Genomic DNA, 115,343 nt, shown 5'->3' with positions numbered 1-115,343 from the left:
TGACCGGAAGTGACGATGGGAAAGGCCGTGGCGACAATGCTTTTTCGATAAGGCGCCCGGCAATAGTCGCTTTCCGTCAGGATGGCTAAGATCTGTACATGATAAACATCGCCTTCCCGCCACTCGTCTACCACCTTGGTATTACTGAGTAAATTGTTAGTCGTGTTTTGCTTACCGGCTTGAGCCGCGACACGAGTGATAGCGGATTGTATCGCTTGTCGGCGCGCCCGCAATATCGCGCCATCAATGATAGCCGCCTGACCTTCGGCATTGAACACTTTTGCGTTCGCTCGAATTTCCGCCGCGCTTGAATTTAAAGCCTCGGGTGTCGAGGCGCAAGCCTGTAGCAATAAACAAACTACAAATAAAAAGCGGAAAGACAATTTCATTAACTGGCTCGGTTATAATTCGGGGATGTTATTAAGAAGGATAAAATTGACCAATAACCGCCCCGCCGAATTGACCATCCATTCGCCGTCATACAAACCGGCATTCAGTAAAGTACGATCGAAGGCGTTCTTACCATTGGAAAAACCTTGGACAGAGAGCATACCCTTGCAATCGGCAGTACCGCACGCCAAATTCACGGTCTTTACTTCAGCACTGTTATAGCCCAACCGGGTAAAAGGCATTTTATTATCCTCAAGCAAACATAGCCGAACCACCTCCTCGGGCCCGGACATACAGCGGTAAAAGCGGTCCGTTAACGCCAATGACAAAACGGTATGCAACTGGTTGCCGAAGTCTCGCATGAAATCGACCTTGGCTTCGCGCAGAAAGGTATCGACATAAACGCGATGGCTTTCGTTGCTGATCACTCGTCCGCCGACAGTCATCCCTCCCGACAATTGTTCTTGGTAAAGCAAGGAGGCCAGCGAGCGGTATGCATTCATTTTGGCTGCTTGTTTCGCGGCAAGCCGCCGTTGCGCCTTGGTTAACGAAGCATCTACCGGAATGACGGCCTTTCCGGAAGCTCTCAGATTTTTGGGCGTGAAAGTGACCTCCTGCGCGGTGCGCTTTTCGCCCGTCGAAGCACAGGCGAACATAAACATCGCCAGTACAAAAATGACCGATCTGGATAAAGCCGCTTTCATCGAGATACTCCTGTTTGATCTGTATTAATCAATGAATCGGCTTGCGACTCATTTTCTTGAGCCCATGCCTGCCATCAATGAACGGCTTCCTCCGCCCTGTCTATCGACCATAGTTTTTCCAACTGATAAAACTCCCTGGCCTGTGCCGTCATCACGTGCAAAATGACATCGCCGAGGTCCAGCAGTATCCATTCAGAACCTTCCTGGCCTTCAAACCCCGGATGTTCGACACCAAGTTCCTTGACCTTTTCGGCTACATATTCGCAAAGCGACCTGGCGTGGCGTTCGGACGTGCCGGTCACCAACACCATATAATCGGTGATCGTGGTCTTGCCGCGCACGTCGAGAATAGTGATATTCTGACCTTTGCGTTCATCCACGACTTTTTCGATGGCTTTGAGTAATTCTTCTGCTTGCATTCAATTTCCTGTTGTTAACTACGATAGAGATTATGTCGCCTGATATAACCGATTACGGCATCCGGCAACAAAAAGCGAGGATCCATTTCGTTGGCGATCAACTCCCTGATGGCGGTGGCCGAAATCTCGAGGCGGGTGACGTTTTGAAAATATAGACAACCGCAACTGTTACGACGCAGATCTTCCGGCTGTTCGGTCAGGCGTCGATTTAAAAAGTCGCTCAATTCTCCGCCGCGATGACCGGAGCGAGTCATCACCACCACGTGAGCGTAATCGAACAAATGGCGCCACTTATGCCATTTTTCCAGTCCGGCGAAGGCGTCGGCGCCGACGAATAACAGTATCGGCTGCGCCGATAACTCGCGACGCAACGATGCCAAGGTATCGACCATATAAGACGGGCCGTCCCGATCCAGCTCCCTTCGGTCCACGCGCATGCCCGGAACTTCGGCGACAGCCATTTGTAGCATCTGCAGCCGCATCTCGGCCGGCACCTCCGGATGCTCACGATGCGGCGGCATTCGGCAAGGAACCAGTCTGATTTCATCCAGCGCCAAAATTTGCTTGACTTCCAACGCCGTCCGCAAATGGCCGTAATGAACCGGGTTGAATGTGCCGCCGTAAATACCGATCATTATTCCCGAGTCTGACCGTCGCCCAGGACGATGTATTTTAACGTCGTCAGGCCGTTCAATCCGACCGGTCCACGAGCATGCAATTTGTCGGTACTGATGCCGATTTCCGCGCCGAGTCCATATTCGAAGCCGTCGGCAAAGCGGGTCGAGGCATTGACCATGACCGAACTGGAATCGACTTCGCGCAAGAAACGGCGAGCCAGTGTGTAATCCTCGGTGACGATCGACTCGGTATGGCCGGAACTGTAGTGATTGATATGTTCTATCGCCTCATCGATTCCCTCGACGATTTTGATCGATAGAATTGGCGCAAGGTATTCGGTATGCCAGTCTTGTTCCGTCGCGCGCGAACATTGCGGTATCAAGGAGCAGGTTTTCAAACAGCCGCGCAATTCGACGCCTTTAGCCAGATAGTGTTCAGCCAAATCCGGCAGCACCTGGGCGGCAATCGATTCTGCGACCAACAATGTTTCCATCGCATTGCATACGCCATATCGATGGGTCTTGGCATTCACGGCGATGTTGACCGCCTTTTGCCTGTCGGCCTTGCCATCGATATATACATGGCAAATGCCGTCCAAGTGCTTGATCACGGCGATCGTGGACTCCCGGCTGATGCGTTCGATCAAGCTCCTACCGCCGCGCGGCACGATGACATCGACATACCGGTCCATCGTAATCAACTCGCCCACGGCAGCCCGGTCGGTGGTCTCGACCACTTGCACCGCCTCGGCCGGCAAACCAGCGGCGTCCAACCCTTCAGCTATGCAGGCAGCGATAGCCTGATTGGAATGAATGGCTTCGGAACCGCCGCGCAAAATACAGGCATTACCCGATTTCAAACACAAGGCGGCCGCATCGACAGTCACATTGGGTCGCGACTCGTAAATAATACCGATGACGCCCAAAGGCACGCGCATCTGCCCCACCTGGATGCCTGATGGCCGATAGTTCAGGTCGGAAATACTACCGACCGGGTCGGCCAAAGCCGCGACTTGTTTCAAGCCTTCGATCATCGAATCGATCGTGCCCGGTTTCAATTCCAATCTGTCCAACAATGCGGCTTCCAAGCCATTTTCCCGACCCGCCGCCAAATCCTTCTGGTTTTCCCGTGCCAACTGTTCTCTGTTTCCCTCGATCGCTTCGGCGATTTTGATCAGTGCCAGATTCTTGCGGCCGGTGTCGGCCCGCCCCAATTCTCTACTGGCGTTTCTAGCCTTTTCGCCCAGCTGGCTCATGTATGCTTTGATGTCCATTTTAGCCGTCACTTCGATTTATAAAATTTTCTATTATAACGGTACAATAGTGACTTTGATAGCCGCAACATTGGGCAACCCTATATGTCATTATCATTGCTGTTTGTCGCTGCGAATCATGCCTTCAAACTTTAAACTTACCCAGTAATTCTTCCAGATTCTCGGCCAGTTGCGCCAATGATTGGCTGGATGAGGCGATTGCTTCCGCGGCTTCGACCGCATGGCGCGAGGCATCGTTGATGCGCACTTCATTTTGGTTGATGTTTTCCGCCACGGAGGTCTGTTCTTCGGCTGCGGAAGCAATATGCGCATTCATGTCGCTGATAGTCGCGATAGAGGCGGTTATCGAATCCAACGCCAATCCAGCTTGTTCGGCCTCCTGGACACTGATCTTCACCTGGTCCTGACTTTGCTTCATGGCTTGCACCGAGCTTTGCGCGCCCGCTTGCAAGGCCTCGATCATTTCATGAATTTGCTGAGTCGCAGCCTGGGTACGTCCGGCCAATGTACGAATTTCATCGGCAACCACGGCAAAACCTCGGCCCTGTTCACCGGCCCTAGCCGCCTCGATAGCCGCATTTAATGCCAATAAATTTGTTTGTTCGGCGATATTGCGGATCACGTCCAAAATACCGCCGATCTGATTGCTTTGTACTTCCAAGCCATGGATGGTTTTTGAAGAGCGTTCGACCTCTCGGGCCAATTCGTTGATGGCTTGGATCGATTGTTGGACCACTTGGTTGCCGTTATGAGCCTGGTCGTTGGCCTCCCTGGCCGCTATGGCGGCTTGCCCGGCACTTTTAGCGACTTCCTGGAAGGAGGCGGTCATTTCCGTCAATGCGGCCGCAACCTGTTCCGTTTCAAAGGATTGGTTGGCCGCGCCCGAGCGGGTATCAGCACTGGTCGCCGCTAACGCTTCCGCCATCTGCGTCAATTTAACGATGGAGTCCTGAACATTAGCAATGGTATGCTGAATTTTGACCACAAATTGGTTGAAGGCATCACTCAAATTAGCCAACTCATTTTTCCCTTCTACCGGCAAACGCACCCTAAGATCGCCTTCACCTTGGGCGATTTCTATTAAGGAACGCGCCGTCTGATCTATTGGCCCGACGATTGATCGGGTAATCAGACTGGAGACGACGACTCCCAGCAATAATATCCCGACCGCAACCAGCAATGCCGTATGTCGTGCCGATGCGATCATGTCGACATATTTGCTCTCATTAAAAATAATGCCAACGACCCCGATAGGATTACCGGAAAAATCGTCAACTTGCTTAGCCATGATCACGACATTTTTATCCTGCAGTTTACGATGAACTTTGACCGTTTTCCCTTTGAGCGCATAGAGTAGTTGTTCATTCGACAACAAGGATTGCTGCAGTGTATCGGCAAATATTTTAAACCGGCCATCTTGAAAAAGATGCATTTCGATATCCACACCGTGTTTTTTCTTGAAGCGGTCGAAAAAGGATTGACCAAAACTGAGGCCGAACTCCAGCGTTCCGACGTGCCGCCCCTGATATTGCACCGGTACAATGCCTCGCATGCCCAGACCCGCAACCCCTACCTCCAACCCCCTTACGGGTTGTTTTGTGCTATTGGCCTTTAGCACCGTCTTGCGGAATCCGGAAAGATCATCACCAAATTTTTCCAGTTTGTGAACTCGAAGAAAAGACATGGCCGGCGGGGTATGGAACTGGAACTGGCGTGCGCCATATTCGGCCTTTAAATGTTCAAACGGCTTTGTTAACAAATCGGCAAGCGTTTTCCTATCGCCTTCGGCAAATGCTTTTTGTACGGCCGGAATGTTAGCAACCAGCGCACTCAGCATTTCAGCCTGACGGGCCTGCTCGTTTAATTGGACCTGGATATTATTGAACAATTCCGAGAGCTGGATCTCCGAGGCTTCATTGATCGCGTAACCGACCTTTTCCAGCATGATCGGTGTGATCGACACAACCGAAATGAGCAAGACCAAAGCAAACCCTAAAATCAAGCGCATCTTGATGGTCAGCAAGTTAAACATTTACCAATCTCCATATATTAAAACCTAGACTCATTTGCTTGAAGCCTAGACTAGTTTTGTCATTTAAGGGAGGAATTCATTGTTTACTCGAACGGCCAACTTCGCAAATAAAGCTAAGACATTAATTATCCATCATAAGGTTTAAACCACCGGCTTTAGCCGGTCAGCTTTAGCTGCGATAATTTGCCCAAGGAGGTGGCGATGGACTATAGATACGGCAGCCATACGGTTTACCAAATTGAGTATCATTTTGTTTGGGTTACGAAGTATCGTTATAAAGTGCTGAAGGATGAAATAGCCGAACGAGTGAGAGACTTGGTGCGGCAGACATGCGAAGCCTTTGAGATACGGATTATCAAAGGTGTCGTGAGCAAAGATCATGTGCACATTTTGGTGAGTGCGCCGCCGACTATGGCCCCAAGCGAAATCATGAGGCGAATCAAGGGACGAACTTCGAGCTATCTGTTCGAAGAGTTCCCGCACTTGAAAAAGCGATATTGGGGTCGACATTTTTGAGCCCGCGGTTATTTTTGCGCCACAGTGGGGCAAATGACTGATGAGATGATAAAGCAATATTTGGAGCATCACTTTGAACCTAATCCAAACGATAATTTCAAGATGGAGCCCGACTAAGACGCGTCGTTTAGTCGACGCGTATCCGGACTTTCAGTCCGTTATTGGAACCCACCCGCTTGAGCGGGTGGTTGTTTAGTTTGTGCAGTTATTTATGACAAGAGAATGAGCATGCGTCAGTCGGAATGGCAAAATCGGTTGCAAGACAATTGTGGCGCAGGGCAGCGCGAAGAGCACTCTGGTACAGTGCTAAGTAATACGCTTACTGGTTATGGTTTGGAGCTATTGTTTTGTTATTTTCGTTCTGTCAGTGCAATCGTTGTAAATCGGTAAGCGTATTGATATTGACAAAGGCTTCCGGCTCTTGGCTAAAGTCGACCCGTACTATGTTGTGTTGGCGGAGCCAGCGCTCGACTTTACGTTCTCCTGCCGTCAAATATTGCTGGAGACTGCCTTTTAACTTGATTTTAAGCGCCAAGAAGACCGGATGCAGTCTTTCGCCATCGAATGCGACGGCCGCATCGGCACCGCTTTCATTTAAACTATCGAGCAATTTGCGCAAATGCCTTGCTTGAATGAATGGGGAATCACATGGCAATACTAATAATGTATTCCCCGTAGAGACCGTCATCGCCGCCAGTATTCCGGCCAAAGGACCTTGGAAGCGATCGTTGAGATCGGTGATCACCGGATAACCGAATGCCTGGTAACGCTCGATATTGCGATTGGCGTTGATCAACACTTCGTCCGCCACCTCGACCAAGGCTTGCAAGGCATAGACGACCAACGGTTGGTGCCTGTAAAGCTCCAAGCCTTTGTCCGCTCGTTGCATACGGCGCGCCAATCCACCCGCCAACACCACACCGGTAACTTTGTTTTGCTTCTCCATAGTGATAAGCTTTGCTTATGCTAAAAATAATGTTTATTGTCACGTGGCTGCTGGTTTTTGCAAGTTGTTCGATGCAACAATCCCCGAACAGTCAGTTTATACATTATTATCAGGCGGAAACGCTTAAGCCCTATGACGATGTGCTGGCCGAGCTGGAAGTCGCCATTGCGGAGCATAATTTCCGTATAACGGGCCATAGCCGTGTCGGGAAAGTCATCAGGGAACGAGGTGCAGAAAATTTTCCGGAATTCGATACGATTCAGTTTTGTAATTTGACCCATGCCAGGACTTTGCTCGAAATTTCACCCCACCTAGTCAGTTACATGCCTTGCAATGTCGTCACTTACCAATTTCAAGGAAAAACGGTCATCAAGACACACTTATTGCCGGAAGATAGCGACAATCAATCTTTAAACGCGTTTGCTGCTAAAATGAACAAAAAATTGAAACAAATCGTCGATTTTGCGGCCGAAGAATAACATAATGGTGTTTTGGCGTAAAAAACGGAACCGAACAACTACACGTTTCAACCGCTCCTTTTCTGGAGCATTCTCTTTCACTTTCCGAACTTTGGGAATTACAACAGCTATGAAGCAAAAAACGATTGTCGGTGCAGCTTTGTTAAGTCTTTTAACAGCATGCAGCACGACTCAGGAAAAAGTCGAACAGGAAGTTAGTTATATCAATGAATACCCCACTCGTGACCGAGTCGATTATGTCTTGCAATGCATCGCCAAACACGGCGGCCTGACTTATATCAATCAATATGCTTGCGGTTGCAAAATAGATAAAATTGCCGAAAAAATGTCTTTCGCTGATTACGAAGCGGCCATGACCTTTGGTTATATGCGCAAAACAGCCGGCGAGAGTGGCTCCGCCTTTCGCGATCCTAAAGAATCTAAGCGATTGAAGAAGCTGATGCAGGAAGCCGAAGAGTATGCGGAAAAAATGTGTTTCGTGAAGTAAACTTTTGATCCGTGTTCTCATTGCAAACGATGAGAACACGATTAATGGAACCTTTTTGACGGTGCCATTAGGGCAAAAATCTGAGAATATTCATTGGCTGCCAGGTTGGCGACCGCAATCACCTGCTCTCTTGTCAACCGGATCATGGCTAAACCGGCCTCGGGCAGATTCTCGACAATTTCATCAAAACCCTTACCGCGCTCCGCCGCGTTTGCTAATTTAACGGCAATAGACAATAAATATGCATCCAGCTTATAAACCTGGGCCAATTGCGGTGTCGGGTAACAGGCTATTGCTTCATAGAGTGATTCGGGCATGTCCCAGCGTTTGATCAACTCGCTGCCTACATCAGCATGATTGAAACCGATGATTTCCTGTTCCATCGCGGCGATTTTATGTCTGTCGTTGTCGACAGCCAACAACACTTTTTGCGACTCCCGAGGCATCTTGCAATAGAGGACCAAAGATCCGATATTATGCAATAAACCGGTCAGGAACAAACGTTCGCAATGCAGCACCAAACTTGCCTTGGCCAATAATTTGCACATAACGCCGCAATGAATACTATGCATCCAGAAGTCGGTCATATCCACCAAATCGGAAGGGATATCGGTAAAATTATCGACTACCGAAGTGGCCAAGATCAGGTTTTTTAGATCCTCGATACCGACAACGACTATCGCCCTGGAAATAGTATCTATCTTTGCTTGAAAACCGTAGAACGAACTGTTAACGATTTTTAACAGCCGGGCACTTAAGGCGACATCCTTGCTAATGACTTGGCCGATATCTTCCAAGGTAAACCTTGGATCATTGATCATTTCAGAGACCTGATAATAGATATCGGGAAGGGAAAACAGCTCGATGCTATCGGCAACCAAAGCGTGAGCTGTCAATTGGTTCATTTACCGTCACTTACGATATAAAGCCAATACCTGCTTCACGTAATTCTGTGTCTCAGGATAAGGAGGAATGGAATTATTGTACTTTTTCACCGCGCCTTCCCCGGCATTATAGCTGGCGACGGCCAATTTAAGATTGGAATTGAACATGTTCAACAGATCCTTCAAATAGCGGGTGCCGCCGTCGATATTCTGTTCCGCGTTTTTACGATCGGTGACGCCATAACGCTTCGCCGTTTCAGGCATCAACTGCATTAAGCCGACCGCGCCGGCCGATGATACCGCATTCGGATCGTAGGCCGATTCGGTCTGGATAACGGCGTGCAACAATTTTTCGTCGATTTTGTATTTGGACGCGGCTTTCGCAATCAGCGGACTGTATTTACGCTTGTTTTTCTGCAAAAACTTGACCGTTTTAGCATAATTGCGTGGCTTGCTGCGAATGATCAGTTTGTACTTGAGCCCTTTTTTCGGCTCGTCGGTGTAATAAACACTGCCATCCGGCGCCGTATACTTATAGACATCGGCCGTCACCGGAACCGCAGCAAGCATTATTAACGAACAAATGATCAATCGATCCATTATTACCCCGTATTTGATTCGACTTTCACACGAATTGATTCAGCGGCTTTGGTTGCCTTTTGCCTGGCAAGCTGAATATCCTCGGCAGACGCTAATGCCACCCCCATGCGCCGTTTGACGAAGACTTCGGGTTTGGCGAACAACCTGATTTCGGTATCGGGATCCGCCAACGCTTGCTCCAAGCCTTCATAAACCGCCGACTTGGCGTCGATGCCCCCCAAAATCACGGCACTGGCTCCCGGATTACTCAGCCGGGTCGAAACCGGCAACCCTAGAATGGCCCTGGCATGCAAATCGAATTCGCTTTGCCGCTGGGTAATCATTGTAACCATACCTGTATCGTGAGGTCTGGGACTTACTTCACTAAACCAAACTTGATCGCCCTTGATAAATAGCTCTACTCCGAAAATTCCCAAACCGCCGATTTCATCGGTGACTTTCTTGGCAATATCTTTTGCGCTGCGAATGGCCTTGTCGCTCATTGGTTGCGGTTGCCAACTTTCTCGGTAATCCCCGCCCTCTTGTCTATGGCCGATCGGTTCGCAAAAATACGTCTGCACGGTACCGTTACTGTCTTTAGTGCGAACCGTTAACAAGGTAATTTCATAATCGAAATCGATCTTGCCTTCGACGATCACTTTACCGGTATCGGTCCTGCCGGCTTTTTTCGCATATTCCCAGGCTTGCTGCAATTGTTCGGCGTTTTCGACCATGGATTGGCCCTTGCCAGAAGACGACATGGTCGGCTTGACAAAGCAAGGGTAACCAATTTTGTTTTCGACCACGGCTTGCAATTCCGCAAACGATTCGGCAAAAGCATAACTGGAAGTGGGCACGCCAACCTGTTCCGCGGCTAATGTGCGTATGCCTTCTCGGTTCATGGTCAATTGCACGGCCCTGGCATTCGGCACTATGGTCGCCAGTCCTTGCTGTTCGATTTCCTGTAACGCGCTGGTGGATAACGCTTCGATCTCGGGAATTATGTAATCCGGTTGTTCATGGTCAATCAACTTTTTCACTGCTTCGGCATCGGTCATGTCGATGACATAACTCCGATGGGCGATATGATGAGCCGGTGCGTTCTGATAGCGATCGACGGCGATCACCTCGACACCGAAACGTTGCAAGGAAATGGCGACTTCCTTGCCCAATTCTCCACTACCGAGTAATAATGCTTTTGTCGCGCTTTCGGTTAAGGCGGTACCTAATTTCATTTTGACCCTGCCAAATATTTGTCGATGTCTTCTTTGGAAAATCCGATCTTGCGGGCAACCCTGTCGGCATGGCTGACGCGGGAAATACCCTCGATCAGCTTATAAGTCGGCTCTTCGTTGGCAAACTCGACTTGTTTCGCCACGCCGATGCCTTTGTTCATAAATACATCCACCAGTTGGTGATTATGCGTGATCAAGATCGTGTTATTGCCCTTACGGAAAAAACCGTCCAAGACATTGGTGGACGACTCCATTTTTTCCTCAAACGTCGTGCCTTCAGACATTTCATCGAGGACCACCAAGCTTTTGGCCGTGGTATTGATAAAAATGTCTTTCGTTCTTTTCAGTTCAGTACCGTAGCGGCCTTCCCCATCGTCCAGATGGCTGATTTCCGGGGCCTGATAAAATATACGATCGGCCACGGCCAGTGTGGCCTTTTCCGCAGGCACGAAACAGCCGATTTGCGCCAACAGTTGTATTTGCGTGACGGTTTTGCAAAATGCCGTTTTACCGCCGCTGTTTGGCCCGGTGATAAAAATCAGGTTTTCATCGGCAAGATCGAAATCGTTGGCGACATAGGGGGGATTGTCAAAACCCAGTACCGGGTTCTTCGCCGCGGTCAAATGTATCGCATGTTTATCGGGCTCCGCCATGTCCGGCAATATCGTTGTGCTGCCATATTTTTCCGCGTATTTGATAAAGGACAGTAGCTCATCGAGTTGCCCCAGGGCATCGAGCGCATCGCCCAATTCATCCGATTGCTTGAATTCATCGCGCAACGGAATGATGCAATTGTCCCGGTCGTAGGAGCCGACAACAGGGAAATACACCAATAACATAGGGATAAAAAAGATTGAGGCGACCGGGATGGCATCCTTGCTGAAACTGAACATGTCGGTCGGAAAAACGCTGATGATGCCCCATAGCACCGCAAAAATAGCGGCGATCAACATCGGCTTAAATATATTCGGTCTAAAAATGGTTGCCGGGGTGAAAGAGCCTTTGCGCTCTTCCTTGCTCTGAAATCCTTTTTCGGTGTTATAGACCGGACCAAACATCAGCGAATAAGTCCGGCTTTCTCCGAACTTCAGAATCTTGTCGAATATCGACTGCAGATAAGCGCTGCTGGGTGAATCGGAGGCATGGATATGACCGACCAGATCGAGAACAAACCGAATGCCTCGGCGATATTGTTTATAGCCGTAGCCCTCGATTTGATTGTCTTCCCGGGCAGTACCGAACGAGCCGAGAAACTCTCCATAGAGCAACACATAAAGATTTTTTTCCTGAGACGCGCAGTTTTGTACGATGCGTTCGATATTTTCCCTAATGCCGGGATTATTGCGAATTTCCCTGACGGCTTCTTGCTTGGCGCTGATGCTCTCTCGACTATCCAAGGGTTGTGTCAAGGAACGATACAACACCGACTGACCGACTAGGGTCTCGGCATGATTAACCGTGTCGAAAAGCTCATCGACCTCGATGGTATTGAAAGCCGCCTGATCGACAACCCCTTCGCCAAGAGGTAAAGGCTTGCTGGAGCGAACGACCGGCCATTGGCCTTTCCAACTTTTCAATATAGTCTGTTTCATGTCATTTCTTCTTTTTTTTATCGAGCAACCCAAAGACGATAATAGCCGCCACAACAATGCCGGACAACAGAATGTTTTGCTGCGAAGCGCCCACTAAGTAGGCGACGCCGCAGCCCAAGGCCATACCCACACCGGTAAACGCAAGACTGCGCATAAAACGGCATACCGGGCAATTTCTATCGTAATCCCTCATGGCACATAACGAGTCAATAATTCTTTTAGCACGTCGACATGTTCGTCACTATCATTCAAGGCCGGAATGTAGCGATATGACTTCCCACCCGCCGCTAAAAACTCTTCTTTATTAGCCAATGCGATTTCCTCTAACGTCTCCAAACAATCGACGGCAAAACCCGGGCAAACGACATCCACTTCCTTACATCCCGATTTCGGCAAGTCTCGCAACACTTCAATGCAATAGGGTTTCAACCATTCCGCTTTGCCGAAGCGGGATTGAAATACCAGTTTCCATTGATTGTCATGCAAGGCCAGACGTTCCGCGATCAATGCCGCCGAGCGCTGGCATTGATGGTAATAAGGGTCTCCCCACTCCGTCAGTTTAGCAGGCAGCCCGTGAAACGACATCAACAGCAGGTCGTTGCGGCCATGTTTCTGCCAATAATTTCTGATCGATTCGGCAACAGCCGAAATATAGGCTTCATTAGCATGATAATCGCCGATGAAATGCAGGGAGGGAATATGACGCCAATTGCGTATCTCGTCATCCATGGCATCGTAAACGGATGCCGTCGTGGTCGAGGAATATTGCGGATAAAGCGGTAAAATGACGATCTCGTCAATCAATTGGGCCTTGAATGCCTTCAATTTGTCCGCCAAAACGGGTTTACCGTAACGCATCGCGAAATCGACCCGAACCTCATCGGAACCTATCGCCTCGGCCAACTTATCGCTTAGCTGGCGGGTATAGAACGTCAATGGCGAGCCTTTGTCGGTCCAGATTTGCCGATAGGCATGAGCCGATTTGCGCGGCCGAAACGGCAAAACGAAAAAATTGAGTATCACCCACCACAAGGAACGCGGCAGATTGACCACGCGCGGATCGCCCAGAAACTCACGCAGAAAGCGCCTGACCCGGGAAGTGGTCGGCGCATCCGGCGAACCCAAGTTGACCAGTAAAACACCGATTTTTTTTCCCGGAGTTCGTGACATCGCTAGGACCTATTGATGAGGTTTAAGAATTCCGAACGCGTACTGATTTCCTTTCGGAAAATCCCTGTCATGACTGAAGTCGTCATCACCGAATTCTGTTTTTCTACGCCGCGCATCATCATGCACAAATGCTTGGCTTCGATCACCACGGCGACCCCCTTGGCATGGATGGCGGTTTCCACTGCGTCGGCAATCTGTTTGGTCAGCTTTTCCTGAATCTGGAGGCGTCTGCCATACATATCGACAATTCGGGCCAACTTGGATAAACCCAACACTTTACCCTGGGGAATGTAGCCGATATGACATTTTCCAATAAAAGGCAACAAATGGTGTTCGCACAACGAATACAACTCGATATCCTTAACGATCACCATATCCTCGGTATCGGCCTCGAAAATCGCGTCATTCAACACGTCTTCCAATTTCTTTTCGTAACCGTTGTTCAGGAATTGAAAGGCCTTAGCCGCCCGCGCCGGCGTATCGACCAGACCTTCGCGGGTCACATCCTCGCCAATTGCCTCGATTATCTTGGAAAAATACTCTTCCATCTTGTTAACTCTATAGAATAAAAGGCAATACAGTATATCTTATCAACCGGTAAAACTTAACGCTTGCAGAATGACATTTTCATCGGCCCCGGGCTTGTGCGCATGTTCGCTGATATAGCGCCGCCAAGCCCTGGCGCCGGCAACGCCATGAAATAATCCCAGGATGTGCCGGGAAATGTTGTTGAGCCTCTCTCCTTGCTTCAATTGTCGTTGAATATAGGGGATCAACGCCATCGCGACATCGTGGCGCGAAACCGGCCATTGCTGCACGCCGAACAATCGCTGGTCAACCTCAGCCAGGATATAGGGATTGTGGTAAACCTCGCGCCCCAGCATCACCCCATCCATTCGACGTAAATAATCTCTCGCTTGATCGAGAGTGGTGATGCCGCCATTCAGGACAATTTCCAGTTGCGGAAAATCCTGCTTTAATTGCATCACGACATCGTAGCGTAACGGAGGAATTTCCCGGTTTTCCTTGGGTGACAACCCTTGCAACCACGCCTTGCGGGCATGAACGATAAATGTTCGGCATCCGCTATCGGCGACGATCCCGATAAATCGAATCAATTCTTCGTAGGAATCCTGTTCGTCGATACCGATACGCGATTTCACCGTCACCGGAACGTTAACAGTCCGTTGCATGGCAGCGACACATTCACCGACCAACTCAGGCCGCGCCATCAAACAGGCGCCAAATCGTCCATTCTGTACGCGGTCGCTGGGGCAGCCGACATTCAGATTTATTTCGTCGTAACCGTATTGCTCGACTATTTTGGCGCATTCAGCCAATTCCGTGGGATTACTGCCGCCCAACTGAAAGGCGACCGGATGCTCCTCCTGATTAAACTGCAGCATGCGCTCCCTATTGCCATGCAAAATAGCGCCGGTCGTGACCATCTCGGTATAAAGCAAGGCGTGCTGAGTAATCAAGCGATAGAAGTACCGACAGTGCCTATCGGTCCAATCGAGCATGGGCGCCACGCAGAAGGAATGATCTATCGGCTGTTGATCCGTCATGGAATAATAGGTATTTGGTTGTAATATTTTTTTAAATTATCCTGCGGTTAGGTGTGACACCGACCAAGCCAAGTATTTGAGAAAATTCGGCATTCTTCCTTGCGAATAAAAAACGAGCGCTATCATACCGAATTTGTAGGAATAATACGATTAGCTCAACAGCGATAATTCGTAGCCTGGATGCAGCGTAGCGGAATCCGGGAATGGCGTGGTTACGAAGTCTCACATCACGCAAGGCTTCATGTGGACTACGAGGCTATTTTGTTTCGAAAGTATGCAAGAGGTAGCTTAATTCTCTGTGTCAATTTGCGAAGAATTGGATGAGCTTTGGGTACGGTAAACGAATGAAAAGCCTAGCCCTCGGCTAGGCTTTTCCATGTGCTTATAAAATTAGACGCGCTCAGGCAATAAATGCGAGTAAAGTTTATCGACCACGCCTTTGAACCAGTTGGGGCGAAAGAGCAGTATGTAAATCAATATCGTGTCGGTAACGGGGATAGGCAAAATTTCGAGACAGCCTATGGTTACCAAAAGTAAAAGCCATTTTGCTCGCCATAGAACAGGCGGGTTTCTGCGTTTAAATATTTTCCTCACCATCTGACCACCCATCAAATAGATTTTATTATTTTTTTTTACGCAACATGCTTAACAAGGAAAACCTATCTACTAAGCTTTTCTGAATTGCATGGATCTACCCATCAAGCTCAATCGCTGAACCTGATTAACAAAGCTTTGATATTACATTTTCCATGATCGGTCAAGAAAAATCCTGGATCGATTCTCGGCGCTTCCTAAATACCAACGGACACAAAAAAGGGCTTACCCTTGCGGGATAAGCCCTTGTGAATTCTGGTAGCGGGGGCTGGATTTGAACCAACGACCTTCGGGTTATGAGCCCGACGAGCTACCAAGCTGCTCCACCCCGCGATTGATCTGTACTATTATACAGACAAAATTTAATAAGGCAAGTACATTATTAAAATAATCAGGATTAACCCTGCGAACAGGCCTGCCAGCACGTCGTCCAGCATAATCCCCAGCCCGCCGCCGACCTTTCGGTCAATCCATTTTATCGGCCACGGCTTTATGATATCAAAAATACGAAACAGAACAAACCCGCCGATCAGCGCATGCCAGGAAAAAGGCACGAACCAAAACGTGATCAACAACCCCACTACTTCGTCCCAGACGATGCCGCCGAAGTCATGAACGTCCAGCTTTTCGGCCGCATAACGGCAAATTCCGATACCGCCAAACACAGCGGCAACAGTCAAAATACTGTATAACCAGATATTGATCTGAGTCATTAACAGATACAACGGAATAGCCGCCAGGGTTCCCATCGTTCCGGGCATGTATTTGGATAGGCCGGAACCGAAGCCGAAGGCCAAAAACAGCTTCCAATCCGTCATGATCTGCTTAGCCGTCATTCGGCTGTTACCGTAATACTGTTTAAGAAAAATGCTCATAACCTTTTTTCGTCAAGGGGCTGATTCGCCCTTCCCGCTCGATCCTCATGCCGCGCTCGTCTTCTATCACGCCGATGCAGGCCGCTGGTATTTTAATCTTGGCACGGTTTTCCGGCGCCACAGTAAAACACAGTTCGTAATCATCACCGGCCAACAAAGGCATCGTCCAGTCCCCGGTTTCTTCGATATAGCGTTTCACCGAGGCGGCCAACGGAATCTTGTCCCACCACAATCGAGCGCCTGCGCCGCTCTTCTTGAGAATATGACCCAAATCGGACGCCAAACCATCCGATAAATCGATACAGGCATGGGCGATGCCCCGGATCGCTCGTCCTTCCTTTACCCTGGGTTCGGGCGAGTCGAATCGGCATAGCGCCTGCCCTGGATCGGAACAGTCGTAGCCCTGTCTGATTTTCAGGCCCAACCCGGCATCGCCGAGATGGCCGGTCATAAAGATCAAATCGCCAACCTTCGCGCCCGATCGGCGCATCGCACCGTTTTGCGGCACGACGCCCAGCGCTTGCACCGTCAGCGTCAACGGCCCGGACGTGGTATCGCCACCGATCAAGTCGACCGAATAGCGCCCGGCCAACTGCAGAAAGCCATCGGCGAAGCGCTGCAACCATTCCTCGTCCACCTTCGGCAAAGTCAGTGCCAAGGTAACGGCGACGGGCTCGGCGCCCATGCTGGCGAGATCGCTGAGATTAACCGCCAGCAGTTTGTGGCCCAGCAAATAAGGGTCGCATCCGGCAAAAAAATGGACCCCTTCGACCATGGTGTCGGCGGTTACGGCCAACTGCTGGCCTTCGGGAACTTGCAACAAAGCGCAGTCGTCGCCGATGCCTAGTTTGTTGATGGGGTTGATTAATTCGCGGCCGGCGAAATAACGCTCGATGATTCCGAATTCAGACAGCGGCACTACTATTTATCCGCGGACTTCTTGGCATTGATTTCTACGGCGCGCTTTTTCTGGCTGACTTTGTCCAAGATACCGTTGATGTATTTATGGCTGCCTTCGGCGCCATAACATTTCGCCAGATTGACGCCTTCGTTGATAATCACGCGGTAGGGAATTTCCAGCCGGTTGATCAATTCGTAGACGCCGATCCGCAAAATGGCCCGTTCCACCGGATCGACCTTATCGATGGGTCTATCGATAAATTCGGCCAAGATCGCGTCGATGACATCGAGTTGTTGGGGAACGCCGTGAAAAATGTCATAAAAATAACTTTTCTGCGCGCCCTTCAACAATTGATCCTCGAGAATATAGGTTTCGATACGGCTCAAGCTCTCGCCGGTCATCTGCCACTGATACAGCGCCTGGACCGCGCATTTTCTGGCGTTCGTCTTTGCCTGGCTCATTCAGCGCCCATCGCGTTAAACAGGCTGACCATCTCCACTGCGGACAATGCGGCCTCGGCGCCTTTATTACCGGCCTTGGTTCCGGCTCTCTCGATCGCCTGTTCGATGGTATCGACCGTCAGCACACCGAAGCTGACCGGCACATCATATTTCAAGGAAACGGAAGCGAGGCCCTTAACGCATTCGCCGGCTACGTATTCAAAATGCGGCGTGCCGCCACGGATAACCGCCCCCAGGGCGATGACCGCATCGTATTTTTTGCTCGCGGCGATGCGTTGAACCACCATCGGCAGTTCGAACGCGCCCGGCGCCTTGACCAGATCGATGTTCGCTCTTTCCGCTCCATGCCTGACCAACGCATCGATCGCTCCGCCTTCCAGTTGCTCAACGATGAAACTGTTGAAGCGGGAAGCCACGATACAAAATTTCCCGCCTTGCGCGGACAAATTGCCTTCAATTAATTTTACAGTCGACATTACTTTCTCTGTAGGTTTAAAAATTCGTTATACATCAAGATTCGGTGTGTTCGACCACTTCCAGGTCGAACCCTGACAGGCCGATGTACTTCTTTTGCACGCCCATCACTTTCAAACGGCGCACGCCCAAATCGGCCAATATCCGCGAACCGGTACCGGTGGTACGCCAATCGGTCTCAAAGGCGGCATCAGTATTGCTGTTGACGCCATGATCCTCCATTTGATACTTATGGATCAACTCGACCAGCGCCTTGTTGTTTTCGTTTTGGCGGATAACGACCAATACGCCGCGGCCTGCCTCGGCGATGCGTTTCATGGCCTCTCGCACCGGCATGCCGCAATCGGTCCGTTTGGAAAAGAACGCGTCATCCATCAGGTTGCGAGCATGCACCCTGACCAATACCGGTTCTTCACCGGCGATATCACCCATTACCAGAGCCAAATGAACGTTGTTGTCGTTTCTGTCTTGATAAGCATACAAACGGAAATCGCCGAATTCGGTCGGATAGCGGCATTGACTGATCCGCTCCAGGGTATTTTCATGTTGGATGCGATAATGAATCAAATCGGAGATCGTGCCGATCTTGAGATTGTGCTGCTTGGCGAAGATCTCCAGGTCGGGACGACGAGCCATGCTGCCGTCTTCGTTGAGAATTTCGACGATTACCGCCGCCGGCTCGACCCCCGCCAGGCGCGCAAGATCGCAGCCGGCTTCGGTATGCCCGGCCCGATTCAAGACGCCGCCCGGTTGCGCCATCAGCGGGAATATATGACCCGGCTGCACCAGATCTTCCGGTTGCGCGTTTTCCGCCACCGCCGCTTGTATCGTCAAGGCGCGGTCGGCCGCGGAAATGCCGGTGGTAACGCCGTGGGCCGCCTCGATCGAAACGGTGAAATTGGTCGAATGCACTGTTTTATTGTCGTTGACCATGAGCGGCAGGCGCAGCTGCTGGCAGCGTTCCCGGGTCAAGGTCAAACAAATCAAGCCGCGGCCATAGCGGGCCATGAAATTGATGTCTTCCGGCCGCGTGAAGGAGGCGGCCATCAGCAAATCGCCTTCGTTTTCCCGGTCTTCATCGTCCATGATGATGACCATTTTACCTTGGCGTAGATCCTCGATGATCTCTTCGATACTGTTCATTTCGTCAAAAAACCGCTGTTCTGCAATAATTCTTCACTGACGCCGCCTTGGCAACGGGCCGCCGCTTCGCCTTTCATCAATCGTTCCATATAGCGCGCCAGCAAATCCACTTCCAAGTTGACTTCGTCGCCGATTTCGGTCGTCCCCAACGTCGTTTCCTGCAAGGTATGCGGCACGATATTAACGCTGAACAAGGCGCCGTCGACCTCATTGACGGTCAGGCTAATGCCGTTGATACAGATAGAGCCTTTTTCGGCAATGTATTTGGCCAAACTGTCCGGCGCCTGGAAACGAAAGCGAATCGAGCGGCCGTCATTTTGCTTGGCGATGACCCTGCCGAAGCCGTCGACATGGCCGCTGACGATATGCCCGCCCAAGCGCGTCGTCGGCGTCAGTGCCAGTTCCAGGTTGACGGAAGTGCCGGTCGTCGCCGAACGCAACGTCGTGCGAGACAATGTTTCGTTGGAAACGTCGGCGCAAAAATAATGCTCGCCCAGTTCGACCGCCGTCAGACAAACGCCATTGACGGCAATGCTATCGCCCAGCGCGGCATCCTCAATCGGCAACTTGCCGGTGTCGATTTTCAAGCGGCAATCGCCGCCGCGCGGCTGTATCGCCGAGATTTTCCCGATTGCTAAAATGATACCCGTAAACATGTTCACCCTATCGCTTAACTGTGAAGGCCAAGCGCAAATCGGGCCCGACCTGCCTGACCGAAGTCATTTGTATATCTTTTCTATCCGCCATCTTTTGCAAACCCGGCAGGTGCAGCAAAGGGCGCGCCCGGTCGCCCAAGATACAGGGCGCCATATAAACCAACCATTCATCGACCAAGTCGGTATTCATCAAGGCGCCGTTCAAAGTCGCCCCGGCTTCGACCCAGACCGTATTGATTTGTTGCTCGGCCAACAAGGCGAACGCCTGTTTTAAATTGACTCGTCCATGCTCCTCGTCGACTCGAAAAACCTTGACGCCGGTCCCTTGCAAGCGTTTGATTTTGTCTTGCTCTCGGCTGCAGGTGACGATCCAAACCGTATCTGGATCGGCCAGCATCTTAGCCGACAAGGGCATCTGCAATGTCGAATCGAGCACCACCCGAACCGGCTGCTTCACCTCTTGCTCCATTCTGACATTTAACTGCGGATCGTCGGCCAACACCGTTTGAATGCCGGTGACGATCGCGCTGCTTTCCGCGCGATGGCGCTGCACATCCTGCCGGGCTTGGGTTGACGTGATCCATTTGCTTTCCCCGGAAGCCATCGCGGTGCGGCCATCCAGACTCATGGCCAGCTTGCTGCAGACGAACGGATAACCGGCGGTCATGCGCTTGATAAAGCCGCGATTCAGCTGTTCGGCATCGGCTTGCAGGATGCCGCAGTCCACTTCGATACCTGCTTCGCGCAGTTTGCGGATGCCGTTGCCGCTGACCAGTGGATTGGGGTCCTGCATCGCGATCACAACGCGCGCCACCCCGGCCTCGATCAACGCATCGCTGCACGGACCGGTGCGGCCGTGATGACTGCAAGGCTCCAGCGTCACATAGGCGGTCGCCCCGGCCGCGTCGTCGGTCTTAGCCAAAGCCTCGACTTCGGCGTGTCCGCAGCCGGCGCGTCGGTGCCAGCCCTCGGCGATCACCCGCGCATGCTTGACCAAAACGCAACCTACCCGGGGGTTCGGATCGGTGGTGTATCGCCCTTTTTTCGCCAGTTCAATCGCCCTGGCCATGTAAACCGAATCTTGAGCCGGCGTCATTTGTTTTTCAGCTTTTCGATCATGTCGGTGAATTCGCTGACATCCTCGAAACTGCGATACACGGAGGCGAAACGGATGAAGGCGACATGATCGAGCGCGCTCAATTCCTTCATGACCAATTCACCGAGCTCCTGCGCCTTGAATTCTCTTTCGCCGCTAGCCGTCATCGCTTTTTTGATGCGGTTGATGGCGGCTTCTATTTCATCGCTGTCTACCGGACGCTTTTCCAGCGCCCGCTGCATGCCCGCCCTCAGTTTTCTTTCGTCGAATGTTTCCCTGACACCATTACGCTTAATAATGCGCGGCAAAGACAACTCCGCCACCTCATAGGTGGTAAACCTTTCCTTGCAGGCTGTGCATTCACGCCGACGCCTGACCTGGTCGCCTTCACTGGCCAAACGGGAGTCGATCACCCGTGTATCCTGCGCCCCGCAAAATGGACATCGCATTTCTTATATATCTCGCCAGAAAAGAATAAAATAAAAAAATCAACAAAATTTAATTATTTTATTATATATTATTGTCAATTTAAACGGCTCTTCCTTCTTAAAGCTGCGTCAGCACTAAAAATCTCGAGAAAGCGGCCGCAATTCAATTTTATTCACGTTTCATTCAGAAAATTGTTGATATAGTGTAATCACGTTTGCATCTAGGTGAGAAAAATGAAGAAAAAAGACAACCTGATTGATTTACAGCAATGGAAAAGCGCCAACCGTCAGAACGGCATAGACCAACCAACAAAAAATCCCCCTATATACGGGCCGACCTTGTTTTTTCTGGAAAAGGAAGAAGACAACAGAGATTACGAGCTCCCAGAAGAACATCTTTATGGCATGCTGATTTGGTAAACAGCCGCTACTTATACCACAACTTCCGCCTGCAACAGCTTTATCTGATCCCTTATCTTGGCAGCCTCCTCAAATTCAAGATTCTTAGCATGCTGATACATCTTGTCTTCTAATTGCTTCAGTTTTCTGGCCGCCTGCTTCGGCGTCAAAGACTGATACTCGGCGGCTGATTCCGCGACCTTGGTCTTGACGTGGGCCAGTGCGCCACCGGCGCCGGGAATCGCCAACTCCAAAATATCCGTCACCGACTTATACACGGTTTGCGGTTGGATATTATGCTTGCGATTAAAGGCCTCCTGCTTCTCCCGGCGCCGCTGAGTTTCGTCGATAGCCTGTTGCATGGACCGGGTGACTTTATCGCCGTACAAAATAGCCGTTCCATTGGCATTTCGCGCGGCCCGTCCAATCGTCTGGACCAAGGAAACCAAGGAACGCAGGAAACCTTCCTTGTCGGCATCAAGGATGGCCACCAGGGACACCTCCGGAATATCCAGACCCTCTCTGAGCAGATTGATGCCCACGAGCACATCGAACTGCCCTAAGCGCAAGTCGCGGATGATCTCCACCCGTTCGACCGTATCGATATCGGAATGCAGATAGCGTACCCTGACATCGTGTTCCATTAAATAATCGGTCAGATCTTCTGCCATACGCTTGGTCAGAGTCGTGACCAATACGCGTTCGTTTTTCGCCACGCGCTTAGTGATTTCCGACAATAAATCATCGACCTGGGTGCTCGCTGGCCGCACCTCGACAATAGGGTCCAATAATCCGGTAGGCCTGACGACTTGTTCGACAAAGACACCGGAATGTTCTTTTTCGTAAGGACCCGGGGTGGCGGAGACATAGATACGCTGTCCCGCCAAGCGTTCGAACTCTTCGAATCTGAGGGGCCGGTTATCCAATGCCGACGGCAATCTGAAACCATATTCCACCAGTGTTTCCTTGCGCGACCGGTCGCCTTTATACATCGCCCCGATTTGCGGGACGGTGACATGACTTTCGTCGATTATGACCAGGGCATCGGGCGGCAAATAATCGAACATGGTCGGCGGCGGCTCCCCTTCCGGCCTGCCCGACAGATAACGCGAGTAATTTTCGATACCGGAACAATAACCGACCTCCATGATCATTTCGAGATCGAACAAAGTGCGCTGTTCCAAGCGCTGAGCCTCGACCATTTTGTTCAGCGATCTCAAATTACCCAATCTATCGGCCAGCTCGACCTTTATGGTTTCGACGGCATTGAGCAATTGTTCCCTGGGCGTCACATAATGGTTTTTCGGATAAATGGTAAATCTGGCGACACGCTGTAGAATTTCACCCGTCAGCGGATCGAACATCGACAGCCTTTCGACTTCGTCATCGAACAATTCGATGCGCAACGCCTGTTCCTCCGACTCGGCCGGAAACACGTCGATGACGTCGCCTCTGACCCGGTAGGTGGCCCGGCGCAATTCCGTCTCGTTACGCGTGTACTGCATTTCCGCCAGCCGGCGCACAATATCGCGCTGGGAAACCATATCTCCGCGCACCAGATGCAATACCATCTTGAAATAAGACTCGGGCTCTCCCAAACCATAGATGGCCGACACCGTCGCGACCACGACGGTATCACGGCGCTCGATCAATGCCTTGGTCGCCGACAAACGCATCTGTTCGATATGCTCGTTTAACGAAGCATCCTTGTCGATAAAGGTATCCGAAGCTGGCACATAGGCTTCCGGTTGATAATAATCATAATAAGAAACGAAGTACTCCACGCTGTTGTCGGGAAAAAACTCCTTCATTTCGCCGTACAACTGGGCGGCCAGCGTCTTGTTCGGCGCCAAAATCATCGTCGGACGCTGAGTCTCCTTGATGACATTGGCCATGGTAAAGGTCTTGCCGGAACCGGTGACGCCTAACAAGGTCTGATGCACTTCGCCATCGTTGACCCCCTCGACCAAACGTTTGATCGCTTCAGGCTGATCGCCGGCAGGCTGGTAACGACTCTGAATTCTAAATGCTTTTTTCACGAAAATATCTGTTTCTGGCGCTGTAAATCTAGATGAATATTATACATGGAGTATAATAATGGGTTATTTTGATATCGACCGAGGAATTATGAGCATTCAACTTTCAGACAGAGTTAAAGCCGTCAAACCTTCCCCGACCCTGGCGATAACTGCGAGAGCCGCGGAAATGCGCGCAGCCGGAAAGGATATTATTGGCTTGGGAGCCGGTGAACCGGATTTCGACACCCCGGAACACATCAAGGCTGCCGCGGTCAAAGCACTGGATCGAGGGTTTACCAAATACACCGCGGTCGATGGTATTCCCAGTCTGAAACAAGCCATCATCGAAAAGTTCAACAAGGACAACGGATTCGACTATCAATTGAATCAGATCCTGGTGTCCTGCGGCGGCAAACAAAGTTTCTATAACTTGGCGCAAGCCCTGTTGAACCCCGGTGACGAAGTCATCATTCCGGCCCCCTATTGGGTGTCCTATCCCGACATGGTCTTGCTGGCCGACGGCGTCCCCGTAATCGTCGAAACCACGCAGGCGCAAAATTTTAAAATGCCCGCTCAACAATTGCGCGCCGCGATCACCGACAAGACCCGCTTATTGGTCATCAACAGCCCATCAAACCCGACCGGTGTCGCCTATACCTTGGCTGAACTGAAAGCATTGGGCGAGGTATTGCTCGATTATCCCGATATCGTCATCGCCACCGACGACATGTATGAACATATTCTGTGGCAAAAAGGCAGTTTCGTGAATATCCTTAACGCCACACCGGAGCTGTACGGCCGGACGATGGTATTGAACGGCGTCTCCAAAGCTTATTCCATGACAGGCTGGCGCATCGGTTATGCGGCAGGGCCGGCCGAAGTCATCGGCGCGATGCGCAAGATTCAGTCGCAAAGCACATCCAATCCGACCTCGATCTCGCAGGTCGCGGCGGAAGAAGCATTGCGCGGCGATCAAAGCTGTATCGACACGATGATGGTGGAATTCAAGAAACGCCATGATTTTGTTGTCGATGAACTCAACAGCATGGATGGCATCGATTGTTTGAAAACCGACGGCACGTTTTATGTGTTTCCGAACGTGGAAGGCGTGATCGAGCGCCTGGACGGCATAAGCAACGATCTTGATTTTGCCGAATATTTGATCGAAAAGGCCGGCGTCGCGCTAGTACCGGGCTCGGCATTCGGTTGTCCCGGCCATATCCGCATTTCCATTGCCACCAGCATGGAAAATCTGGCCAACGCCTTGGCCAGAATCAAACAAGCCATTTAATCCCCCCGGGCGAACTTCCGGTTACGCTGGAGGTTCGCTCTAAGTTCGTCAACATCAACGTCGGATCTTGCGGACCGATATTTTCATCAATTCCGCATAGTCTTCCGGCGCCAGAATCTCCCGTAAGTCGATGAAACTGCCGCTGGGATACTCCTTTAATGCTGGCAGGACCGACAAAATCTGTTCGGCAGCTTGTCTCGGAGAAAGCATTTTTTCGGTTCCCCGAGCCTGTTGAATACGTCGCAGAGCCGGAAATCTTTTGCTGTCGGCGTCATTGCACAGAGACTCCATCATTTCGGTTTCGATCAGGCCGGGAGCGATGGACATAATGTGGCTACGAGGGAATTCGTGGGCGTAAAGCTTGCCAAGCATGTTAAGGGTCGCTTTGGACAAGGCATAGCCGCCCCATCCCTTATTGCCTAAAACGGCGGCCCCCGATGAAATCAGCAGAATTTGCTCGATGCGGATATTCGAGTGTAACAGCCAATCGAAAATGATCTTGTTCGACCAGACATTGATATCCATGATCCGCTTCAACTCATCGAGCGAAGTCTCGCCGATGTCTTGTAACCGTCCCAATATGCCGGCGTTCAGCACCACCAGATCCAGCGATTGCACATCCGCCAACAATGTATTCAGCGCGGGAGCTATGCCGGCGAAATCGGACAGGTCACAGCGAATGTCCCCGATAACGCCCTGCAAATCGCAACCGCGCCGGCTGCAACCGTACACCTGATATCCTTGCTCCAGCAGAACCTCGGTCAACCCTTTGCCAAGGCCGCAACTGTTACCGGTAAGAAATGCGTTAGTTGTCATGTTATGCTTAAACTGGAGCGAGTCAAAGATGCCACCGCTTGTTACGGCTTATTTTCTCTGATCGCTTATTAAACGATAGAGTCTCTCCAATTCCTGTTCTTCCGTGTTCGCCGGCATCGCTTCACGGGCCCGATTGTACCAATATCGCGCGTTGCCGAGGTCCCCTTCCACGCGATGCAAATAGGCATGAATCAAGCAAGCCAATTTGTCGGAATGAGCTTGCACCATTTCATGCGCATCATCCCACCTTCCGGCGCCGGCCAAATCCAACGCTTGTTTATTATCTAAAGCCATCGCTTCTCTCTTGCTAAATCACCTTGGAAAACTGTTGCTGTTTCCGCGCCAGATATTTGTCGAACACCATGCAAATATTGCGGATCAACAAACGCCCCGGGGCCAGTACTTGAATACGGTCGGCGCCGATTGTGAGCAGGCCGTCCGCTTCCATGCCTTTGAGGCCGTTTAGTTCGCCGGCAAAATAGTGTTTGAAATCAATAGGGAATTGTCGTTCGATCGTTACGAAGGACAATTCGAAATGACATATCAGTTGGGTAATCACCGCGCGGCGCAGCTTATCGTCGTCGTCGAGCTCCACGCCTTTGAATACAGGCAGGCGGCCTTGGTCGATCAGTGCACCGTATCGCTCTAGGTCTTTGACGTTCTGGATATAGGCGTCGCCGACACGGCCTATCGAGGTGATGCCCAGTCCCACCAAGTCGCAATCGGAATGGGTCGAATACCCCTGGAAATTGCGATACAGCTTGCCTTCGCGCTGGGCCACCGCCAGCTCGTCGTCGGGACGGGCAAAATGATCCATGCCAATGTAGACATAGCCGGCTTCGGTCAACTTCTGTCCGACCATCTGCAGGATGTCCAGCTTGGTTTGCGGGCTGGGCAATTCTGCCTCGTTGATTTGCCGTTGCGTCTTGAAGCGGCTGGGCAAATGCGCGTAATTGAAGACCGAAAAGCGTTCCGGCAATTGCTCCAACACTTGATCCAAGGTATTGGCAAAGCTGTCCACCGTTTGCAAAGGCAAACCGTAGATCAAATCGATGTTGGTGGAACGAAAACCTTCCTTGCGCGCCGCTTCCAATACCGCGAAGGTTTGTTTCTTGCTCTGCAGACGATTGACCGCTTTCTGCACGGCCGGCTCGAAGTCCTGCACCCCGAGGCTGATGCGATTGAAGCCCAATTGACGCAATTCGGCGATGGTTCTGTCATCGGTTTCGCGCGGGTCGACTTCGATCGAATACTCGCCCTGATCGTCGTCGCGCAGGTTGAAATGCTGGCGCGTGGTTCGCATTAAACGCCGCATCTGCTCCGCACTCAAAAAGGTCGGCGTGCCGCCGCCCCAATGCAATTGATTGACGATGCGCCTACGATCGAACAGCTCGCCCTGCATGGTGATTTCCCGGCATAAATTGTCCAGATAGGGCTCGGCGTGCTTGCGGTTTTTCGTGATGATCTTGTTGCAGGCGCAGTAATAGCACACCGTATCGCAAAACGGAATATGAAAATACAGCGATAGCGGCCCGCCCGCGGCATTCGACTGAGTGATATGCTTGCGGTAGTCGCTATCGTCGAAACCTTCGTGCAACTCCAGCGCAGTGGGGTATGAGGTATAGCGCGGACCGGATGTGTTGTAACGGTTGATCAGGTCCAGGTCGAATACGATGGATTGATCCATTATTTCACTTGCTGGTTGATGGTGATGACTACGGCACGATCTTGTCCCGGTTCGGCCGTATCGACATAGCCGATCAAATCGCCGGGCTGCGGCATGGCATTGCCGCTCTTGGAGATTCGAGCGATCACTTTAACGTTATCGAAGGCCGATAATTTCATTGCCGGCGTCATCGCCAGCGCATCGTTCAATTCCACCGACAACGGCAAATCGGCGACCCGCTTGCGCACGATCGCCAGCGGCATCTTGGGGCCGTTCAGTGCCTGCGCGTAGATAAACACGGTGTCGCCAGCTTGAACCTTGTCATACAAGGAATCGTCCAGTTTGACCTCGACTTCGATCCCGGTCTGCCCTGACGCTGTCTCAAGGCCGCCCGTTTCGGCAATGCGCTCCTTCAACGCGGCGATCAGGCCTTGCACCTCCCTGAGTGATTCGGGATTGCCTGCCAACTTCGGCTCCAATTTCTGCCAATAGCGCAAGGCCTGTTGATATTCGCCCATTTCGGCCTTGGCCATGCCGCCTAGCCATAAGCCGGTGGCATCATCGGGCGCTAAGGACAAGGCCTTGAAAATCAATTCGGCCGGTTTCCCGCTCAATTTGCCGCCTTGCGCCATCGCCAGGGCGTCGGCATATTGCAACATCACGCTCGGCTCCTCGCCCAACAAGCGATATGCTTGAGCGAAGGCTTGCGCGGCTTTGTCATATTGCCGCATATATTTTAAGGAACGCCCCAACATCAGCCAGCCTTCGCTATCGTTCGGCTGTTGCTGCAGCCTTTCGGCCAAACCGTTGACCATCTTGAAGATCGTCTGCTGCGCTTCCTGCTGTTTTTGCAACGCCAGCTGTTGTTGCTCAACCTTGACCATGGCTTGTGTGTCGCCCAACGTAAAATACAGCGACAGGCTGACCAGCGGCACAAACAAGAGGATGGCGACGATCATCCATTTACCCTGCCCCGCTTTCCTGCTCTGAGCGAGAATGCTGTCCAGGTCATCGCTCAGGGAAAGTTCCAACTCCTGATATTGCTCGTCGAATTGCTGTTGGCTCAACGCGCCGTCCCGCAATTGCTGTTTCAATTCCTGTAATCTTTCCCGGGCGATCTTGATATTGCGTTGTTCGACATCGCTTTCGGCCAAATCGCTCCGGCGCCAAAGCGGAACGACGATGATCATTAACGCCGTGGCGATCAGTAACGCAACGGCCAACCAAAATACACTATTCAAGACTCGTCACCCTCTTCCAATAAGGCATGGATTTTGGCCTTTTTTTCCGGCGGTAAAGCGGCGGCCGCGGCCCTGCGCCTTCGACTGACTACGACCAGCGCCACCAGACCGATTAAAACAAACAACAACGGCCCAAGCCACAACAACATCGTTTTTGTCTTGAAGGGTGGCCGATACATGACAAAATCGCCATATCGCTGGGTCATAAATTCGACAATCTCCTGTCGACTCTTGCCTTGTCGCAGCATCTCATAGACCTGACGGCGTAAATCCTTGGCCAAATCGGCATTGGAATCGGCGATGGTCTGATTTTGACACACCAGACACCGCAGTTCAGAAATCAAGCCTTGGTAGGTCTCCTCCTGGTCGGCATTGTCGAATTCGCGATATTCGACACCGGCCTGGCTGTGTGCCAGAAACAATGCCAGCACAAAAAAATAAAGCCACCTCATCAGCTTTCCGCCTTTAATTGGTTGATCATTGGCAAAAACACTCGCTCGACATCCTCGGCCGTGACCGGGCCGGTATGCTTGTATCGAATGACGCCGTGTTTGTCGATGACGAAGGTTTCCGGAACACCATAGACGCCGTAATCGATGCCGGTGCGGCCCTCGATATCCATGATGCTGACTCGATAGGGATTGCCCAATCGCGCCAGCCATTGCTCGGCGGCCTCCGGCTCGTCCTTGTAATTCAGGCCGACGATAGGGGCCGCATTCAATTTCGCCATTTCATTCAATACCGGATGCTCGGAACGGCAGGAAACGCACCAGGAAGCCCAAACATTGAGCAGCCAGACTTGGCCTTTGAAATCTTGTTCGGTCAGCTGCCGCTCGGGGGTCGACAACACCGGCAAGGAAAACGCCGGTGCCGGTTTGCCGATCAGCGGCGAGGGAATATCGCGCGGATTCAATTTCAGTCCCAACGCCAAAAATACCGCCAGGACGACAAATAGCAATAAGGGAATGACGTATCTAAGCATGGGCCACTATCTTTTTTTTATGACTGATGCGGTAACGTCTGTCACCGATTGCCAGCAAACCGCCTCCGGCCATGAATAACGCGCCCAGCCAGATCCAGCGGATGAAGGCTTTGTAATAAACCCTGAGGCTCCAGGCGCCCTGGTCGCCTAAGGGTTCGCCGATAGCGACGAACAAATCGCGGAACAAACCGGCGTCGATCGCCGCTTCGGTCATCGGCATTTTCTGTACGCGGTAAACCCGTTTCTGCGGTTCCAGCCTGGCCACTTCTTTGCCGTCATAAGTGACGGTCAAAAAACCCTGTTCGGCCAAGTAATTGGGGCCTTCGGTTTGCTTGACGCCGTGAAATTCGAAAATGTAACCGGACATGTCCAACTTGTCACCAGGGGCCATTCTGACATCCCGCTCGACACTGTAGATCGAGGTAAAGGTAATGCCGATGACGAACACGGCAATACCGAAGTGCGCCAGCGTCATGCCGTAGAAACCGGCAGGAATCTGGGTCAGGCGTTGCCAGCTAAAACCTTGCTGTCCCAAACGGTCCTTGAAAGCCAGACCGGAAACGGCCACGGTCCATAAGGCCAAGGTCACGCCGAGCGCGGCGCCCCAGGAATAAAACGGCATCGCCAGCGGAACCAACAAACCGCCGCCGACGCAAAAAGCTATCAGCCAGCCCAGTCTTATCATTAAGGTTCCGAGTTGGTCGCGTTTCCAACGCAACATGACGCCCAACCCAACCGCGACCGCCAAGGGCGCCATCAACGGAATAAACACGGCATTGAAATACGGCGGCCCGACCGAGATTTTGCCCAAGCCCAGAGCGTCGACAAACAGCGGATAGAGGGTACCGAGCAAAATACTGGCGGCGGTGACGACTAAAAGCACATTGTTGATCAACAACACCGACTCGCGCGACACCAGTTCGAAACTGGCACTGCTCTTCACATACGGCGCCCTTATCGCATACAACAGCAACGAACCGCCGACGACGACGGCCAGGAAAATCAGGATGAACAACCCCCGCGCCGGATCGCTGGCGAAAGCATGCACCGAGGTCAACACGCCGGAGCGCACCAGAAAAGTACCGAGCAGGCTCAACGAAAAAGCGAAAATCGCCAGCAGCACGGTCCAGGTCTTGAACACGCCGCGTTTCTCACTGGCCGCTAATGAATGAATCAAGGCGGTACCGACCAGCCACGGCATAAACGAGGCGTTTTCGACCGGGTCCCAAAACCACCAGCCGCCCCAGCCCAGTTCGTAATAGGCCCACCAGCTGCCCAGCGTAATACCCAGCGTCAGGAACATCCAAGCGACATTGGTCCAGGGCCGCGACCAGCGCGCCCATGCGGCATCCAGCCGCCCTTCCAACAACGCGGCGATGGAAAAGGCGAAAGCGACCGAAAAACCCACATAGCCCATATAAAGCATCGGCGGATGGATAGCCAGACCGGGGTCCTGCAACAAAGGATTCAAATCGCGCCCTTCCGGCGGCGACGGAAACAAGCGAGCGAACGGATTGGAAGTCAACAATAAAAACAGGATGAAACCGATGCTGACCAGCCCCATTACCCCCAACACCCTGGCCCGGGTAACATCGGGAATATTGTTGCTGAACATCGCGACCAAGCCGGTCCAGATAGACAGGGTCAAGGCCCACAGCAACAACGACCCTTCATGCGCGCCCCAGACGCCGGAAATCAAATACAACGTCGGCAAGGCCGTGTTGGAATTTTGCGCGACATAGGCGACGGAAAAGTCATGGGTCAGAAAGGCCTGGGTCAAGCAGGCATATGAGATCGCCATGAACAACAGCTGCCCGTAGGCGGCAGGTCTGGCAACATGCACCCACCCGGGTATCACACGCGCCGCGCCGATGATCGGCAAAAAACCTTGGATAACGGCCATACACAAGGCCAGGATCAGCGAGAAATGTCCTATTTCCGGGATCATGGTTACTACTCCGCCGCGGTTGGTTGCGGTTTTTTCAGGCTGTCGGCGACTTCCGGCGGCATATAATTTTCATCGTGCTTGGCCAGCACCTCCTCGGCGACGAACACCATTTGTGGGTTCAAGCGGCCCTTGGCGACGATACCCTGTCCTTCCCTGAACAAGTCCGGCAGGATACCGGTATATTCGACCGTCACCTGTTGTTCGAAATCGGTCAACTTGAAACGCACCATCAAACCGTCGCCGGGACGCTCGACACTGCCGTCAACCACCATGCCACCCAGGCGAAACAGCGTATTCTTCGGCGCCTTGCCGGCCACGACATCGCTGGTGGAAAAAAAGTACATCAAATTTTCATTGAATGCCTGCAGCGCAAAAGCGACGGCCGCGCCGATACCGGCCAGCATCAGTAAGATCAGGATCAGGCGTTGTTTTCTGACGGGCTTCATGATTGCGACCGTTTTTGTTTCAGGGCCAATTGGCGTAACAGTTGTTTACGTTGCCAAAGCGGCACGACAAGATTGGCCAGCAACACGACCAAACAAATTCCATAAGAAGTCCATACGTAAAAGGCATAACCGCCCATGGCAAAAAATTCCTGCCAATTCATCATTAATTCTCCAACATTTTCTTGACCCATTGGGTGTTTTGCTCGCGTTTCAGCAGTTCCACCTTGGCCGCTTGCAACATGGCAATGGCATAGTAGACCTTAAACGCAATCGCCATCAGCAGCAATGGAATCAGCATACTGACATGAATGGAAGGTTTGTTCATTTTACTGACGGTCGCGCCCTGATGCAGCGTGTTCCACCATTCCACCGAATAATGGATGATCGGAATATTGACGACGCCGACCAACGCTAAAATCGAAACGGCACGAGATGCGGTGCGGCGATCCTCGATCGCGCCATAAAGGCTGATCACGCCCAGATATAAAAACAACAGGATCAACTCCGAAGTCAAACGCGCATCCCAAACCCACCAGGTGCCCCACATCGGCTTGCCCCATAAAGATCCAGTCACCAAGGCGATGAACGTGAAACTGGCGCCGATCGGCGCGCTGCTGATCAACACCACTTCCGCCAATTTAATGCGCCAAATCAAGGCAATGCCGCCCGCCACCGCCATGATCACGTAGATAAACAACGACATCCAGGCCGACGGCACATGGATATAAATGATCCGGTAGCTTTCGCCCTGCTGGTAATCCGGCGGAGCCAAAAACAGTCCGCCGTACAAACCGCTACCCGCCAGCAAAATAAAAATCACGACCAGCCAAGGCATCAATTTATCGACGAAGCTGTAAAAATGCGGCGGTGACGCCATGCGGTGAAAAAAACGACTAATTGGAGCGGGAATAAACGACATGCTTAATATAACTTACTACTAATATTCTAAATGGTAATTGATTTGCGGGACAGAAGAAAGAACATACTTAATCCAAGCTCATCCTCAAACCGACGCCTTGCAGTAAAACGGAATCCAACTGCGTTCGATTAGATGATCCGGCAATCCGTTGAAATCAAACGCCAAACCGTCCTCAATCATCTGCTTCACATCAAACAATTCCGCCACTTCCGGAATATCGTTGAAGAACATCGTATAAAACGGTTTAACCAGCGCCTTCGATATCTTCATACCTAAGGGGCCGATAAAATTCCGTCGCTGACCGACATGGGCGACCTCGTCGATAGTGATTTCATCCAAAATTTCCTTCAAACGGTCGTGAACTTCCGGTTCATCAACCAAAACCTCGTCGAAAACATCGTATAGATGAGAGTAAAAAGTAACCCCCATCAATTCGGTGACAAAGGCCGGCGTATCCATCAGGAAACCAGGTAATTTAGGGAATTGTTGATAAATTTTTTCCTTAATCGGCCCTAACGGCACCCATTCGACCCGATCCAGCCCGCATGTCCTCAACATCTCATCGAACAAGCGCACATGGCAAAATTCCTCGGCCAAATGTACCCGGCTGATTTTGTCCTCCAGCGAATAAGAATGCGCCATATCGGGAACCGCATCCCAGGCGCTCTTGATACCGACCCATTCATGACGGGCAAACTTATAGATGCAGGTCAGCATCAGCGTCTTACGGTCCAAAGACTTAGGGTCATCGCGCATGGCAACATAATTGCGATAGAACGCATCCGGGTCGGCCAATGGTTGACGCAGCGTCACCGAATTATCCTGAAAATATTTCAATCGTCCGCGTTTTTTAGCAAGATCCCGATCGTCTTCGAAAAGTTCCCCCCCATGTTGCTGAGTAAATTCCCAGTAATCTTCGAAACTAGCCTTGCGTTGCTCGGCAGTGGCCGGCGAAAAAACCGATAGATACTTACCCGTTCCCATATGAAGGGACTCCTATGAAAATTTAAGTGTGCTTATTATAAAGGGTTTTTGCTGCACAACGGCGATAAGAATAGCTCTAGCCTACCATCTATGCTTCGCACAGCCGCCGAATCAGAACCGACCTTACTCATAATCGTCAGTTAATACTCATTTTCAAAGCCGATGCCGCCGGCAGCGGCGCCAATACCAGGGCCATGAACAAAATAGCCGTCAGAATATTCAGCTGGGGCGAAACCGGCAAACCCATGCTCGCCATATCGACCGCGTTACTGGCAAAGATCAAGACCGGAATATACAGCGGCAAAACCAATAGCGACAAAATCATGCCGCCCCGTCTCAGACCGACGGTCAAGGCGACACCAATCGCGCCGATCAAACTCAACACCGGCGTGCCCAGAATCAACGTCACCAGTAACGTGCCCAACGCTCGTTCCGGCAGCCCCAGAAACAGGGCCAATAGCGGGGCAACCAAGAGTAACGGCAGACCGGTCACCAGCCAGTGCGCCAGAATTTTCCCCAATACCAGCACCGATACGGGATGCGAACTCAATAACATTTGTTCCAAAGAACCGTCATCGAAATCGGAGCGGAACAAGCTATCCAGCGACAACATCGCCGCCAGTAAGGCGGATACCCAAATGATGCCCGGCGCCATTGCCTGCAATAATTTAGGCTGCGCGCCCACCCCCAACGGGAACAGGGTTACAACCAAAACGAAAAAAAACAATGGGTTGGCGATTTCCGCGCGACGGCGAAAGGCCAAAATCAAGTCACGCCGGATAACGGCGATAAAAGCAGCGGTTAATGACATTGAGATAAATTGATTCGTTGCACGTCGGCACCATGTAACGCCATATCATGGTGGGAAGTCAGGATAATCATGCCGCCGTCATCGACATGCTCCATCATCAGCGACTCGATCAATTTGATACCTTGCTTGTCAAGCGAGGTAAACGGCTCGTCCAATATCCACAAAATATTGTGCGTAACCAGTAGCCTGGCCAGCGATAAGCGGCGTTTCTGGCCGGCCGACAGTGCTTGCACTGGCGTATCGTCATAGCCGGCCAGATGCACTTTGTCCAGCGCCTGCTCGATGGTAAATCTTCCGGGACGACTAAGCGCCAATGCCATTTTCAAATTTTCCAGCACCGACAGTTCCTTCTTGATGCCATCGAGATGTCCGACATAGGCCATGTCGGCATGAAAACGGCTGTCGCTGATCGGCATGCCGCACCAGTCTATCGTTCCTTCGTCGGCTTCCCTGAATCCACATAAAATCCGCAACAACGATGTTTTGCCGCTACCGTTCTTGCCCTCCAACAATAAAACCTGCCGAGACGCAACGATGAAACTCAGTCCTGAAAACAAAACCCTGTCGTCACGGATACAAGACAGATTGTTCGCCCGTAATGACGCTTGTCGATTGTCCATGTAGTGGTAATAGCCGCCGGATAAAAAGCGCCTATATTATCAATATCCGTCAGTTTTGCCCAATTGCGTTTTGCGGCAAATCAACGCCAATCGCCCCGATACCCCGGGTCCGGAACCACGATATAACCGCGCGGATGATGGCGTCGGTAGAACGTGTTTCCGGCACGAAAATATTCGATCCCATTAAAATGAAAACTAAAATGCAATCTCGGCAAGGACAGGACGATCGCGCCTATCGGCGCGTCGACGACAAAATAGCCGTCGGAAAAAGGCCGGTAAAAAAAGCCGTCGAAAAAGAAATAATCCAGCCCGCCAAAATGCAAACTCAAAGAGCCGTGCGGTAAATAACGCAGTTTGTAACCAGGCCGGTAATAGTCATGCCACCGTTGCTGAGGATGGGCATGCGCGGGCGGAACCGGTCTGCTTGGCTGGAACGCCGGATGCGGTTGGCGCGCGGGCCTGGGCGCGGCCGGCTGCGATCTAAAACGTTGCAACGGTTGCGACCTTGGGCTTGGTTGCGACCTTGGGCTTGGTTGCGACCTTGGGCTTAGTTGTGGCCTATGCGCCGGTTGTTGAGGCCCCGACCGATGTAAGTTACGCGGAGCCGATTGTTTCGGGGGATTGAATCTTCTGCCGTCACGCCTGTCATCGGCGTATAATGCGGGCTGGATTAACAACAATCCAACCAGGCAAAGCAGGGTTTTATGATCAATTTGCATCATGGCTCTCTCCAAAAAAGTCGGCAACCGCCGTTTGAATTTATGACCCCATCTACCACTAGCGGTTCATTCGATCAAAAGCGTTTAAGAATCCCGCCTGGAAGCTAGCCGCAGAGCGTTAACTCCGCCTCGGGTCACGTAAAACTTAGCATGCTCCGACTTAATATTGCATGAACAATTCTATTCGACTTGTGAACACAACGGGCAAAAAAAGTCGACTGAACATAGACGCCTTGTGCCTGCGAAGCTATAGTTCCCCTAACCAAGCCAATACCATCCGCCTTAAGAAAAAGGCTGAATATTACCAAGTTTAAGCAACTAAACAACCACCCGCTCAAGCGGGTGGGTTCCAATAACGGACTGAAAGTCCGGATACGCGTCGACTAAACGACGCGTCTTAGTCGGGCTCCATCTTGAAATTATCGTTTGGATTAGGTTCAAAGTGATGCTCCAAATATTGCTTTATCATCTCATCAGTCATTTGCCCCACTGTGGCGCAAAAATAACCGCGGGCCCAAAAATGTCGACCCCAATATCGCTTTTTCAAGTGCGGGAACTCTTCGAACAGATAGCTCGAAGTTCGTCCCTTGATTCGCCTCATGATTTCGCTTGGGGCCATAGTCGGCGGCGCACTCACCAAAATGTGCACATGATCTTTGCTCACGACACCTTTGATAATCCGTATCTCAAAGGCTTCGCATGTCTGCCGCACCAAGTCTCTCACTCGTTCGGCTATTTCATCCTTCAGCACTTTATAACGATACTTCGTAACCCAAACAAAATGATACTCAATTTGGTAAACCGTATGGCTGCCGTATCTATAGTCCATCGCCACCTCCTTGGGCAAATTATCGCAGCTAAAGCTGACCGGCTAAAGCCGGTGGTTTAAACCTTATGATGGATAATTAATGGCCAAACGCCCGCATTATGTACTATGGACGACCGCATATGAGCGAACAAATTGCAGTATCTCAGAAACAGTCCGCATCTTTCGGACACATCAAGCTACGTAGCCCGGATTCCGTCCACTATGAATTGGAAATTGCCGGCATAGGCGCCCGGTCGCACGCCTTTGTCATCGACTGGCATATACGCTTACTGTTGGCTGTGGCCTGGCTGATCGCCCTTGGATATATTTTGTCCCTGTGGCAAAACCTGACTTTGAGCAATTGGAAAAACTTAGCCACGTTATCGTTAATGCTCTGGTGGGCGCCCGCCGCCATCATTTTTTTCTTCTATCATCCGATTCTAGAAATCGTCATGTCCGGGCGCACGCCGGGCAAGCGTATGGCCGGGGTTCGCCTGGTCACGCTGAACGGACAAACGCCCGGTGCTGGCGCGATTCTATTGCGGAACGTTTTTCGCCTACTGGACAGCCTACCCGGATTCTACGGCATTGGCCTCGCCTGCGTCGCGCTGACCCGAAACCAGGTTCGGATCGGCGACCTGGCCGCAGGCCTGGTATTGGTGTATGACGACGTTGTCAGCGCCAAGACGATGCGCAAGGCAACCAACCTGGCACTGCACTCGACGTTAAAACCGGACGAGCAAACCTTATTAATCGATTTGCTGGAACGTTGGCCGCAATTGAACATCGGCGTGCGTATCCGCTTGGGGACACAGTTTCTCGAACGCATCGGACAAGCCGTGCCGGAAAAAGCTGGCGGCCGATCGGCCTATAGCAAGGAAATTCTGCGCCTGCTCGAACTCATGACCGAAGAAAAAACATGAAAAGCGATCACTCACAACAGGCCTTGGTGCATTGGCTGGATTCACGTCGCGCGCAGTGGCAAGAGCTGGAAGCGAAACTGAATACGGCGATCCCCGGCAACGAAGTCGAGGACGCGCGCAAGGTCATTAACGGTTTTCGTTCGCTGATCGCCGACTTGGCGATGGCTAGGCAACAGCTTCCCCACAGCCCGATCACTCGCTATCTGGAATCGTTGTTCATCCGTTCGCACGAAGCGATCCATCGTCCTCCACGCCGATTCCTTGCTCACTTGACGGATTTATATTGCCGCCAGATTCCCCGGTTAATGAGGTCGATGGCTCCCGCGCTATTATTTACACTGTTGCTATTCATGCTGTCGGTCATAGCCGGTTGGTTGCTGGTCCGCCAGCAGCCGGAACTGGCCACCCTGTTCGCTTCGACCGAGATGATCAACCATGTCGAGGCGGGCAAGTTATGGACCGACGATTTGCTTAACATCATGCCGTCCTCGGTTCTATCTATCAGCATCATTTCCAACAATATCACGGTCAGCCTGTTCGCCTTCGCCCTGGGCGCGCTATACGGTCTGGGCACGCTCTATGTCATCCTGCTGAACGGCTTGATGTTGGGCGGTATTTTTGCGTTCACGGCCCGCCATCAAATGGACCGGGCCTTGCTCGAATTCATTATCGCCCATAGCGTAGTCGAATTGAGTGTCATCATTATCTCTGCGGCCATGGGACTTCGCTTGGGAGAAGCCTTGCTTCGACCCGGCAATCGCAATCGCACCGAGGCCTTTCACGCCGTCACGATAACGGCCGGCAGGGTCATGTTGGCCGCGGTTCCTTTCTTGATCCTCGCCGGGTTGATTGAAGGCTTCATTTCCCCCGACCCGCGCTTCGATCTCGGCGAACGCCTTTGGGTCGGCGGTCTCAGCGGTACGCTGTTTTGGTCAATCATGTTATTCGGTTTTCCGAGTAAACCCCGCCGCGACAAAATCGCGCTCGAGAACGGCATTCAAACCGCCGAGCGTTCGCGCAATTGGCGATAAAGCTGCAAGACTTCATGATCGACTGCGCGGGCCGAAGCCGTAACCACCGACACCCCCGAACGCAGCAATTTAGCGCGAGTCAACTCGCGGCCCCGCAAGTATTCCAGCGCCGCCAAATTGCGATAGGGACCCATCCAATGTTCGGCCGGTTGCTTGACGATGCTTCCGACGTCATCATCCTCGATGGAAGCGACCAAGACATGATGCTTGCCAGCGAGCAACTGGACCGCTTGCAGCAACTGACCCGACGCATTCGCATGTTCCATTTCGGTCAAAAAGACGACCAGACTACGATGGCGTAATTGACGCGCCAAGGCCAGCGCCATGGCCAACGGATTGGACTCCTGATCCAGCGGCGATAGCCCTGCCAACAACTTACGGATGCGCTGCAATGCCGCCGTACCGCCGGCCATCGCCGTCCTGTCGACGATGTTCGCGGCATAGGCGACGGCTGCCACCTGATCGCCATTGGCGACGGCATAATCGCTTAACCGGGCGGCGACATTTACGTAATGATGCAACCGATCCAATAACTGATAGTGAATGTCGCCGCCACGGCCGCAATCGACCAGAATCGCCGTTTCCAGACGCTGTTCCTGGTTGAAAACACGCACCATCGGCTGTCGGCGCCGGGCGGTCGCCTTCCAATCCACTCCATGCAAGGAATCGCCATGGCGATAATCGCGTAGCGTCAACAGTTCATAGCCTGTACCGGGCTTGTCGAGTGACTTGCGCTTACCGCCGCCCCCTAGGCCTCGCAGCAATGCGGAACGGTCCAAATAATCGGGCTCGACGACGACTTCAAGCCGGTCGTCGATACGGCGACTCCACCAGATCAGGCCATAACGACCAAGCACCCTGATATAAAACGGCCCCAATCGCGTAGTTCCCAGCTTCACCGGGGTCAATGAAATTTCGTTGTCGAGTGTTTCGGCGGAAGCTACACGGAAACGGCGCAGCGACGAGTCGCCGACCAAGGCTGCCGGGTAATCCGGCTGATAATCCAACAGCACGCGCCGGCGACCGTTGTTGACGACGATGAGGCGGTAACCGGCCGGCCGCCCTAAGGCGAGGCTGGGAGCGATAGCCCTATCAATTCGGAAATCACGCGGCAACCGGTAGCGTTCCCAAACCATCGTCAACAGCAATAGCGCGGCCGGCCAACGCCAGGCCCCGGCCAACGGCTCGCCGCTCCAAATGCCGGCGATCGCCACCAGGATGACCGCTCCTACCAGCAACAATGTCCGTTGCGAAAAAGACATCTCAAGCAAACGCCGCTTCTCTCGGCACCGGCACCTCATTGGTTATTTCGTGAAAAATATTCATTACGTCGATGCCCTCCAACACGGCTTCCGATGTCGGCAACAACCGATGTCCGATCACCCACGCAGCAATCGTTTTGATGTCGTCGGGTATCACATAGGCCCGATCCTGAATCGCCGCCTCGGCTCTGGCACAGCGCATCAATGCCAAGGCGCCGCGGGGCGACAAACCCAATGACAAGTGCGGATGATTGCGACTGTGCGCCGCGATTTCCGCGACATAACGATATAAAGAATCGGCGACATGGACCTCGGCGGCTTCGCTTCTAGCTTGCTCCAGCAAACCTTCGGGCAAGTTTTCGAGCGACACCGGCAACTCCGCATGACCGCCACCGGGCCGGTCATAACGGCGCAAGATCGCGATTTCGGTTTCCTGGTCGGGATAGTTGATTTCCAAACGCAACAAGAAACGGTCGAGTTGGGATTCCGGTAGCGGAAATACGCCTTCGAAATACAGGGGATTCTGCGAGGCGATGACGAAATAATCATCCGGCAACGGATAACTTTTACGATCGAGGGAAATCATGCTTTCCTCCATCGCTTGCAGTAAGGCGGACTGGGTTTTCGGACCGGTGCGATTGATTTCATCCACTAATACGACCTTGTTAAATAGCGGACCCGGCAGGAAATCGAAACAGTTTTCCCGGTCATTGAACACATGGATGCCGGTCATATCCGACGGCATCAGATCCGCGGTACATTGAATGCGGCCAAATTCGCCACCCAAAATTTGTGCCAGGGACTTTGCCAACAGCGTCTTACCCAGCCCCGGAGCACCTTCCAATAGCGTATGGCCGCGTCCAATCAATGCGATTGCAAGCCCGTGCAAAGTGTCGTCGAGACCGCATATGACCTGGTTTAATTCTTTTGTTAACGTGGAATGAAAGTGTGCCGCTGCATTCATGATAAAATCTTAGTTCTGATATTACTTAAGGTATCGGTTAGCAAATTCAACCGGGAACAACGCTGCTGCGCCGCTTCTCTCATCAAGTCGATCTGGTTATCCAGTATTTGTGGATGCCGCTCCAGCCATCGCCAGACGGCCTCCTCGTCGCGCAAGTGCCGTTTTAGACGGATATCTTGCAGCAAATGCCGTGTCAGCTCCCGCGCCACCATTTTTTTATCGAGCCGGCCGGCAAAAAAACCCGCCATCGCCTCGACCGAATCGAGCACGGACACCTTAGCCTTTTTTGCCCTTACCGGCGCGAGACGATTGCTATAGCCGAGGACATATATAAACCAAAACACTATGACGAGCCCGATGGTGCGATGCAAGCGGGAATCCCTGAAGAATTGTTCGGGGTCGTACAAATCCGACAAGCCGAAATGATAATCGTCGAAGATGACGCGTCCGTCGCGAGCGAGCGTCAGTGATAACAGATTCTTAAACAAACGGGCGTTACCGGCCCGATTAAGCATCTCGTTGGAAAAAATATCGCCGGCCAACGACAGGAATATCCGCCCCTCACCCGCTTCGATCTGCCAGACGACCGTTCTATCGAGGCCCGTGGTGAACGCCCGCAAGGCCAGTTGGTCGCTGGCGGTGGACAAATGCCATGTTTCGTCCAGCAAAGCAGGCATCATCCGACTCTCTAGCCGTTCGACCTCTTTCGTCAGTGAAATCGCCGTTAATGGAAAAATTTCGGTTACCACCGGTTTCACCCCCTGCAACCCGGACTGTAAACTTTCGATACGTTGCTGGATGCCACCGCGGTCATTTTCACCTTTCGCTCGCTCCGGCATTAACTTGGTCAATTTCCACTCCAGATCCTTGAGCAAACGGACGGCATCACATAGACAATCGTCGGTGCCCGACCATGGTTGCCGGTTATAAGCATGCCCCAGAATCAGCAAACTATTGCCTCTCCCGATCCAGCGTATTAACGCTTGCCATTCGGAACGCAATGCCTCGCGGGAGAACGGCAGACTGACAATCAATAGATTTCCACTCTCGGCGAGCGCGGCCGAATTTGCCAATTCAGGATAACGTTTCCTGAGGCTAAGCAGCGGAATCCCCCCTTGTTCCAACCAGGTTTTCAGAGCTTTCAAACCTTCAACACCGGCATCCTCGGTTGTCGGCAGCGATAACTCCTTATGACCGTCATCGTGCGGCGGTTTCAGAAAGATGAAAGCCACTAATAGGGCTGCGACCGCGGCCGCGAAGGTCAGCAGGCGGTCTCTCATGGTTCAAGAATTTGTTGGGACTGCTGCCGGCACATGTTTAGAACATCGGCCGATGGCGGCTTCCCTCCATACAATACGGGCTCCGCCAACTCCGTCAATAATGCAAAAGCGGCGGCCGAGCCGGTCTGCCTTTGTTGCAAGCACCGCCTTAGCTCATGGTTGGTCAAAGCGGGATTTAACGGCATCTCTCCCCGCGCCACCAACACGTCGATACATCGTTTAAGCAGCAGCGCCACTTGCTTGCTGGCGGGCAGGAATTCGGGATCGGCCAACGTCACATCGGTGTTGATTTTTTCGCTTAAGTCCTTTTTGACCGTTTCTTTTCGCCGGAATCGGCTTCCCATACGAGCCAACCAGCCACTGAGGTAAAGCTCATGCAAGACCAGGGCGACAGCCGCCAGGATCGTTGCGGCAAAAACCAGGTAAAGCATTATTCGCGCGCTTTGCGCCGACGGGGTGATCGCCTTGAAAAAAACCAGCAGCCAATCTAAATCGCCTTCCTCCTGTTCGTCAGCGAAACTATTAAGCCAACTCAGCAGGGATTCCCACCATTGCTCGAATACCGAATCCTTGCGCGGTTCGATGATCTCCGCCAAAAGCGCATCCAATTGGGATTCATCCAATGCCGCTATAACTCCAGAATCGAACGGCTGTTGCGTCGAATTCAAGAACAGCAATTGTCTTGCAGTAAGCTTTTCCGGCAAATCGTTTCCTTGCTTTGTCACCCAATACTGGCGATTGAGCGGAACCGAAATTGCATTCGGCCCGCCGACTCGAGACTCGAAAACCTTAGCGCCAGGCGTAAGTCCATTCGGTGCAGCCAACGCCGCGCCGACTTCGATCATCAAGAACAACGATGCCGCATAGGCCAATCGTTTAAAACTCATGCCGGGTTAAATCGCGTCGTTTATTGAACGGCCAATCTCGCTTCCAGGTCACCGCCATAGGCACGCAGTTTGAGATCGCGATATTGTACATAGCCCAAACAGTAGAAATAGGGCAAATAGATGGCCACAAACAGGTTGCTGACCGCATCGAACCAATTGAATCCTTGCGGAACCAGGCTTCCCGTAACGCCGGCAATGATTCCCAGCATGAAGAACACGATCATAATGATGATGCCCGGTACCATGAAAACGGTCATTGTGCGCCACCAATTACCCCACACCAACTGATGGCTGCTTTTCAGAGACTGATAAGCCCCCTCCCCGTCGACAACCAACACATAGGGGAAAAATGCCAGCGACAACCACAAAATGATGCCAGGAATGACAAGCAACAACGACCCCACCGCTAATGCAAGCATATATAAAATCGTGGCCCAAAGCATGGAAGGCAGTTTTTTCACCCCCAGCATGATGGCCTCGGCAAAACTGTCTTCGTTTTCATGCAGCAGATTATCGATCCGGTACACCATGGCGACATACAAAATCATTGCTGTTAAACCGTAAACCAATAAAGCGCCAAACAGTAAAGGCAGGCTTTGCATGGCTGCTGGATCGTTACCACTATTTTGCAGAGTCGGCATAGTCATCTGCACGACGACATTAAACACCATGGCGGCAGCGGCGATAATGAGCGCCATGCCGATCAGTTTCCTAAAACTGAGCAGGTATAATTTGAAACTCGAATCGAGGACTTTCGCAATGGTATTAGGGTGTTCGGCCAATAAACTCATCTTGTTCTCCTGCTGGAAGCATTGGGCAAAAATCTCCTAAAGCTTAGTGCAAGCCAAGGCAAATACAACCTGGGCGTTAGGTTTTACCGGAAAAGCTCCTTGAAAAACGGTATAAAAACCGTGCGATTTGGAAGTACCAAGCAATACTCTTTAGAAAACCTGGTCCAAAGCGGGACTGGTGGGATTCAAGTAGGATAAGGACGACTCTTGCTCTAATACATACAGGCCGGTTGATTAGCAATTTATACTGTTCGCACTGCGAATTCGGCATTTATCCAAAACGGCCTTGCGCCGTAATTTCGCTAACGATGAGACCACCTTTCTTACTGTCTTACAGGGCATAGGTTTAGCCTCACAAAATTGAACGCCTGCACCGACCAATTTTTTCCGCTTTCCCGCAATACTGAATTCATGGACATTCCTTCCCTGATGGCAATATGGCTTGAAGCAATTGATTTTCGAAGTCCAGCCAAGCGGCCGGAATAGTGCCGATCAGCTCGAGCCGACTATCGCCGGCCTGATCTAGCGATGAATGCGTCAATACCGCATCGCTCATATTGAAAAAGACCCAACCGCGTTCGGTTCTAACAATCGCTTTCAATCGTGCTACATCAGTGACGGACAACAATTGGTAAATTTTCATGAAATCGAAGCGAAAGTGCGGCGCGAACAGCCAGCCGCTGCTATAAAAACCATGGTTTCGATGATCGATACGGCGGAAACCGCAATCAGGCAATGACAAGGGGTTAGCAAAAAAATCGCCCTCATGATGGTTATGAACATCGGCAGTCGTGTAACGCCTGGCACCGAGCAACCAATCGTATTGCAGACGCCCCTGCTCCACAAAATTCACCGGCACATGCGGCAATTGCAGCTCCAGTAAGTATTCCTGCAACTGGTGCGCATCATTATCGCCATAGAGATCCTTTTTATTGGCGACGATCCTATCCGCCACTTGCAATTGCTGACGAAAAATATCATGTTCGCGGTAACGCGGTTCGGCAATTTTACGCGCATCGATCAAAGTCAGCGTGGCCTGCAAATCGATGATTTCGGCATACGCCCCCGTCGTCAGCATGGCTATCACTTCTCGAGGATGCCCCAACCCGGTCGGTTCGATTAATAACCTGTCAGGGCGACTTTGCTTGATCAGCTGGTTCAGGGCTACTTGAAACGGTACCCCGGCAGTACAACACATACAGCCGCCCGGCAATTCCCGAATAAATACTTTTTCGCCACTCCGACTGGAAGCCCGCAATAAATTGCCGTCGATACCAATTTCGCCAAATTCATTGACCAGCACGGCCCAGGCCTCCTCGGCCGGTTTCATGGCCAACAACCATTGGATGGCGGTGGTTTTGCCGACGCCGAGAAAACCGGTGATGATATTAGCGGGAATCGCGTACAAATCAGTTCGGGCCATGTTCAGTTTTTTCCTGGCAATGTTCGCAAATTCCGTGCAATTCCAATTGCTGACTGGAAAGCACGAAGCCGGTGTTCTCGATGCTTGCTTTCAACTCGTTCAACAATTGCTTGCGTATGCCAACCTCTTTGACCGCATGGCAGCGATCGCATATCAGAAACTGCGGCACCTGATGCTCATGTTCGCACGTGATATGGGAACAGGCGACATATTGATTGGTCGTTTCCAATTTATGCGCCAAACCGGCCTGCAACAAAAAATCCAGCATCCGGTAAGCGGACATGGCAGACAACGGTTTGCCGATATCGCACCGGTAATGCTCCGCGATATCGTAGGCCGATAACGGTTCGTCAGCCTGCAACAGGATTCTCAACACATTAGAGCGTTTATCGGTCAGCCGCAGACCGCTGCGGCTACATTCGCTTTGGGCCTTCTGCAAGGCCAATTCAACTTGACTCATACCCTTGCCTTATCAAAATTCGATACGCACCCCCATTTCGGCGCCCCGCCCGCCTTGCGGAGCCACGGTACGCAAATAGGAAACCGAATTACGGATGTCATCGTCCAACAGATTGTTCGCTTTGACAAACCATAACATATCGGCGTACCCGCCGACATGCAGTCGATAATTGGCGCCGGCGTTCAACTGCCAATAACCGTCTGTTTCGGTTTCGTTGAACCCTGGATTGTCTTGTCTTTCCGCGCGGGTCATGCGGATATTGGCGCGCCAGTCGGAATTATTCCAAGCCAGTTCCATGCCGTAACGCAACGGCGGCATACGAGGAATATCGCTGCCATCGCTGAACCGACCGCGCACATAATCGGCAAATAGCTGACTGTCCAGCTGACCGTAATCGGTGCGCCATAACGGCACGGTCACCTGGGCCTCGAAACCTTGGAATTGGGCGTCCTTCTGTTGGGTTTGATAAATCGGCAGGCAATCGCCCGCGCACGATGCCACAATGGCTTCGGCATCGTGGTCGAAAAATAGGCCGCTGTTTATTTGGGTGATATAGTCCTGTACCCAGTTTTGATACAGATTGAAATCTGCCTGCAACCAATCGCGGTCGACATGAATGCCCAACTCCAGGTTATGCGAGGTTTCTTCGATCAAATCGGCGTTACCGATTTCATAACTAGCGGTCGCCAAATGAGGGCCATGGCTGAATAACTCCTGAATATCCGGAGCCCGTTGCGAGCGGGAAAAACTCAATTTAATCGTATCCTGTTCGGTCACGCTCCAAATGGCCGCGGTTGAGAAACTGACCGGCGTATGCGAACTTTCTTGCCTATCGGTCGGCTTGATCCATTGTTGCTCGATCCGCATGCCGATTTCGTAAGTCATCGTTTCGGCATGGATATCCTGCACGGTAAACAAACCGAACGAATCGATGTTCGACTTGGGCACGACCGCCTCTTCGCCCAATGCGGAAAACTCGCTGTTTTTAGTTTGCGCGCCCACGACCCCATGATCGAAAAACAACCACGGTTTCTGGACCAGTTCGATGCGGCTTTCGAAACCTTCGTTGCTATAGACGGTCCCGGCAATACCGTTTTCCAATTCGGCGTGCTGATAATCGTTATAACCCAAACGCAGCCGCAGACTGTCGGCAAAGGCGAAGGGGTCGTTAACTTCCGCCTTCAGATCGTAACGGTTTTGCCGCAAATCGATGCGGACTTCCGCGGACTCATCCCCTTCATGTTCATGCGCGCCAGGCGGTACGCCGTAATTGTTATCCAGATGATTGACGGATACGCCGATAAAACCGCGTTCTCCGACCAAGGAAAAGCCGGCCGTGCCGCTGCGGGCGCGGGTATTGGAATTGAGCAAGCGTCCCTCGCTGCCTTGTTCGTCGTCATGCCCATGTTCTTCGTGAATGGCGGCTTCATCCAGCGCATTTCCCGGTATCTGCAGATTGATACTGTCGCGATAGAAGCCATCCAGGTGCCAGGCCAACACGCCTTTGCCGCCGTCGAGCTTGAAGGCGGTGGACTTGCCTTCGTTGACCGTGTTGTACCGTTGTTCGACGGCGCCTTGCACAATGTTTTCCGGAATGGCATCCGGGATACGGTTGTCCAGTACGTTGACGATCCCGCCGATCGCTCCGCTGCCGTATAGCAAGGTCGCAGGCCCCCTGATTACCTCGATCCGTTCCGCCCATAAGGATTCGGTGCTGTTGGCATGGTCGGGACTCAATGACGATACGTCCAGACTGCCTAGACTGTTTTGCAGCACATGCACTCGTGGGCCGGACTGGCCGCGAATCACCGGCTGGCCGACACCCGGCCCGAACGACTGGTTAGTAATCCCCGGCTCGTTTTGCAGCGTCTCGCCCACCGTCGAGGCGGCCTTCATGCGCAATTCATCGCCGCTTAAAATGGAAACCGGCAATGCGGTATTGGCCGTCGACTGCTCCAACGGCGTGCTGACGATCAGGTTGTCGAGTTCCTGCACATGTTCCGAACCAGAATATGCCGGTTGGCCGAATAAAAAAAGCAAAGCAAACAATGAAAACAAACGTAACATCGCAACAAATCCAATCCTAAAATCCTTAAGAACAAAACAATATGTTACAACATAACATTTAAGAAAGCAACAGTTTTAAGGAGTTGAACAGAAATCCCTGCGGACGCTATTCCGATAAAAATCGAAGAGAGAAAATGCTCGGAACGTTATTTTGGCAAGTCGGAGCGCCCCATCAGCCACTCGTCCACCGCCCTCGCGCACTGCCTTCCTTCGCGGATGGCCCAAACCACAAGAGATTGACCGCGGCGCATATCGCCGGCCGCAAAAACGCCTTCCACGCTGGTCTGGTAAGCATCGGAACCTTCTGTCACAGCGGCGACATTGCCGCGTTTGTCCAGCTCGACGTCGAGCTCTTGCAACATGCCCTCATGCACCGGATGCACGAAGCCCATTGCCAGCAAGACCAGATCGGCTTCCAGACTAAATTCGGATCCGGCAATTTCGGACATGCGCCAGTTGCCGGCATCGTCCCTCTGCCACTCGACCTTAATACAATTGAGCAGTCTCAGGTTACCGGCATCGTCTCCGACGAACGACTTGGTGGCCACCGACCACATTCTATCGCAGCCTTCTTCCTGGGAACTGGAAGTGCGCAGCCGGTTTGGCCAATGCGGCCAGGTCAGCCCCTTCTCTTCGCGTTCCGGCGGCTTAGGCAGAATCTCCAATTGAGTGACCGACTTGGCGCCATGACGATTGGAAGTGCCAATGCAATCTGAGCCGGTGTCGCCGCCGCCGATCACCACGACCCGTTTGTTTTCCGCGCTGATAAATTCCGCATCCGGAACATGGATGCCTTGTACCCGCTTACTGTTGGCTCGCAGGAAATCCATTGCGAAATGGATATTGTTCAGATCGCGCCCGGGAACAGGCAGGTCCCTCGGCTGTTCCGACCCGCCGGTCAGCACCAAGGCGTCGAAATCCTCGCGCAACTTTGCCATCGTAATGTCGACACCCACGTGAATATTAGTGCGAAAATCGACGCCCTCGGCACGCATCTGGGCCATACGGCGATCGATCAAGCGCTTGTTCAGTTTGAAATCAGGAATGCCGTAACGTAACAATCCGCCGATTTTGTCTTGTTTCTCGAACAACGTCACGAAATGGCCGGCCCTGGCCAATTGCTGGGAGCACGCGAGTCCAGCCGGTCCCGAACCGACCACGGCGACATGACGGCGGGTCTTGTGATGAGAGATTTGCGGCTGTATCCAGCCTTCGGCCCAGGCCTTATCGATGATGGCGCATTCGATGGTTTTGATGGTGACCGGCGAATCCTCGAGATTGAGGGTGCAAGCCGCCTCACAGGGCGCCGGACAAATCCGCCCGGTAAACTCCGGAAAATTATTGGTGGAATGCAACACGTCGATGGCTTTGCGCCAATCACCCCGGTAAACCAGGTCGTTCCAGTCCGGAATAAGGTTGTTGACCGGACATCCGGAATGGCAATAAGGAATGCCGCAGTCCATGCATCTTGCGCCCTGCGTACTGACATCCGCGTCGGTCAGGGGAACTATGAATTCGTCGTAATGAACGACACGATCGGCGACCGGTTGATAGCCACGGTCCAGACGCACGTATTCTCTGAAGCCAGTCGGTTTACCCATGTTTGCTCTCCCTTCTGATCGGTTGCTTCGGCAATTGCGGCGGTCGGCGATGTTGCGCCTCCATTTCCGTCAACGCCCGCCGATAATCGACCGGCATTATTTTGACGAATTTAGGCAGATAATCCTCCCAGGACAACAGGATACGCTCGGCCACGGAACTACCGGTGTAATGCAAATGATTGCTGATCAACTGCCGCAGTCGAATAGCATCGAAACGGGTCATGTCATGGCTGACATCGACCCGTCCCATCGTTTCCAGGTCGCCGCCCTGATGATCCATCGCCTCCAAGGCGTCGTCCTCGGCCGCGATAGGCTCCAATTCCACCATCGCCATGTTGCAATAGTGAGCAAAATCGCCGTGCTCGTCCAGAACATAGGCGATGCCTCCCGACATGCCCGCGGCGAAATTGCGTCCTGTCGGGCCCAGGCACACCATGATGCCGCCGGTCATGTATTCGCAGCCGTGATCGCCCAAACCTTCGACCACCGCCGTCGCCCCCGAATTACGCACGCAAAAGCGTTCTCCGGCGATGCCGCTGAAGTAACATTCTCCGCTGATGGCGCCGTAAAGCACGGTATTGCCGACGATAATGTTTTCCTCGGCCTGACTAGCCATGGCGGAATGTCGCGGCGGATAAATGACCAGGCGTCCGCCCGACAGCCCCTTGCCGACATAGTCGTTGGCCTCCCCCTCCAACTCGATGGTGACGCCCTTGGCCAACCAGGCGCCCCACGATTGGCCGCCGGTGCCCGTCGCCTTGATATATATCGTGTCGTCCGGCAACCCGGCAAGACCGTATTTTTCGGCGACCCGTCCGGAAAGCATCGTACCCACGGTGCGGTTGAAATTTTTGACCGGAAGCTCGATACGCACCGGTTCGCCCCGCTCCAGCGCCGGCTTGGCTTGTTCGATCAGTTGCCGATCCAGCGCCTGATCCAGACCGTGATCCTGAAGCTCCGAATTATAGACAGCCACCGTGCCGGACACGTCTGGTTTGGTCAAAAGCTTGCTGAAATCGACTCCTTTGGCCTTCCAATGATCGATGGCCCGGCGCATTTCCAAACGGTCCATTTGACCGATCATCTCGTTGACCGTGTGGAAACCGAGCCTAGCCATGATTTGCCTGAGTTCCTCGGCAACAAAGAAGAAATAATTGACCACATATTCCGGTTTGCCGGTAAATTTCTTACGCAATTCCGGGTCCTGCGTCGCCACACCGACCGGGCAAGTGTTCAGGTGACATTTGCGCATCATGATACAGCCCTCGGCGATCAAGGGCGCGGTAGAAAATCCGATTTCGTCGGCACCGAGCAACAACGCAATCGCCACATCGCGACCGGTGCGCATGCCGCCGTCCGCCTGCACGGCGATACGCCCGCGCAAGCGGTTCAACACCAGGGTTTGGTGGGTTTCGGCCAAGCCGATTTCCCATGGCGATCCCGCATGTTTGATCGATGTCAACGGCGAAGCACCGGTGCCGCCGTCGTAGCCGGCGATCGTGACGTGGTCGGCATGAGCCTTGGACACGCCGGCCGCTACCGTACCCACGCCCACTTCGGAAACCAGTTTGACCGAAATACGGGCCTTGGGATTAGCGTTCTTCAAGTCATGGATCAGTTGCGCCAAATCTTCGATCGAATAAATATCGTGATGCGGCGGCGGCGAAATCAGCCCGACCCCCGGCGTCGACGAATGACGCACTCGCGCGATCTGCTTGTTGACCTTATGTCCCGGCAATTGGCCACCCTCCCCCGGCTTGGCGCCCTGGGCGACCTTGATCTGGATATCGTCGGCATTGACCAAATATTCGATCGTCACGCCGAAACGCCCCGAGGCCACCTGTTTGATCGCGGAACGTTCCGGATTCGACGAGCCGTCCGCCAGCGGATTGAAACGTTCCGCTTCCTCGCCGCCCTCACCGGTATTCGATTTGCCGCCAATCTGGTTCATGGCCTTGGCCAGGGTCGAATGCGCTTCGTAGGAAATACTGCCGAACGACATGGCGCCAGTCGCGAAGCGCTTGACGATCTCCCGCGCCGGTTCGACCTCCTCCAGCGGCAATGCGTGATCGGCCCACTTAAACTCCATCAGCCCGCGAAAGGTCAACAACCTCTCGTTCTGTTCGTTGATCAAGGCGGCGTATTCGCGATAGGTTTCGGCACGATTGGCGCGTGTGGCATGTTGCAGCTTGGCGATCGTGTCCGGAGTCCAGACATGGTCTTCTCCGCGCAGCCGGTAAGCGTAATCGCCGCCGACATCGAGTTGATCGCTGTAGATATGCTGATAACCATAACCGGTCTGATGCCAGTTTACCGCTTCTTGGGCGATCTCATCGAGACCGACGCCTTCGACCTGAGTTTGAGTGCCGGTGAAATATTGCTCGACAAAAGCGGTGGACAACCCCACGGCATCGAAAATCTGCGCGCCGCAATAGGATTGGAACGTGGATATGCCCATTTTCGACATGACCTTTTTCAAGCCTTTGCCGAGCGCCTTGATATAGCGGGTTTGGGCTTCCTCGAAGCTCAGTTGTTCCGGCAACCGCGGCAACATTTCCTGGATCGTGTCGAACGCCAAATAAGGATTGATGGCTTCCGCGCCGTAACCGATCAACGTGGCGAAATGATGGACTTCCAATGCACTGCCGGTCTCGACGACCAGCCCCGAACTGGTGCGCAGGCCTTTGCGGATCAGGTGATGATGTAGCGCGGAGGTCGCGAGCAAGGCCGGAATCGCGATATGATCGCGATTCATGTTGCGATCGGACAGAATCAAAATGTTGTAACCTTCAAGAACGGCTTGCTCGGCCTGTCCGCACAGCTTTCTCAACGCTGGTTCCATGCCTTCGGCGCCTTGTTCGGCCGGATAGGTGACATCGAGCGTAAAAGTGCGAAACGCGCCGCCGCTATTGTCTTCGATATGGCGCACCCTCTCCAGGTCTTCGTTGCTCAATACCGGCTGTTTCACTTCCAGGCGCATGTGCTTGCCGGCCTCGTTAAGGCCAAGCAAATTGGGCCGGGGACCGATCAACGAGACCAACGACATGACCAATTCCTCGCGAATCGGATCGATGGCGGGATTGGTCACCTGGGCGAAATTTTGTTTGAAATAGGTCGACAAATGTTTGGCCCGGCGCGACAACACCGTCGGCGGATTGTCCGCCCCCATCGAGCCCATCGCCTCCTGACCGGTCAACACCATCGGGGTCAACAAAAACTTGATATCCTCCTGGGTATAGCCAAAGGCCTGTTGCTGGTTCAGCAAGGTTTTGGCGTCGGGCGCCATCGGCGCGACATCGGTCGGCAGTTCGTCCAAATTGATTTGCGTTCGATCCAGCCAGTCTTGGTAAGGACGAGCGGCGGCGAGTTCCGCCTTGATTTCGGCGTCGTCGATGATACGGCCCTGCTCCAGGTCGATCAAAAACATCTTGCCCGGTTGCAGACGCCATTTTTTGACGATTTTTTCCTCGGGAATATCCAGCACCCCCATTTCCGAAGCCATGATCACCATGTCATCGTTGGTAACCAGATATCGGGCCGGGCGCAAGCCGTTACGGTCCAGCGTGGCGCCGATCTGCCGGCCGTCGCTGAAGGCCACCGCGGCGGGGCCGTCCCACGGTTCCATCAACGCGGCATGATATTCGTAGAAGGCGCGGCGATCGTTGTCCATCAGGTTATTGCCGCTCCAGGCCTCCGGAATCAATATCATCATCGCGTGGGCCAGGGAATAGCCGCCCATCACCAGTAGTTCCAAGGCATTATCGAAACTAGCCGAATCCGATTGGCCTTCGGCGATCAACGGCCAAATTTTATTAAGATCCTCGCCCAACACCTCGGAACGCATCGTGTGGCGACGCGCCGCCATCCAATTGACATTGCCCCGCAGCGTGTTGATTTCGCCATTGTGGCAAATCATCCGAAACGGTTGTGCCAAGTCCCAGGTCGGAAAGGTGTTGGTGGAGAAACGCTGATGCACCAGGGCCAATGCCGACTGGAAACGTTCGTCTTGGAGATCGAGATAATAGTTTCCGACTTGGCCCGCCAGCAACATCCCCTTGTAGGTAATTGTCCGCGACGACATCGAGGTGACGTAATAGGCGGTTTTTTGAATGCCGGCATCGCGTATGGCATTATCCATGCGCTTACGGGTCACGAACAACTTTCGTTCGAAACCGTCTTGGTCGGGACAAGCAGGGTCTTTGGCGATGAATATTTGCCGGATCACCGGCTCAATGGCCAGCACGCTTTCTCCGAGATCGCCGTTATCCACGGGCACATCGCGCCACCCCAACACTTGATGGCCGTCTTCCCGTACATGGCAATCGACGATTTCCTCCATTTTATGCCGTTCGTCGGCGTCTCTCGGGAGAAAAATATGGCCGACACCGTAATGGCCAAGCGGCGGTAGGGTAAAATCGACGACGGCTCGAAAAAAGGCATCCGGTATCTGAACCAGCATACCTGCGCCGTCGCCTGCCTTGGGATCGGCGCCGACCGCGCCACGATGATTGATCCGCTCCAGAATCTTTAAGCCCTGCAGTATGATGTCGTGGCTCTTGCTGTTTTTGATATGGCACACGAAGCCGACACCGCAAGCATCATGTTCGTTGACAGGGTCATAGAGCCCCTGCGCGGTAGGTAAGTCACGGATACTCATGGCAGCCCTTCCCGTTACGTGGATCACATGGGTCGAGTTGAACACATCTCGCTGATTCAGATTCCAGATACAGTATGGAATAGATTCGCATTCCAAGGAAAACTACATCAGTGAAAATCGGTGTCAACAGGCTCCAGATAATCGATGATAACAATAATGGTGAAAAAACGATTGCTTTTCCCGATAAGCTATGGGAATTAAAACTCTCCCAAGCAGAAAGATGTTAGCATTCATCAGCCCATAGATTACGAACTTATCCGAAATGAAGCAAACCGAATTTGACCTTACGATGAGCGGATGAACCGTTAAGCGATATTCGATACGAATACCCGCTCCCCAGATGACGGTTGACACTAATATATGGCAGGCGCTGACAAAATTAGTGTGGATGCCGACGATAAACTTACCATCCACAAAATAGCAACAATATCGATAAGTAAAAGGACGGCGTTAACGCCATGGCCTACCGCCATTAACTGTCGGAAAAGTCGCGGGATTTGACCGATTTCCTACATCACCAAAGCGAAGTTTCATCGACCAAGGAAGCCATTAACATATCAGGCTAGCCATAATAGACAGCTTTTTGTTGGCACAAAATTCATACGCTGGCCTCTATTCTCTTTCAGTTCTAGTTTGCCACTAAGCCTGCGTCAAGCCCAGCAACGGCATCGGAAAACCAAGTACCCGCTGACGACAGTCCGACGACTGATGAGCAATACGGCAAATCTGTTCTGCTCGAATCCTGCCTGATAGCACCGTAAAAAAATACAACCAATATAGACCGTTTGTGACGAATAACAGTAGTTTTGGGGAATTTTTAGCCGACTCGCGATTATCCATGTACGCGTCTTGGATTGACTCGATTCTGGGGCTGAGCAGTGATAATGGACTTATTACTTGTAGTCCGGGCCAGGCCAGAAAAGGACAATGCTAGGCAATAAATAAATCATCTAATCGACAGGAATATTTCATGAAAAACAAAAGATATGCCTTTATGGGTATTTTTTGGCATTTTCGAGTATCGAGAGTCGCAAGGGTGCATTAACTTTCATATGGAGTTGCGTTTTATTCAAACTCTACTATACCCCATGGAATCTTTATTTAGATGGCAATGGCTGGATAGCCAAACTGTATTTAATTAACGACTGGGAAAGGTTCGCCATGATGCTGCCAATGACGCTTTGGTATTGGATCAGCATGAGGTGGGTAGATAAGAATGGGCTCTGGGAAAACCAAGCCCGACAAATATAACACGCTAGGCGTTCTCTCTAAGGCGACGCCAACTATCTCACGAAAGGGGAGCAGTAGACCAAGTTGCTAACAACTTTTTCATGGGGCCAATCGACTACTGTTTCCCTTTCGGCAAGATCTGCAATAATTTCTTGATATGACGCTCGGTCACGAAGGCGAGAAAGAATAACTGCAAGAAATTCTCGGCCTCGATCACGTCCAAGCCGAGCTTGGCCGGAATGACCTCCTTGCGGGTGCCAAACAGACGGTCCCAGATCGATAACACAATGCCATAATTACTGTCATGTTCACTGCGTAAAGTCGAGTGATGAGTACGATGCAGGGATGGAGTGATCAAAACCTTGGATATTTCGGCTTCGTGCTTGAAAGCGACATTGGAATGATGAAAAAAGATAAACAGCATTTCGATCAACTCGATGGCCAGTACCAGATAAGCTTCCACGCCTACAACGATGACGAACAAACACTTGATCACTATTTCTATGAACAAATCGAACACATGGAAACGGAATCCGGTAGTGACATTGACCGTTTTATCACTGTGATGAATCTTATGAAAACGCCATAAAAACTCGAATTTATGGGTGGCGGCATGCCAGCCATACATCATCAAGTCGAACAAAAGAAACGTTATCAGCCATTTTAGCGGACCGTTCGCCATGCCGCTTAGCAAGCCGAAATAGGAAAATTGCTGGGCAACGAAGAATAATGATGAGGCTCTTAGCGCGGTCAGAATAACGTTATTGAAAATAAACGCCGTGCTATTGGTGACCACCGAAGCCTGCTTGATACGTTTATTAACCGATTGATACGGTTTTACCACTTCCATGATCAACAACAGGCCAAAAGCGATGATCGCCAGCAGCAGTAAAAATTCGTTGAGTGAAAACGCTTCCTGATTGCTTTGAATGGCTTGTTCTGACATCGCTGAATACCGACCCTAGAAAAAAACGTTAACTGAAAATCGAACAATTCGACATTCCGATGTTTTGAATGTTCATTAGGCGCTTCTAACTTTTTTCGTTCACAAACGTTGTTTTTACAAAACTTCCTCGAGACGCCTATTAAGCTGTTGTATTTCATCTTCCGCTTCCACCTGTTGGGTGACGTCATACTGCACCCCTAAAAAATAAAGCAGATTACCCTGATGATCGAATAATGGCGTGAGTTTCAAGCGATTATAAAATAATTCGCCATTTTTTTTATAGTTGCGCAACGTGACTTCGATGGGCTTGCGCTTCCTGATCGCTTCCGCCAATTGATATCTTTCCTTTTGATCACGCTCCTTTCCCTGTAAAAAACGGCAATTTTTACCGATGATTTCGTTCTCTGCATAACCGGTCATTCTTTCGAAAGCCTTATTGACATAAACGATGGGCATGTCCTCCAGATCAGGGTCCGCCAACGTCACTCCGTTGACGCATTCGTCCAAAATGATCGATAAAATCTGGGGAATCAAGCCGGGATCTTTTTCTACAACAAACGACATAATCGACCTCTCTTTTTTGCTTAAACCGCCATGTAAATATCAACCCAGCAGTTTTTTGATATTGTCCAAGGAATTTTGCAACCCTTCTTCGATGGCGACCCGAATCAGTTTCTCAAAAGGCCGCATAAACAGTTCCAATTCCAATAGCTCGAAACGGTCCGTCAGCAGAGTCTTTTCATCGGTCAATTGGTCGAACAGATAACTATGGCGGAAAGGATGGGATAAACCTTGGCAAACTAACAATTTATCCTGCTCATATTTTTCAATTTCGAAAACGGACTCAACCTTGTGGCCTTGATCGTAACGGACTTGCTTGGCTAGCGCACCGACTTGCATCGGATTGTTGTTGATGGGTTTGAACTCGACGACTTCAAGGGCCCATCTAGGATAGTTTTCGAAAAAATGCTCGGCGACGAATGAAAATACCTGTCGAACGGGTTTATCAATTTCGATAGTGGCAGCTCCCTGGACCGGTTTATTTTTATTTAATAACCGCATCAGAAACCTCGCCCGATGACCATGACTGCAACCTCGAAGTTGGAACTAACAGCATTAGCCCACCCACTAAAAAATGGTAACGAAAAAATTTGTATATTTGCCATATTAATCATAAAGACAGAAATAAGCCATTGAAATCATGCCGAATAATAAAATTTTATTGATTCTGTTACTGTTTTCCTGCTTCGGCCGGGTCGATGCCGAACAAGTCAGCGCGGAAGCGACATTCGCCGGCGGCTGTTTTTGGTGCATGGAACCTCCTTTCGACAAGCTTCCCGGTGTTTTAAAAACGACCACCGGTTACACCGGCGGTACTCTGAAGAATCCCGGCTACGAACAAGTTTCCAGCGGCAACACGGGGCATTACGAGGCCATACGGATCCTATACGACCCGGCAAAAATCAGTTATCAACAATTGTTACAGGTATTTTGGAAAAATATCGACCCGACTGATGACCAGGGACAATTCTGTGACAAAGGTTCTCAGTATCGTTCGGCGATTTTTTATCATGACGACCAACAACGCCGACTCGCCGAAAACGCTAAAACGCAGTTGCAACAAAACAAACCTTTTCCGGGGGCGGTCAAAACCGAGATCATAGCGGCAGGCCCCTTTTACCCGGCCGAAGCCTATCATCAAAATTACTATCAGAAAAATCCGCTCTCGTATAAGTTCTATCGCTTTACCTGCGGTCGGGACAAACGCTTGACCGAATTATGGGGCAAATCAAAATAGTCTCCCGCTCCTGCACCACATTGGACCAAGCCTTCAATCATAACAGAATTGCCGTTACTTCGCGGCTAGCTGCCTATGAACAGAAATCGCCAATGGTCTATTGACACTGGCTCTACTATTAAGATTGGATTCCGGCGGCCTTGTGCGGCGTCGGAAACATAAAAACCACCGCGCCATACAATGCCATCGCCGCCAGGATCACCAAACTAAAGCCGAACTGCATCGCCAGCAACGCCGCCAAGACCGAGCTAATCACCGAAGCGCAGCCATTAATACCCCAGGCCCAGGGAATCAGTCTGCCACGGTGTTTGGCCAAGCTGTCCAGAGCCAACGGCATCGGCATGCCCATGGAAAATGCCAACGGCGCTATCAGAGTTATCGCCAATACAAACCGTGGCGTCATCGCCATACCCGCACACCCGGCAAATAGCGGCGGCAGAATCAACAAATAAACAAGACTAATCAACACGATGGCGGCGACCGCTCCCCTCACGGCGGTATGACGGCCATAGCGATTGCCAAACGCGGTCGAACAGGCGCTGCCGCAGCCGGCGAAAACCAGGAATGCCGTCAATATCGCGGAGGCGGCGAAAACCGGATGATGCAGAAACAGAATGAACTTTTGCATGAAGGCGATCTCGATAAATAAAAAAGCCAGGCCAATAGCGAAAAAATAACCAAACACATCGCGTCGCCTGACGCCGTCCTCGCCGACCACCGAGGATGATCTCGGAAGCAACAGCAACGGTCCCAATATCAATACGATACTGCTCAACACCGCGATACCTAATGTGGCGAAGATGATGAGATAGCCGCTTTCGATTAGGCTCGCCCCGCCTTTATCGAATAAATCAATCATTTCCGGCAACGACGACCAGCGGAAAAAATGCTGAAAATACGGCCTGTCATCAGTGGCCGGCCGCAGATTGAATTTGTAACGGGAGACGAAACTTTCCCGCTCCGGTCCTAGCAAGGCCTGCGTCGATTCGTAAAACAACGGTTCGCGCAACATGTTGAAGCGGTTAGCCTGGGCGGCATTTATCGCCGGCGTATAGACCAGGTCGAAATTGCGTTGTTCGCAGAATGCTTCGGCGGCGGCGATTTCCTGGCGGCTGAAAATGCCGTTTTTGACGATCAAGGTCGCCGTTTGCCAACTGCGAATTAACATGAGATGTTGGCGGGCGCTGCCCTTTTCCCGCAACACCGTCAAGGCCGTATTGAATAACTTCAACGTATCGCGAGGCGGCATCTTAGCCCAACGCGTGATCGATAAATAGCCTTCGGGCTGTAAATGGGCCAGGTAAAGCCGCAAGGCTTCGACGGTGTACAGATAATTTTCATTCAAGGCATAGAGACCGGCGGCCGCGGCATTGAACGAGTCCAATAGCGTCAATTGAATGAGACTGTAGTCTTGCTGGCGGGTATTGAGAAAATCGCGGCCGTCGCCGATATGCACGGACACTCCCGGCTGCCGGTAAACATCACTGACGAAATCATCCTCCCTCAAGGTAGTCAGTTCGACCATCTGCGGATTCAACTCGACCGCGACAATGTTTGCCGCATCATGCAATCGCGCCTGCCAGACATCGTTACCGCCGCCGGAACCGATAATTAGCACATCATCGATCTTACGCAAATGATAAGGCAAGGCCGAGGTCATTTGATCGAGATAGTCTAGTTCCTCGATACGATCGGGTCGGCGAGTGATCACCGTCATGTTATCGGCATCGGTGAAAACGGCCAGCTGCGGCAAAGGTTCGCTGCCTGAAACCAGGCTCATGCCGGGCGCATAACGAAACGGGACCCGATCGCTGGCCAATACTGTTAACATGCCCAGCGGGCCCGATTTTTCGGCGACCACCCGAGTGCCGTTAATCAGACGCGTCTGTGACAGGCTCTTGTAGGGAGAAATGTGCAAGTGCAATCCCGCCGCGCTCCATTGCAGCAAAAAAAATGCCGCCACGACGGCGATCAGATTGAACCGCTCAAGGCGTAATTCAACGCAAGCCAGCACCGCCGCGACTAAGCCGAGCACCGCGATATAAAACAATGCCTCGCGCGGCGGCACGAGATAAAGCAAGCAAACGAAGCCCAAACAGCCGAAACCAGCCCCGAATAAATCGGCCGCATACAACTTTGCCACCTCCCGCTTGAAATACAAAAACGCCAGGCAAATGGCGGTGCCGACGAAGAAGAACGGCACACTGAGGAGCAGAAAAATCAGCAATAAATAAAGTCCTTGACGCCAGTCCCACAGGATTTCCTCGGCATTGAAGGGAACGGATTGGGCCCATTGGAAACTCAATATGGCGAACAGGCTGAACAGCAACATTACGACCGGATAAACGTTCTGGAAGTATTTGAGCAAATGCCGTTGCAGCAACAGCACGACGCTGCCGCTGAAGGCATGGCCCAACAGCGCCAGGCCAATCACCATATAGGCAAAATGATGCCAATGAATGATCGAGAACAACCGCATTAACAACAATTCGTAAGCCAATGCCGCCGCCGACAACGAACCCAACGAAAAAACCGGCAAACGTGCCATCATTCACTCCATCGATTAATGGCCGCCGGTCACCGGCACGAAACGTACCGGTAAAATCTGGCGGCTGACCAGTTTGCCCTTTTCCTGCTTGGTCACCAATAACAGCTGTTGGGTCAAAAACATCGTGCCGACCGGAATGATCATCTTGCCTCCGACTTTCAATTGCTGGGTTAACGGCGGAGGAATATGACTGGCCGCCGCCGTGACGATGATGGCATCGAACGGCGCATGTTCGTCCCAACCGTAATAGCCGTCACCGATCTTGACCGTGACGTTATCATATCCCAGTCGGACCAGGCGTTCCTTGGCCTTCAACCCCAACGCTTCGACTATCTCGATCGTGTAGACCTCCTTGACCAAACCGGAGAGAATCGCCGCCTGGTACCCCGAGCCGGTGCCCAGTTCCAACACCTTGGCATCGGGGTGTAGATCGAGCAAATCGGTCATGATCGCGACGATATAAGGCTGGGAGATCGTTTGCCCGTAACCGATCGACAAGGGCCGGTTTTCATAAGCGAAGCGTCTGGAATCCTGCGGTACGAATTCGTGCCGCGGCACCGTCGCCAACATCCGCATCACTTTTTCATCCAGCTTCTCCCGATCCAGATAAAATCGGGTGGCTCTGACATTTTCCTTGATTTCGTTGACCAATTCTTGTCTCGCCATGGCGTAATCCTCCTCGGCCCGCACCGTTAGGTGAAAACAAAACAGTATCATTATCCACAGCAGCCTAGTTGGGAAATTGATTGGCCTGCTCATATCGCCCCCCTTGCAGCACGCACAGCACATATCGATAATGACATAGTAGCCCTTTTCCGCTTGGTTAGCACGAAAACCCTGGCAAAGACAAAGGCATGAACGTTATATTGCCTCTTTACCACTGCTCGTGCCGATGCCATGACGACGCTTGCGACCACTCCGCCATTGATCCGTTCACTGCAAAATCCCGCGCTTTATCCGCATGAGGCTGACGATATCTTACTGATCGAAACCCACATTTCCTGGGTCATACTAGCCGGAAACCATGCCTACAAGATCAAGAAGCCCCTGGACCTCGGCTTTCTTGATTTTTCCACGGTGGAAAAAAGGCACCACTATTGCCTGGAAGAACTACGTCTCAACAAGCGATTGGCGCCCGACATTTATCTCGATGTGGTCACGATAAACGGTAGCGAAAGCCGCCCTAAGCTAGACGGTCGCGGCGCGGTAATCGACTATGCCGTCAAGATGCGCCGTTTCAACCATCATCGAACCTTCGACCATTTATTACAACGGCAATTGCTCACGGCCGAACACATCAGGCAAACGGCCCGAATCATTGCCGAATTTCATGACCGGATTACGCCCGCTGCGGACGCATCCCGCTATGGGCTCCCCGATACCGTAATGCAGCCCGTCAGAGAAAATTTCATGCAGATCGAGCGTTTGCAGGAGATAGAACATCCCGGACTGCTCTCTTCGCTGAAACAATGGAGCGAACGCGCATTCATCGCCCTGCAACCGGCTTTGCTTCAACGCAAACAGGACGGTTTTATTCGCGAATGCCACGGCGACCTGCATTTGGGCAATATCGTCTTGATCGACGACACTCCCGTACCGTTCGACGGAATCGAATTCAATCCAGCCCTTTATTGGATAGACGTGATCAGCGAAGTAGCCTTCCTGGTCATGGATCTCGCCGACAATTGGCGCATTGATCTGGCTTTTCGTTTTCTGAACGATTATCTACAACATACAGGCGATTATGCCGCCCTCAAATTACTCCGCTTCTACCTGGTCTATCGCGCCATGGTGCGGACCAAGGTCAGCGCCATTCGCGCCTGCCAGCCCATCGACAACAAACAACGACAACAAGCCGAAGAGGCCTATCGCACCTATTTGCGCCTGGCGAACGATTTTACCCAACCGCCTTCCCCCCGCCTTTGGTTGATGCACGGCATTTCCGCTTCCGGAAAAAGCTGGTTGTCGGAACAAATGCTGGAACGTCTGCCGGCCATCCGTATCCGCTCCGATGTGGAAAGGAAGCGGCTGTTTCCCCCGGCTTCGTTTCAGTCAAAGCCTGCCGGTTTCGGACAGGGCCTTTATAACGCCGACGCCACTCGGCAAACCTACGACCGCTTGCTGCAACTGGCAAGAACCATATTGGCCGCCGGTTTCGACGTCATCGTCGACGCCACCTTTTTACAACGGCAACAACGCCGGCCGTTTTTAGAGCTGGCCGAAATAATCGGGGTACCCATCGCAATCATTCAAACTATTGCCGACCAGGAAATGCTGGATCAACGTCTGCGGCAGCGGGCTCAACAACTTGACAATGTTTCCGATGCCGACCGCGAGGTGCTTCGGCATCAATTGCAAGCCCTACAGCCGTTAAGCGACCTGGAACTGAACTATACTTATCGCATAGACACCGGCCGTGCGGAAACCCTAACCCAGTTTTGGAATTATCTCGATGAATTCAAACACTGAATCTTTAACTTACAAAGCCATTCTTGCCTTTATTTGTGCATTATTGGACGTTTCCTTGTTGCCCGCTCCCGCCCAGGCGGAAATTAACGGCCTCACGGGAGGGAAAGCCGTCGACCTGTATTATTTTTGGTCCAGATATTGCCCGCATTGCCGGGAAGCCAAACCGTTCATCGAAAGTCTGCCGAAAAAATACGCCTGGCTGAATGTGCACAGTTACGACCTGGTCGGCAACCGGGCCAATCAACAACGCTACTTGACGATGGCCGAACAACTGGGGCAACAAGCCAAATCGGTCCCCGCCTTCATATACTGCGGCCAAATGATGGTCGGCTTCGACAGAGCCGATAGCACCGGCCAACAGTTGGAGAAGAAATTACTGGAATGCTACCGCCAACACAGCCGGCCGTTGACCGAGTTACCGCAACAATTCACTCTGCCCGGCTTGGGTCAGGTCCATTATCAGGATTTTTCCCTGCCGGTTTTCACGTTGATTATCGCCGCGCTGGATGCCTTCAATCCCTGCGCCTTTTTCGTGCTGTTTTTCCTGCTCAGCCTAATGGTCCATCACCGTAGCCGCATCCGTATGCTGACCGTCGGCACGACATTCGTCGCCTGTTCCGGCATTATGTATTTTCTGTTCATGGCCGCCTGGTTGAACCTGTTTCTAATCACCGAAGAATTGATGTTCATCACCGCGATTGCCGGCTTGGTTGCATTTACCTTCGGTCTGATCAACATCAAGGATTTCTTTTTTTTCCAACAGGGTGTTTCGTTGTCATTGTCGGATTCGGCCAAGAACAAACTGTTTGCCCGTATCAGAAGCTTGAGCCAGACCGGCAGTTGGCCAACCATGATTCTCGCCACGCTGGTCCTGGCCGTCGCCGCCAACAGTTACGAACTGCTATGCACCGCCGGCTTGCCGATGGTGTTCACGCGGGTACTGACGCTTAACGAACTAAACGTCACACAGTACTATCTTTATTTGTTTTTTTATAACCTCATCTATGTCATTCCCTTACTGATGATTGTCTTCGTGTTCACGATGACATTAGGCAGCAAAAAACTATCGGAACAGGAAGGACGCCTATTGAAGTTATTGTCCGGCAGCATGATGCTGGGGCTCGGAACGATCCTTCTGTTGAAACCGGAATGGCTCAGCGATATGTCGGTGTCGGTGTCGGTGATTTTCGCGGCGATTCTGTTTACAGCGCTTGTGGCATTGCTGGAAAAGCTGAAAAAGAATCAGGCGCATGGTTCATGACTTTTCACTATCGGTTATTACTCATGCATCGATGCGAAATTAACGGGATGAAAATAAAAGAACACAAATCGATTTAATTCTTTGATCACGGCATTTCAGTTTCAACTCGAACTGGCATCTACCGGAACAGTCGGCTCAGGCTTAAACGAGTCGGAAAAAGCCGCATAGATTTTCCGCTAACCTCTAGATTGACTCACTCGGAAATTTACGGCTTTTGTTCGTCTGGAAATAACGCATTATTCATCGGGTTGAGCTCCATTCGCAAAGGACCACGGCCCCCTGGGTCGTTACACTCATCATTTGCCCTAGGAAGAACACCTTAAGCCTGATGTCCCAGAACCCAACAACGATGATTTTGTGGTCAAAATGCCCCATGCGCTGAAAACCAAACAAGGCCGAGCCGTATGTGGTCAACGCAAATGCACCGTCGAGCCCATGTTTGGGATCATCAAAAAGATCATAAGCTTTCGCCAGTTCTCGTTAGGAGGTCTGCAAGCGACAACCGGCGAATGGAAACTGGTGGCCATGGCCTACAATTTGAAAAGAATACATATATTAGTTGCAGGACAAACAGGGAAACCAATCAAACTCCCAACGATAGGCGCCGAAAGACGGCAAAGCCTCCTTTTTTTACCCAGAAACCCGCGCGGTAATCCTTATTAAAGCCGGTTTAAGCTCAGGCTGGGACGGATTCCACCATAAGTTAGACTGCCAATTACGTTGTTCGGCAAACTCCTAAGCTTGAATCCTTGCTTTTTGATCACCGGTGAATTTTAAATCCGCACATCCTCTAAGCGAACCTAATTCATGGTAGATTATTCTCATGATATATTTGTCCCGTTCCGCTCTTAGTTGCCGAAACCAGGGAAAAGGCCACGCCTAACGCTCTTAACTCTTCTTTCCCTCGGACAGTCAAGTCGGAAATGAAGCGAAACTGTTGGCGCGGATCGATCGGATAGGCCTTGAGCCGATACCGCGTTCCCCAAGGATGTTCCTGCACGACAACCGCAACCGGCTCATCGTAACGAAGGTACGGGCTGGTCAGGGCAACATCCAGTAATAACTGTTCGACCTGACTGGCGTCATGATCGGGATGCAAGTAGAAATCGGCGGCACACTGCAATTTCGGCGTTCCGTTATTGGCATTGGCAATGGCCTGGTTCCATAGTTTCAAATGCGGGATCGTGACCACAGTATCGTCCGGTGTGACGAGTTGTAACGTACGTATGCCGACGTGGCTAACTTCTCCGTATATGCCGTTTATTTCGATCCAATCGCCATTACGGTAGGGCCTTTCCCCAACCGCAACCACCCCAGCAATGAGACTAGCGGCATAATCTTTCAAGGCAAAGCCCAATGCCAGGCCCAGTGAACCGAGAACGGCAATCATGTTTTGCAGCGAAGGCTCAATTACGCGCGGCACGACCAGCAGGATGGACGCAACGATAAAAAACAAGCGTAATAAAGGGACCATGGCCAACAGAAAGAAGCGCGGCTTGCCGTGCAAGCGATTGGCGACCCAAGGTAACAATTTTTGCGTCGTTATGATCAGCAACCCGGCGCCGATCACGATCAACAACAACTCCAGGATCGTGCTGCTATCCGGGGTTTTAAAGATCTGCGCAAGCTGCTGGTTTTCCATGGCAACTCCTTCTAAAAAGCATCAAGCATATAATCGCGGGAGCGCAAGTAATCGCGCACGCTGATATATCCCAGCGGGGTGATTTGCCAGTAATCATGGCGCAAGGCAACGATTCCCATGTCTTTTAAGCGTAATAATAAAGACATGATGCGATGATGGGGCAAAGGAAGAAGCTGAGTCAAGACGGCTTCAGGCAAGCCGTTATGCAATAGCAACACATGCATGATGAAGGCCATATCCTCAGCCTTTTCACTGGGCAATACCGGTTCCTTAGGCATATCGGCCACCCAAACGCACCGCTCCGCGGCATCTTGCGCCAAGCGAGGCGGATTTTGCTCTTGCTCAGACTTTCCGTGTTGCCGTTCCGACTCCGGTTCCGCCTTCAATCTTTCCCGCCAATACATTCTGGCAAGACCGACATTACCACGACAATAAACGGCGAGCTGGCTCAATTCGGGACTGATTTCGTGCTCTGCGTCGGATGCTTCCAGCGCTATGATTTTGCCGTTACCGGCATTCCTGAATAAAACACTTTCGCCTTCGTTATCGACGGCCAAATGAAAAAAAAGACGGCTAAGACGCGCGCCGTCAAATCCTTGCACTGTTAAAACATCCCATTCTGGAAGGGGCCAAATGCGTTGCAAATAAATCCATGCCCAACTATCGCAACCAATGACTCCGTTACCAAGTTCTCCCCGCAAAACCATTTCGAACAAACGCCGCATTAATTTGAGTCCTTGCGCATGCCGTAAATAACAAGACTCCAAATGCGGTAACACCCATAACCGTCCTGGTTCAGGCCAATCTTTAAACCAAGCCGAACATGAACCCAGAATCTGCTCGAGCGAAGGAGGGGCGACCACATGAGCGCCATGCCGACTCGCCCATGCCGTCAACATTCGGCAATGCCCTGAATAGGGCGGACCGACGACGAATTTAACCGAATTGTCCGCAGTAGAGATCCATTCTTCCTTGTCTATTGCCCTATCGAACGCATCGACCGCACGGCCCCAATCGATCTCTTTCACCACACGGTCGAGATGCTCCTGCGACAAGGGCTGCAGCTCGCTCTCCTTTTTCAAGGGTGCCAATTCCTCCGTTTCAAGACGCAGGAAGAAACGTTTGAACGAAACCCACTTTAATCGTGCCGCGCTGGCACCACTGACTTTCGGCAGGCGATAATCGTTCAGGCGGACAAACTCCCATAACGAAGGAGTCTCAGAAAAATTTTGGTTTCCCGACGAAAGATCTTTATTTAGCATGTTGGCACCATATAAGACCTTGACAAACTCCGAATAGCGGGCGGATGATGATAATGTAACCTGGATAATAGCTGAAGGGAACGGAATTTTTAGCTAATACTAATATCTTGAGGAGAGTAGTATGAGCAAGCGAAGTGAATATGTAGAAAAAATGAAGACCACATTAGACAAATGGAATGCCGATATCGACAAGCTGGAAGCTCAGGCCAAAATTGCTCAGACCGACATAAAGGCCGAATTTCATCAACAAATCGATGCCTTAAAAAAACAACGTGATGAAGCGAAGGCTAAACTGAAATCGCTTGAATCCGCAAGCGACGAAGCCTGGGAAGACATCAAAGCAGGCTTTGAAACGTCCTGGACATCAATGAATTCGGCATTGAAATCGGCTTTTTCTCGATTCAAATAAGAAACCGAGCCGACAAAACCATCCATTCCCTGCGAAAGAAATCTCGTTAGCTAAAGCACCTCGATTTATGTTCGAGGCGAAATTCCGTCCTTCGTTTAATTGCCACCCTGCTTTACAAAGCTTCCTTCATCGTGCGGCCGGTTGATTTTGTTCATTCCGATAAGTTATTGTTAACCGGATTCTTTTTACTCATCATTTTGAAACATTTGTCATGCCGAAGTCAGCAATTCATTTTAAGCCTCCTTCCATTATCAACAAGGATGACGGCACCCCCAGAAAAGTAGGGTACGAATTGGAGTTTTCCGGTCTCGATCTTGAACAGGCAGGCAAGGTCTTGCGCGATGCATTAGGCGGCAATCTAAGGCAGCTGTCCGCTGCCGAGAGCGAACTCACCGTCGATGAATTGGGAGTTTTCCATATCGAGCTGGACTGGAATTTTTTAAAACGCAAGGCCGAGGAGAACGAACAAAAAGAAGAGAATGGTGAATGGATCGATCTACTGGCCGAGGCGGCCAATAGCCTTGTGCCGATGGAGATAGTCTGTCCGCCGATCGCGATAAACGACCTGCAAGCGCTTACGCCAATGGTTGTCGGGTTACGCCAAGCCGGCGCCGTAGGCACCGAGGAATCATTACTGGCGGCATACGGGGTGCATATCAATACCGAACTGCCAAGTCTTGATGCGGAAACCTTAAGGGCATACCTTAGGGCATTCTCGCTACTGCAATGGTGGCTGGTGGATGCACACGATGTCGATGTCGCCCGGAAAATGAGTCCCTACATTGATCTTTACCCGGAAGCCTATCTGAAAAAATTGTTCACCGAGCCACAGCCGACACTGGCGCAGATTTTTGCCGATTACCTTGAACACAACGCCAGTCGTAACCGGGCCCTGGATATGCTGCCTTTGTTCGCCCATATCGATCAAGAGGCGTTACGAAGGGTCGTTGACGATCCGAAGATCCAAGCCAGACCGACCTTCCATTACCGTTTGCCTAACTGTCATATCGAACAAGAGGACTGGTCCTTGGCGGACTCCTGGAATACCTGGTGGATCGTCGAACAATTAGCGCAACGTCGGGATGACCTGGAAAATCTATGTAACAACTATCTGCAAGCCTCAAGGCCTCTAATCGGCGTCAACCGTCAGGAATGGGTAGAATTTATTGATCAATGGCTAAAAAAGCACGTGTTGGCGTAACCGGCAATGCGCGGCGCTGGGCTCCGAGTTGGTGGTGCACCGCTCTGGCCTTGCGCCTAGCCGGCGCAGTGCCTGAACGTATCAGCACTCAGCATCGACCCAGCGGCAAGCCCTTCGACGCCCTGATCATCGGCGGCGGCAATGACATCAGTCCTGAGCATTATCACGGTGACATTAGCGCCAAGGTCAAACTCGATCCCAAACGCGACAAATTGGAGATCGAGTGGATTCATAAGGCCTTGGACAAAAAAATCCCACTGTTAGGGATTTGCCGTGGCGCCCAATTGATTAATGTGGCGCTTGGCGGATCGCTTCATCAAGACATTCGCCCGCTACGTAAACTTACTTATAACCGACCTGGACTGCTGCCGACCAAACAAGTGCAATTACAACCCGACTCGGCTCTGGCGAAAATTTGTGGAAAAAGCCATTTGCGGGTTAACAGCCTGCACCATCAAGCTATTAAAAGAACGGGAACAAGACTCAACGCGGTGGGTTGGGACCTCGACCGTATCATCCAGGCGGTGGAAAGCGATAGGTCGACTCGCATCATAGGGGTTCAATGGCACCCGGAATACCTGATTTACCTGCCTTCGCAATTTTCAATTTTTCGTTCTCTGTTACAACATTGTAAATGATTACCTCTTATTTGATATTATTTGGCTCCGCCTTTCTGGCAGCGACATTCGTGCCCTTCTACTCCGAAGTCATCTTATTCGCCTTGCTGCGTGAAGGCGGCGATCCCTACTCCCTGGTAATGACGGCTACGCTCGGCAACACACTAGGCGCGGTCGTGAATTGGTTCATGGGGCTCTATCTGCTGCATTTCCAGGACCGTCGTTGGTTTTATTTCAGCAAGAAACAAATTGAAAAGGCTCAGCGCTGGTATCAGAATTACGGCTTTTGGTCGCTGTTACTCGCCTGGATGCCTGTAGGCGGAGACGCTTTGACATTGATCGCCGGAATTATGAAGGTAAGGTTATGGTTGTTTCTAACGCTGGTTGGTTCCGGCAAGGCGCTACGCTATATCGTCATCGTTTATCTGGCCGAACAATCGCCGCTATAAGCTTGCCATTCAACACGATCAACTTTTAGTCGTTCACTTCGAGAAACAACTGCCGAACGGCATGATGTGAAGAATGAGTGGGCGGGAATAGCCAAATCAACCTCTAAACCAATCGATTGCATTGGTCGGGACGGCGGGATTCGAACCCACGACCCCTACACCCCCAGAGTATCGAATACACATCCCACCCTGTTTCAATTAATTTCAAAAAATACCTATAATACTAGAATTATCAATGCATTGCTGTATACTTAGGCTATATGTTGTTTCACTCAGTTCTGGCTAATTTCAATTGTTGTTTTTAGCCAGTTTTTTAGCCACAGCATAAAAAAACCGGATGATGCCGCAAACATCACCCGGTTTAGCCACCGATGATAAAGAGAGGTATCACCAATGGCGGAAAAAATTATAGCACCCCCCAAAGGCTTGACCGATGCCTTTATCAAGAATCTAAAACCACAAGATAAACGTTATGACGTTGCCGACAAATCATGTCATGGCTTACGTGTTCGCGTTGGAACAACCGGGAAAAAATCCTTTGTCTGGTTTTACAATGATCCTGAAACCAATAAGCTGAAAATGCTTACCCTTGGCAGGTATGGTGACGGCGACAGCCAACTTACATTATCAGCAGCAAGGAAGGCCCTGGAAACGGCGAAAAAGAAACATGATGCTGGAGAGTTAAACGCGACAACCAACGTGCCGAAAACAGTCGAGGAATTATGCGCTGTTTTTTATCAAGATAGGATACTTCCCCACCTTCGCCGACCCGAAGCTGTTAAGCAAGTCATAGACCACGACATAAACACCGTATTGGGCCGAAAACCATTAGCCACCCTATCTACCGTGGCGGTTGTCAATTGCGTTCAGGTCGTCGTTAAGCGCGGCGCAATCGCTCACGCCGGCAAGGTCACATCGATTCTGAAACAACTTTTCAAATTTGCCGAGGGGCGTGGATATATCGACCGATCCCCAGCCTACGCCTTGGACAAGAAAGATTTAGGCGTTGTCCTGAATAAGCGCGACAGATGGCTTAAAACCGAAGAATTAAAGCCGGTATGGGACGCAATCAGCGAAGCCCCTAAGATGTCCCTACCCGTCAAGAACGCCCTAAAAACGCTCATGCTGACCGGTGTGCGCACTGGGGAGCTATTACAAGCCGAATGGTGCAATATCGACCTGGAGCGACGGGAATGGTTTATTCCAAAGGAACACACTAAGACCTTTTCGGAATGGGTGGTTCCGTTAACCGACGAGATTTGCCAGCTTATTGAAGAATTACAGGGAATCGACCCGGTTTATGTTTTCCCCGGTAAAAACGGTCAAATCACCGACAAGGTGTTAGGCCGGGCCATGCGCCGATTATTTGAATGCCAGGCCTTGACCATTGACCGCGCAACCCCGCACGACTTCCGGCGCACAATCCGCACCCACTTGGAAAAACTAAATGTTCAGCCGCATATTGCCGAAAAATGCCTGAACCATTCCCTTGGCGCAATCAACGCAGTTTATAACCAAAACAGCTACCTGGATGAACGGAGGGAAGCGTTGGAACGCTGGTCACGGTTCGTGATGTTACAAGTTAACCCACAAACTAATGTGGTTCCGATTCGAAATGTCGGATAACCTTATTTCACGCAATTTATCGGACATAATTTATGCAAACACTTCGTATTAGCGATGAAGCTGCAACCAAGCTTCAAAAGATGGCTGAAAAGGCCCATGTATCAAGCGTTGAGTTGATCGAGCGCATTATCCAAAAATACAGCACCGAAGAAGAAACGCCTAAAAGCTTTGCCGACTTTGCCGGAGCATTAGCCGACTCACCCAACTTTCAGGGCGATCCGGTGGAAATACAACGGAAAATGCGCGATGAATGGGATTAAGTTTCTGACCGACACCAATATTCTGATCGGGCTGACAAAAGGCCATGCGCCAGCAGTAGACCGGTTACGTGGTATTGCTCTGTCCGATTGTGCATACAGTTCAATTACTCGAATGGAATTGCTTGGATTTCCTGGTATTACCGAACTGGAAGAGCAAGTGATAAATAGCTTGCTGAAACAAATGACGCATATCGGCATTGATACGACTATTGAAGACGCCACGATTGAATTGAGGAAGCAACATCGTATGAAGCTTCCGGATGCGATTATCGCCGCGACCGCCCTCACCTACCGTCTTGAGCTACTTACTCTGGACAAGACGCTGGGCAATAAGATGTAATGAGTTGACCGGGCTAGGCTGATCCCCGAACCGCTGGATTCATCACCCAGCTTGCCCGGTTATCCTTTCAGTGATGATGCACTTTGATGGAGTGCTCTATGGCAAAATTACCATTTACATTTAATCTTGAACTATTTGACGCAAAGGTTTCTTTTGAAAATGATGGGTTGAAAGGCTTGGCTGAATATATCAGACGCGATGAACCGCTATCACGGGAGACAAAGGAATTTATAGCTGATGTCATGGAGGGCAAAATCATTAGGCCCCGAGGGCAACAACCAAATAAAAACCTACTTCGTAATTGGGATATTGCATATGAGATAAATAAGCTTCTAAGACAAAATACTGATCTTAACCTCACTTCAAACGCCAATTCCAACGGAGCAGCAGAAATCGTAGCATCCAAGTACAAAGGTGTAACCGAGGATTCCGCAATTAAAATCTACCAAAAGCTTAAGAGCTTAATCGAGGAATCAGAAGAAATATAAATTTGGAAACAAATCAGTTTTTGTTTCCATGACAGGTAAATAGCAAATTCTTATCCTTAACCCATCGAAACTCAACAAAACGATGACAAACGAGGACAAACGATGGGAACACCAGCACCACACCAATCCGTAAGATACCGCATTACAGACCGCAAATTTCAAGCCCAGAGCGGTTTATCCAGAACAACGATTTGGCGATTGTCAAAAACCGACCCAACCTTCCCCAAGCCAGTTTACATTCGCGGCAAAAAACTTTGGTATCAAGATGATGTTACTCGCTGGATAAATTCTGTTGAGCAAACAGTAGCGCCAGCTAACAACCTTATGGAAAAAATGGCGTAACGCGAAAACCAAAAAAAAGCCGCCATGCGTCACATCGCACCAGCGGCTCTGAATTTCAACATCAATAAAAACAAAAATATCAACCAATTTCCGCAGGAGTGGTTAAGGTCGATAGGGAGATTATATTATGGCCTATTTTGGCTTTGAATTCGACCCTTCAGAACATGAGCCGTACCAACCACCGGCGGCGAATCAACCGACAAACTCTTACTCTGGATATGAAATTACTTCAGAGGCAACACGTCATCTTGAATCACACGGGCTTTTAATCTCCGGGCACATCAACACGGATGGCGAATGGCATAGAGTAAAGCACGCCAACGACAAACGAGGAAAGAAAACAGGTTTTTATATTGCCTCCTGGATCGGCAACCATTTGTATGTCAATTTTGGCACCTGGAATGATGAAGTCCCGCGCCAGAACTGGAGCAGTTGGCATAAAGACCGGCCTCAGATGTCGCCTTCAGAAATTGGGCATCATCAAAGGATTCAGGCAGAAGAGAAAGCTCGATCCGACGCCAAAATACAAGCAGTTCACGACGCTACTGCGGAAAAGGCAAAACAAAAGGCTGAGGAACTGGAGCCGGCAAAAAACCACCGGTATCTCGAATTAAAAAAAGTCAAAGCTTTCGGGGATGCAAGAATTGAAGGCGTCAATTTGGTTCTCCCCCTGCGAAACGAACATGGAGAAATCAGGAACTATCAAACCATCAACATGGATGGTAAGAAAAGATTCCCATTTGGCGGAGAGAAAAAAGGTTGTTTTTTTGTTATTTCAGGGTCGGAATTTGAATTGGCAATCTGTGAAGGCTATGCGACAGGCGCCAGTTATCACATGGCAACTGGCGCAACGGTTTATGTCGCGTTCGATTGCTATAACCTGGAAACAGTCGCGCGAATGGTCAGGATCAAACATCCCGATACCAATATCACGATTTGCGCCGACAACGATCGATATAGAAAGGATGGAGCTCTCAGACCGGAAAACGAAAATTCCGGGATTCACCGCGGCAAGGCAGCAGCGAAAGAAATAGGGGCGATTTGTATTTGGCCGGAATTCTGGCGCAGCCATGAGGAAAATTATCAGTTCGACGAAAACGGTAAACCGCGCACGGACTTCAATGATTTTCACCAAGTATTCGGCCTGGATGCGATCCGAGGCGTTTTGAATGCGGCCAGACAAGACCCCAAAAACGAAGGGAAATTTGTTGAGCCGCTATATTGTCAACCAGCATCCTTATTCGATGGCAAACCCGTCAAAGAGCGAGAATGGTTATGGCCCGGTATTATTCCAACAGCGCAAACAACCATTTTCTACGCTTCCGGCGGTACTGGTAAGTCGTTAGCTACTCAACAGTTACAAACCGCCGTTGCAACAGGAAAGAAGTTCTTGGGCTTCGATGTTAAACACGGCCCTGTCCTTGGTATCTACTGTGAGGACACATTTGACGAACTCCACAGGCGACAAGAAGACATCAATAACGCTCTTGGCGCTTCCTATAAAGAATTAGGTAACTCGCACCTTTGCAGCCGTGTTGGGTTTGACAATTTACTGATTACCTTTAGTGGTGACAGAGGCGAATTAACGCCTTTCTGGCATCAATTACACGGCGAAGTAAAACGCATTCGCCCCATCTTGGTGATTGTCGATACCGCCGCTGATACATTCGGCGGAAATGAGAATATTCGCCCACAAGTTAGGCAGTACATCCAACGATGCTTAACCAATATTGCCACCGAATTTAATTGTGCCGTTCTCCTATTGGCCCACCCCTCACAGACAGGTATTAATAGCAACAACGGTGACGGTGGTTCCACCGCTTGGAGCAATACCGTTCGCTCTCGCCTTTATTTAACCCGCGACGACAAAACCGGAATAGTCACACTGGAGCTTAAGAAAGCCAATTACGGCAAGACCGGTGAAAAAATAGAAATGGTTTGGCAAAACGGAGCCTTTGTTCCCAACCAGGGAATTCCGAATTTCGTAAATTCCGAACTCAAAAAAGAACAGGATGAAATTGACGCTCTGTTTTTAAGTTTATTGGATGAATTTAATGCCCGTGGACAATCGGTTTCCGATCATAAGCAAGGTCATTATGCTCCCAAAGAGTTTTACGACATAGTGAAAAGTAGAAGCCTCAAGTGGAGTAAAAAACAGCTTGAGGAATCGATGAAGCGGTTATTTGATACAAATGTCATCCATGTGGTTGAAAAACGCAGGGGGCACAGTAAAGAAATAACCCGGAGATAAAATAATTATTAAATTTCAATGATTTATAGAACACGGGGCAACTCGGCAAGCAACATGGGGCAGTCAGTGTGACGACTTCCCAAAATTCTGCCGAGTAGGTCTGCAAGTTATTGATTTTGTTAAGCCCCCCGTGTTCGTGCCGACTTTGCCGGGTTACACGTAAGCTATTGATTTTTATAGTGCCGGGTTAGGCCCCAAGTAGTCTTATATATAAATATATAAATCCGCCCCTATAGGGCGGCGGATTTTATCAAGACAGAATCACCCGCCCGATATGCCGGAATGAAGAAAACAGAAACAGTAGCCGATTGGAAATTCTCAATATGAAAAAATCACAAACAATCACCTTCCATATCAATTCCGATTCCTGGAAACAGATCCCTGGAAATTACAGACTGGTTTCCTATAACGCTCCGAACGTTCACTCGGCCCTATTACCGAATTCAATTCACTAACCACAAAGCAGGAATCTCCATGATTGAAATTTCACAAGACGGCAAAAGCGCGATGATCGACCGCGAAACCCATAACCGACTGACCCAGGGAACCCGGTTCCAAAGATCGATGAATCTTTTGGCCGAACTGGATAAAACATCGACATTGATGGAAGTCGCATTTATGAAGGCGGCTGGTATGAATCGACAAAAGCGAAGAATTCAGTTGAAACAGCTTCGCAAAGGTCGGGCTGATTTCCTTCGCAAGAATCCCCCGCCAATGGAGGCTGTCGTAAAAGCCCCCCAACCAGCTACATACGGTAAAATAACCCTATCCAAACCTATTAGAAATAGATCAATGGCAGCCGAAGTGAACATTAGACCCGTCAGGACATTGTATAGCGCCAAGCAATATTCGCTATTCGATGAATGCGAGGTTGAACCGTTACCTGAGTTGATCGCTCAATCGATCTCGAGCGAACCGATGGCCCGTTTTGAAGCGCCCGACCCGCGCGGCTTATCGATCAACGGTAAACCGCTCGGCGAACATCTGGAGCACGCCGGCTTAACCATCCCGTTGAAATTGCGCCCCTTCCTGCAATCGCTATCCTTCGCCGAGTTCGAAGCCCGTTATCGGCCCGGCGGGCGTCCGCCGTATGCGCCACGTGCGATGGTGGGGATTATTCTCTACGGCCTGTTACAAGGCATCAGCAGCCTGCGCGACTTGGAGCGTTTAGCTCGAGCCGATGTGGGGTGTTGGTGGCTAAGTGGCGGTATCATGCCGGATCACTCAGTCATTGGCCGTTTCGTCCATCAGCATGCCGAATCATTGACGACCGAATTTTTCGATCAACTGGCGCGTCGTACTTTGAAAGTCACAGGCTCAGGCACGACGACGTTGGCGGGCGACGGTACCGTGATCGAAGCCATGTCCTCCCGGTTTCAATTGATGAAGGAAGAAGCGCTCAAGCAAGCCTTGGCGCAAGCGCAGGAAGCCGCGCAAGCCAAACCCGACGATGCAGCGGCAAGCAAGCGGTTGAACCTATTGGAACAAGCCCAAGCCGAGCTAAAGTCTCGCCAGCAAAAACAAGCCGCCAAAGGCAAAGATCCGGCCAAGACCCAAGTACAAAGCAACGAGCCGGAGGCGGTATTACAGCCGCAAAAGAACTCCAAAGACTTTCGCGGCAGTTATAAACCGTCGGTATTGGCGAACGACAATCGAGTGATCGTGGCTTGCGACGTTCATCCTTCCAGCGAAACCGAGGTGGTGCCGGGCTTACTGGATCGCGCCCAAGCCATGGGAGGCGTCGAAACAGCTCTGTTCGATGCTGGCTATTTCAGCAATGGCGTCTTGGATACTGCTGAGCAACACAACATCGAATTGCTTTGTCCGGAAGGCCAAAGTGAAGGAGACGATTGGAACAAACAATCCAACAAACAAATCCCCAAAAGCCGCTTTATTTATCAGGCCGACGACGACACCTATCGCTGTCCGGGGCAACAACGCTTGACTCGCCGTCACACCTGCAAAGGCGGTAAAAGTGGCCGCGCTTATACCGTCTACGCCTGCGATGCCTGTTCAGACTGCCCGCTGAAATCCCAATGCACGCGTAGCGAGAGTGGTCGCACCCTCAAACGCTATGACAGCGATACACAAAAAGAAGCCCTGCGCCTGAAAATGGACCAGCCCGAACCTCGGCAACGCTATCGACAGCGGCAGGCCATGGTGGAGCCCGTCTTCAGTCAGCTACGCGGTCGCCAAGGTTTGAATCGCTTTCGCCGTAAAGGTTTGGCGGGTGTCAAAGTAGAGTTCGCCTTGCACGCCATGGCTTACAATCTGAGCCGCGCCTTAGTGGCAGCTCTTTTTCGTGCTTTATATCATTGGCTTAGCCGGTTTATGAGCTCGTTTGACCGAATGGTCGACATTTGGCTGAGTTACACTACTGACTTGCCAACTTCGCCGACCGTGGAAAATACGGCCGGTTTCCAGTGGTAAATCAAAGAAATTGGGGTTTTACGACGCCCGAGCTATTGTCAAATCTGGTGTATAGAAGAGAATCAAGCGGCGTCCTGTTTTTGATCTCCCGTTTGTTTAATACCGTCGACGAATTTCACGCCGGTAATCACATCGGCTAAATGTTTATAGCCCCTAAGCCGAAACCATCTTCTCTGGGCTGTTTCGATCAGTTTAAACGCCATCGCCAACGTGGTTATCCGGCTGCCGCAATTCTTGGTCTTAGTCGTTCTCAATCTCACCGTAGCAAAGACGGACTCGATCGGGTTGGTCGTTCGAATATGCTGCCAGTTTTCAGCAGGATAATCATAAAATGCCAACATCGAGGCTTTGTCTTTTGCCAAGCATTCCATGGCCTTCGGGTATTTCGGACTAAACCGTTCGAGGCAGTGATCAAAGGCTTGATAGGCCGCCTCCCGCGTCTCGGCTTGCCAGATATTGTGCAACGCCTCTTTAACCTTGGGTTGCATGGCTTTGGGCAATTTCTCCAGTACATTGGCTGTCTTATGCACCCAACAGCGTTGCTGGTCGGTCTGCGGCCAAAGCTTAGCGACGGCTTTCCAGAAACCGAGAGCGCCATCTCCAATCGCTAATTTCGGGTCCGTAGAGAGGCCACGCTGCCTTAAATCCATCAACACCTCTTCCCAGCTCGCAGCCGATTCCCGGTAGCCATCGACTAAGGCGATGAGTTCTTTGCGCCCCGTTTCATCGGAACCAATGATGACTAGTAGACAGAGTCGATCATCCATTCTGACGTTGCTGTAAATACCATCGGCCCAGACATACACATATCGTTTATTACTCAGGTCCCGACGCGTCCAGTCCCGATAGTGATGCTCCCAATCCTGCTTGAGCCGACTGATCGTCGCAGCGGATAAGCCAGGAGCGTCCGATCCCAATAGGTGTTTTAAGGTCTCCGGGAAATCTCCCGTCGAGATTCCTCGCAAATACAGCCAAGGCAGAAATTCCTCGATGTTCTTGCTTCGCTTCAAATATGGCGGCACCAAGCGACTGTTAAACTTGATCCCCGAACCGGATCGATCCCGAACCTTCGGGACTTTGACTTCAATATCACCCAGCCCTGTTTGAATTGAACGTTCAGGCAAATAACCATTTCTAACGACCGCTGCCTTACCTTCGTCGGTCTTCAGCCCGCTATGCTGATCAATAAAGGCTTTTACTTCCGCTTCAATCGCTACCTCCAGCATTTTACGGGCACCGTCTCGCAACACTTCTTGCAACGGATCATTTTGCTCTAGCTTATTCAGGTTGATGACATTACTATGTACCATGGTGGTGTTTCCTTCTCGTTTGGTGGTTGATCTGGCGAGATCTTAGCCAAACAGGTTACACCGCTTTCTTCTCAAGTCATACACCAGAAATGATCATAGCTCACGACGCCCTCCAATGGAAGGAGGTTTCGATTTAAGCGCCATAGACGCTTATTACGGATAATTTAACTAAACCAAGCGCATGAGTGCTTTTAACGGCGAAAGCCAGGAAAAAATAAAATCATGTCAGATTTAAAAATCAAAACTTATGCACAACAAAGCCTATTGGCTACTGGAATACTGGTTGTTAATCCTAGTATAGCCAACCGGCTTTATCCCGAACACTGGGGAACCCTTGGCGCAGCATCTAGCGACTTCCTACATTATCGCCGAGTGATCGACCGGGTAGCGGAAAATTGCCTGCATCATTTGTTTGTTGAGATCGATGGTCAGGAGGTTGAAGTATTCGCCCGGTCAACAAGCCGCCTTGGTGAACGTCTGGAGGAATTAACCGGCTTACCTATCGGCGCAATCCGGCCACATGGCGAAGTACAAGCGCCACAGGAAACGAAAGCCAATGTGGATGCACCTACGCCTTCTGAAAACCGGGAAAGCAATTACGCGCGAAATAGGCGGCTTAACGCAGAGTTCAAAAAACGAAAACAGGAAGAGGCTAGGCAGCACCAAGAGTTTTTGGCAGAGAAACAGAAACCGGCTTGTCCTTGAACGTAAATTCCATAATTTTTAAACCCATGCTCAAGAGGGCATATCAACCAGACAGGTAACAAATATGCCTTTATATTCTCAAAAAAAACCAAAATCATTGTTTGATAATCTGCGTGAATCAGAGCTTGGACAATACGGTGAAGCTGTAAATAATCGCCTTGGCGAAATTGGGCGTGACGTAAAAAACTCGTTTGACGAAGGCGGGCTTGTTGGAGCTGGCGGGGATCTCGCATTTAAGTCAATTGAGGGGCTGACAGAAATTGCAAATCCCATTCGGGATTTTCAAATTCGGGCCCTCGGTAAAACGGCTGGAGTGCTTTTCGGTAGAAAGTGGGACGATAAATCAAAACAATTGATTGACTATTTACACAAGGCGGAAAAAGATGGTAATCCGCTCGGTTATAGTTTGGTTAAAAACAAAGACACTTTGCCGACACCTAAGCCCGGTGAAACCAAGCCGGTCGGCATTAATGGTTCCATTCCTTTCTCGGCGGTCTCGCCGAGCGCTAAGCAGACGGTTCAAAAACCGCTCCAGAAAGAAGTAACACCCTCTTTAGCGATGCCCAGAGGATTGCGGATAAACGTTAACCAAGGCAGAGCATCCGATTACTTGAATAATGATTCAGGAGCGGCCATTACAAATCCTTTGCTCCAGCAAACCGGTATAAACGCTAAAAACATTCCGCGCGGTGCCTTTGGCGGTATCGCAGGGTTGAATATGGCTATTGCCTCGATGCTGCCAGCGGTCGCAAGGAATAATCAAGTTAAATCGGCGATAAAACAGCGTAATACGGAAAACGACCAAGCGCTTAAAGCAATGGAGCTCGATAACGAGGCGGCGAGCAAGAAGGCGAATTTTGTCCTGGAAAGCCTCAAACTGGATGATTTGGTAAATCTGAAAAATACGAATAACCAGTTAAAACAAAAGGAATTGAATCAGCCAATTGTCAAATTACGGAAAATTTATGAAGACGATGGTCTTGGCAATAAGGTTGTTGTGGGAGAGGAACCGATTGCAATTAATCCGAATACGGGACGAATCGCGGAAACTCAAGCGCATGACGAGGCGGTTCTTGCCTTGGAAAAATTGGCCGATTCAGATTTAAGCCAGGAGGATAAGGTTGGTGTTATCAACAAGATTCAACAGCGGCTAAAAAAGCTAGGGTATGCTCCTCTTCCTTTGGGAGATGACGAACTGATGAGATTGTATTGAATTTTGGAAAGTGATCAATATAAAACCGGCTCTGTGCCGGTTTTATTGCTCAATCTGAACAATGTACTTTAACTAAATAGCTGTCTAAAATACGGAAAACCATCGAAAATCGGGCACATTAATAATCATCACAAGAAATATTAATGTCATCCGGTGGCGTCGGCACATTCAAATACAGCAAACGGTCGTCATTCTGACGATGTTGTTCCTGAACGGTGGTTGTCGATGCATCATCTTGGATTCGAGTGTCTATCGTGCCGTTTGTCAAACCCATGCCTCCTAGGTAACCGGCTGAAACGAGGCGTGCGCAAAAATCTTCAGTGGTAACAATTCCCCACTCGTTGGAGCAATCCGTCTTGTTTACAACTTGAAGCACAATAGGTCTACCCCAGGCATCGGAAATAAAATGGTGACCAGCAAGAAATTTTGCCGTGTAAGCTGTGTCATTGAAATTGCCAGTCGTTAAGTCACTTTCTAAAACAAAGCCATTTTGTAAATACCCGCCGCTGCGCCAACCAATTGCGCTATCCGGATCGAAAGCTTTATGGACTCGATCATCTGCATTATTTGGAATCCCATCTACCCCAAGGCTTCGAGAAGAAAACAAGTAATGAAGACTGTATTCGGGGGAAGCCTCCACAGTGAGACCGGACAAGTTTTGAGGAAATTTTCCTAAGGTGTCCAGATAATAACCATTCATAATGGCTTTCTTAATATTCGCCATGGAAGCATCCGTCGCTTCGCATAAGGCCTTTTTGCTAGTTCCTCCGAGATAGGGAATCGCTAAACCGGCCAAAGCGATTAAGATTAACAGAACCACTGTCAATTCGATAAGGGTCATGCCTAGTTGATCGTTTCTTTGTTGCATGTTTTTTTCACAAAATAATGTAGTCCCTTTTCAGGACGATCCGATCCCACTTATCGGGCTAGTCTGTCAAATAATCTCATTGTTTACAAAAGTGCATTAGGAAATATCTGATCAGGATTATTCCTACCAGTTAATCACCAAATTGTTACTGTTAGGTACAATTAATGCTTTTGACGTCTGCCTCAATAAATGCCCATTTGTAGCTCTACAATCGATTATTGTTACATCATCACATAAACCGTTACTCAACAAGGTTCCACCTATACTTTCGCAGTCGGAAGGAAAAGCATCTGCGATTGTATCAACGTCCAATCCTGAACATGAAGGAGGATAAATGTTAGTTGTTCCCGATTTGTAAATATTTATATCAGCTAACCCTTGAGGGAAACTTGTGGCCGGATAAAAAACAACATTCTGGTTATATCCATTTTCTTCAATGGTAGCAGTAACAGTCACAGTATCGGTGCCATCTTCATGAACTAATACCAAGTCGATATCTTGTGTAGATGCAATCCATCGTCCTCCATTTGAGTCGCAAAAATTTTTTGAATTTGTATCGCCGATGCAACCTCCCCATACACCTCCGGAAGTATCGCAATTCGCTTCAGTAAAAGTTGAGTCATCAGTCGTGGATATTCCTGAAACAGAACAAAAGGAAATTACCCAGCTTTCATTAGCCCCAGTACATAATGCTTTGGTCGATTGAGCTGGATTAGTGCAAAAAGGAACAATCCAAGAATGACCGGCAGATTCGCAATCAGTTTGATTTAAATAATAAGGATTGGAACATTTGGAACCATTCAAAGGCCACTCCGTATACCAAGTTCCAGAAACAGAAGCACAAGAGGCAGAGTCTGCTTCATTTCCAGAAGCTGAGCCACCTCGACACCAACCTCTTCGCCATATGCCTGAAACACTCAAGCATTCAGATAAGGTTGTTTCATTTCCTGTGCCTCCACTACATAGGCCGTCTGTAATCCAGTGTCCGGAAACTGACGAACATGTAGTAGAGTCAATTTCGTTACCTATTGAAGTGCCACCAGCACAAAAGGAGAGACCTGCTGGCCATCCAGTAAACCAGTACCATGTGTTTCCCGCGGCTATGCAAGTGGATGGGGTAACATGAGAAGTTAAAGCATTACTTCCGTCTCTACATTCTGGCTTGCCAAACCAATTCCAGTTAGCCGTATTTTTACAGGCATTTTCTGCAACTCCGTTTGTTGAGCAGTTATAAAGGTGCTGAACTGGAGCTTGCATATTAATAGTTATATTTTGCAAGGGAACCATCCAATCACCATTATTTAGCAATATCGGGTCGGTAGGATAGTCAGCATCGTACTCTGAATCGATACTATTGATAGAGCTGTTTTTCCCTTTGCTTTGAAGTGCCAAGCGACTCGTTCCAACACCAGTGTTAGTGGGACTATAGCAAGTGCTGGGAGTCTCTATATCCGGATTGTCGCTTAAACAAAATGCCCAACCATAATTATGGTCGGTTAAACCGGTTGCTTCATTGCCCCAGCCATCGGAAATTGCATTGGGTTTATAGTCTGGTTTTTTACTTGTTATATAAGGACCATTCCAATCTGACCAATCAGATGCTCCGCATGTGGCCAGTGTTGTTTTGGTTGGGTCATTGCAACTTGCACTGAGCCATACTCCCCCGGGTGTATCTGTTTCGGAAGTACACCATTCTTCTGGGGTTGCTCCCGTTGCGCCGGTAATACCTGTAGCGTCGGGTGTATTGTCAGAAATACGGTAGTCGTCGCTGCAATAATTCTGCACCAACAATTCCTGTAAATTCCTAGGCAACCTCCCCATATCGGCCACAAAACCCGATATGTCCGGCTGTCCGTTAATCAGTACATCCGGGCGGCCGATGATGGCGCGTTTGATTTTTTCGTAGCGGTCTTTAGTGACTTCGTAACGCCCCTGAAATGCAAAGTCTTTAGTATATTCAAGGGCTATTTTGGTCATGGCGGTAATGATTAATAAAACCACCAATAATTCGACCAGTGTAAAACCGGATTGAAACATGAAATTTCGGCGCATTTAATTAAACTGTGTTATTTAAAATACAAAATTGTGGCATTTCACTTACTTTAATCTCAGTAGCAAATAATTACCGCAAGCCACTGTGGAGGCAAATAACAGAGCATATTTCGGAAAAAAAGACTCAATGGCTACAAACCAGATAACACCTAACATAAGCGCTGTGCCTATACATATGGGTATTGTCAGTGATTGAATAAGTTTGTTTAATTGGTAACTAAAGGCTGGTAAAAATGCGTAAAGAAAAATAGCATAGAATGACAAAACATCCTCACCTAAATCTAACGACATCGGCTGGTAATAGAGTGCGATAATCAATACCAGCGATAAAAGAGCAATTGTTTTGCCTGTCGTTAATTCAAACATAAATGCTGTACTATGAAGTTGGATTTAGCTGAGCAAGCAAACTAAACAACCACCCGCTCAAGCGGGTGGGTTCCAATAACGGACTGAAAGTCCGGATACGCGTCGACTAAACGACGCGTCTTAGTCGGGCTCCATCTTGAAATTATCGTTTGGATTAGGTTCAAAGTGATGCTCCAAATATTGCTTTATCATCTCATCAGTCATTTGCCCCACTGTGGCGCAAAAATAACCGCGGGCCCAAAAATGTCGACCCCAATATCGCTTTTTCAAGTGCGGGAACTCTTCGAACAGATAGCTCGAAGTTCGTCCCTTGATTCGCCTCATGATTTCGCTTGGGGCCATAGTCGGCGGCGCACTCACCAAAATGTGCACATGATCTTTGCTCACGACACCTTTGATAATCCGTATCTCAAAGGCTTCGCATGTCTGCCGCACCAAGTCTCTCACTCGTTCGGCTATTTCATCCTTCAGCACTTTATAACGATACTTCGTAACCCAAACAAAATGATACTCAATTTGGTAAACCGTATGGCTGCCGTATCTATAGTCCATCGCCACCTCCTTGGGCAAATTATCGCAGCTAAAGCTGACCGGCTAAAGCCGGTGGTTTAAACCTTATGATGGATAATTAAGGCCATTTTTTAATGGCAGTCAATTTATCCGTTACAATCAAACGACTTATCTAATCCCCCCGATAGGTTGCGGCTAATCTCAGAAAAAATTCGTCCCCGTCCCGCTGAATCGCTTTCCTGTAAGACGGCATTTGTGAGTATTGCTCTTTTAATCGACGTGCGTAGGTATATCGATTCTGGAAACTCTTCAGTCTGTCTTTGTCGGAGAGGATATTGTTCAATTCTTCTTGCGATCCGCCGACTTCCATCAATACCCAGTCGGTCAAGCTGATCGTCAGTAACGGGAGTTCCGCCTCGGGTTTTAAAGGTCTTATCCTGTAAACCATGTCTTTGTGGTTAGAGTTAAGTGATCGATGCTTTTATAGTGTAGGCGAAGTGAAATAAATTCACATCGAATTAGAGTAAAGGATTCTTTATTAGCGGGTGCGATAAAAAGCTCCTAAAAACCACCCTAAAATAACCAATTGTGGAATTGGTTGACAGGTCGGTTTATGATGACTAGGATTGCATTAAGAGGCGTCGAAACCTCCCCAAAAGCGGACATCCGCACCCGTTAGTTTTGCGGTTTTTTTGTGCCAGCAAGAAAGTGATTGATTTTGCTATGGCACAAATCCAAGCCATCGTTATGACCGGGAGTTCTGTCGAATACAACACCTTCGGGAAATAGGCAGAGCGGTTTCTTTTGGGCCGTTTCGACCCTCCTGGTCGCCCATGTGTAGGGCGAAATTTTGTCGAAGAAAACTAAAAGGAGGACATCATGGCTACTCAAACAACCATCCATACAACAACAGAATTGAATTTCAAGAACGGTAAAGAAGTCCCGGTTCACCGTTTGCCATTCGTGGATACCCAGCCAGGAAAGAGCGGCATTTCTTTTTGGAATGTTCCGAAAACAGGTGGCTATTCTGGTGGCTGCAAAACTGGTAACGCTCTTGCCTTGATCTACTTAAAGCATCTTAGAGAGTACGGTTGTGGCGATGGCGGCGGATCCTTACAGACGATAGCGATGGATATGTTCGATAGTGAAGGCAACGATTCACCAGAACATGATGCTTTGCGTGGTCAAATGGTAGGCTTTTTCAGTGAGCTGGATCGCTATTTGGCTGGCGCCGTCAACTGTCTCACGGGAGACCTGGATAAGTATAGCAATGAGAAATTACTGCAAGAGGCTATCGACGGCCTAAACTCCTGTATAGAGGGTGATCGATAAGCACTATCCTTCTATTCGACCAAACGAACCGGCCGCAGCGCCGGTTTTTTTGTGCCTGGAGGAAGCGCAACACCGAACGGAGACCTGTTATACAGGCCGAGCGTGGCCTCTATACAAGGCGTTTACCTTGCCGGAGCCTAATTGATTGTTAATTAGTAGTAAACAGCATACATGTCAAGAACCATGCCGGCCTGTATGCTATGAATATAGAGTCTTACGGCATGTTGACACGAAATCCAGCTAGAGAAACGATTGTTTGCATTTGGTAAATAATAGCCGATACCCCTCCCGGCATGCCCGGGCATCACAAAGCCCCGTCAGGCGCGTGGTTGAACGGTAAACGGGATTAGGGTGCTTAGTTGGGCTATGAAGTTGGCGTAGCCAGATAGCGAGGGAGCGGAACGGGGAGAAGTCAGGATAATTATTAACACCTGACTAGCAATGATTGCCGGCAGGGAAAAAGCAAATTCTCAGCCCCTACCCTGATTCTGTTTTTAGCCAGATTTTTAGCCACAATGAAATTTGGCTAAAAAATCCAGGATTCAACCTCTATAACCAATTGATTTTATTGGTCGGGACGGCGGGATTCGAACCCACGACCCCTACACCCCCAGTATAGTGCGCTACCAAGCTGCGCTACGCCCCGAGGTTGAATTGCTTTTTCATAGGAGAACGGATCAAAGAATCGATCCGGGAATTTCAACCCGGCAAATAATAACATAAATGCCGGAAAAATGTTACTTTAAAAGTTCCAAGATATCTTCCAGTTCGCCGATCATTTGGTGAACTAATTGTTTGGTGCGCATGGAATCTTCTTTGGCGCCATCGCTGGCCAGATGTGCGCGGGCACCGCCGATAGTATAACCTTGTTCGTAGAGTAGCGAACGGATCTGGCGGATCATCAACACATCATGACGCTGATAATAACGGCGATTGCCTCGCCGCTTGACCGGCTTTAGCTCGGAAAATTCCTGCTCCCAATAACGCAGCACATGCGGCTTGACGCCGCACAGTTCACTGACCTCACCGATGGTGAAATAGCGTTTTGCCGGTATCGCCGGCAATTCATTGTTATTACTGGGTTCCAGCATAGGATTCCACTCTGGCTTTTAATTTTTGACCTGATCTGAATGTTACCACACGGCGAGCCGTAATGGGAATCTCTTCACCGGTCTTAGGGTTACGCCCTGGACGACTGCTTTTGTCACGCAGTTCGAATTTGCCGAAACCGGATATTTTAACCTGTTCGCCTTTTTCCAGCGACCCTTTGATCTCCTCGAAAAAAAGCTCGACCATCTCCTTGGCTTCGCGTTTATTCAAACCAAGTTCGTCAAATAGTCTTTCAGCAAAGTCGGCTTTCGTTAATGCCATTCAATCAGTCCCTCAATTTTGCACTTAATTCTGTCATTAATGCATGCAATACGTTGTTAAATATAGCATCAATTTCAGAATCCGTGAGTGTTTGTGAAAAATCTTGCAATGTGAGACTCAGTGCAACGCTTTTATAACCGTCTTCCACTCCGGCGCCACGATAAACATCGAAAATACGCACGGATTGTATCGCCTGTTCCCTACAATTCTCAATACAAGCAATAATTTCAGCTGCCGTAACCTTATTCGCGACGGTAACCGCCAAATCGCGTCTGACCGACGGAAAGCGCGACAGCGATTTGAATACCGGAACGCGTTTTTCCAATACTTTATTTAGTTCCAGTTCGAATAAGAAAACCTGACTGTCGAATCCCAATTGTTTTTCCAAAGTCGGATGCAGCATGCCCAGCCAGCCGAGCGCCTCACCCGCATCGTTAAACAGTTGCGCCGACTGGCCTGGATGCAAGGCCGAATGCTTTTCCGCCTTAAAAGCAACCCTACTTCCGCTCAAAGAAAACAAAGCCTCGAGATCGGCTTTCACATCGAAGAAATCGATCTTACGTGTTTTTTCGGCCCATTGCTCGGCATGAACGCCACCCAAGGCCAAACCGGCCAACATCGGCTGCTGCAATGTCTCGCCGTTGTGTCTTATAAAACGCAGACCGCTTTCAAACAATCTGACCCGGTTTTGCTGGCGCTTGGTATTGTAAAGCGCCGCATTCAGTAGACCACACCACAAGGTGGTACGCATCACCGACAATTCGGATGAAATCGGGTTTTGCAGGCGGATGACTTCGTCGTTCGGAGCCAGCATCTGCTGGATGTCCTCGTCAACAAAGCTATAGGTAATGGCTTCCTGGTAACCGCGATCCACCAATAAGTTCTTGGCTCTATCCAGGGGCAGTAAAGCCTCAGGCGCCTTGCCCAATTCGGTACGCATCAACAAACTGCTATTCGGCAGATTGTTATACCCATAGATCCGCGCGATTTCCTCTATCAAGTCGGCTTCGATCGCGATATCGAAGCGGCAACCCGGTGGCGTGATTTCCCAGCCATCGACAATCGTCGCCACCTGCATGCCGAGACCACGAAAGATCGCAACGACTTCGTCATCGGCAATTGCTAAACCGAGAATTTTCCCGATACGCTCACGTCTCAGTTCAACCGGGGCCCGTTGCGGCAGATGCTCATAATGACTGACTTCGGTGATAGCGCCCGCCTCACCGCCGCTAATTTCGATGATTAATTGCGTCGCCCGATCGATTGCCCGTTGTTGCAAGGTAAAATCGACGCCGCGCTCAAAACGGTGGGAAGAGTCGGTATGCAGCCCGAACTGGCGCGCCTTTCCTGCGATGCTGGTAGGACTGAAGAATGCGCATTCCAGAAAAATGTCTCGAGTATCATCACTTACCGCGGAACTTTCTCCACCCATGACCCCTGCTAAAGCCAACGCTTGGTGTTGGTCGGCGATGACTAGCGCCTCCCCATCCAACTTAATGGTTTGCTCGTTCAACAACTTCAGCTCTTCATTCCGGCGGCTTTTTCTGACTACGATTCCGCCATTTAATTTGGCCGCATCGAAGGCGTGCAGCGGTTGTCCCAATTCCACCAACACATAGTTGGTTACATCCACCAAGGGGCCAAGACTTCTTATGCCGGAGCGGCGCAATTTTTCCTGCATCCACATCGGCGTTTCCGCTTGCGGATTGACGTTCTTGATCAACCGCCCCAAATAACGCGGGCAATCTTGCGGTGCTCCCACCTCGACATTCAACACATCCTCGTGAGCAATCTTGACTTCCGCAACCTGTACCGGTGCCCAATTCATTTTATTCAAAACAGCCAGTTCACGTGCAATACCCTCCACACTTAAACAATCGGCGCGGTTAGGAGTCAGATCGACTTCAATCAACGAATCATCTAAAGCCAGGTATTCGCGGATATCCGTGCCCACTGGCGCATCATCAGGCAACTCCATTAGGCCACTGGCGTCATCGGCAAGTCCCAATTCCTTTTCCGAACAAAGCATGCCAAACGACAACTCGCCGCGTAATTTGGATTTCTTAATCTTGAAATCGCCGGGCAGAACGGCGCCAATCAAAGCGGCCGGTATTTTCAATCCTTCGCGAACATTACTGGCACCACAAACTATTTGTATCGGCTCCGCTTCGCCGACATTAACTTGGCAGACTTTTAATTTATCGGCATTCGGGTGCTGAACCATCGACACCACTTGCGCGACAACAACATGACTGAATTTGGCCGCTGCAGGCTCCACTGAATCGACTTCCAGGCCGGCCATGGTCAACTGCTCCACCAATTCATCAGTGGTAACGGACGGGTTGACCAGTTCTCTTAACCAGGCTTCACTAACTTGCATGACTCAACCCTTCCTTAATTAAATTGTTCCAGAAACTTAAGATCATTTTCGAAAAACAAGCGCAAATCATTGATGCCATAGCGCAGCATCGCCAGTCGCTCTACCCCCATGCCGAAAGCAAAACCACTGTTTTGTTCGCTGTCGATGTTGACTGCCTTGAAGACTTCCGGATGAATCATGCCGCACCCCATCACTTCCAGCCAACCAGTATGTCCGCATACACGACAGCCTTCACCGCCGCACATCACGCATTCGATATCCACTTCGGCGGAAGGCTCGGTGAACGGGAAATAAGAAGGCCTGAAACGTACCTGTATGTCTTTCTCGAAGAAGGCGCGCAAAAATTCATAGACAGTCCCTTTCAGGTCGGCAAAACTGACCTCGGAATCCACCAAAAACCCCTCAACCTGATGAAACATCGGCGTATGAGTCAAATCGGAATCGCAACGATAGACTCGGCCCGGCGCGATTACTTTCAACGGCGGCTTGTTCGCTTCCATCGCCCGGATTTGTACCGGCGAGGTATGGGTTCGCAACAAGGTATGGGCATCGAAATAAAAGGTATCGTGCATGGCCCTGGCCGGGTGATGCGCCGGAATATTCAGGGCTTCGAAATTATGGTAATCGTCCTCGATTTCCGGACCTTCTTCGACTTTAAAGCCTACCGAGGAAAAAATCTCGGCAATTCTTCGCAACGTAATCGTCACCGGATGCAAACCGCAGCTATTTTGCCCCCTACCCGGCAGCGTTACATCAATCGCTTCACTGGCAAGACGCGCTTCCAACGCTGCCCCTTGCATTACTTGCTTGCTATGTTCCAGCGCTTGTTGAAATTCGCTCTTTGCCTGATTGATCACCTGACCAACTTGACGGCGTTGATCGGGGTCTAATTTACCGAGTTCCTTCATTTGCAGGGTAAATGCACCCTTTTTTCCCAAATAATTGACTCTTACTTGATCGAGTTGGTTAAGGTCTTGTGCTTGGGCAAGCTCCGCTAAGGCTTGCTTGAGAATATCATCTATGTTGGCCGACACAGCACAGCTCGCTTTTTTACGTTAAATGGCAGGGGAGAAATAAGGAAAAATAACTGTCGTTATTTTTTATGTAAATACCCCCGCCCTGTCGAGCGAGGGTATGCATACCTACTAAAGTTAGCTAATAGGCTTGCTGTTTCCTTACGGTTGACTTTGATTCGCTTTAGCAATTTCAGCGATTTGAGCAAATGCATCCATATCGCGCACCGCAAGGTCAGCCAATACTTTACGATCGATCGCAACATTGGCTTTGTTCAAACCGTTGATCAAACGGCTATAGGAAATCCCGCATAGCCGTGCCGCCGCGTTGATGCGTACGATCCACAAGGCGCGGAATTGACGTTTTCTTTGTTTACGGTCACGATAGGCATATTGCCCCGCCTTGATGACCGCTTGTTTGGCGACACGATAGACACGGCTTCTTGCGCCGTAATAGCCTTTCGCTTGCTTTAGAATTTTTTTATGTCTTGCTCTGGCGGTGACGCCGCGTTTTACTCTAGGCATAGTCTCTTCTCTTTGCGTTAAAAAAGTTAACTGTAAGGCAACATACGCGCAACCATTGGCGCATCTGCTGCATGAAGAGTTGCCGCTTTACGCAACTGCCTTTTTCTTTTAGTCGATTTTTTTGTCAGAATATGGCGTCTGTGCGACTGGTTACATTTAAAACTGCCGCCGCCATTTCTTTTGAACCGCTTGCCGGCGCCGCTATGGCTTTTCATTTTAGGCATTTGTTTTCTCCAAATTAAAAGTAATTAAACATCCCTGAAATAAAAAAACGACAAGGCAAAATGCATGGCCCGGCCGAATTTCTTGTATCGCATACGATACGTCAATAATGACTCATCCACGGTCATCAAGCTGTTTTATAAAACAACCAAAACTATTTTTTCTTTTTAGGCCCCATCACCATGACCATCTGCCGGCCTTCCATTTTTGGAAATTGCTCGACCGCTGCCAGCTCTTCCAAATCCTGTTCGATCCGCTTCAGCAACTCCATTCCAATTTCACGGTGCGCCATTTCACGCCCCCGAAAGCGAATGGTAATCTTGGTCTTATTGCCTTCGTTCAGAAATTTGATCAGGTTTCTTAGCTTGACCTGGTAGTCGCCTTCTTCCGTACCCGGCCTGAACTTGATTTCTTTAACCTGAATCAGTTTTTGTTTTTTCTTGGCGGCCTGTTGCTTTTTATTTTGCTCGAACTGGTATTTGCCATAATCCATTATCTTACAGACTGGAGGATCGGCATTGGGTGAAATTTCCACTAGATCCAAATTTGCATCATACGCAAGCTGTTTAGCCTCCGTTAATGAAATAATCCCGATTTGTTCGCCTTCAGCGCCAATGACTCTTACGCGTCTTGCGGTAATATCATCATTCAGACGCGTTGTATCTCTTTTAGAAGCGATGCCCTAATCCTCCAAGTAATTATTATTGTCTGTTTGCAATCTCTTCTCTGAAGCGTTCGCTTAGTTGATCGATTGTCAAACCGCCCAGATCTTCACCTTTTTGCGTGCGTACCGCAATGGTCTGATTTTCCAATTCCTTATCGCCAAGGATAAGAAGATACGGTACGCGTTGCATCGAATGCTCGCGAATTTTAAAACCTATCTTCTCATTTCTCAAGTCGATTTTCACGCGAAAACCTAGCCGCTCCAACTGTTTTCTCACTTGTTCGGCGTATTCGGCTTGACGATCGACGATATTCATAATTACTGCCTGAACCGGCGCCAACCACAACGGAAAAGTACCGGCATGATGCTCGATCAGAATACCGATGAAGCGCTCCAGCGATCCCAGTATTGCCCTGTGCAACATAACCGGCACCTGCCTGGAACCATCCTCGGCGACATAACTCGCATCAAGGCGTCCCGGCATGGAAAAATCAACCTGTATTGTACCGCATTGCCACACCCTGCCAATACAGTCTTTCAAGGAAAATTCGATCTTAGGTCCGTAGAAGGCCCCCTCTCCCGGCTGTAACTCCCAATCCAGCCGCTTATTATTCAAGGCTAACTCTAGGGCTTGTTCGGCCTTGTCCCATACCGAATCATCCCCAACCCTATTTTCCGGCCGAGTGGAAAGCTTGATAATGACGTCTTCGAAACCGAAGTCTTTGTATACCTCGAACAACAAATCGATAAAGGTGGAAACCTCGTCCTGGATCTGGTCTTCGCTACAGAATATATGGGCATCGTCCTGCACGAAGTTTCTGACCCGCATCAAACCATGCAGCGTTCCCGACGGCTCGTTACGATGACAAGACCCAAACTCGGCCATACGGATCGGCAAATCGCGATAGCTTTTCAGGCCTTGATTGTAGATTTGGATGTGACAAGGGCAATTCATCGGCTTGACCGCATAGTCGCGGTTTTCCGAATGGGTGGTAAAAATCATGTCGCCGAACTTGTCCCAATGGCCGGACTTCTCCCACAAGGAACGATCCACGACCTGAGGCGTTTTTACTTCGCCATAGCCGTTGACGCGCAACTTTTCGCGAATGTATTGCTCGACCTGCTGATAGATAGTCCACCCTTTATCGTGCCAGAACACCATACCGGGGGCTTCTTCCTGGGCATGAAACAAATCCAGCGCCTTACCTAACTTGCGATGATCTCTTTTCTCGGCCTCCTCCAGGCGATGCAGATATTCCTTCAATTGCTTTTTATCGCCCCAGGCAGTGCCGTAAATGCGTTGCAACATTTCGTTGCTGGAATCGCCGCGCCAATAGGCACCGGCGATTTTCATCAACTTGAAGGACTTTAACTTGCCCGTGCTGGGCACATGGGGTCCCCGACAAAGATCGGTAAAATCGCCCTGCTGATACAGCGACAAAGATTCATTGCTAGGAATCGACTCGATGATTTCGGCCTTGTAGTCCTCGCCCAAGCCCTTGAAGAATTGCACAGCCTCGTCCCTGGACAAAACCGAACGACTGATCTCAATATCCTCGGCGACCAACTGCTGCATTCTCTTTTCTATTGCCTGCAAATCTTCCGGCGTAAAGGGTCGCTCATAGGAAAAATCATAATAAAAGCCGTTTTCGACAACCGGGCCGATGGTGACTTGCGCGGTCGGAAACAATTGCTTGACAGCCTGCGCCAGCAAATGCGCAGTGGAATGACGAATGACTTCGATGCCTTCCTCGTCCTTTGCAGTAATAATTTGCAACTCGGCATCTTGCTCTATGAATGTGGAAGCATCAACCAGTCGATCATTTACCTTTCCCGCCAAGGTCGCCTTAGCCAGCCCTGAACCAATCGACTGTGCAACATCCATCACGGTGACGGCATGATCAAATTGACGCTGGGAACCATCGGGAAGTGTAATTACTGGCATTTTTCTTTTCCACAATAAAAAAAAGCATCACTAAGGATGCTTTCATATATATTCTTGGTAGGCGCGAGTGGATTCGAACCACCGACCCCCACCATGTCAAGGTGGTGCTCTAACCAACTGAGCTACGCGCCTGTCGTCTACCGTTCGAGCTGCTTATTATTTCAGCTCTTTATTTATATTGCAACACTTTTTATCGAAAATTAGAAAAGCGCGGCCGATTCGTCCGCGTAAACATCACATGCGTTAGCGGTTATAACTTAAAGTTGCATAAACATTACGCCCGGGAGAGCCTACTCGCTGAGTCGGATTCGCCACATTCGCCAGAGTCATTGGATCCACCTCGCTCAAACCATTCAAATGATCGTAATGTTTGGTGCCCAGGACGTTTTCAATAACGAGTCCGATGACGATACCTTGACATAAAATGCTCATCATAGACATTAACAAAACCGCATCGTGGTTTGCCTTATCTTCATATACACCGATTTCCATTTCACCGTCGAACAAAGCAAACGAATATGCGAGATCGATACCGCCAGCTTCCACCTCTGTCAGAATTGCCATTTGGGTTACATTATTATGCATCGTGTTGCTATCCATCCAATGCCGCTTTTTTTTGGCAGTGAAACATTAGCCTTCAATTTACCGCCATTACCCATATCCCAACATAATTGGCATCATACAAGCCAACTCTAACATAGACGATATCCATGGGTAACGAAGGAGTGCCAGCATGACCGGAATTCTTATTGCTGTAATTGATACTGAATTCATGACCATCGCGTTGATAGCCATTACCCGCAGCAAAGGCATTTCTATCATATTCAACCGACACTTGTTCCTGCCTTTGTCGGATCCGGTAATCGCACCCCCGTTCCTGGTAGCCGCTTAAATACGCCTTATGGTTTTAGTCGCACCAGCCCCAAGTAAAACGCCGTAACGCCCATCTTCGACCGAACTGAAACCCATGGATGCAACACCGTTAGTTTCGATACCATCCCCTTCCGCAAACTCCCCTTACGAGACTCAACTTTCATTGCACAGCCGATGGTGCCGATGCCGCTACTTACTGGCGCGATGCTACTTCAGCGACCCGGTTAATGCGCCCGGAATATGGCTTAACGGTGGATCCATACTGTTTGGCTCGACTTCTTTCATGTTTAAACCATTGACAGAAATATTGATGCGATTGCCACACATCCCTCGATACGCAACAAGACCAGTCAAAGAACCATTACGTTTCACATTGGCGCCCGGAACACGAGCCAACAAAGACGCGGCATCCTTCATTCCTGATGCTCTGCAAGCACCTGAACCGACATTACCATGCCAGCAGTAACTGCCAAATTGATTTTGGTTTCTCAGGAAGCATCCCTCTATATAAATTCAACCATCTTCAATTATCAAGCTTATTACAGACCATCGATTATTTGCTTTTAAACAACAAAAACTTAAAAAAGAAGCAACATGACAAAATAATTGAGCTATGTTATTTAAAGCATTTGTTTTGCGTCATATGCCTTATTTTTTTCGTTTAGCTCAATAATTGCTTCATCATTTTTCCATAACTATGATAATGTGCGCGCATGGCTTACGAACTAACCTTTAGCACATCATATGTTTTTGCCTTTGCAATGGGCCTCTTCAGCAGTTTTCATTGTTTAGGCATGTGTGGATCGATTATAGGAAGCTTAACGCTCAGTCTCAGTCCGGAAATTCGAAATAATAAAAGCCGTCTTTTTCCATTTTTACTTAACTACAATATTGGTCGTATATTTAGCTACGTCATAGCCGGCTGCCTAGTAGGAATCTTTCAATTTTTTTTCACTATTCCCTTCGGCGAGAGCCAAGGACATAGAGTTTTGCAGATCCTATCCGCATTATTCATGACTGGCGCAGGGTTATATATAGGCGGGTGGTTTCCAAGATTAGCCTATATTGAAAAAGCAGGGTCCCGATTCTGGAAATTAATAGAGCCCTACGGCAGACGTTTGATTCCGGTTAAAACAAAACCACAAGCCTTCATGTTTGGTATGGTCTGGGGATGGCTGCCATGCGGCTTGGTATATACATCTTTAGCCCTTGCGGCAACGACCGGGGATATCGTTCGTAGCGCCCTTACCATGCTGGCTTTTGGGTTAGGGACTTTACCTGCCGTGTTGGGTGTCGGTATAATGACCGAGAATTTGGCAAAATTGTCCCGAATGCAGCGCTTTAAACAAATTATCGGCGTAATGTTTATATTTCTAGCGATAATGGCTGCATTCCCTTGGCTCTACCCCATGCGTTTACAACATTTTTAACGTAAAGAGGTTTTTTGTGGATCATTTCAATTCTATTATTGGTCATTCTCCAGCATTTGAGTCGATGTTGCGCAGCGCTAAAGTTGTCGCATCCACCGATGTTACTGTGCTCATTAAAGGTGAAACCGGTACTGGAAAGGAAGTCCTGGCTCGCGCTATTCAACGCGAAAGCTCAAGGTCGGACAAACCGTTCATCACATTAAATTGCGCGGCATTGCCCGAGGGATTAGTCGAATCTGAACTTTTTGGACACAAAAAAGGGGCCTTCACTGGCGCCGTGGGAAATAAACTAGGCTTATTCCAAGCGGCTGACGGTGGAACCTTATTTTTGGACGAAGTCAACTCATTGCCTTTATCGATTCAGGCAAAGCTGTTGCGCTTTCTCGAGTCAGGTGAATGCCTGGCGGTTGGTGAGACAAAACCTTATAAAGTAAATGTTCGCGTAATTGCCGCGACTAATACCGATCTGCTCAAACAAATCGAAAGCGGCGAATTTCGCCAAGATTTATACTTCAGGCTCAATGTTGTACCATTAGAATTGCCTTCATTGAAGGAACGCACCGAAGATATTGAAGCTTTAGCTAAACATTTCTTCAAGCATTTTGCTGAAGAACATTCTTTACAGCCGCCAAAATTCAGCAAACAAACCCTGAAAAAATTACGCTCTTACCAATGGCCGGGTAATATAAGAGAACTTCGCAACTTGTGCGAAAGACTAAGTATTTTGCTTGCCGGAAAAATCATAGAACCGGAAAATCTCCCACACGAATTTAGTGAAAGCGTCGCCCAGGATGATTTCGCCGCCGAATTCAAGCTACCCGAATATGGCTTGCAGTTGGATGCTTTAGAAGCCAATATGATTCATCAGGCATTGATCAGAACCAAGGGAAATCGCAGCAAATCGGCTCGTCTTCTGGGAATATCCCGAGACACTTTGCTTTACCGGATTCAAAAACACGGACTCGCTACACAATAGTCAATAAAATGCCATGATTCGGGCAATACGATTTTACAAATGGGGCTCAGTTACACATTGAGCCCTCTCGGAATTGACCATATTTTTTTCGTATTTCAGGAACGCGCTTTTACCATCTGTACGGTGATATTATCGCTTTTTCCTCCCGCCCTAAACGCCATTAATTTGACATATTTTTTTAGAGCCTGCTCATCGACTTCCTTTTGTGCCAAACCGATGATCTCATTTTCTTTAATAAATTCCCAAAAACCGTCACTGCATAAGATAAAGGTTTCATCTTTTTCCATCGCCGGATGAACAGCGATATCAGCCTTATGTTGATAGAGAACACCGATACTACGAGTTAGCTGGTTTTGCTCCGGATGCACTCCCATTTCTCTTTCGCTTAACAGGCCTTCATCAAGCATCTGCTGAATCAACGAATGATCCCGGGTGCGCCACAAAACCCGCTCCCTATTTAACCGGTAAATTCGCGTATCGCCACAATGCGCAGTTACCGTTTTGCTATTGTCCAGATAAAGGATCGCACAGGTGGTATACGCCTTATCCGCCATCGGATCGTCAGCAAACTGCCGTCGCATTTCAGTAATGGCCTCTTCAATCCATTTGCTGAATGTTCGTTCGGGATTACCGCTAATCATCGGTTGGTATTTTTCCAGTAACGAAAAAATACCCCGGCAGAGAAATCTTGAGGCCCTTTCGCCAGCATGATGTCCACCCAACCCATCCGCTACCATGAATAACGCATAGTCGGGACACACCCGTGCAGCCATGCAGTCTTGATTGATTCTGCGGTCACCCGCGGTGCTTAACTGGCAGAATTGGAGCTCAACCACATCAGTAATGATGCCTCGCTTGTCTCATCAAGGCTTTTAAATCCCTCACAGCACTTGTGAGCCCTGAGAACACAGCCTGGGCCACTATCGAATGCCCAATGTTCAACTCGACAATTTGGGGTATTCGGCAAATAGCTTCAACATTATAATAATTAAGTCCATGGCCGGCATTGACTTGTAAGCCATTGCGATGCGCATATTCGGCGGCTTCTTGTAGGCGCCGCAACTCCTGCATCTGAAGCGCTTTGCTTTCCGCATCGGCATAACATCCGGTGTGCAATTCCACGACCGGAACTCCAGCCGCCAAGGCCGCATCGATTTGCTGCTTTTCCGGGTCTATAAACAAAGACACCTCGACACCGGCAGCCGCCAGCTCGGCACATGCTTCGCGCATGCGCGATGGGGAAGCTGCCACATCCAGACCGCCTTCCGTCGTCAATTCCTCACGCTTTTCCGGCACTAGGCAACAAGCAAATGGCTTAACTTCGGTTGCAATAGCGATCATCTCATCCGTTACCGCCATTTCCAGATTTAACCGCGTATGCATCATTTGTTTGAGCAGGTAAATATCACGATCCTGGATATGTCGTCTGTCTTCACGTAAATGCGCGGTGATACCATCTGCACCGGCCTGTTCAGCCAATAAGGCCGCTTGAATCGGTTCAGGAAATTGGGTACCGCGCGCTTGACGCAATGTCGCGATATGATCGATATTAACGCCTAATAAAATTGGTAGTTTTTCCATTGACTTAAAATCCGCTCGTTAAATTTGTTTATCCCAAACATCCGATTCAGAATTGTTCCATCACAACATCCGTGCGGCAAGCAACGCATCTTGTTCACATGAAGGCGGCGATGCGACAAATCAACACACGACATAAAATCATTGCAGTTGTTTGATAACTTTTGCCAGTACTGTGCGGCTTTTTAAAACCCTTCCCTGCAATTGGTCGTCGAGTACCTGTCTCATCAGACGTTTAGCTTCAAACAACGCTTGTCGATTCAACTTACCCTTTTCCGCTAATGCCAACAAGGTTGTCCCATCGATATAACCCTCTTGATTGGCAGTTATGCCAACTCCTTTCTCAAAGATATACCGCCCGCCAGGTCGTACCGGGACATCGTGTTTAGTATCATGAGTCAAGGTTAATGCATAACCTGCGAATGCCAATAGTTTCAGTTCGAAGAAACGCAAGGTTTGTTCAACATCCGTTGCATTCATTAGCTGCTGCAAACAATGCCTATAAAGGCAATAAACCTCGGGATGCGGGTCATATTTATGCAAGAAATGGCAAACCAATTCATTGGCATAAAAGCCGCAAAACAGAGCGACACCCTGTAACGCTGCCCGCTGATTCATCAGCTCCACAGCCGTCATTACTTTCAGATCGCTCTTACCCTGGAAGGATAAGCGTAATTCCGAAAAGGGCATCAGCACCCCGGCGAAAGCCGATTTCTTTTTTCTAACGCCTTTGGCAAGAATCGTTACTACACCATAATCATGCGTCAACACATCCATAATGAGACTGCTTTCCCGATATTTTCTGTGCTGCAAAATGAATGCCGGCTGCAAGAGAACGACCCTATCATTCATCGCGTCGATTACTATTCAGTATCAATAAAGCCTAGGCTTTGGAGGGAACGCTCGCTATTTGACCAACCTTTTTTCACTTTAACCCAAAGCTGGAGATAGACTTTTTGATCAATGAGCTGTTGTATATCGGCCCTGGCATCGGAACCGATTTTCTTCAACATCTCCCCCTGCTTACCGATAACGATATTCTTTTGCGTGCTACGCTCAACCCAAATCACTGCGTAGATCTTGGTAATATTGGGTAATTCTTGATAATGCTCGATCTCTACTGTGATCGCGTAAGGCAATTCATCCCCGAGCCTGCGAGTCAGCTTTTCCCGGATAATTTCCGCCGCCAAAAAACGTTCGGGACGATCGGTAATTTGTTCTTCAGGATAGATCAAACCGCCTTCCGGCAGTAAATCCAGTATCGCTCGCTGCAGATTATCGAGATTAAACCCTTTTAAAGCCGAAACCGGGATCATTTGCTCGAAGGGATAGCGGTCGCGCGCTTCGGCGAAAAATGTCAGAATTTTTTCCTTGTCTTCAATCTTATCGACCTTATTGACCACCAATATTACCGGTAACCCGGCATGCCTCAACTTCTTAAAGATCTGTTCGTCGTATTCATGCCATGCCAGGCCGTCGATCAGCCAAACCACAACATCAACCCCAAGTAACGTGGTATCGGCAGTTCTATTTAAATAACGGTTTAGCGCTTTTTTCTCGTCCTGATGCATGCCCGGCGTATCCATGTAAATTACTTGGCCGGCTTCGGTAGTATTGATTCCCAGAATTCGATGCCGCGTCGTTTGCGGTTTTCTCGAAGTGATACTGATTTTCTGCCCCAGTATGTGATTCATCAAGGTAGATTTTCCGACATTAGGCCTACCAATTATCGCCACATAACCACATTTCATTTACTTTTACTCTGCAACAGATTCAACATTTTTTCGGCGGCGGCCTGTTCCGCCTTTTTTCTCGAGCCCCCTTCCGCCGTACAGACTTGGTCGACCAACTCGACACTACAGCTGACTTTAAATATTTGAGCATGCGCGGCACCGGATTGGCTGACCAGCTCATAGACGGGTAATTCCAATTGTTTGGCCTGCATCAGCTCTTGTAATTGAGTCTTAGGATCCTTGGTCCAATTGTCAGCACTTAATTCGGACAATTTTTCGGCAAACAACTCCAAAATCCAGCTCCGACAGGCATTGATGCCTTGGTCCTTTAAGATAGCCCCCATGATTGCTTCCATCGCATCGGAAAGAATCGAATCCCGGCGGAAGCCGCCACTCTTCAATTCGCCCGATCCCAAAATCAAATAATCCCCGACATTATGCTGCCTGGCCAGGTCGGCCAACGAATTTTGGTTGACCAGACTGGCCCGCAAACGGCTTAAAACACCCTCTCCCGCCTCGGGAAACATTTCGTAAAGCTGTTCCGCAATCACAAAACCTAATACCGAGTCACCCAGATATTCCAATCTTTCATTGTTTCTCGCCCCCATGCTGCGGTGGGTTAAGGCCATGCTGAACAAGTTCGGTTGCTTGAAGGTCAAACCCAGTCTTTTGGCGAGTTGTTCAGGTTTTTTGATCACTCGTTACCTACTTCAATCACTTCGTGGAATTCGGCCAAGGCGCTCAGGTTACCGAAGATCGGTTCCACCCGCTCATATTCAACTTCAATTTTCAGATAGCTCGGCAACTTCGTGATCTTAATGTCTCGACTATCGACATGTTCGACATAATTGATATCGAAACGTCTATATAATAATGTTTCGATTTCACGTTTACTTTTATTCTCAACGTCAGGCGTTTCCTTTAATGCCTCCAGGGCATTCACCACCTTGCTGTGGTTCAAGTAAATTGGCCCGATTTTTAAAATCAACAGGGTGAAAAAAGCTATCAAGGCCAGAATAATCGCGATGGAAATCATCGTCAGACCGCGCTGGCTGCTGGGCTTTTGTTTCATCATAGCTCCTAAAATAATCATTAAATACTTACAAGAATAGACTATTTAAGGATTGTGCCAATGCGGTCGAAGCCGACCCCTTTATGTTGCCAGTCCCAGCTCATCCAGATAAAAAATGCCTTGCCCACCAGGTTCTGTTCGGGAACCGTACCCCAATAACGACTATCATTACTATTGTCCCGATTGTCGCCCATCACAAAATAGTGGCCTGCGGGGACGACATACACGCCTTCAACCGATGGCAGGCCACGGCTGATGAGTATACTGTGTTCGACGCCCTGCAAATCCTCGAGCAAATGCTCTGCACCGCTCATGTTAGCACCTTGCCCGACACCCTGGTAACGGCCCAGCGACACTTGTTTCGCCAACTTGCCGTTAACATAAACCTTTTTATTGTAATAAGCGATGCGATCTCCCGGCAGCCCAATCACGCGCTTGATGTAATCGACCGTGGGATCTTTGGGATAGCGAAACACCACGATATCCCCCCTTTCCGGTTCGTCTATATCAATTACCTTGGTATTTAATACCGGTAAACGAATGCCATAACTGAATTTATTGACCAGAATAAAATCGCCAATCAATAACGTCGGCATCATCGAGCCGGAAGGAATCCTAAACGGCTCTACCAAGAAGGACCGGAGCAGCAGGACGATCAGAACGATAGGAAAAAAAGAACGCGCATATTCGATGACTAAAGGCTCTTTAACATCCTCGTATTGTCGCTTCGACAATTTTAGATAAAGAAGATAGCTCCCCCAAATAATGCCGGTTACGAAAGTCGCGGCGACCAGAAAAAAAGAAAAATCGTAATCCATGATAAAACGTTTTAATTAAAAAAAGACCTAGCCATCAGAAACTTAGAAACAACTATGAAATAACTTCTCCAAATGTCGGAAGAGGAATCGGTGGCTTGATTGACAGGTGTGGGCGGCAGGGCAGATTTTTTGCTCCTGCAAAATCCGCATTTCCACCATCCCTGGCGGGCAGATGCCGCCGTCAAGCCTACACGGATGTATTCACGGCCTCCTGTCAAGCGAGTTACCGAACCTGCGCAAAGCCTACGGGAAGTTATTATGTGCATATTCCTTAGTCTTTATTGACTTGCAATACCGCCAAAAAAGCTTCCTGCGGAATTTCAATGCTACCGACCTGTTTCATGCGTTTTTTCCCCGCCTTCTGTTTTTCCAATAATTTTTTCTTACGGGTAATGTCACCGCCATAACATTTGGCCGTCACATTCTTACGCATGGCTTTAACCGTCGAACGGGCGATAATTTTAGAACCGATCGCCGCCTGTATCGCCACTTCATACATTTGCCGGGGAATCAGATCCTTCATTTTATCGACCAATTCGCGCCCTCGGGTTTGACTCAAGTCCCGGTGAACGATAATCGATAGCGCATCAACCTTGTCGCCATTGATCAACACATCCAGCTTGACCAAAGGTGCCGTCTCGAAGCGCAGAAATTCATAATCAAACGAGGCATAACCGCGACTGACAGATTTCAAACGATCGAAAAAGTCCAATACCACTTCGCTCATCGGCATTTCATAACTCAACGCCACCTGGCTACCGCTGTATTGCATGTTTTTCTGCACACCGCGTTTTTCGACACAGAGATTGATCACATTGCCCAGATAATCCTGAGGAACCAAAATATTGGCTTGGATGATAGGCTCGCGGATTTCCGTGATGGTACCTATCTCTGGCAATTTGGCCGGGTTATCGACCATCAACACCTCACCGGAATGCGTCTCCACCTCGTAAATTACGGTGGGCGCGGTGGTGATCAAATCGATATTGTATTCTCGCTCCAACCGTTCCTGCACGATTTCCATATGCAGCATACCCAGGAAACCGCAGCGAAAGCCAAAGCCTAGCGCCTGCGATGTTTCCGGCTCGAAATTCAAGGCCGCATCGTTCAAGCGCAATTTATCCAAGGCCTCGCGCATGCTGCCATAATCGTCGGAACTGACCGGATAAAGACCGGCGAATACGCGCGGCTGTACCTTTTCAAAACCAGGCAGCGGCTCCTTCGCGGGGTTATCCGCCAACGTAATGGTGTCGCCGACCGGGGCGCCGAAAATATCCTTGATTCCGGCCACCAAGAAACCAACCTCTCCGGTATGCAACACATCCTTATCGGTCTGTTTGGGCGTGTAAACGCCGATTTTTTCCGCCAAAAAAGATTTGCCGGTGGACATGACGGTGATCTTCTGCTTCCTGCGCAGACTGCCACTAACGATTCGGACCAACGAGACCACGCCTAGATAATTGTCAAACCAGGAATCTATGATCAGGGCCTTCATCGGTGCATTCTCGTCGCCACTAGGCGGGGGAATCTTTTGCACTAATTGCTCCAGAACATCTTCGACACCCAACCCCGTTTTTGCACTAATTTTCAGCGCTTCGTCAGCCGGAATACCGATCACATCCTCGATTTCCGCCATTACCCGTTCCGGTTCGGCCGAAGGCAAGTCGATCTTGTTCAAGACCGGCACCACTTCGAGGCCTTGATCGATCGCGGTATAGCAATTGGCGACACTCTGCGCTTCCACCCCCTGGGCAGCATCGACGATTAATAAGGCGCCTTCACAAGCCGCGAGCGAACGGGAAACCTCGTAGGAAAAATCGACGTGTCCCGGTGTATCGATAAAATTTAACTGGTAAATGTCCCCATCTTTAGCCTGATAGTTCAAGGTGACACTTTGCGCCTTGATCGTGATACCTCTCTCCCGCTCCAGGTCCATCGAATCGAGCACCTGTTCCGCCATTTCACGCTCGGTCAGGCCGCCACAAATCTGGATAAACCGGTCGGCCAAAGTCGATTTACCATGATCGATATGAGCGATAATGGAGAAGTTTCTGATATGTTTTTGATCCACTTAAGTTTTACTGATAGTAAGGTTAATTTTAAGATGAGTGAACGCAAGCCTCCGATACTCGCGTAAAGGACTTATTGTAGCAGATAGGCATACTCCTGGAATACATATCAAACAATAACGGTATTGCGCGACGTATGCCATCTTACCGCAAGAGGCAAAGAACAGGGGGCTGAATAAATTCGTGCTGAAAAATACCGTGTTCGGCCGGGGAATACGATTTTTCAAGGTCTCAAAAAAACGACCGATTAATCCGATCGTTTTTTACCATGCTCACTAGAACCCCATAACACACTGATTAAAAAAAATTTCCTGGGATCAACGCGGGCGAATCAGGATAAAATCCGCCGAAATTTCTGCACTGTCTCGTCAGATAACGGCTGGCGCTGATGATCCCATTTCACCCCGTCGAGCTCGGCCGCCAATATTTCGATGGTTTGAATAAAGTCCTCAAACACCGCAGCAGGATCATCAACCTCTCTTGGCTGCATGAAAAAAACGATGCCGGGGCTGTAAAACGATTCCAGATCGGTTTCTGGAAAAGTGCCGGGCTCAACCATGCTGGCGACGGCGAAATCGACCAGCCGGTTGTCGTCAACCCGTTCAAACACTTTCATGCTACCGTATTCCAAACCCACTCGGTCGAAAGCAGCGGCCAAAACGGCACCGTTAAACCCTTCATCGGCCCTGGCAACGATGCTGAACTGTATCAACGACGGAAGTTCCGTTACGGCAGCAGTGCCTTCGTCGTTTTGATTTTGCGGTCCTTCCTCCTCATTTTCGGCAGCTGCGCTAATCGGGTCCACGCCATAATCCTCGTCCAGAGCCGAGCCGAGCGGTACGATATCGAAATCATCGTTTTCCGTACGCAACACCAACGATTCATCGACCTGTTCAAGAGGGTCGCCGCGATCGTAAAAGTTGATCTCCCGGCGTTTACGCTTGTTCTTGAAAACGCTCCACAAGACCATGCCCAGGACCACCAGCGCCCCTACCCCAATAATGACTAACCGTAATATATCTTTATCCATCAGCTTTCCGCCATAATGACCGCTTCTTCAATATCAACCGCAACCATCCGGGAAACCCCGGGCTCCTTCATGGTAACACCCGCCAATTGTTTTGCAATTTCCATCGTCACCTTGTTATGAGAAATATATAAAAACTGTACCGAGGAAGACATATCTTCTACCATTTGTGAAAACCTGACCACGTTGGCGTCGTCCAGCGGTGCATCGACTTCGTCCAACAGACAAAACGGTGCCGGATTCAATTCGAATATCGAGAACACCAAAGCTACCGCGGTCAACGCCTTTTCGCCACCGGACAACAAGTGGATCGAACTGTTCCTCTTGCCCGGGGGGCGAGCAATGATATTGACGCCGGTTTCCAGCAAGTCTTGCTCCGTCAATTCCAAATAGGCCTGTCCGCCGCCGAACAAACGGGGAAATTTTTCCTGCAGTCCGGCATTGATCTTATCGAAAGTTTCCTTGAAGCGTTGCCGGCTTTCCTTGTCAATCTTATTGATCGCCTGATCCAGCGTATTCAAGGCTTCCATCAGATCGTCATGTTGCTCGTTGAGGAAGTTCATACGCTCGGATTGCGATTTATATTCCTCGATCGCGGTCAAATTGATAGACCCAAGCCGTTCGATCTGTACCGTCAATTCATCGGCCTTGCGCTTCCATGCCCGTTCGTCGGCATCGCTAACCAAGCCTTGCAGAATCTGTTCGGGATCGGCATTAATCTCCTGCAATTGCTCGATCAACGTTTGCTGTCTAACATTGCTATCCTGCTGCTGAAAACGAACCTTATCCAGCGCTTCTTTTTGCCGCTCCATTTCCCGTTGCGTCTTGCTATGCTGCTCCGCTAAGCGGCTGATACTGTTCTCAGTATCCTGCAGTGCCTCGCGCTCCTGTTTCAGCATGCGATCTAATGCCTGCTTCTGTTCCAGATAACGCTCCAATACCATTTTTTCGTCGTCCATTGGCGATATCGTGGTATCGAGTTTAGCCTGCAATTCCTCGATGCGCTCCGCTGACTGCCGGTTTTGCGACTGTAGCCTTTCGATCTGCCTCGCGGTCAATTGTTCGGAGGATTTTAACGACTCGATCTGGGCCTGCAAAGCAAGCACTTGCCTACGCGCCTCGTTCAGAGAGCGGTCGGAATCATTCTGTTGCACTTGCAATTCTTGATTGGTCTGCTCCAATTCCATTTTCCGCATCTCGAGTCGTTCCAACTGACGTTCCGCTTCTTGTTTTAACACTTCTGCCTCGGCCATAGCTTCGGCGTTTTCCGCCAGATCGGCGACGATTTCGTCGACTTCTTGGCCGACCTGGTGCAAACGGCGCTGTTGTTGCTCATGGCGGGCGGAATGCGCGCTAAATTCACTGGTTTTGCTCGACAATTCGGCACTCAATCGCTTGTCTTGTTGCTGAATTGACTCGCGATTCGCTTCGCTGTTTTTCAACGCCAACTCGGTATCCTCAAGCTGTAGCTCGGTCTCGTCGATCGACGCCTGCAATTCTTGCTGCCGCAGCTTCAAACCACGCAGCTCTTTTTCCCGGTGCAATACGCCAGTCTTGCTGTCGGTACTGCGCGCGACCTTCAACCAGTTCTTGCCCAACCAAGTACCATCGGGTAACACCACCGTTTCGTAGTCTTGCAATTCCCGTAACTTCTCGCGGCCCTGCTCGATCGTATCCGCGCAATGAATTCCGCTCAACAGGGCTGATAAATCCCAGTTGGATCGAATTTTGGACAGCAACAGCGAACCATCACCCGTGCCGACCAGCGATCGGTTCTCGACCAAAATGACCGATTGTTCCCCTAAATACTGCAAACCGGGCACAATTAAGTCGACATCATCGACGCAAATTGCTTCCAAGTAACTGCTTAAAACCGTTTCGACCGCCGCCTCCCAGTTGCCATCGACTTCGAGAAATTCTGCCAAACGGGGCTGTTGAGCCAGTTGCATGCGCTCCAACCAAGGCGCCAAATCCTTTTTATCTTTGCCCATCGCATGCTGCTGCAATAATTCCAGCGAAGTAATCTTGCCGCTGATGCCGTGCAATTCGGCCCGCTGTGTGTGCAACTGATCTTGTAATTGCTTGACTCTTTGCCGCTGCTCGCCGATCTGCTGATGTTGTTGCTCTAGCTGCCGATGCAACTCGTCGCGCCCCGTTTCCAACTGATCGATAGTACTTTCCAACGCCTCCATATCGGCCTGCAGCTGGCTGTCGCTTAGCTCGCTCTGTTCTCTACGCAGTTTGTCGACGCGAATTTGCTGTTGCCGCTGTTGATTCTCCAATTGACCGAGCTTGGCCCGTTGCACTTCGCTCTGTTCACGATAGCGTGCGCTTTCCGCCAGGAACGCTTCCCACTGCTGTTGCCAATCGAATTTACGCTGCTGGGATTCCGACTGGATGATCTCGGTTTCTTCTTCACGCTCCCGAGCGATAACCAAGGCCTCTTCCGCTTCCACCAAGCTCTGCCTGATGTCCTCGAGCTGCTGCATATCCTGTTGGCATTCAGCAATCGATTGCTCACTTTGCCTTTGCAGTCGGTTGATTTCCAACGACGTTTCTTCGTGGCTCTTTTCGTTATGGCGTATCGTTTGCTCCAACCGACTGACTTCGGCCACGACATGGTAATACTCGCCTTGCGCCTCGTCGAGTTGCTGCTGCTGCCGTTTCTGCCCCGCCCTTTTCTCCTCGATTTGCTTGTCGGTTTCGCGCAGTAATACGAACAGGCGGTTATGTTCGGCGGCAATCTCCTGCAATTGATTTTCCAGCTTTAAGGCGCTTTGGTGGTAATTGTTCCAGCGCATCGCTAGCAGCTCCTGCTTAACCTGACGCTCCTGTTGCTTCAGTTCGGTGTATTTTTCCGCCTTCTCTGCCTGTTTTTGTAAATGTTTCAACTGCTTTTCGACTTCCTCGCGCAAGTCGTCCAGTCGTTCGAGATTCTCCCGAGTATGCCGCATCCGCGTCTCGGTTTCCTGGCGACGTTCCTTGTACTTGGATATACCGGCCGCTTCCTCGATATGGATACGCAGGTCCTCGGGCTTCGCCTCGACCATGCGAGAAATCGTGCCTTGCTCGATGATCGCATAGCTTCTCGATCCCAAACCGGTACCGAGAAAGAGATCGGTAATATCCTTCCGTCGACAGCGCGAGCCATTCAGATGATATTGCGACTGGCCGTCACGGCTAACCTGGCGCTTGATCGAAATGGTATTGTACTTGGCAAATTCTCCGCCGGCCTTGCCTTCACCGTTATCGAAAACCAATTCGACGAAAGCCGTACTGACCGGCTTGCGCGTGGACGAGCCGTTAAAAATCACATCGGCCATGCTGCCGCCGCGCAGATGCTTGGCCGAACTCTCCCCCATCACCCAACGCACGGCGTCGATGATATTCGACTTGCCGCAACCGTTTGGCCCGACAATCGCTGTCAGATTGCCGTTTACCGGAATCGTGGTGGGATCGACGAATGATTTAAAACCTGAAAGTTTGATTTTTTCCAGCTTCATTACTGGTAGAATATGTAATCCGATGTTTTGCAGAACCGTGTATTATTACACGAGTTTTCGTTTTTGTAATTTTATAGAACACCGATGACAACACAACCGACTAAAGAACTGGAAACGTTTGTTAACCCGAATCCCGGGCGCGATTATACGATTCATATCGAAATCCCCGAATTCACCTGCCTATGCCCCAAAACCGGACAACCCGATTTTGCCACGATCAATATCGAATACGTACCCAACCAATTATGCGTTGAACTGAAGGCTTTAAAATTGTATATGTGGTCCTTCCGCGAACAAGGTGCCTTCCACGAAGCCGTCACCAACGAAATCCTCGATGATATCGTCGCCGCCACCAGCCCCCGGTTCATGCGCGTGCGCGCCGAATTCAACGTCCGCGGCGGCATCTACACCACGGTCGTGGCCGAACACCGCGACCCCAGCTGGGAAGCTCCGGAAGCGGTCACGTTACCGTAATCGTCGATGGGCGGCCATACCTTTTATACCAGCGACCTAGCCGTCGCCCTTAAATACGACGGCAAAAACGCGCCCAAGGTTACGGCCAAGGGCGAAGGCGTCACCGCCCAGCAGATTCTAGAATTGGCCGAACGACACGGCGTACCGTTACAAAATCAACCTGAACTGGCCAGGATTCTTGCCCAAGTACCACTCGGCGATGAAATTCCGCGTGAACTCTACGTAGCCGTCGCCGAAATCATCGCCTTTGCCTATTTACTGAGCGGTAAAATTCCCGCCGATAACGAACCATGACCATTAAAGAAGCATTAACCACTCTCCCCCAATACCTGCTGCCCCATCATTTTCTATCCGAAGTGATGTCCAAGCTGACCCATTCCGAATGTAAAATTTGGAAAAATCTGTTCATCAAAACTGTCATAAATCTTTACAACGTGGACATGAGCGAGGCCAAAGATCATAACCTCGACCGCTATGCCAGCTTCAACCAATTCTTTACCCGCGAGCTGAAAGAAGGGGTCCGCAGCTTCCCAACCGCGGCCAACGCCGTCGCTTGCCCCGCCGACGGCGCGGTGAGCCAAGCCGGCGCCATCAAAGAAGGACAAATTTTTCAAGCCAAAGGCAAGTCTTTTTCCGCGGTCGACTTGCTGGGCGGCGATACAGTGCGGGCCCAGCCCTTCAGCGACGGCATTTTCACGACCATTTACCTGTCACCCAAGAATTACCATCGCCTGCACATGCCGTTTACCGGCACACTGAGGGAAATGATCCATATTCCAGGCCGCTTGTTCAGCGTCAATACGGCAACCACCAATAGCGTACCCGGCCTATTCGCCCGCAACGAACGCGTCGCTTGTATTTTCGACACCGAAGCCGGCCCAATGGCACTTGTTCTGGTCGGAGCCATTTTCGTTTCCAGTATCGAAACGGTCTGGCATGGCGTCGTCACGCCACCAACCATCGCCTCGGTTCGCGAATGGCAATATCAGGAAAATGCGCCTGTCTTAGAAAGGGGGCAGGAAATGGGACGCTTCAACATGGGTTCCACGATCATCGTGCTATTCGGCAATGACGCGATTAAATGGGAAGACCGCTTGCAAGCCAATCAACAGGTCAGACTAGGGGAAATCATCGGCAAAACACAGTAGACAAACGACAGTAATTTGTCGACAACGGACACTCACTGTCATTTTTTTTAACAATTTCTCCAGGCTGAACTATACTTTACATTAAGTAAAATAATTAAATATCTGATTATTTTATTTTTTTATGTTATGGCACTCGTTATGCATCAGCAAAGATGTAGATCAATGAACGAGGAGGTAATTGTCATGAAAGCATTAAATGATTCGAGAGAAATGAGTGTTGCCCGTGCAGTTTTCATTGAAACATTGAGCGATGAATTTATTGCATCTACCGGCTACGGCGTGTACGCCTATTTGAATCCGATGGCAATCAATCAGTTGTTTAAACAATATCTGCAACAACAAAGTACATCGCTGAGAAAATTCGTTAAGAGTTACGTCAGAAACTCAGTGTTGATTTAGGCAATGAATGCTCAGAATATTTTGTCTTGCTTTAGTATGCTGTAGCGTATTGGTGAGTTGCGCGACACCGGCGCAAAAATTCGCCGCAACGGCCACCCGCTCCGGCCTGAAGCAACAAAATATTCGAGGCGAGCCGTTTCTGCATCGCGCCTTCGTCAATAAGGCGGTTCGTCAAGTCGGCACGAAGAAAAGCGTTCTGCATGTTTATATCGATGGCGACGGTACACCCTGGGAAAGAGGCCGTTGGCCGGCAAACGACCCTACTTCACGCAACCCGCTGATACTCAAATTGTTGAAAGCCGATAACGCCCCCGCCTTGTTACTGGGCAGGCCCTGCTATCATGGCTTGAACGAAACCGCGCCTTGCCAATACCGATATTGGACTTCCCACCGCTATTCGCGCATTGTCGTAAACAGCATGGTAACTGCGCTGCAACGCTGGCTGGAAAACAAACCATTTACGAAAATCACTCTCATCGGCTTCAGTGGAGGCGGCACGCTAGCGGTTTTGATGGCATATAAAATAAAGTCAGTCGATCAATTAATCACGATAGCGGCCAACCTGGATACCAGCAGCTGGACACACCGACACGGTTATCGAGCGCTAGACCATTCAATCAACCCCATTGATCTTCCTCCCCTGCCCGCAACTGTCGAACAAATCCATTATATCGGCTTAGCGGATTCGAATATAGCGGCCGAAAGCGTCAATAAATTTGCCATCCGGCAAAACAATGCCGCCTTTATCCCGATCGCCGGCTTCGATCACCATTGCTGTTGGCCGGAAATCTGGCGTCAATTACTAGCGGAGAACGACTCTCGACGGCAGATCAATAACCGGCGAGAATGACCTCAACCCGCTTGATACTTTCGTCACAATCTTTAATGCTTTCCCTAACCCGACGTTTGAACATCACCCCCATCGGCTCGCCATTGATTTTCCCTGGAGCTATATTCGTTAAGCAGTCTGCACGCATCATACATGGCGACTTCCGCCTCGTGTAAACGCCCGTCGCCGGCCAAATTTTCATCCGTCGACATCATGATGCGACTGGTTACCGCATTTTGACGCCGAAATACCGACTCGGCGTATTTTGCAATTTCGTCATTATTGCCCAGGGTTGTCAATTCCGCGCAACCTTGCCCCATTACCAGGAACAACAGTAGCGGAAAATGTTGTAATTGTTTACGTTTGATCATTAAAATCGTTGAAAAATCTTATTTTTGATCGCTTGTTCTGCGCCAATAAAAGGCCAAAAGACTACCGGATAAATTGTGCCAAATACTAAACAAGGCGCCCGGTAAAGCCGCAAGACCGGAAAAATATTGTACCGCCAACGCCACGCTCAAACCGGAATTTTGCATCCCGACTTCGATAGCCACCGTTCTAGCCGTACTTTCGTCATACTTCAGCAGACGAACAACCCAATACCCCGTAGCCAGCCCCAATGAGTTATGAAGAATAACCGCAATAATCGCCGGCAAGGCAACATTGCCAAGATGAGGCTGATTCAAGCCGACGATAATGGCAATAATTACGATAATGGCCAGGGTGGACAATAACGGAAATAAGGTTTCGACCTTCCTAAGTCTTGAGTGCAACAGGCTATTTATCAGGGTTCCCGCCAACACCGGCAACAACACGACCGTCAAAATGCTGCGTAACATATCGGCAACCGGAACGGTCACCACGGTATTCAGATAGAGCCAGGTCAACAATGGCATTAAAACCACTGCGCACAATGTCGATACCATGGTCATCAATACCGACAAAGCGACATTACCTTGCGCCATGTAACAAATGACATTGGAAGCCGTGCCGCCCGCACTAGCGCCGACCAACACCATGCCAACCATAATTGCCGGCGGCAGTTGCAGCACTAATGCGATGAGCCAGGCAAATAAAGGCATACAACCGAACTGTATTATCGCGTTCATAAAAACGATCGCCGGCTGTTTCAAAACATGCATAAAATCGCGCCATGTCAGGGTCATGCCCATGCAGAACATAACCAATGCCAGTAATGGGACAATACTGTTTTTCAGTTCCGCAAATGGCTGCGGCCATACATAAGCGGCCACGGCCAATAAAATAGCCCATAACGGAAATAAACCGACGAAACCTCGCATCATTATTTACGCGCGGTAAAAATACAGTATTCGGTCAGTTTTTCAGCGAACAATTGGTGCTGGGCCAAGCCGACATAATAATTAGCCGTTTGCGCCTTAGACCGCAATCCCAACCACTGGCTGATTTTCTGCACCGGATAGAGGCGTTTAGCAATCTTATACATATGGTCGGCGGAAGGCAGGGTCTGCGGCGTGATATCGTACACGCATAATTCCTGGAAGCCGCAATCATTTAACAAGCCTTCAAATTCGTCGCGGGCGCACAAATTCGGCACCGCCCAACCATTCAAACAGGTTACGACGGCCCGCCATTGCTTTTCATTGAAATGCCGCTGCAGCATAAAGCCGTCGCAAACGACCAAACGCCCTCCCTTACGTAACACGCGATACGCTTCCCGTAAGAACTCTCCCTTGTTCAGCGCATGACAGGAGCTTTCCAAAGCCCATACCACATCGAAGGATTCATCGTCGAAAGGCGTTTGGCAAAAATCGGCCACTTCGAATTTTACCTTATCGGCCACGCCTTGGCGTTCGGCATGCTTGCGCGCGTAAGCCGCCTGTTTGGCGCTTATCGTAATGCCGGTGACTTCATTGCCATGTTCTCGCGCCATCCAGATGGAACTTCCGCCGATGCCGCAACCAGCGTCGAGGACATAGTCCCCAACTTGTATGCCGGCCTTTTCGTAAAGCACTTGGTTCTTATTCAGCAAAGCTTGGTGATGCGCATAAGGTTTATCATCATCCCAATAACCATAATGCAGCGCCAAATTGTCGCGATTGCACCAGGCGGCCAGATAATCGTTGTAGCAATCATCATAATGCTTGGCCGCATCCTGGTGCAATTCTTCGCTAGACAATTCGGCGCCTTGGCGAAGACTTTGGTCTCGGTAATCCTGATTCGGTTCTATCGTAAAAGTTTTCATTATTGTTGAAACGATGGAGACATTATCTCCGCTTACTGATCGGCCGGCCATTATAATCCAGATTCGCCATGCGCTTCATGCCGTCTGCGTCCATTTGTTTCACCCCCAATATTTCCAAGATGTCGCCAATAGGTAATTCCTTGAGCTGCTTCGGCGTCATACCGTAGCGAATTTTGAAAAAACGCTTTTTTTTATCGGAAGGAAAACGTGACAGAATAAGGTTTACACGCTCATCGATGATTCCCTGGAATATGGCTAAGTCAGCTTCCGTCGTTTTATCTTGGCCCGAATCGGTCATTTTCCCAATTTCATCCGTTTGATTTTCTGGCAAGCCAAACGCTTTGCGCCGCATTTCTAGCAAACGCCTACTTTTACCCTCGTTAAGTAAATCGATGCTCAGGCTGGCAACCGGCTTAGTTTTTCTCTCTTTTAAATTTTTCATCTACTTACCCCGTTTATCTCTTATCGTATCGAGAAACAATTTGCTATCGCACATAGAGTCTCTCCAAACTACATCGTGCCGGATTGATAAAAGCTCCAAATTTGACGCACTTACTCAACCCGATGCATCATTCACCGAGCCAAGGATTAACAATGAATCAAATTTCATG

Annotated in this window: 117 protein-coding genes, 3 tRNA genes and 2 pseudogenes (1 of these 122 only partly in view); 33 read left to right on the top strand and 89 right to left on the bottom strand. The window is 50.1% G+C overall.

The features are described 5' to 3' along the window. The 6 genes from EP25_RS0102145 to EP25_RS0102120 form a co-directional block, all read right to left on the bottom strand. Positions 1-389 carry the start of a flagellar assembly protein T N-terminal domain-containing protein gene (locus EP25_RS0102145; RefSeq protein ID WP_031432391.1) on the bottom strand. 793 nt of this gene lie to the left of the window's left edge, so only the first 389 of its 1,182 coding nucleotides appear in the window; the start codon lies at positions 387-389; its stop codon lies off the left edge, out of view. 12 nt (positions 390-401) lie between these two features. After that, complete coding sequence (locus EP25_RS21630; protein WP_036300139.1) at positions 402-1,094, bottom strand: hypothetical protein; 693 nt, start codon at positions 1,092-1,094, stop codon at positions 402-404. Between the two features lie 74 nt (positions 1,095-1,168). Beyond that, complete coding sequence (gene rsfS / locus EP25_RS0102135; protein ID WP_031432389.1) at positions 1,169-1,513, bottom strand: ribosome silencing factor; 345 nt, start codon at positions 1,511-1,513, stop codon at positions 1,169-1,171. A 14-nt stretch (positions 1,514-1,527) separates the two neighbouring features. After that, positions 1,528-2,148 carry a nicotinate-nucleotide adenylyltransferase gene (nadD, locus tag EP25_RS0102130; RefSeq protein WP_031432388.1) on the bottom strand — a complete coding sequence of 207 codons (621 nt, stop codon included), beginning with the start codon at positions 2,146-2,148 and terminating at the stop codon, positions 1,528-1,530. Further along, positions 2,148-3,404: a glutamate-5-semialdehyde dehydrogenase gene (locus tag EP25_RS0102125; RefSeq protein ID WP_031432387.1), complete on the bottom strand. Its 1,257-nt coding sequence runs from the start codon at positions 3,402-3,404 to the stop codon at positions 2,148-2,150. Before EP25_RS0102125 ends, nadD begins: the two co-directional genes overlap by 1 nt. Before the next feature lie 124 nt (positions 3,405-3,528). After that, a complete protein-coding gene (locus EP25_RS0102120; RefSeq protein WP_031432386.1) occupies positions 3,529-5,436 on the bottom strand; it encodes a methyl-accepting chemotaxis protein in 1,908 nt (635 codons plus the stop codon). Between the two features lie 201 nt (positions 5,437-5,637). On the opposite strand from EP25_RS0102120, the pseudogene tnpA (EP25_RS21625) reads away from it, so the two are divergent. Beyond that, positions 5,638-6,069, top strand: a pseudogene (tnpA, locus tag EP25_RS21625) (IS200/IS605 family transposase). A 247-nt stretch (positions 6,070-6,316) separates the two neighbouring features. Here the strand turns inward: tnpA (EP25_RS21625) and mobA are convergent. After that, positions 6,317-6,898, bottom strand: coding sequence for a molybdenum cofactor guanylyltransferase MobA (mobA, locus tag EP25_RS0102110; RefSeq protein ID WP_031432385.1), 582 nt, complete (start codon positions 6,896-6,898; stop codon positions 6,317-6,319). A gap of 71 nt (positions 6,899-6,969) precedes the next feature. Here mobA and EP25_RS0102105 point away from each other — a divergent pair, with 71 nt between their 5' ends. Together EP25_RS0102105 and EP25_RS0102100 are read left to right on the top strand one after the other, a co-directional pair. Continuing rightward, on the top strand, positions 6,970-7,377 hold the full coding sequence (locus EP25_RS0102105; RefSeq protein WP_235185803.1) for a DUF302 domain-containing protein: 408 nt from the start codon (positions 6,970-6,972) through the stop codon (positions 7,375-7,377). Between the two features lie 109 nt (positions 7,378-7,486). Next, positions 7,487-7,864 carry a hypothetical protein gene (locus EP25_RS0102100; protein ID WP_031432383.1) on the top strand — a complete coding sequence of 126 codons (378 nt, stop codon included), beginning with the start codon at positions 7,487-7,489 and terminating at the stop codon, positions 7,862-7,864. A 41-nt stretch (positions 7,865-7,905) separates the two neighbouring features. On the opposite strand, the gene EP25_RS0102095 is transcribed toward EP25_RS0102100, so the two are convergent. The 17 genes from EP25_RS0102095 to nrdR form a co-directional block, all read right to left on the bottom strand. Next, on the bottom strand, positions 7,906-8,769 hold the full coding sequence (locus EP25_RS0102095; RefSeq protein ID WP_031432382.1) for an HDOD domain-containing protein: 864 nt from the start codon (positions 8,767-8,769) through the stop codon (positions 7,906-7,908). A gap of 6 nt (positions 8,770-8,775) precedes the next feature. Further along, positions 8,776-9,348 carry a transglycosylase SLT domain-containing protein gene (locus EP25_RS0102090; protein ID WP_031432381.1) on the bottom strand — a complete coding sequence of 191 codons (573 nt, stop codon included), beginning with the start codon at positions 9,346-9,348 and terminating at the stop codon, positions 8,776-8,778. 2 nt (positions 9,349-9,350) lie between these two features. Then, positions 9,351-10,562 carry a formate-dependent phosphoribosylglycinamide formyltransferase gene (gene purT, locus EP25_RS0102085; RefSeq protein ID WP_031432380.1) on the bottom strand — a complete coding sequence of 404 codons (1,212 nt, stop codon included), beginning with the start codon at positions 10,560-10,562 and terminating at the stop codon, positions 9,351-9,353. Continuing rightward, on the bottom strand, positions 10,559-12,154 hold the full coding sequence (locus tag EP25_RS0102080) for a MutS-related protein (protein WP_031432379.1): 1,596 nt from the start codon (positions 12,152-12,154) through the stop codon (positions 10,559-10,561). Before EP25_RS0102080 ends, purT begins: the two co-directional genes overlap by 4 nt. A gap of 1 nt (position 12,155) precedes the next feature. Continuing rightward, positions 12,156-12,347, bottom strand: coding sequence for a hypothetical protein (locus EP25_RS0102075; RefSeq protein WP_031432378.1), 192 nt, complete (start codon positions 12,345-12,347; stop codon positions 12,156-12,158). Then, complete coding sequence (hemH, locus tag EP25_RS0102070; RefSeq protein ID WP_031432377.1) at positions 12,344-13,324, bottom strand: ferrochelatase; 981 nt, start codon at positions 13,322-13,324, stop codon at positions 12,344-12,346. The genes EP25_RS0102075 and hemH overlap by 4 nt, the downstream gene beginning before the upstream one ends. 2 nt (positions 13,325-13,326) lie before the next feature. Further along, positions 13,327-13,872 carry a GTP cyclohydrolase I FolE gene (folE, locus tag EP25_RS0102065; RefSeq protein WP_031432376.1) on the bottom strand — a complete coding sequence of 182 codons (546 nt, stop codon included), beginning with the start codon at positions 13,870-13,872 and terminating at the stop codon, positions 13,327-13,329. A gap of 42 nt (positions 13,873-13,914) precedes the next feature. Further along, positions 13,915-14,892 (bottom strand): tRNA dihydrouridine(20/20a) synthase DusA, encoded by a 978-nt coding sequence (gene dusA / locus EP25_RS0102060; protein ID WP_084190923.1) that lies wholly within the window; start codon positions 14,890-14,892, stop codon positions 13,915-13,917. An 850-nt stretch (positions 14,893-15,742) separates the two neighbouring features. Then, positions 15,743-15,819 (bottom strand) — tRNA-Met (locus EP25_RS0102050). Positions 15,820-15,848: 29 nt separating this feature from the next. Next, positions 15,849-16,361 (bottom strand): phosphatidylglycerophosphatase A family protein, encoded by a 513-nt coding sequence (locus tag EP25_RS0102045; RefSeq protein WP_031432373.1) that lies wholly within the window; start codon positions 16,359-16,361, stop codon positions 15,849-15,851. Next, entirely contained in the window at positions 16,345-17,280 is a 936-nt protein-coding gene (gene thiL / locus EP25_RS0102040; RefSeq protein WP_031432372.1) for a thiamine-phosphate kinase, read from the bottom strand. The genes EP25_RS0102045 and thiL overlap by 17 nt, the downstream gene beginning before the upstream one ends. A gap of 2 nt (positions 17,281-17,282) precedes the next feature. Further along, positions 17,283-17,723: a transcription antitermination factor NusB gene (gene nusB / locus EP25_RS0102035; protein ID WP_031432371.1), complete on the bottom strand. Its 441-nt coding sequence runs from the start codon at positions 17,721-17,723 to the stop codon at positions 17,283-17,285. Next, on the bottom strand, positions 17,720-18,199 hold the full coding sequence (gene ribH / locus EP25_RS0102030; RefSeq protein ID WP_031432370.1) for a 6,7-dimethyl-8-ribityllumazine synthase: 480 nt from the start codon (positions 18,197-18,199) through the stop codon (positions 17,720-17,722). Before ribH ends, nusB begins: the two co-directional genes overlap by 4 nt. Before the next feature lie 34 nt (positions 18,200-18,233). After that, complete coding sequence (ribBA, locus tag EP25_RS0102025) at positions 18,234-19,340, bottom strand: bifunctional 3,4-dihydroxy-2-butanone-4-phosphate synthase/GTP cyclohydrolase II (RefSeq protein WP_031432369.1); 1,107 nt, start codon at positions 19,338-19,340, stop codon at positions 18,234-18,236. Further along, a complete protein-coding gene (locus EP25_RS0102020) occupies positions 19,337-19,996 on the bottom strand; it encodes a riboflavin synthase (protein WP_031432368.1) in 660 nt (219 codons plus the stop codon). Before EP25_RS0102020 ends, ribBA begins: the two co-directional genes overlap by 4 nt. Before the next feature lie 7 nt (positions 19,997-20,003). Next, entirely contained in the window at positions 20,004-21,092 is a 1,089-nt protein-coding gene (ribD, locus tag EP25_RS0102015) for a bifunctional diaminohydroxyphosphoribosylaminopyrimidine deaminase/5-amino-6-(5-phosphoribosylamino)uracil reductase RibD (protein WP_031432367.1), read from the bottom strand. Further along, entirely contained in the window at positions 21,089-21,541 is a 453-nt protein-coding gene (gene nrdR, locus EP25_RS0102010; protein ID WP_031432366.1) for a transcriptional regulator NrdR, read from the bottom strand. The genes ribD and nrdR overlap by 4 nt, the downstream gene beginning before the upstream one ends. Before the next feature lie 213 nt (positions 21,542-21,754). Between nrdR and EP25_RS0102005 the strand changes: the two genes are divergently transcribed. Beyond that, positions 21,755-21,940, top strand: a complete 186-nt coding sequence (locus EP25_RS0102005; RefSeq protein WP_031432365.1) for a hypothetical protein — start codon at positions 21,755-21,757, stop codon at positions 21,938-21,940. 11 nt (positions 21,941-21,951) lie between these two features. Here the strand turns inward: EP25_RS0102005 and uvrB are convergent, their stop codons facing one another. Beyond that, positions 21,952-23,958, bottom strand: a complete 2,007-nt coding sequence (gene uvrB, locus EP25_RS0102000; protein WP_031432364.1) for an excinuclease ABC subunit UvrB — start codon at positions 23,956-23,958, stop codon at positions 21,952-21,954. Between the two features lie 88 nt (positions 23,959-24,046). Between uvrB and EP25_RS0101995 the strand changes: the two genes are divergently transcribed. Continuing rightward, positions 24,047-25,228, top strand: coding sequence for a pyridoxal phosphate-dependent aminotransferase (locus EP25_RS0101995; protein WP_031432363.1), 1,182 nt, complete (start codon positions 24,047-24,049; stop codon positions 25,226-25,228). A gap of 54 nt (positions 25,229-25,282) precedes the next feature. On the opposite strand, the gene EP25_RS0101990 is transcribed toward EP25_RS0101995, so the two are convergent. The 15 genes from EP25_RS0101990 to tnpA (EP25_RS0101915) all read right to left on the bottom strand — a co-directional run bounded on the left by EP25_RS0101990 (position 25,283) and on the right by tnpA (EP25_RS0101915) (position 37,209). Continuing rightward, the gene (locus EP25_RS0101990; RefSeq protein ID WP_031432362.1) at positions 25,283-26,044 is read right to left on the bottom strand and encodes an SDR family NAD(P)-dependent oxidoreductase; all 762 of its coding nucleotides are present in this window, start codon (positions 26,042-26,044) and stop codon (positions 25,283-25,285) included. A 48-nt stretch (positions 26,045-26,092) separates the two neighbouring features. Beyond that, positions 26,093-26,338 (bottom strand): hypothetical protein, encoded by a 246-nt coding sequence (locus tag EP25_RS0101985; protein ID WP_031432361.1) that lies wholly within the window; start codon positions 26,336-26,338, stop codon positions 26,093-26,095. A gap of 13 nt (positions 26,339-26,351) precedes the next feature. Further along, on the bottom strand, positions 26,352-27,731 hold the full coding sequence (hemN, locus tag EP25_RS0101980; RefSeq protein ID WP_031432360.1) for an oxygen-independent coproporphyrinogen III oxidase: 1,380 nt from the start codon (positions 27,729-27,731) through the stop codon (positions 26,352-26,354). Beyond that, the gene (gene ccmI / locus EP25_RS0101975) at positions 27,731-28,951 is read right to left on the bottom strand and encodes a c-type cytochrome biogenesis protein CcmI (protein WP_031432359.1); all 1,221 of its coding nucleotides are present in this window, start codon (positions 28,949-28,951) and stop codon (positions 27,731-27,733) included. The genes hemN and ccmI overlap by 1 nt, the downstream gene beginning before the upstream one ends. Further along, the gene (locus EP25_RS0101970) at positions 28,948-29,403 is read right to left on the bottom strand and encodes a cytochrome c-type biogenesis protein (RefSeq protein WP_031432358.1); all 456 of its coding nucleotides are present in this window, start codon (positions 29,401-29,403) and stop codon (positions 28,948-28,950) included. The genes ccmI and EP25_RS0101970 overlap by 4 nt, the downstream gene beginning before the upstream one ends. Then, positions 29,403-29,933, bottom strand: coding sequence for a DsbE family thiol:disulfide interchange protein (locus EP25_RS0101965; protein ID WP_031432357.1), 531 nt, complete (start codon positions 29,931-29,933; stop codon positions 29,403-29,405). The genes EP25_RS0101970 and EP25_RS0101965 overlap by 1 nt, the downstream gene beginning before the upstream one ends. Continuing rightward, positions 29,926-31,881 carry a heme lyase CcmF/NrfE family subunit gene (locus tag EP25_RS0101960; RefSeq protein WP_031432356.1) on the bottom strand — a complete coding sequence of 652 codons (1,956 nt, stop codon included), beginning with the start codon at positions 31,879-31,881 and terminating at the stop codon, positions 29,926-29,928. Before EP25_RS0101960 ends, EP25_RS0101965 begins: the two co-directional genes overlap by 8 nt. A 5-nt stretch (positions 31,882-31,886) precedes the next feature. After that, positions 31,887-32,327: a cytochrome c maturation protein CcmE gene (ccmE, locus tag EP25_RS0101955; RefSeq protein ID WP_031432355.1), complete on the bottom strand. Its 441-nt coding sequence runs from the start codon at positions 32,325-32,327 to the stop codon at positions 31,887-31,889. Further along, complete coding sequence (gene ccmD, locus EP25_RS0101950) at positions 32,324-32,488, bottom strand: heme exporter protein CcmD (protein ID WP_031432354.1); 165 nt, start codon at positions 32,486-32,488, stop codon at positions 32,324-32,326. The genes ccmE and ccmD overlap by 4 nt, the downstream gene beginning before the upstream one ends. Positions 32,489-32,490: 2 nt before the next feature. Then, positions 32,491-33,246, bottom strand: a complete 756-nt coding sequence (locus tag EP25_RS0101945) for a heme ABC transporter permease (protein WP_031432353.1) — start codon at positions 33,244-33,246, stop codon at positions 32,491-32,493. Positions 33,247-33,330: 84 nt separating this feature from the next. Next, positions 33,331-34,230, bottom strand: coding sequence for a hypothetical protein (locus EP25_RS0101940; RefSeq protein ID WP_031432352.1), 900 nt, complete (start codon positions 34,228-34,230; stop codon positions 33,331-33,333). A 136-nt stretch (positions 34,231-34,366) separates the two neighbouring features. After that, entirely contained in the window at positions 34,367-35,041 is a 675-nt protein-coding gene (gene ccmB / locus EP25_RS0101935; RefSeq protein WP_031432351.1) for a heme exporter protein CcmB, read from the bottom strand. Then, on the bottom strand, positions 35,032-35,661 hold the full coding sequence (ccmA, locus tag EP25_RS0101930; protein WP_031432350.1) for a cytochrome c biogenesis heme-transporting ATPase CcmA: 630 nt from the start codon (positions 35,659-35,661) through the stop codon (positions 35,032-35,034). The genes ccmB and ccmA overlap by 10 nt, the downstream gene beginning before the upstream one ends. Before the next feature lie 80 nt (positions 35,662-35,741). Further along, complete coding sequence (locus EP25_RS23195; RefSeq protein ID WP_031432349.1) at positions 35,742-36,155, bottom strand: DUF6515 family protein; 414 nt, start codon at positions 36,153-36,155, stop codon at positions 35,742-35,744. Positions 36,156-36,777: 622 nt separating this feature from the next. Then, positions 36,778-37,209 (bottom strand): IS200/IS605 family transposase, encoded by a 432-nt coding sequence (gene tnpA / locus EP25_RS0101915; protein ID WP_031432165.1) that lies wholly within the window; start codon positions 37,207-37,209, stop codon positions 36,778-36,780. A gap of 119 nt (positions 37,210-37,328) precedes the next feature. On the opposite strand from tnpA (EP25_RS0101915), the gene EP25_RS0101910 reads away from it, so the two are divergent. Further along, positions 37,329-38,111, top strand: coding sequence for an RDD family protein (locus tag EP25_RS0101910; RefSeq protein WP_160172683.1), 783 nt, complete (start codon positions 37,329-37,331; stop codon positions 38,109-38,111). Further along, positions 38,108-39,142: a stage II sporulation protein M gene (locus EP25_RS0101905; protein WP_031432347.1), complete on the top strand. Its 1,035-nt coding sequence runs from the start codon at positions 38,108-38,110 to the stop codon at positions 39,140-39,142. Before EP25_RS0101910 ends, EP25_RS0101905 begins: the two co-directional genes overlap by 4 nt. Here EP25_RS0101905 and EP25_RS0101900 read toward each other — a convergent pair. The 13 genes from EP25_RS0101900 to EP25_RS0101835 form a co-directional block, all read right to left on the bottom strand. Next, positions 39,109-40,404, bottom strand: a complete 1,296-nt coding sequence (locus EP25_RS0101900) for a DUF58 domain-containing protein (RefSeq protein WP_031432346.1) — start codon at positions 40,402-40,404, stop codon at positions 39,109-39,111. The two genes, EP25_RS0101905 and EP25_RS0101900, sit on opposite strands and share 34 nt — an antisense overlap. Before the next feature lies 1 nt (position 40,405). Next, positions 40,406-41,368 carry an AAA family ATPase gene (locus EP25_RS0101895; RefSeq protein WP_031432345.1) on the bottom strand — a complete coding sequence of 321 codons (963 nt, stop codon included), beginning with the start codon at positions 41,366-41,368 and terminating at the stop codon, positions 40,406-40,408. Then, entirely contained in the window at positions 41,365-42,648 is a 1,284-nt protein-coding gene (locus EP25_RS0101890) for a DUF4350 domain-containing protein (protein ID WP_031432344.1), read from the bottom strand. Before EP25_RS0101890 ends, EP25_RS0101895 begins: the two co-directional genes overlap by 4 nt. Then, positions 42,645-43,535 (bottom strand): DUF4129 domain-containing protein, encoded by an 891-nt coding sequence (locus EP25_RS0101885; RefSeq protein WP_031432343.1) that lies wholly within the window; start codon positions 43,533-43,535, stop codon positions 42,645-42,647. Before EP25_RS0101885 ends, EP25_RS0101890 begins: the two co-directional genes overlap by 4 nt. Positions 43,536-43,555: 20 nt before the next feature. Beyond that, positions 43,556-44,326 (bottom strand): hypothetical protein, encoded by a 771-nt coding sequence (locus EP25_RS0101880; protein WP_031432342.1) that lies wholly within the window; start codon positions 44,324-44,326, stop codon positions 43,556-43,558. Positions 44,327-44,735: 409 nt separating this feature from the next. Continuing rightward, on the bottom strand, positions 44,736-45,749 hold the full coding sequence (locus EP25_RS0101875; protein ID WP_031432341.1) for a CobW family GTP-binding protein: 1,014 nt from the start codon (positions 45,747-45,749) through the stop codon (positions 44,736-44,738). Next, the gene (locus tag EP25_RS0101870; RefSeq protein ID WP_031432340.1) at positions 45,736-46,209 is read right to left on the bottom strand and encodes a Fur family transcriptional regulator; all 474 of its coding nucleotides are present in this window, start codon (positions 46,207-46,209) and stop codon (positions 45,736-45,738) included. The genes EP25_RS0101875 and EP25_RS0101870 overlap by 14 nt, the downstream gene beginning before the upstream one ends. Positions 46,210-46,221: 12 nt before the next feature. Continuing rightward, positions 46,222-48,276, bottom strand: a complete 2,055-nt coding sequence (locus tag EP25_RS0101865) for a TonB-dependent receptor (RefSeq protein ID WP_031432339.1) — start codon at positions 48,274-48,276, stop codon at positions 46,222-46,224. A 146-nt stretch (positions 48,277-48,422) separates the two neighbouring features. Further along, on the bottom strand, positions 48,423-49,877 hold the full coding sequence (locus EP25_RS0101860) for a glutamate synthase subunit beta (RefSeq protein ID WP_031432338.1): 1,455 nt from the start codon (positions 49,875-49,877) through the stop codon (positions 48,423-48,425). Next, the gene (gene gltB, locus EP25_RS0101855) at positions 49,870-54,534 is read right to left on the bottom strand and encodes a glutamate synthase large subunit (RefSeq protein ID WP_031432337.1); all 4,665 of its coding nucleotides are present in this window, start codon (positions 54,532-54,534) and stop codon (positions 49,870-49,872) included. Before gltB ends, EP25_RS0101860 begins: the two co-directional genes overlap by 8 nt. A 1,345-nt stretch (positions 54,535-55,879) precedes the next feature. Continuing rightward, positions 55,880-56,710, bottom strand: a complete 831-nt coding sequence (locus EP25_RS0101845; RefSeq protein ID WP_031432336.1) for a sterol desaturase family protein — start codon at positions 56,708-56,710, stop codon at positions 55,880-55,882. Between the two features lie 114 nt (positions 56,711-56,824). Further along, on the bottom strand, positions 56,825-57,274 hold the full coding sequence (locus EP25_RS0101840) for a PAS sensor domain-containing protein (protein ID WP_031432335.1): 450 nt from the start codon (positions 57,272-57,274) through the stop codon (positions 56,825-56,827). A 39-nt stretch (positions 57,275-57,313) separates the two neighbouring features. Next, complete coding sequence (locus EP25_RS0101835) at positions 57,314-57,772, bottom strand: SRPBCC family protein (RefSeq protein ID WP_031432334.1); 459 nt, start codon at positions 57,770-57,772, stop codon at positions 57,314-57,316. A gap of 139 nt (positions 57,773-57,911) precedes the next feature. Here EP25_RS0101835 and msrA point away from each other — a divergent pair, with 139 nt between their 5' ends. Then, a complete protein-coding gene (gene msrA, locus EP25_RS0101825; RefSeq protein ID WP_031432333.1) occupies positions 57,912-58,508 on the top strand; it encodes a peptide-methionine (S)-S-oxide reductase MsrA in 597 nt (198 codons plus the stop codon). Positions 58,509-58,626: 118 nt separating this feature from the next. Here the strand turns inward: msrA and EP25_RS0101820 are convergent, their stop codons facing one another. Further along, complete coding sequence (locus EP25_RS0101820; protein ID WP_036300126.1) at positions 58,627-61,056, bottom strand: hypothetical protein; 2,430 nt, start codon at positions 61,054-61,056, stop codon at positions 58,627-58,629. Between the two features lie 15 nt (positions 61,057-61,071). Then, positions 61,072-61,722 carry a protein-L-isoaspartate(D-aspartate) O-methyltransferase gene (locus EP25_RS0101815; protein ID WP_200875003.1) on the bottom strand — a complete coding sequence of 217 codons (651 nt, stop codon included), beginning with the start codon at positions 61,720-61,722 and terminating at the stop codon, positions 61,072-61,074. Between the two features lie 231 nt (positions 61,723-61,953). Between EP25_RS0101815 and EP25_RS0101810 the strand changes: the two genes are divergently transcribed. The 3 genes and pseudogenes from EP25_RS0101810 to EP25_RS22805 form a co-directional block, all read left to right on the top strand. Beyond that, on the top strand, positions 61,954-63,525 hold the full coding sequence (locus EP25_RS0101810) for a bifunctional aminoglycoside phosphotransferase/ATP-binding protein (protein ID WP_031432330.1): 1,572 nt from the start codon (positions 61,954-61,956) through the stop codon (positions 63,523-63,525). Beyond that, positions 63,509-64,786: a glutaredoxin family protein gene (locus tag EP25_RS0101805; RefSeq protein WP_051906324.1), complete on the top strand. Its 1,278-nt coding sequence runs from the start codon at positions 63,509-63,511 to the stop codon at positions 64,784-64,786. The genes EP25_RS0101810 and EP25_RS0101805 overlap by 17 nt, the downstream gene beginning before the upstream one ends. Before the next feature lie 333 nt (positions 64,787-65,119). Continuing rightward, positions 65,120-65,347: pseudogene (locus EP25_RS22805) on the top strand (transposase); the annotation flags it as partial. Positions 65,348-65,591: 244 nt separating this feature from the next. Here the strand turns inward: EP25_RS22805 and EP25_RS0101795 are convergent. Together EP25_RS0101795 and EP25_RS0101790 are read right to left on the bottom strand one after the other, a co-directional pair. Continuing rightward, positions 65,592-66,428 carry a mechanosensitive ion channel family protein gene (locus tag EP25_RS0101795; protein WP_031432327.1) on the bottom strand — a complete coding sequence of 279 codons (837 nt, stop codon included), beginning with the start codon at positions 66,426-66,428 and terminating at the stop codon, positions 65,592-65,594. 11 nt (positions 66,429-66,439) lie between these two features. After that, positions 66,440-67,690: a hypothetical protein gene (locus EP25_RS0101790; protein ID WP_031432326.1), complete on the bottom strand. Its 1,251-nt coding sequence runs from the start codon at positions 67,688-67,690 to the stop codon at positions 66,440-66,442. A gap of 121 nt (positions 67,691-67,811) precedes the next feature. Between EP25_RS0101790 and EP25_RS0101785 the strand changes: the two genes are divergently transcribed. The 11 genes from EP25_RS0101785 to EP25_RS0101730 all read left to right on the top strand — a co-directional run bounded on the left by EP25_RS0101785 (position 67,812) and on the right by EP25_RS0101730 (position 78,103). Then, a complete protein-coding gene (locus EP25_RS0101785; protein ID WP_031432325.1) occupies positions 67,812-68,099 on the top strand; it encodes a sll1863 family stress response protein in 288 nt (95 codons plus the stop codon). A 211-nt stretch (positions 68,100-68,310) separates the two neighbouring features. After that, complete coding sequence (locus EP25_RS0101780; protein ID WP_036300121.1) at positions 68,311-69,300, top strand: amidoligase family protein; 990 nt, start codon at positions 68,311-68,313, stop codon at positions 69,298-69,300. Further along, positions 69,273-69,938 (top strand): gamma-glutamyl-gamma-aminobutyrate hydrolase family protein, encoded by a 666-nt coding sequence (locus tag EP25_RS0101775; protein ID WP_031432323.1) that lies wholly within the window; start codon positions 69,273-69,275, stop codon positions 69,936-69,938. The genes EP25_RS0101780 and EP25_RS0101775 overlap by 28 nt, the downstream gene beginning before the upstream one ends. 50 nt (positions 69,939-69,988) lie before the next feature. Next, positions 69,989-70,366, top strand: coding sequence for a YqaA family protein (locus EP25_RS0101770; RefSeq protein ID WP_235185802.1), 378 nt, complete (start codon positions 69,989-69,991; stop codon positions 70,364-70,366). Positions 70,367-70,759: 393 nt separating this feature from the next. Next, the gene (locus EP25_RS0101765; RefSeq protein ID WP_031432321.1) at positions 70,760-71,992 is read left to right on the top strand and encodes a tyrosine-type recombinase/integrase; all 1,233 of its coding nucleotides are present in this window, start codon (positions 70,760-70,762) and stop codon (positions 71,990-71,992) included. A 32-nt stretch (positions 71,993-72,024) separates the two neighbouring features. Then, positions 72,025-72,252 carry a ribbon-helix-helix protein, CopG family gene (locus EP25_RS0101760; protein ID WP_031432320.1) on the top strand — a complete coding sequence of 76 codons (228 nt, stop codon included), beginning with the start codon at positions 72,025-72,027 and terminating at the stop codon, positions 72,250-72,252. Next, positions 72,239-72,592, top strand: a complete 354-nt coding sequence (locus EP25_RS0101755) for a type II toxin-antitoxin system VapC family toxin (protein ID WP_031432319.1) — start codon at positions 72,239-72,241, stop codon at positions 72,590-72,592. Before EP25_RS0101760 ends, EP25_RS0101755 begins: the two co-directional genes overlap by 14 nt. Before the next feature lie 98 nt (positions 72,593-72,690). Further along, positions 72,691-73,080 carry a hypothetical protein gene (locus EP25_RS0101750; protein WP_031432318.1) on the top strand — a complete coding sequence of 130 codons (390 nt, stop codon included), beginning with the start codon at positions 72,691-72,693 and terminating at the stop codon, positions 73,078-73,080. A gap of 102 nt (positions 73,081-73,182) precedes the next feature. Continuing rightward, positions 73,183-73,422 carry a helix-turn-helix transcriptional regulator gene (locus EP25_RS22800; protein WP_084190919.1) on the top strand — a complete coding sequence of 80 codons (240 nt, stop codon included), beginning with the start codon at positions 73,183-73,185 and terminating at the stop codon, positions 73,420-73,422. Positions 73,423-73,549: 127 nt separating this feature from the next. Further along, positions 73,550-75,673 (top strand): AAA family ATPase, encoded by a 2,124-nt coding sequence (locus tag EP25_RS22310; RefSeq protein WP_051906323.1) that lies wholly within the window; start codon positions 73,550-73,552, stop codon positions 75,671-75,673. Positions 75,674-76,465: 792 nt separating this feature from the next. After that, complete coding sequence (locus EP25_RS0101730; RefSeq protein ID WP_051906322.1) at positions 76,466-78,103, top strand: IS1182 family transposase; 1,638 nt, start codon at positions 76,466-76,468, stop codon at positions 78,101-78,103. A 62-nt stretch (positions 78,104-78,165) separates the two neighbouring features. On the opposite strand, the gene EP25_RS0101725 is transcribed toward EP25_RS0101730, so the two are convergent. Continuing rightward, the gene (locus tag EP25_RS0101725; RefSeq protein ID WP_031432313.1) at positions 78,166-79,413 is read right to left on the bottom strand and encodes an IS256 family transposase; all 1,248 of its coding nucleotides are present in this window, start codon (positions 79,411-79,413) and stop codon (positions 78,166-78,168) included. Positions 79,414-79,635: 222 nt separating this feature from the next. Between EP25_RS0101725 and EP25_RS0101720 the strand changes: the two genes are divergently transcribed. Both EP25_RS0101720 and EP25_RS0101715 read left to right on the top strand, forming a co-directional pair. Further along, on the top strand, positions 79,636-80,118 hold the full coding sequence (locus EP25_RS0101720) for a hypothetical protein (protein ID WP_031432312.1): 483 nt from the start codon (positions 79,636-79,638) through the stop codon (positions 80,116-80,118). 64 nt (positions 80,119-80,182) lie between these two features. Then, positions 80,183-81,331: a hypothetical protein gene (locus EP25_RS0101715; protein WP_031432311.1), complete on the top strand. Its 1,149-nt coding sequence runs from the start codon at positions 80,183-80,185 to the stop codon at positions 81,329-81,331. A gap of 118 nt (positions 81,332-81,449) precedes the next feature. Here EP25_RS0101715 and EP25_RS0101710 read toward each other — a convergent pair whose 3' ends face one another. From EP25_RS0101710 to EP25_RS23735, 5 genes are all read right to left on the bottom strand, one after another. Further along, complete coding sequence (locus EP25_RS0101710) at positions 81,450-82,199, bottom strand: hypothetical protein (RefSeq protein WP_031432310.1); 750 nt, start codon at positions 82,197-82,199, stop codon at positions 81,450-81,452. Positions 82,200-82,322: 123 nt separating this feature from the next. Then, the gene (locus EP25_RS22795; RefSeq protein WP_235185801.1) at positions 82,323-84,236 is read right to left on the bottom strand and encodes a prepilin-type N-terminal cleavage/methylation domain-containing protein; all 1,914 of its coding nucleotides are present in this window, start codon (positions 84,234-84,236) and stop codon (positions 82,323-82,325) included. Between the two features lie 60 nt (positions 84,237-84,296). After that, positions 84,297-84,617 carry a hypothetical protein gene (locus tag EP25_RS0101690; RefSeq protein WP_031432308.1) on the bottom strand — a complete coding sequence of 107 codons (321 nt, stop codon included), beginning with the start codon at positions 84,615-84,617 and terminating at the stop codon, positions 84,297-84,299. A gap of 120 nt (positions 84,618-84,737) precedes the next feature. Beyond that, complete coding sequence (tnpA, locus tag EP25_RS0101685) at positions 84,738-85,169, bottom strand: IS200/IS605 family transposase (protein WP_031432165.1); 432 nt, start codon at positions 85,167-85,169, stop codon at positions 84,738-84,740. A 130-nt stretch (positions 85,170-85,299) separates the two neighbouring features. Then, on the bottom strand, positions 85,300-85,575 hold the full coding sequence (locus EP25_RS23735; RefSeq protein ID WP_031432307.1) for a hypothetical protein: 276 nt from the start codon (positions 85,573-85,575) through the stop codon (positions 85,300-85,302). A gap of 431 nt (positions 85,576-86,006) precedes the next feature. On the opposite strand from EP25_RS23735, the gene EP25_RS0101675 reads away from it, so the two are divergent. Then, positions 86,007-86,459, top strand: a complete 453-nt coding sequence (locus EP25_RS0101675; protein ID WP_031432306.1) for a hypothetical protein — start codon at positions 86,007-86,009, stop codon at positions 86,457-86,459. A gap of 569 nt (positions 86,460-87,028) precedes the next feature. Here the strand turns inward: EP25_RS0101675 and EP25_RS0101670 are convergent. The 11 genes from EP25_RS0101670 to EP25_RS0101615 all read right to left on the bottom strand — a co-directional run bounded on the left by EP25_RS0101670 (position 87,029) and on the right by EP25_RS0101615 (position 95,179). After that, a tRNA-Pro gene (locus EP25_RS0101670) sits at positions 87,029-87,105 on the bottom strand. Positions 87,106-87,196: 91 nt separating this feature from the next. Further along, complete coding sequence (locus EP25_RS0101665; RefSeq protein WP_031432305.1) at positions 87,197-87,550, bottom strand: MerR family transcriptional regulator; 354 nt, start codon at positions 87,548-87,550, stop codon at positions 87,197-87,199. Continuing rightward, a complete protein-coding gene (gene ihfA / locus EP25_RS0101660; protein ID WP_031432304.1) occupies positions 87,534-87,830 on the bottom strand; it encodes an integration host factor subunit alpha in 297 nt (98 codons plus the stop codon). The genes EP25_RS0101665 and ihfA overlap by 17 nt, the downstream gene beginning before the upstream one ends. 4 nt (positions 87,831-87,834) lie before the next feature. Continuing rightward, positions 87,835-90,210, bottom strand: a complete 2,376-nt coding sequence (gene pheT, locus EP25_RS0101655) for a phenylalanine--tRNA ligase subunit beta (RefSeq protein ID WP_031432303.1) — start codon at positions 90,208-90,210, stop codon at positions 87,835-87,837. A gap of 14 nt (positions 90,211-90,224) precedes the next feature. Continuing rightward, the gene (gene pheS / locus EP25_RS0101650; RefSeq protein ID WP_031432302.1) at positions 90,225-91,244 is read right to left on the bottom strand and encodes a phenylalanine--tRNA ligase subunit alpha; all 1,020 of its coding nucleotides are present in this window, start codon (positions 91,242-91,244) and stop codon (positions 90,225-90,227) included. Between the two features lie 141 nt (positions 91,245-91,385). Beyond that, positions 91,386-91,748: a 50S ribosomal protein L20 gene (gene rplT, locus EP25_RS0101645; RefSeq protein ID WP_031432301.1), complete on the bottom strand. Its 363-nt coding sequence runs from the start codon at positions 91,746-91,748 to the stop codon at positions 91,386-91,388. 26 nt (positions 91,749-91,774) lie between these two features. Further along, positions 91,775-91,972, bottom strand: coding sequence for a 50S ribosomal protein L35 (gene rpmI / locus EP25_RS0101640; protein WP_031432300.1), 198 nt, complete (start codon positions 91,970-91,972; stop codon positions 91,775-91,777). A gap of 152 nt (positions 91,973-92,124) precedes the next feature. Then, entirely contained in the window at positions 92,125-92,649 is a 525-nt protein-coding gene (infC, locus tag EP25_RS0101630) for a translation initiation factor IF-3 (protein ID WP_084190916.1), read from the bottom strand. 22 nt (positions 92,650-92,671) lie between these two features. Then, on the bottom strand, positions 92,672-94,579 hold the full coding sequence (gene thrS / locus EP25_RS0101625) for a threonine--tRNA ligase (protein ID WP_031432298.1): 1,908 nt from the start codon (positions 94,577-94,579) through the stop codon (positions 92,672-92,674). Positions 94,580-94,634: 55 nt separating this feature from the next. Then, positions 94,635-94,711 (bottom strand) — tRNA-Val (locus EP25_RS0101620). Between the two features lie 111 nt (positions 94,712-94,822). Beyond that, positions 94,823-95,179 (bottom strand): hypothetical protein, encoded by a 357-nt coding sequence (locus EP25_RS0101615; RefSeq protein WP_031432297.1) that lies wholly within the window; start codon positions 95,177-95,179, stop codon positions 94,823-94,825. 133 nt (positions 95,180-95,312) lie between these two features. On the opposite strand from EP25_RS0101615, the gene EP25_RS23380 reads away from it, so the two are divergent. Continuing rightward, positions 95,313-95,471 (top strand): hypothetical protein, encoded by a 159-nt coding sequence (locus EP25_RS23380; protein ID WP_160172681.1) that lies wholly within the window; start codon positions 95,313-95,315, stop codon positions 95,469-95,471. Positions 95,472-95,659: 188 nt separating this feature from the next. Here EP25_RS23380 and EP25_RS22790 read toward each other — a convergent pair whose 3' ends face one another. Continuing rightward, positions 95,660-95,869 carry a TonB-dependent receptor plug domain-containing protein gene (locus tag EP25_RS22790; protein WP_084190915.1) on the bottom strand — a complete coding sequence of 70 codons (210 nt, stop codon included), beginning with the start codon at positions 95,867-95,869 and terminating at the stop codon, positions 95,660-95,662. A gap of 296 nt (positions 95,870-96,165) precedes the next feature. On the opposite strand from EP25_RS22790, the gene EP25_RS0101605 reads away from it, so the two are divergent. Together EP25_RS0101605 and EP25_RS0101600 are read left to right on the top strand one after the other, a co-directional pair. Beyond that, the gene (locus EP25_RS0101605; protein WP_031432296.1) at positions 96,166-96,882 is read left to right on the top strand and encodes a sulfite exporter TauE/SafE family protein; all 717 of its coding nucleotides are present in this window, start codon (positions 96,166-96,168) and stop codon (positions 96,880-96,882) included. Positions 96,883-96,898: 16 nt separating this feature from the next. Continuing rightward, on the top strand, positions 96,899-97,858 hold the full coding sequence (locus tag EP25_RS0101600; RefSeq protein WP_031432295.1) for a sigma-54 interaction domain-containing protein: 960 nt from the start codon (positions 96,899-96,901) through the stop codon (positions 97,856-97,858). A 95-nt stretch (positions 97,859-97,953) separates the two neighbouring features. Here EP25_RS0101600 and EP25_RS0101595 read toward each other — a convergent pair whose 3' ends face one another. From EP25_RS0101595 to smc, 10 genes are all read right to left on the bottom strand, one after another. Continuing rightward, the gene (locus EP25_RS0101595; RefSeq protein ID WP_031432294.1) at positions 97,954-98,694 is read right to left on the bottom strand and encodes a PP2C family protein-serine/threonine phosphatase; all 741 of its coding nucleotides are present in this window, start codon (positions 98,692-98,694) and stop codon (positions 97,954-97,956) included. Between the two features lies 1 nt (position 98,695). Continuing rightward, on the bottom strand, positions 98,696-99,439 hold the full coding sequence (pdxJ, locus tag EP25_RS0101590; protein WP_031432293.1) for a pyridoxine 5'-phosphate synthase: 744 nt from the start codon (positions 99,437-99,439) through the stop codon (positions 98,696-98,698). 138 nt (positions 99,440-99,577) lie between these two features. Continuing rightward, positions 99,578-100,288 carry a DNA repair protein RecO gene (gene recO, locus EP25_RS0101585; protein WP_031432292.1) on the bottom strand — a complete coding sequence of 237 codons (711 nt, stop codon included), beginning with the start codon at positions 100,286-100,288 and terminating at the stop codon, positions 99,578-99,580. Positions 100,289-100,299: 11 nt separating this feature from the next. Next, on the bottom strand, positions 100,300-101,187 hold the full coding sequence (era, locus tag EP25_RS0101580; protein ID WP_031432291.1) for a GTPase Era: 888 nt from the start codon (positions 101,185-101,187) through the stop codon (positions 100,300-100,302). Continuing rightward, positions 101,184-101,867, bottom strand: a complete 684-nt coding sequence (gene rnc / locus EP25_RS0101575) for a ribonuclease III (RefSeq protein WP_031432290.1) — start codon at positions 101,865-101,867, stop codon at positions 101,184-101,186. Before rnc ends, era begins: the two co-directional genes overlap by 4 nt. Beyond that, complete coding sequence (locus EP25_RS0101570) at positions 101,864-102,241, bottom strand: DUF4845 domain-containing protein (protein ID WP_031432289.1); 378 nt, start codon at positions 102,239-102,241, stop codon at positions 101,864-101,866. Before EP25_RS0101570 ends, rnc begins: the two co-directional genes overlap by 4 nt. 41 nt (positions 102,242-102,282) lie before the next feature. Further along, a complete protein-coding gene (gene lepB, locus EP25_RS0101565; protein WP_031432288.1) occupies positions 102,283-103,059 on the bottom strand; it encodes a signal peptidase I in 777 nt (258 codons plus the stop codon). Between the two features lie 271 nt (positions 103,060-103,330). Further along, positions 103,331-105,130, bottom strand: coding sequence for a translation elongation factor 4 (gene lepA / locus EP25_RS0101560; RefSeq protein WP_031432287.1), 1,800 nt, complete (start codon positions 105,128-105,130; stop codon positions 103,331-103,333). 329 nt (positions 105,131-105,459) lie between these two features. Continuing rightward, positions 105,460-106,158, bottom strand: a complete 699-nt coding sequence (locus tag EP25_RS0101555; RefSeq protein WP_031432286.1) for a cell division protein ZipA C-terminal FtsZ-binding domain-containing protein — start codon at positions 106,156-106,158, stop codon at positions 105,460-105,462. Next, positions 106,158-109,658, bottom strand: a complete 3,501-nt coding sequence (smc, locus tag EP25_RS0101550; RefSeq protein ID WP_031432285.1) for a chromosome segregation protein SMC — start codon at positions 109,656-109,658, stop codon at positions 106,158-106,160. Before smc ends, EP25_RS0101555 begins: the two co-directional genes overlap by 1 nt. Positions 109,659-109,742: 84 nt before the next feature. On the opposite strand from smc, the gene queF reads away from it, so the two are divergent. The 5 genes from queF (at position 109,743) to EP25_RS0101525 (ending at position 112,529) form a co-directional block, all read left to right on the top strand. Further along, positions 109,743-110,132, top strand: coding sequence for a preQ(1) synthase (gene queF, locus EP25_RS0101545; protein WP_031432284.1), 390 nt, complete (start codon positions 109,743-109,745; stop codon positions 110,130-110,132). Between the two features lie 6 nt (positions 110,133-110,138). Then, positions 110,139-110,426 (top strand): EscU/YscU/HrcU family type III secretion system export apparatus switch protein, encoded by a 288-nt coding sequence (locus tag EP25_RS0101540; RefSeq protein ID WP_031432283.1) that lies wholly within the window; start codon positions 110,139-110,141, stop codon positions 110,424-110,426. Continuing rightward, positions 110,423-111,280: an archaetidylserine decarboxylase gene (gene asd, locus EP25_RS0101535; protein WP_031432282.1), complete on the top strand. Its 858-nt coding sequence runs from the start codon at positions 110,423-110,425 to the stop codon at positions 111,278-111,280. Before EP25_RS0101540 ends, asd begins: the two co-directional genes overlap by 4 nt. Positions 111,281-111,463: 183 nt before the next feature. Next, on the top strand, positions 111,464-111,679 hold the full coding sequence (locus tag EP25_RS0101530; protein ID WP_031432281.1) for a hypothetical protein: 216 nt from the start codon (positions 111,464-111,466) through the stop codon (positions 111,677-111,679). A 7-nt stretch (positions 111,680-111,686) separates the two neighbouring features. Continuing rightward, positions 111,687-112,529, top strand: a complete 843-nt coding sequence (locus EP25_RS0101525) for an alpha/beta fold hydrolase (RefSeq protein ID WP_084190914.1) — start codon at positions 111,687-111,689, stop codon at positions 112,527-112,529. A 44-nt stretch (positions 112,530-112,573) separates the two neighbouring features. Here the strand turns inward: EP25_RS0101525 and EP25_RS0101520 are convergent, their stop codons facing one another. The 4 genes from EP25_RS0101520 to EP25_RS0101505 are packed head-to-tail and all read right to left on the bottom strand — an operon-like array spanning position 112,574 to position 115,174. Beyond that, positions 112,574-112,879 (bottom strand): hypothetical protein, encoded by a 306-nt coding sequence (locus tag EP25_RS0101520; RefSeq protein WP_031432279.1) that lies wholly within the window; start codon positions 112,877-112,879, stop codon positions 112,574-112,576. A gap of 18 nt (positions 112,880-112,897) precedes the next feature. After that, entirely contained in the window at positions 112,898-113,812 is a 915-nt protein-coding gene (locus EP25_RS0101515; protein WP_031432278.1) for a bile acid:sodium symporter family protein, read from the bottom strand. After that, positions 113,812-114,732, bottom strand: a complete 921-nt coding sequence (locus EP25_RS0101510; RefSeq protein ID WP_031432277.1) for an SAM-dependent methyltransferase — start codon at positions 114,730-114,732, stop codon at positions 113,812-113,814. The genes EP25_RS0101515 and EP25_RS0101510 overlap by 1 nt, the downstream gene beginning before the upstream one ends. 22 nt (positions 114,733-114,754) lie before the next feature. Further along, the gene (locus EP25_RS0101505) at positions 114,755-115,174 is read right to left on the bottom strand and encodes a hypothetical protein (protein ID WP_031432276.1); all 420 of its coding nucleotides are present in this window, start codon (positions 115,172-115,174) and stop codon (positions 114,755-114,757) included. Between the last annotated feature and the right edge of the window lie 169 nt (positions 115,175-115,343).

Origin of the sequence: Methylomarinum vadi (assembly GCF_000733935.1) — a bacterium.
GTDB lineage: Bacteria > Pseudomonadota > Gammaproteobacteria > Methylococcales > Methylomonadaceae > Methylomarinum > Methylomarinum vadi.
This window is presented reverse-complemented; position numbering and strand designations above follow the sequence as displayed.

Excerpts from the sequence above, each read along its gene's own strand:
- EP25_RS21630 (WP_036300139.1), bottom strand. The coding sequence starts at position 1,094 with ATGAAAGCGGCTTTATCCAGATCGGTCATTTTTGTACTGGCGATGTTT.
- rsfS (WP_031432389.1), bottom strand. The coding sequence starts at position 1,513 with ATGCAAGCAGAAGAATTACTCAAAGCCATCGAAAAAGTCGTGGATGAA.
- nadD (WP_031432388.1), bottom strand. The coding sequence starts at position 2,148 with ATGATCGGTATTTACGGCGGCACATTCAACCCGGTTCATTACGGCCAT.
- EP25_RS0102125 (WP_031432387.1), bottom strand. The coding sequence starts at position 3,404 with ATGGACATCAAAGCATACATGAGCCAGCTGGGCGAAAAGGCTAGAAAC.
- EP25_RS0102120 (WP_031432386.1), bottom strand. The coding sequence starts at position 5,436 with ATGTTTAACTTGCTGACCATCAAGATGCGCTTGATTTTAGGGTTTGCT.
- mobA (WP_031432385.1), bottom strand. The coding sequence starts at position 6,898 with ATGGAGAAGCAAAACAAAGTTACCGGTGTGGTGTTGGCGGGTGGATTG.
- EP25_RS0102105 (WP_235185803.1), top strand. The coding sequence starts at position 6,970 with ATGCAACAATCCCCGAACAGTCAGTTTATACATTATTATCAGGCGGAA.
- EP25_RS0102100 (WP_031432383.1), top strand. The coding sequence starts at position 7,487 with ATGAAGCAAAAAACGATTGTCGGTGCAGCTTTGTTAAGTCTTTTAACA.
- EP25_RS0102095 (WP_031432382.1), bottom strand. The coding sequence starts at position 8,769 with ATGAACCAATTGACAGCTCACGCTTTGGTTGCCGATAGCATCGAGCTG.
- EP25_RS0102090 (WP_031432381.1), bottom strand. The coding sequence starts at position 9,348 with ATGGATCGATTGATCATTTGTTCGTTAATAATGCTTGCTGCGGTTCCG.
- purT (WP_031432380.1), bottom strand. The coding sequence starts at position 10,562 with ATGAAATTAGGTACCGCCTTAACCGAAAGCGCGACAAAAGCATTATTA.
- EP25_RS0102080 (WP_031432379.1), bottom strand. The coding sequence starts at position 12,154 with ATGAAACAGACTATATTGAAAAGTTGGAAAGGCCAATGGCCGGTCGTT.
- EP25_RS0102075 (WP_031432378.1), bottom strand. The coding sequence starts at position 12,347 with ATGAGGGATTACGATAGAAATTGCCCGGTATGCCGTTTTATGCGCAGT.
- hemH (WP_031432377.1), bottom strand. The coding sequence starts at position 13,324 with ATGTCACGAACTCCGGGAAAAAAAATCGGTGTTTTACTGGTCAACTTG.
- folE (WP_031432376.1), bottom strand. The coding sequence starts at position 13,872 with ATGGAAGAGTATTTTTCCAAGATAATCGAGGCAATTGGCGAGGATGTG.
- dusA (WP_084190923.1), bottom strand. The coding sequence starts at position 14,892 with ATGACGGATCAACAGCCGATAGATCATTCCTTCTGCGTGGCGCCCATG.
- EP25_RS0102045 (WP_031432373.1), bottom strand. The coding sequence starts at position 16,361 with ATGAGCATTTTTCTTAAACAGTATTACGGTAACAGCCGAATGACGGCT.
- nusB (WP_031432371.1), bottom strand. The coding sequence starts at position 17,723 with ATGAGCCAGGCAAAGACGAACGCCAGAAAATGCGCGGTCCAGGCGCTG.
- ribH (WP_031432370.1), bottom strand. The coding sequence starts at position 18,199 with ATGTCGACTGTAAAATTAATTGAAGGCAATTTGTCCGCGCAAGGCGGG.
- ribBA (WP_031432369.1), bottom strand. The coding sequence starts at position 19,340 with ATGAACAGTATCGAAGAGATCATCGAGGATCTACGCCAAGGTAAAATG.
- EP25_RS0102020 (WP_031432368.1), bottom strand. The coding sequence starts at position 19,996 with ATGTTTACGGGTATCATTTTAGCAATCGGGAAAATCTCGGCGATACAG.
- ribD (WP_031432367.1), bottom strand. The coding sequence starts at position 21,092 with ATGACGCCGGCTCAAGATTCGGTTTACATGGCCAGGGCGATTGAACTG.
- nrdR (WP_031432366.1), bottom strand. The coding sequence starts at position 21,541 with ATGCGATGTCCATTTTGCGGGGCGCAGGATACACGGGTGATCGACTCC.
- EP25_RS0102005 (WP_031432365.1), top strand. The coding sequence starts at position 21,755 with ATGAAGAAAAAAGACAACCTGATTGATTTACAGCAATGGAAAAGCGCC.
- EP25_RS0101995 (WP_031432363.1), top strand. The coding sequence starts at position 24,047 with ATGAGCATTCAACTTTCAGACAGAGTTAAAGCCGTCAAACCTTCCCCG.
- EP25_RS0101990 (WP_031432362.1), bottom strand. The coding sequence starts at position 26,044 with ATGACAACTAACGCATTTCTTACCGGTAACAGTTGCGGCCTTGGCAAA.
- EP25_RS0101985 (WP_031432361.1), bottom strand. The coding sequence starts at position 26,338 with ATGGCTTTAGATAATAAACAAGCGTTGGATTTGGCCGGCGCCGGAAGG.
- hemN (WP_031432360.1), bottom strand. The coding sequence starts at position 27,731 with ATGGATCAATCCATCGTATTCGACCTGGACCTGATCAACCGTTACAAC.
- EP25_RS0101970 (WP_031432358.1), bottom strand. The coding sequence starts at position 29,403 with ATGAGGTGGCTTTATTTTTTTGTGCTGGCATTGTTTCTGGCACACAGC.
- EP25_RS0101965 (WP_031432357.1), bottom strand. The coding sequence starts at position 29,933 with ATGCTTAGATACGTCATTCCCTTATTGCTATTTGTCGTCCTGGCGGTA.
- EP25_RS0101960 (WP_031432356.1), bottom strand. The coding sequence starts at position 31,881 with ATGATCCCGGAAATAGGACATTTCTCGCTGATCCTGGCCTTGTGTATG.
- ccmE (WP_031432355.1), bottom strand. The coding sequence starts at position 32,327 with ATGAAGCCCGTCAGAAAACAACGCCTGATCCTGATCTTACTGATGCTG.
- ccmD (WP_031432354.1), bottom strand. The coding sequence starts at position 32,488 with ATGAATTGGCAGGAATTTTTTGCCATGGGCGGTTATGCCTTTTACGTA.
- EP25_RS0101945 (WP_031432353.1), bottom strand. The coding sequence starts at position 33,246 with ATGTCGTTTATTCCCGCTCCAATTAGTCGTTTTTTTCACCGCATGGCG.
- EP25_RS0101940 (WP_031432352.1), bottom strand. The coding sequence starts at position 34,230 with ATGGGAACGGGTAAGTATCTATCGGTTTTTTCGCCGGCCACTGCCGAG.
- ccmB (WP_031432351.1), bottom strand. The coding sequence starts at position 35,041 with ATGTCATTAACCGCTGCTTTTATCGCCGTTATCCGGCGTGACTTGATT.
- ccmA (WP_031432350.1), bottom strand. The coding sequence starts at position 35,661 with ATGGACAATCGACAAGCGTCATTACGGGCGAACAATCTGTCTTGTATC.
- tnpA (WP_031432165.1), bottom strand. The coding sequence starts at position 37,209 with ATGGACTATAGATACGGCAGCCATACGGTTTACCAAATTGAGTATCAT.
- EP25_RS0101910 (WP_160172683.1), top strand. The coding sequence starts at position 37,329 with ATGAGCGAACAAATTGCAGTATCTCAGAAACAGTCCGCATCTTTCGGA.
- EP25_RS0101905 (WP_031432347.1), top strand. The coding sequence starts at position 38,108 with ATGAAAAGCGATCACTCACAACAGGCCTTGGTGCATTGGCTGGATTCA.
- EP25_RS0101900 (WP_031432346.1), bottom strand. The coding sequence starts at position 40,404 with ATGTCTTTTTCGCAACGGACATTGTTGCTGGTAGGAGCGGTCATCCTG.
- EP25_RS0101895 (WP_031432345.1), bottom strand. The coding sequence starts at position 41,368 with ATGAATGCAGCGGCACACTTTCATTCCACGTTAACAAAAGAATTAAAC.
- EP25_RS0101890 (WP_031432344.1), bottom strand. The coding sequence starts at position 42,648 with ATGAGAGACCGCCTGCTGACCTTCGCGGCCGCGGTCGCAGCCCTATTA.
- EP25_RS0101885 (WP_031432343.1), bottom strand. The coding sequence starts at position 43,535 with ATGAGTTTTAAACGATTGGCCTATGCGGCATCGTTGTTCTTGATGATC.
- EP25_RS0101880 (WP_031432342.1), bottom strand. The coding sequence starts at position 44,326 with ATGAGTTTATTGGCCGAACACCCTAATACCATTGCGAAAGTCCTCGAT.
- EP25_RS0101875 (WP_031432341.1), bottom strand. The coding sequence starts at position 45,749 with ATGGCCCGAACTGATTTGTACGCGATTCCCGCTAATATCATCACCGGT.
- EP25_RS0101870 (WP_031432340.1), bottom strand. The coding sequence starts at position 46,209 with ATGAGTCAAGTTGAATTGGCCTTGCAGAAGGCCCAAAGCGAATGTAGC.
- EP25_RS0101865 (WP_031432339.1), bottom strand. The coding sequence starts at position 48,276 with ATGTTACGTTTGTTTTCATTGTTTGCTTTGCTTTTTTTATTCGGCCAA.
- EP25_RS0101860 (WP_031432338.1), bottom strand. The coding sequence starts at position 49,877 with ATGGGTAAACCGACTGGCTTCAGAGAATACGTGCGTCTGGACCGTGGC.
- gltB (WP_031432337.1), bottom strand. The coding sequence starts at position 54,534 with ATGAGTATCCGTGACTTACCTACCGCGCAGGGGCTCTATGACCCTGTC.
- EP25_RS0101845 (WP_031432336.1), bottom strand. The coding sequence starts at position 56,710 with ATGTCAGAACAAGCCATTCAAAGCAATCAGGAAGCGTTTTCACTCAAC.
- EP25_RS0101840 (WP_031432335.1), bottom strand. The coding sequence starts at position 57,274 with ATGTCGTTTGTTGTAGAAAAAGATCCCGGCTTGATTCCCCAGATTTTA.
- EP25_RS0101835 (WP_031432334.1), bottom strand. The coding sequence starts at position 57,772 with ATGCGGTTATTAAATAAAAATAAACCGGTCCAGGGAGCTGCCACTATC.
- msrA (WP_031432333.1), top strand. The coding sequence starts at position 57,912 with ATGCCGAATAATAAAATTTTATTGATTCTGTTACTGTTTTCCTGCTTC.
- EP25_RS0101820 (WP_036300126.1), bottom strand. The coding sequence starts at position 61,056 with ATGGCACGTTTGCCGGTTTTTTCGTTGGGTTCGTTGTCGGCGGCGGCA.
- EP25_RS0101815 (WP_200875003.1), bottom strand. The coding sequence starts at position 61,722 with ATGGCGAGACAAGAATTGGTCAACGAAATCAAGGAAAATGTCAGAGCC.
- EP25_RS0101810 (WP_031432330.1), top strand. The coding sequence starts at position 61,954 with ATGACGACGCTTGCGACCACTCCGCCATTGATCCGTTCACTGCAAAAT.
- EP25_RS0101805 (WP_051906324.1), top strand. The coding sequence starts at position 63,509 with ATGAATTCAAACACTGAATCTTTAACTTACAAAGCCATTCTTGCCTTT.
- EP25_RS0101795 (WP_031432327.1), bottom strand. The coding sequence starts at position 66,428 with ATGGAAAACCAGCAGCTTGCGCAGATCTTTAAAACCCCGGATAGCAGC.
- EP25_RS0101790 (WP_031432326.1), bottom strand. The coding sequence starts at position 67,690 with ATGCTAAATAAAGATCTTTCGTCGGGAAACCAAAATTTTTCTGAGACT.
- EP25_RS0101785 (WP_031432325.1), top strand. The coding sequence starts at position 67,812 with ATGAGCAAGCGAAGTGAATATGTAGAAAAAATGAAGACCACATTAGAC.
- EP25_RS0101780 (WP_036300121.1), top strand. The coding sequence starts at position 68,311 with ATGCCGAAGTCAGCAATTCATTTTAAGCCTCCTTCCATTATCAACAAG.
- EP25_RS0101775 (WP_031432323.1), top strand. The coding sequence starts at position 69,273 with ATGGCTAAAAAAGCACGTGTTGGCGTAACCGGCAATGCGCGGCGCTGG.
- EP25_RS0101765 (WP_031432321.1), top strand. The coding sequence starts at position 70,760 with ATGGCGGAAAAAATTATAGCACCCCCCAAAGGCTTGACCGATGCCTTT.
- EP25_RS0101760 (WP_031432320.1), top strand. The coding sequence starts at position 72,025 with ATGCAAACACTTCGTATTAGCGATGAAGCTGCAACCAAGCTTCAAAAG.
- EP25_RS0101755 (WP_031432319.1), top strand. The coding sequence starts at position 72,239 with ATGAATGGGATTAAGTTTCTGACCGACACCAATATTCTGATCGGGCTG.
- EP25_RS0101750 (WP_031432318.1), top strand. The coding sequence starts at position 72,691 with ATGGCAAAATTACCATTTACATTTAATCTTGAACTATTTGACGCAAAG.
- EP25_RS22800 (WP_084190919.1), top strand. The coding sequence starts at position 73,183 with ATGGGAACACCAGCACCACACCAATCCGTAAGATACCGCATTACAGAC.
- EP25_RS22310 (WP_051906323.1), top strand. The coding sequence starts at position 73,550 with ATGGCCTATTTTGGCTTTGAATTCGACCCTTCAGAACATGAGCCGTAC.
- EP25_RS0101730 (WP_051906322.1), top strand. The coding sequence starts at position 76,466 with ATGGCAGCCGAAGTGAACATTAGACCCGTCAGGACATTGTATAGCGCC.
- EP25_RS0101725 (WP_031432313.1), bottom strand. The coding sequence starts at position 79,413 with ATGGTACATAGTAATGTCATCAACCTGAATAAGCTAGAGCAAAATGAT.
- EP25_RS0101720 (WP_031432312.1), top strand. The coding sequence starts at position 79,636 with ATGTCAGATTTAAAAATCAAAACTTATGCACAACAAAGCCTATTGGCT.
- EP25_RS0101715 (WP_031432311.1), top strand. The coding sequence starts at position 80,183 with ATGCCTTTATATTCTCAAAAAAAACCAAAATCATTGTTTGATAATCTG.
- EP25_RS0101710 (WP_031432310.1), bottom strand. The coding sequence starts at position 82,199 with ATGCAACAAAGAAACGATCAACTAGGCATGACCCTTATCGAATTGACA.
- EP25_RS22795 (WP_235185801.1), bottom strand. The coding sequence starts at position 84,236 with ATGTTTCAATCCGGTTTTACACTGGTCGAATTATTGGTGGTTTTATTA.
- EP25_RS0101690 (WP_031432308.1), bottom strand. The coding sequence starts at position 84,617 with ATGTTTGAATTAACGACAGGCAAAACAATTGCTCTTTTATCGCTGGTA.
- tnpA (WP_031432165.1), bottom strand. The coding sequence starts at position 85,169 with ATGGACTATAGATACGGCAGCCATACGGTTTACCAAATTGAGTATCAT.
- EP25_RS23735 (WP_031432307.1), bottom strand. The coding sequence starts at position 85,575 with ATGGTTTACAGGATAAGACCTTTAAAACCCGAGGCGGAACTCCCGTTA.
- EP25_RS0101675 (WP_031432306.1), top strand. The coding sequence starts at position 86,007 with ATGGCTACTCAAACAACCATCCATACAACAACAGAATTGAATTTCAAG.
- EP25_RS0101665 (WP_031432305.1), bottom strand. The coding sequence starts at position 87,550 with ATGCTGGAACCCAGTAATAACAATGAATTGCCGGCGATACCGGCAAAA.
- ihfA (WP_031432304.1), bottom strand. The coding sequence starts at position 87,830 with ATGGCATTAACGAAAGCCGACTTTGCTGAAAGACTATTTGACGAACTT.
- pheT (WP_031432303.1), bottom strand. The coding sequence starts at position 90,210 with ATGCAAGTTAGTGAAGCCTGGTTAAGAGAACTGGTCAACCCGTCCGTT.
- rplT (WP_031432301.1), bottom strand. The coding sequence starts at position 91,748 with ATGCCTAGAGTAAAACGCGGCGTCACCGCCAGAGCAAGACATAAAAAA.
- rpmI (WP_031432300.1), bottom strand. The coding sequence starts at position 91,972 with ATGCCTAAAATGAAAAGCCATAGCGGCGCCGGCAAGCGGTTCAAAAGA.
- thrS (WP_031432298.1), bottom strand. The coding sequence starts at position 94,579 with ATGCCAGTAATTACACTTCCCGATGGTTCCCAGCGTCAATTTGATCAT.
- EP25_RS0101615 (WP_031432297.1), bottom strand. The coding sequence starts at position 95,179 with ATGGATAGCAACACGATGCATAATAATGTAACCCAAATGGCAATTCTG.
- EP25_RS23380 (WP_160172681.1), top strand. The coding sequence starts at position 95,313 with ATGACCGGAATTCTTATTGCTGTAATTGATACTGAATTCATGACCATC.
- EP25_RS22790 (WP_084190915.1), bottom strand. The coding sequence starts at position 95,869 with ATGAAGGATGCCGCGTCTTTGTTGGCTCGTGTTCCGGGCGCCAATGTG.
- EP25_RS0101605 (WP_031432296.1), top strand. The coding sequence starts at position 96,166 with ATGGCTTACGAACTAACCTTTAGCACATCATATGTTTTTGCCTTTGCA.
- pdxJ (WP_031432293.1), bottom strand. The coding sequence starts at position 99,439 with ATGGAAAAACTACCAATTTTATTAGGCGTTAATATCGATCATATCGCG.
- recO (WP_031432292.1), bottom strand. The coding sequence starts at position 100,288 with ATGAATGATAGGGTCGTTCTCTTGCAGCCGGCATTCATTTTGCAGCAC.
- era (WP_031432291.1), bottom strand. The coding sequence starts at position 101,187 with ATGAAATGTGGTTATGTGGCGATAATTGGTAGGCCTAATGTCGGAAAA.
- EP25_RS0101570 (WP_031432289.1), bottom strand. The coding sequence starts at position 102,241 with ATGAAACAAAAGCCCAGCAGCCAGCGCGGTCTGACGATGATTTCCATC.
- lepB (WP_031432288.1), bottom strand. The coding sequence starts at position 103,059 with ATGGATTACGATTTTTCTTTTTTTCTGGTCGCCGCGACTTTCGTAACC.
- EP25_RS0101555 (WP_031432286.1), bottom strand. The coding sequence starts at position 106,158 with ATGGATAAAGATATATTACGGTTAGTCATTATTGGGGTAGGGGCGCTG.
- smc (WP_031432285.1), bottom strand. The coding sequence starts at position 109,658 with ATGAAGCTGGAAAAAATCAAACTTTCAGGTTTTAAATCATTCGTCGAT.
- queF (WP_031432284.1), top strand. The coding sequence starts at position 109,743 with ATGACAACACAACCGACTAAAGAACTGGAAACGTTTGTTAACCCGAAT.
- EP25_RS0101540 (WP_031432283.1), top strand. The coding sequence starts at position 110,139 with ATGGGCGGCCATACCTTTTATACCAGCGACCTAGCCGTCGCCCTTAAA.
- asd (WP_031432282.1), top strand. The coding sequence starts at position 110,423 with ATGACCATTAAAGAAGCATTAACCACTCTCCCCCAATACCTGCTGCCC.
- EP25_RS0101530 (WP_031432281.1), top strand. The coding sequence starts at position 111,464 with ATGAAAGCATTAAATGATTCGAGAGAAATGAGTGTTGCCCGTGCAGTT.
- EP25_RS0101525 (WP_084190914.1), top strand. The coding sequence starts at position 111,687 with ATGCTCAGAATATTTTGTCTTGCTTTAGTATGCTGTAGCGTATTGGTG.
- EP25_RS0101520 (WP_031432279.1), bottom strand. The coding sequence starts at position 112,879 with ATGATCAAACGTAAACAATTACAACATTTTCCGCTACTGTTGTTCCTG.
- EP25_RS0101515 (WP_031432278.1), bottom strand. The coding sequence starts at position 113,812 with ATGATGCGAGGTTTCGTCGGTTTATTTCCGTTATGGGCTATTTTATTG.
- EP25_RS0101510 (WP_031432277.1), bottom strand. The coding sequence starts at position 114,732 with ATGAAAACTTTTACGATAGAACCGAATCAGGATTACCGAGACCAAAGT.
- EP25_RS0101505 (WP_031432276.1), bottom strand. The coding sequence starts at position 115,174 with ATGAAAAATTTAAAAGAGAGAAAAACTAAGCCGGTTGCCAGCCTGAGC.